General features: G+C 64.3%; 112 protein-coding genes (1 of these 112 only partly in view). 48 read left to right on the plus strand and 64 right to left on the minus strand.

The window, feature by feature from the left end; all coding sequences use genetic code 11:
• Positions 1 to 46 precede the first annotated feature (46 nt).
• Genes PQR08_RS23660 through PQR08_RS23670 form a run of 3 tightly spaced genes read right to left on the minus strand, consistent with a single transcriptional unit; the run spans position 47 to position 1652 of the window.
• A complete protein-coding gene (locus PQR08_RS23660) occupies positions 47 to 763 on the minus strand; it encodes a DUF899 family protein (RefSeq protein WP_250485641.1) in 717 nt (238 codons plus the stop codon).
• A 26-nt stretch (positions 764 to 789) separates the two neighbouring features.
• Positions 790 to 1449 (minus strand): glutathione S-transferase family protein, encoded by a 660-nt coding sequence (locus PQR08_RS23665; protein WP_250485642.1) that lies wholly within the window; start codon positions 1447 to 1449, stop codon positions 790 to 792.
• Positions 1446 to 1652 (minus strand): hypothetical protein, encoded by a 207-nt coding sequence (locus PQR08_RS23670; RefSeq protein ID WP_238210923.1) that lies wholly within the window; start codon positions 1650 to 1652, stop codon positions 1446 to 1448. The genes PQR08_RS23665 and PQR08_RS23670 overlap by 4 nt, the downstream gene beginning before the upstream one ends.
• Before the next feature lie 24 nt (positions 1653 to 1676).
• Between PQR08_RS23670 and PQR08_RS23675 the strand changes: the two genes are divergently transcribed.
• Together PQR08_RS23675 and PQR08_RS23680 are read left to right on the plus strand one after the other, a co-directional pair.
• A complete protein-coding gene (locus tag PQR08_RS23675; RefSeq protein WP_250485643.1) occupies positions 1677 to 2189 on the plus strand; it encodes a response regulator in 513 nt (170 codons plus the stop codon).
• 91 nt (positions 2190 to 2280) lie between these two features.
• Positions 2281 to 2988, plus strand: coding sequence for an MgtC/SapB family protein (locus PQR08_RS23680; protein WP_035504470.1), 708 nt, complete (start codon positions 2281 to 2283; stop codon positions 2986 to 2988).
• 3 nt (positions 2989 to 2991) lie between these two features.
• Here PQR08_RS23680 and PQR08_RS23685 read toward each other — a convergent pair whose 3' ends face one another.
• Positions 2992 to 3696: a glutathione S-transferase family protein gene (locus tag PQR08_RS23685; RefSeq protein ID WP_250485644.1), complete on the minus strand. Its 705-nt coding sequence runs from the start codon at positions 3694 to 3696 to the stop codon at positions 2992 to 2994.
• Between the two features lie 132 nt (positions 3697 to 3828).
• Here PQR08_RS23685 and nudC point away from each other — a divergent pair, with 132 nt between their 5' ends.
• Together nudC and PQR08_RS23695 are read left to right on the plus strand one after the other, a co-directional pair.
• Positions 3829 to 4746, plus strand: coding sequence for an NAD(+) diphosphatase (gene nudC, locus PQR08_RS23690; protein ID WP_238210917.1), 918 nt, complete (start codon positions 3829 to 3831; stop codon positions 4744 to 4746).
• 97 nt (positions 4747 to 4843) lie between these two features.
• Positions 4844 to 5428: a histidine phosphatase family protein gene (locus tag PQR08_RS23695; protein ID WP_250485645.1), complete on the plus strand. Its 585-nt coding sequence runs from the start codon at positions 4844 to 4846 to the stop codon at positions 5426 to 5428.
• Here PQR08_RS23695 and PQR08_RS23700 read toward each other — a convergent pair whose 3' ends face one another.
• From PQR08_RS23700 to PQR08_RS23745, 10 genes are all read right to left on the minus strand, one after another.
• A complete protein-coding gene (locus PQR08_RS23700; protein WP_250485646.1) occupies positions 5429 to 6469 on the minus strand; it encodes a LacI family DNA-binding transcriptional regulator in 1041 nt (346 codons plus the stop codon).
• 4 nt (positions 6470 to 6473) lie between these two features.
• On the minus strand, positions 6474 to 7733 hold the full coding sequence (locus PQR08_RS23705) for an MFS transporter (RefSeq protein WP_284509097.1): 1260 nt from the start codon (positions 7731 to 7733) through the stop codon (positions 6474 to 6476).
• Between the two features lie 85 nt (positions 7734 to 7818).
• Complete coding sequence (locus tag PQR08_RS23710; RefSeq protein ID WP_408162481.1) at positions 7819 to 8550, minus strand: ribonuclease activity regulator RraA; 732 nt, start codon at positions 8548 to 8550, stop codon at positions 7819 to 7821.
• A 13-nt stretch (positions 8551 to 8563) separates the two neighbouring features.
• Positions 8564 to 10297, minus strand: coding sequence for an L-arabinonate dehydratase (gene araD / locus PQR08_RS23715; protein ID WP_250485648.1), 1734 nt, complete (start codon positions 10295 to 10297; stop codon positions 8564 to 8566).
• Between the two features lie 96 nt (positions 10298 to 10393).
• Entirely contained in the window at positions 10394 to 11059 is a 666-nt protein-coding gene (locus PQR08_RS23720) for a MarC family protein (protein ID WP_238210913.1), read from the minus strand.
• Positions 11060 to 11146: 87 nt separating this feature from the next.
• Positions 11147 to 11488, minus strand: a complete 342-nt coding sequence (locus tag PQR08_RS23725; RefSeq protein ID WP_250485649.1) for a hypothetical protein — start codon at positions 11486 to 11488, stop codon at positions 11147 to 11149.
• Positions 11489 to 11553: 65 nt separating this feature from the next.
• Positions 11554 to 12312, minus strand: a complete 759-nt coding sequence (locus PQR08_RS23730; RefSeq protein ID WP_238210911.1) for a flagellar brake protein — start codon at positions 12310 to 12312, stop codon at positions 11554 to 11556.
• Positions 12313 to 12534: 222 nt separating this feature from the next.
• On the minus strand, positions 12535 to 13515 hold the full coding sequence (locus PQR08_RS23735) for a hypothetical protein (RefSeq protein WP_250485650.1): 981 nt from the start codon (positions 13513 to 13515) through the stop codon (positions 12535 to 12537).
• A gap of 221 nt (positions 13516 to 13736) precedes the next feature.
• Entirely contained in the window at positions 13737 to 14819 is a 1083-nt protein-coding gene (locus PQR08_RS23740) for an alpha/beta fold hydrolase (RefSeq protein ID WP_238294540.1), read from the minus strand.
• A 217-nt stretch (positions 14820 to 15036) separates the two neighbouring features.
• Complete coding sequence (locus PQR08_RS23745; protein WP_250485651.1) at positions 15037 to 15669, minus strand: TetR/AcrR family transcriptional regulator; 633 nt, start codon at positions 15667 to 15669, stop codon at positions 15037 to 15039.
• A gap of 156 nt (positions 15670 to 15825) precedes the next feature.
• Between PQR08_RS23745 and PQR08_RS23750 the strand changes: the two genes are divergently transcribed.
• Complete coding sequence (locus PQR08_RS23750) at positions 15826 to 16098, plus strand: hypothetical protein (RefSeq protein ID WP_250485652.1); 273 nt, start codon at positions 15826 to 15828, stop codon at positions 16096 to 16098.
• A gap of 21 nt (positions 16099 to 16119) precedes the next feature.
• Here PQR08_RS23750 and PQR08_RS23755 read toward each other — a convergent pair whose 3' ends face one another.
• From PQR08_RS23755 to PQR08_RS23790, 8 genes are all read right to left on the minus strand, one after another.
• Positions 16120 to 16968, minus strand: a complete 849-nt coding sequence (locus tag PQR08_RS23755) for an alpha-amylase family protein (protein ID WP_408162485.1) — start codon at positions 16966 to 16968, stop codon at positions 16120 to 16122.
• Entirely contained in the window at positions 16968 to 19370 is a 2403-nt protein-coding gene (locus PQR08_RS23760) for an NfrA family protein (protein ID WP_250485653.1), read from the minus strand. The genes PQR08_RS23755 and PQR08_RS23760 overlap by 1 nt, the downstream gene beginning before the upstream one ends.
• Entirely contained in the window at positions 19367 to 21544 is a 2178-nt protein-coding gene (locus PQR08_RS23765; protein ID WP_284509090.1) for a glycosyl transferase family protein, read from the minus strand. Before PQR08_RS23765 ends, PQR08_RS23760 begins: the two co-directional genes overlap by 4 nt.
• On the minus strand, positions 21544 to 23772 hold the full coding sequence (locus PQR08_RS23770; protein WP_408162487.1) for a cellulose biosynthesis cyclic di-GMP-binding regulatory protein BcsB: 2229 nt from the start codon (positions 23770 to 23772) through the stop codon (positions 21544 to 21546). The genes PQR08_RS23765 and PQR08_RS23770 overlap by 1 nt, the downstream gene beginning before the upstream one ends.
• Positions 23773 to 23862: 90 nt before the next feature.
• Positions 23863 to 25065, minus strand: coding sequence for a non-hydrolyzing UDP-N-acetylglucosamine 2-epimerase (gene wecB / locus PQR08_RS23775; RefSeq protein ID WP_250485656.1), 1203 nt, complete (start codon positions 25063 to 25065; stop codon positions 23863 to 23865).
• A gap of 202 nt (positions 25066 to 25267) precedes the next feature.
• On the minus strand, positions 25268 to 25591 hold the full coding sequence (locus PQR08_RS23780) for an AtuA-related protein (RefSeq protein WP_250485657.1): 324 nt from the start codon (positions 25589 to 25591) through the stop codon (positions 25268 to 25270).
• Entirely contained in the window at positions 25578 to 26936 is a 1359-nt protein-coding gene (locus tag PQR08_RS23785) for an acyclic terpene utilization AtuA family protein (protein ID WP_250485658.1), read from the minus strand. The genes PQR08_RS23780 and PQR08_RS23785 overlap by 14 nt, the downstream gene beginning before the upstream one ends.
• Before the next feature lie 18 nt (positions 26937 to 26954).
• The gene (locus PQR08_RS23790; RefSeq protein WP_187603856.1) at positions 26955 to 28259 is read right to left on the minus strand and encodes a CitMHS family transporter; all 1305 of its coding nucleotides are present in this window, start codon (positions 28257 to 28259) and stop codon (positions 26955 to 26957) included.
• A gap of 100 nt (positions 28260 to 28359) precedes the next feature.
• Here PQR08_RS23790 and PQR08_RS23795 point away from each other — a divergent pair, with 100 nt between their 5' ends.
• On the plus strand, positions 28360 to 29256 hold the full coding sequence (locus tag PQR08_RS23795; RefSeq protein WP_250485659.1) for a LysR family transcriptional regulator: 897 nt from the start codon (positions 28360 to 28362) through the stop codon (positions 29254 to 29256).
• A gap of 9 nt (positions 29257 to 29265) precedes the next feature.
• Here the strand turns inward: PQR08_RS23795 and PQR08_RS23800 are convergent, their stop codons facing one another.
• Entirely contained in the window at positions 29266 to 30324 is a 1059-nt protein-coding gene (locus PQR08_RS23800; RefSeq protein ID WP_250485660.1) for an NAD(P)-dependent alcohol dehydrogenase, read from the minus strand.
• Positions 30325 to 30738: 414 nt separating this feature from the next.
• Between PQR08_RS23800 and PQR08_RS23805 the strand changes: the two genes are divergently transcribed.
• Positions 30739 to 31017 (plus strand): hypothetical protein, encoded by a 279-nt coding sequence (locus tag PQR08_RS23805; RefSeq protein ID WP_238210894.1) that lies wholly within the window; start codon positions 30739 to 30741, stop codon positions 31015 to 31017.
• A 9-nt stretch (positions 31018 to 31026) separates the two neighbouring features.
• On the opposite strand, the gene PQR08_RS23810 is transcribed toward PQR08_RS23805, so the two are convergent.
• Positions 31027 to 31344, minus strand: a complete 318-nt coding sequence (locus PQR08_RS23810; protein WP_035504435.1) for an HNH endonuclease — start codon at positions 31342 to 31344, stop codon at positions 31027 to 31029.
• Between the two features lie 149 nt (positions 31345 to 31493).
• On the opposite strand from PQR08_RS23810, the gene PQR08_RS23815 reads away from it, so the two are divergent.
• Genes PQR08_RS23815 through PQR08_RS23825 form a run of 3 tightly spaced genes read left to right on the plus strand, consistent with a single transcriptional unit; the run spans position 31494 to position 35192 of the window.
• A complete protein-coding gene (locus PQR08_RS23815) occupies positions 31494 to 32378 on the plus strand; it encodes an SGNH/GDSL hydrolase family protein (RefSeq protein WP_250485661.1) in 885 nt (294 codons plus the stop codon).
• Positions 32379 to 32415: 37 nt separating this feature from the next.
• Positions 32416 to 33855, plus strand: a complete 1440-nt coding sequence (locus tag PQR08_RS23820) for a TldD/PmbA family protein (protein WP_250485662.1) — start codon at positions 32416 to 32418, stop codon at positions 33853 to 33855.
• Complete coding sequence (locus PQR08_RS23825; protein ID WP_250485663.1) at positions 33852 to 35192, plus strand: TldD/PmbA family protein; 1341 nt, start codon at positions 33852 to 33854, stop codon at positions 35190 to 35192. The genes PQR08_RS23820 and PQR08_RS23825 overlap by 4 nt, the downstream gene beginning before the upstream one ends.
• 39 nt (positions 35193 to 35231) lie before the next feature.
• On the opposite strand, the gene PQR08_RS23830 is transcribed toward PQR08_RS23825, so the two are convergent.
• Together PQR08_RS23830 and PQR08_RS23835 are read right to left on the minus strand one after the other, a co-directional pair.
• Positions 35232 to 36068 carry an alpha/beta fold hydrolase gene (locus PQR08_RS23830; protein WP_187603848.1) on the minus strand — a complete coding sequence of 279 codons (837 nt, stop codon included), beginning with the start codon at positions 36066 to 36068 and terminating at the stop codon, positions 35232 to 35234.
• 265 nt (positions 36069 to 36333) lie between these two features.
• Positions 36334 to 36930 carry a TetR/AcrR family transcriptional regulator gene (locus PQR08_RS23835; RefSeq protein ID WP_250485664.1) on the minus strand — a complete coding sequence of 199 codons (597 nt, stop codon included), beginning with the start codon at positions 36928 to 36930 and terminating at the stop codon, positions 36334 to 36336.
• A gap of 233 nt (positions 36931 to 37163) precedes the next feature.
• Here PQR08_RS23835 and PQR08_RS23840 point away from each other — a divergent pair, with 233 nt between their 5' ends.
• The 5 genes from PQR08_RS23840 to PQR08_RS23860 all read left to right on the plus strand — a co-directional run bounded on the left by PQR08_RS23840 (position 37164) and on the right by PQR08_RS23860 (position 42107).
• Positions 37164 to 38042 (plus strand): NmrA family NAD(P)-binding protein, encoded by an 879-nt coding sequence (locus PQR08_RS23840; protein WP_250485665.1) that lies wholly within the window; start codon positions 37164 to 37166, stop codon positions 38040 to 38042.
• A 73-nt stretch (positions 38043 to 38115) separates the two neighbouring features.
• A complete protein-coding gene (locus PQR08_RS23845; RefSeq protein ID WP_250485666.1) occupies positions 38116 to 38931 on the plus strand; it encodes a cytochrome c in 816 nt (271 codons plus the stop codon).
• Between the two features lie 83 nt (positions 38932 to 39014).
• Entirely contained in the window at positions 39015 to 39719 is a 705-nt protein-coding gene (locus PQR08_RS23850; RefSeq protein WP_250485667.1) for a GntR family transcriptional regulator, read from the plus strand.
• 76 nt (positions 39720 to 39795) lie between these two features.
• Positions 39796 to 41208, plus strand: a complete 1413-nt coding sequence (locus tag PQR08_RS23855) for an MFS transporter (RefSeq protein WP_250485668.1) — start codon at positions 39796 to 39798, stop codon at positions 41206 to 41208.
• A 20-nt stretch (positions 41209 to 41228) separates the two neighbouring features.
• A complete protein-coding gene (locus PQR08_RS23860; RefSeq protein ID WP_250485669.1) occupies positions 41229 to 42107 on the plus strand; it encodes an isocitrate lyase/PEP mutase family protein in 879 nt (292 codons plus the stop codon).
• Between the two features lie 21 nt (positions 42108 to 42128).
• Here PQR08_RS23860 and PQR08_RS23865 read toward each other — a convergent pair whose 3' ends face one another.
• Positions 42129 to 42527, minus strand: a complete 399-nt coding sequence (locus tag PQR08_RS23865; protein ID WP_250485670.1) for a RidA family protein — start codon at positions 42525 to 42527, stop codon at positions 42129 to 42131.
• 26 nt (positions 42528 to 42553) lie between these two features.
• Positions 42554 to 43378, minus strand: coding sequence for an isocitrate lyase/PEP mutase family protein (locus PQR08_RS23870; protein WP_250485671.1), 825 nt, complete (start codon positions 43376 to 43378; stop codon positions 42554 to 42556).
• A gap of 130 nt (positions 43379 to 43508) precedes the next feature.
• On the opposite strand from PQR08_RS23870, the gene PQR08_RS23875 reads away from it, so the two are divergent.
• On the plus strand, positions 43509 to 44264 hold the full coding sequence (locus PQR08_RS23875; RefSeq protein WP_238210877.1) for a COG4705 family protein: 756 nt from the start codon (positions 43509 to 43511) through the stop codon (positions 44262 to 44264).
• 58 nt (positions 44265 to 44322) lie between these two features.
• Here the strand turns inward: PQR08_RS23875 and katG are convergent, their stop codons facing one another.
• Both katG and fae read right to left on the minus strand, forming a co-directional pair.
• A complete protein-coding gene (gene katG, locus PQR08_RS23880; RefSeq protein WP_238210875.1) occupies positions 44323 to 46587 on the minus strand; it encodes a catalase/peroxidase HPI in 2265 nt (754 codons plus the stop codon).
• 422 nt (positions 46588 to 47009) lie between these two features.
• Positions 47010 to 47543: a formaldehyde-activating enzyme gene (gene fae, locus PQR08_RS23885; protein ID WP_187603837.1), complete on the minus strand. Its 534-nt coding sequence runs from the start codon at positions 47541 to 47543 to the stop codon at positions 47010 to 47012.
• Between the two features lie 366 nt (positions 47544 to 47909).
• Here fae and PQR08_RS23890 point away from each other — a divergent pair, with 366 nt between their 5' ends.
• The 3 genes from PQR08_RS23890 to PQR08_RS23900 all read left to right on the plus strand — a co-directional run bounded on the left by PQR08_RS23890 (position 47910) and on the right by PQR08_RS23900 (position 50634).
• Complete coding sequence (locus tag PQR08_RS23890; protein ID WP_187603836.1) at positions 47910 to 48893, plus strand: glycosyltransferase family 2 protein; 984 nt, start codon at positions 47910 to 47912, stop codon at positions 48891 to 48893.
• Between the two features lie 66 nt (positions 48894 to 48959).
• Positions 48960 to 50213: an aconitase X gene (locus PQR08_RS23895; RefSeq protein ID WP_250485672.1), complete on the plus strand. Its 1254-nt coding sequence runs from the start codon at positions 48960 to 48962 to the stop codon at positions 50211 to 50213.
• Positions 50200 to 50634 (plus strand): aconitase X swivel domain-containing protein, encoded by a 435-nt coding sequence (locus PQR08_RS23900; RefSeq protein WP_250485673.1) that lies wholly within the window; start codon positions 50200 to 50202, stop codon positions 50632 to 50634. Before PQR08_RS23895 ends, PQR08_RS23900 begins: the two co-directional genes overlap by 14 nt.
• Here the strand turns inward: PQR08_RS23900 and PQR08_RS23905 are convergent.
• From PQR08_RS23905 to PQR08_RS23960, 12 genes are all read right to left on the minus strand, one after another.
• Positions 50621 to 51310 (minus strand): GntR family transcriptional regulator, encoded by a 690-nt coding sequence (locus PQR08_RS23905; protein ID WP_238211444.1) that lies wholly within the window; start codon positions 51308 to 51310, stop codon positions 50621 to 50623. The two genes, PQR08_RS23900 and PQR08_RS23905, sit on opposite strands and share 14 nt — an antisense overlap.
• Positions 51311 to 51415: 105 nt before the next feature.
• The gene (locus PQR08_RS23910; RefSeq protein WP_250485674.1) at positions 51416 to 52651 is read right to left on the minus strand and encodes a metal-dependent hydrolase family protein; all 1236 of its coding nucleotides are present in this window, start codon (positions 52649 to 52651) and stop codon (positions 51416 to 51418) included.
• 17 nt (positions 52652 to 52668) lie between these two features.
• Positions 52669 to 53667, minus strand: a complete 999-nt coding sequence (locus tag PQR08_RS23915; RefSeq protein ID WP_250485675.1) for a 4-hydroxyproline epimerase — start codon at positions 53665 to 53667, stop codon at positions 52669 to 52671.
• Positions 53664 to 54566: a dihydrodipicolinate synthase family protein gene (locus PQR08_RS23920; protein ID WP_250485676.1), complete on the minus strand. Its 903-nt coding sequence runs from the start codon at positions 54564 to 54566 to the stop codon at positions 53664 to 53666. Before PQR08_RS23920 ends, PQR08_RS23915 begins: the two co-directional genes overlap by 4 nt.
• Before the next feature lie 15 nt (positions 54567 to 54581).
• Positions 54582 to 55829, minus strand: coding sequence for an NAD(P)/FAD-dependent oxidoreductase (locus PQR08_RS23925; protein ID WP_250485677.1), 1248 nt, complete (start codon positions 55827 to 55829; stop codon positions 54582 to 54584).
• Entirely contained in the window at positions 55826 to 56893 is a 1068-nt protein-coding gene (locus PQR08_RS23930) for a proline racemase family protein (RefSeq protein ID WP_187603830.1), read from the minus strand. The genes PQR08_RS23925 and PQR08_RS23930 overlap by 4 nt, the downstream gene beginning before the upstream one ends.
• Positions 56894 to 56895: 2 nt before the next feature.
• Positions 56896 to 58206, minus strand: a complete 1311-nt coding sequence (locus PQR08_RS23935) for an MFS transporter (protein WP_250485678.1) — start codon at positions 58204 to 58206, stop codon at positions 56896 to 56898.
• A 179-nt stretch (positions 58207 to 58385) separates the two neighbouring features.
• Positions 58386 to 60143 carry a carbohydrate-binding protein gene (locus tag PQR08_RS23940; protein ID WP_250485679.1) on the minus strand — a complete coding sequence of 586 codons (1758 nt, stop codon included), beginning with the start codon at positions 60141 to 60143 and terminating at the stop codon, positions 58386 to 58388.
• Positions 60144 to 60376: 233 nt separating this feature from the next.
• On the minus strand, positions 60377 to 61102 hold the full coding sequence (locus PQR08_RS23945; protein WP_408162496.1) for a M12 family metallopeptidase: 726 nt from the start codon (positions 61100 to 61102) through the stop codon (positions 60377 to 60379).
• 167 nt (positions 61103 to 61269) lie between these two features.
• A complete protein-coding gene (gene bamE, locus PQR08_RS23950; RefSeq protein WP_250485680.1) occupies positions 61270 to 61593 on the minus strand; it encodes an outer membrane protein assembly factor BamE domain-containing protein in 324 nt (107 codons plus the stop codon).
• A 60-nt stretch (positions 61594 to 61653) separates the two neighbouring features.
• A complete protein-coding gene (locus tag PQR08_RS23955) occupies positions 61654 to 62415 on the minus strand; it encodes a phosphatase PAP2 family protein (protein ID WP_250485681.1) in 762 nt (253 codons plus the stop codon).
• Between the two features lie 41 nt (positions 62416 to 62456).
• Complete coding sequence (locus PQR08_RS23960) at positions 62457 to 63149, minus strand: 4'-phosphopantetheinyl transferase family protein (RefSeq protein ID WP_250485682.1); 693 nt, start codon at positions 63147 to 63149, stop codon at positions 62457 to 62459.
• Between the two features lie 260 nt (positions 63150 to 63409).
• On the opposite strand from PQR08_RS23960, the gene PQR08_RS23965 reads away from it, so the two are divergent.
• From PQR08_RS23965 to PQR08_RS23980, 4 genes are all read left to right on the plus strand, one after another.
• Positions 63410 to 64072, plus strand: a complete 663-nt coding sequence (locus PQR08_RS23965) for a response regulator (RefSeq protein WP_035504379.1) — start codon at positions 63410 to 63412, stop codon at positions 64070 to 64072.
• A complete protein-coding gene (locus PQR08_RS23970) occupies positions 64069 to 65352 on the plus strand; it encodes an ATP-binding protein (RefSeq protein WP_238210853.1) in 1284 nt (427 codons plus the stop codon). Before PQR08_RS23965 ends, PQR08_RS23970 begins: the two co-directional genes overlap by 4 nt.
• Before the next feature lie 142 nt (positions 65353 to 65494).
• A complete protein-coding gene (locus PQR08_RS23975) occupies positions 65495 to 65863 on the plus strand; it encodes a hypothetical protein (protein ID WP_309243921.1) in 369 nt (122 codons plus the stop codon).
• A 248-nt stretch (positions 65864 to 66111) separates the two neighbouring features.
• Positions 66112 to 68469, plus strand: a complete 2358-nt coding sequence (locus PQR08_RS23980; protein WP_250485683.1) for a beta strand repeat-containing protein — start codon at positions 66112 to 66114, stop codon at positions 68467 to 68469.
• Positions 68470 to 68512: 43 nt separating this feature from the next.
• On the opposite strand, the gene PQR08_RS23985 is transcribed toward PQR08_RS23980, so the two are convergent.
• Positions 68513 to 70270, minus strand: coding sequence for a ShlB/FhaC/HecB family hemolysin secretion/activation protein (locus PQR08_RS23985; protein WP_250485684.1), 1758 nt, complete (start codon positions 70268 to 70270; stop codon positions 68513 to 68515).
• A 266-nt stretch (positions 70271 to 70536) separates the two neighbouring features.
• On the opposite strand from PQR08_RS23985, the gene PQR08_RS23990 reads away from it, so the two are divergent.
• Positions 70537 to 72897: an ATP-binding protein gene (locus PQR08_RS23990; protein ID WP_250485685.1), complete on the plus strand. Its 2361-nt coding sequence runs from the start codon at positions 70537 to 70539 to the stop codon at positions 72895 to 72897.
• 68 nt (positions 72898 to 72965) lie between these two features.
• Here PQR08_RS23990 and PQR08_RS23995 read toward each other — a convergent pair whose 3' ends face one another.
• Positions 72966 to 74123, minus strand: coding sequence for a porin (locus tag PQR08_RS23995; RefSeq protein ID WP_238210843.1), 1158 nt, complete (start codon positions 74121 to 74123; stop codon positions 72966 to 72968).
• An 860-nt stretch (positions 74124 to 74983) separates the two neighbouring features.
• Between PQR08_RS23995 and PQR08_RS24000 the strand changes: the two genes are divergently transcribed.
• Positions 74984 to 75295 (plus strand): hypothetical protein, encoded by a 312-nt coding sequence (locus tag PQR08_RS24000; protein WP_075583895.1) that lies wholly within the window; start codon positions 74984 to 74986, stop codon positions 75293 to 75295.
• 25 nt (positions 75296 to 75320) lie between these two features.
• On the opposite strand, the gene PQR08_RS24005 is transcribed toward PQR08_RS24000, so the two are convergent.
• The 5 genes from PQR08_RS24005 to PQR08_RS24025 all read right to left on the minus strand — a co-directional run bounded on the left by PQR08_RS24005 (position 75321) and on the right by PQR08_RS24025 (position 79937).
• Positions 75321 to 75581, minus strand: coding sequence for a hypothetical protein (locus tag PQR08_RS24005; RefSeq protein ID WP_187603816.1), 261 nt, complete (start codon positions 75579 to 75581; stop codon positions 75321 to 75323).
• Between the two features lie 113 nt (positions 75582 to 75694).
• Positions 75695 to 76039 (minus strand): hypothetical protein, encoded by a 345-nt coding sequence (locus PQR08_RS24010; RefSeq protein WP_250485686.1) that lies wholly within the window; start codon positions 76037 to 76039, stop codon positions 75695 to 75697.
• A gap of 302 nt (positions 76040 to 76341) precedes the next feature.
• Positions 76342 to 77781 (minus strand): MFS transporter, encoded by a 1440-nt coding sequence (locus PQR08_RS24015; protein ID WP_250485687.1) that lies wholly within the window; start codon positions 77779 to 77781, stop codon positions 76342 to 76344.
• Between the two features lie 58 nt (positions 77782 to 77839).
• On the minus strand, positions 77840 to 78988 hold the full coding sequence (locus PQR08_RS24020) for a CaiB/BaiF CoA transferase family protein (protein WP_250485688.1): 1149 nt from the start codon (positions 78986 to 78988) through the stop codon (positions 77840 to 77842).
• A 7-nt stretch (positions 78989 to 78995) separates the two neighbouring features.
• Positions 78996 to 79937: a hydroxymethylglutaryl-CoA lyase gene (locus PQR08_RS24025; RefSeq protein ID WP_250485689.1), complete on the minus strand. Its 942-nt coding sequence runs from the start codon at positions 79935 to 79937 to the stop codon at positions 78996 to 78998.
• 122 nt (positions 79938 to 80059) lie between these two features.
• Here PQR08_RS24025 and PQR08_RS24030 point away from each other — a divergent pair, with 122 nt between their 5' ends.
• The gene (locus tag PQR08_RS24030; protein ID WP_250485690.1) at positions 80060 to 80962 is read left to right on the plus strand and encodes a LysR family transcriptional regulator; all 903 of its coding nucleotides are present in this window, start codon (positions 80060 to 80062) and stop codon (positions 80960 to 80962) included.
• Here the strand turns inward: PQR08_RS24030 and PQR08_RS24035 are convergent.
• Complete coding sequence (locus PQR08_RS24035) at positions 80959 to 81297, minus strand: cupin domain-containing protein (RefSeq protein WP_187603811.1); 339 nt, start codon at positions 81295 to 81297, stop codon at positions 80959 to 80961. The genes PQR08_RS24030 and PQR08_RS24035 overlap by 4 nt on opposite strands.
• A gap of 74 nt (positions 81298 to 81371) precedes the next feature.
• Positions 81372 to 81662, minus strand: coding sequence for a hypothetical protein (locus tag PQR08_RS24040; protein ID WP_250485691.1), 291 nt, complete (start codon positions 81660 to 81662; stop codon positions 81372 to 81374).
• 149 nt (positions 81663 to 81811) lie between these two features.
• Here PQR08_RS24040 and PQR08_RS24045 point away from each other — a divergent pair, with 149 nt between their 5' ends.
• The gene (locus PQR08_RS24045; protein ID WP_250485692.1) at positions 81812 to 82867 is read left to right on the plus strand and encodes a DMT family transporter; all 1056 of its coding nucleotides are present in this window, start codon (positions 81812 to 81814) and stop codon (positions 82865 to 82867) included.
• Here PQR08_RS24045 and PQR08_RS24050 read toward each other — a convergent pair.
• Complete coding sequence (locus tag PQR08_RS24050) at positions 82864 to 84252, minus strand: FAD-binding oxidoreductase (protein ID WP_250485693.1); 1389 nt, start codon at positions 84250 to 84252, stop codon at positions 82864 to 82866. The genes PQR08_RS24045 and PQR08_RS24050 overlap by 4 nt on opposite strands.
• Positions 84253 to 84350: 98 nt before the next feature.
• Here PQR08_RS24050 and PQR08_RS24055 point away from each other — a divergent pair, with 98 nt between their 5' ends.
• Positions 84351 to 84629 (plus strand): hypothetical protein, encoded by a 279-nt coding sequence (locus tag PQR08_RS24055; RefSeq protein WP_187603807.1) that lies wholly within the window; start codon positions 84351 to 84353, stop codon positions 84627 to 84629.
• Positions 84630 to 84642: 13 nt separating this feature from the next.
• Here PQR08_RS24055 and PQR08_RS24060 read toward each other — a convergent pair whose 3' ends face one another.
• Positions 84643 to 84846 carry a hypothetical protein gene (locus tag PQR08_RS24060; RefSeq protein WP_035507028.1) on the minus strand — a complete coding sequence of 68 codons (204 nt, stop codon included), beginning with the start codon at positions 84844 to 84846 and terminating at the stop codon, positions 84643 to 84645.
• Positions 84847 to 84937: 91 nt separating this feature from the next.
• Here PQR08_RS24060 and PQR08_RS24065 point away from each other — a divergent pair, with 91 nt between their 5' ends.
• From PQR08_RS24065 to PQR08_RS24105, 9 genes are all read left to right on the plus strand, one after another.
• Positions 84938 to 85381: an SET domain-containing protein gene (locus PQR08_RS24065; RefSeq protein ID WP_187603806.1), complete on the plus strand. Its 444-nt coding sequence runs from the start codon at positions 84938 to 84940 to the stop codon at positions 85379 to 85381.
• Positions 85382 to 85545: 164 nt separating this feature from the next.
• Positions 85546 to 86151, plus strand: a complete 606-nt coding sequence (locus PQR08_RS24070) for a sigma-70 family RNA polymerase sigma factor (protein ID WP_187603805.1) — start codon at positions 85546 to 85548, stop codon at positions 86149 to 86151.
• The gene (locus tag PQR08_RS24075; RefSeq protein WP_238294490.1) at positions 86148 to 86882 is read left to right on the plus strand and encodes an anti-sigma factor; all 735 of its coding nucleotides are present in this window, start codon (positions 86148 to 86150) and stop codon (positions 86880 to 86882) included. The genes PQR08_RS24070 and PQR08_RS24075 overlap by 4 nt, the downstream gene beginning before the upstream one ends.
• Positions 86883 to 87007: 125 nt before the next feature.
• Positions 87008 to 87787, plus strand: coding sequence for a DUF1295 domain-containing protein (locus PQR08_RS24080; protein WP_187603803.1), 780 nt, complete (start codon positions 87008 to 87010; stop codon positions 87785 to 87787).
• A 61-nt stretch (positions 87788 to 87848) separates the two neighbouring features.
• The gene (locus PQR08_RS24085; RefSeq protein WP_408162513.1) at positions 87849 to 88919 is read left to right on the plus strand and encodes an SAM-dependent methyltransferase; all 1071 of its coding nucleotides are present in this window, start codon (positions 87849 to 87851) and stop codon (positions 88917 to 88919) included.
• Entirely contained in the window at positions 88916 to 89521 is a 606-nt protein-coding gene (locus PQR08_RS24090; RefSeq protein ID WP_250485695.1) for a lipocalin family protein, read from the plus strand. Before PQR08_RS24085 ends, PQR08_RS24090 begins: the two co-directional genes overlap by 4 nt.
• A gap of 121 nt (positions 89522 to 89642) precedes the next feature.
• The gene (locus PQR08_RS24095) at positions 89643 to 90944 is read left to right on the plus strand and encodes an NAD(P)/FAD-dependent oxidoreductase (protein WP_250485696.1); all 1302 of its coding nucleotides are present in this window, start codon (positions 89643 to 89645) and stop codon (positions 90942 to 90944) included.
• A complete protein-coding gene (locus PQR08_RS24100) occupies positions 90941 to 91699 on the plus strand; it encodes a DUF1365 domain-containing protein (RefSeq protein WP_250485697.1) in 759 nt (252 codons plus the stop codon). Before PQR08_RS24095 ends, PQR08_RS24100 begins: the two co-directional genes overlap by 4 nt.
• The gene (locus tag PQR08_RS24105; protein WP_250485698.1) at positions 91696 to 92910 is read left to right on the plus strand and encodes an SAM-dependent methyltransferase; all 1215 of its coding nucleotides are present in this window, start codon (positions 91696 to 91698) and stop codon (positions 92908 to 92910) included. Before PQR08_RS24100 ends, PQR08_RS24105 begins: the two co-directional genes overlap by 4 nt.
• Here PQR08_RS24105 and PQR08_RS24110 read toward each other — a convergent pair.
• Both PQR08_RS24110 and PQR08_RS24115 read right to left on the minus strand, forming a co-directional pair.
• The gene (locus PQR08_RS24110; RefSeq protein WP_250485699.1) at positions 92903 to 94189 is read right to left on the minus strand and encodes a HipA domain-containing protein; all 1287 of its coding nucleotides are present in this window, start codon (positions 94187 to 94189) and stop codon (positions 92903 to 92905) included. The genes PQR08_RS24105 and PQR08_RS24110 overlap by 8 nt on opposite strands.
• 2 nt (positions 94190 to 94191) lie before the next feature.
• The gene (locus PQR08_RS24115) at positions 94192 to 94497 is read right to left on the minus strand and encodes a helix-turn-helix domain-containing protein (protein ID WP_250485700.1); all 306 of its coding nucleotides are present in this window, start codon (positions 94495 to 94497) and stop codon (positions 94192 to 94194) included.
• Between the two features lie 306 nt (positions 94498 to 94803).
• Here PQR08_RS24115 and PQR08_RS24120 point away from each other — a divergent pair, with 306 nt between their 5' ends.
• Positions 94804 to 95847 (plus strand): sensor domain-containing diguanylate cyclase, encoded by a 1044-nt coding sequence (locus tag PQR08_RS24120; RefSeq protein ID WP_250485701.1) that lies wholly within the window; start codon positions 94804 to 94806, stop codon positions 95845 to 95847.
• 3 nt (positions 95848 to 95850) lie between these two features.
• Here the strand turns inward: PQR08_RS24120 and PQR08_RS24125 are convergent, their stop codons facing one another.
• Both PQR08_RS24125 and PQR08_RS24130 read right to left on the minus strand, forming a co-directional pair.
• Complete coding sequence (locus PQR08_RS24125; protein WP_250485702.1) at positions 95851 to 96552, minus strand: SDR family NAD(P)-dependent oxidoreductase; 702 nt, start codon at positions 96550 to 96552, stop codon at positions 95851 to 95853.
• A gap of 77 nt (positions 96553 to 96629) precedes the next feature.
• Positions 96630 to 98174 carry an MFS transporter gene (locus tag PQR08_RS24130; RefSeq protein WP_250485703.1) on the minus strand — a complete coding sequence of 515 codons (1545 nt, stop codon included), beginning with the start codon at positions 98172 to 98174 and terminating at the stop codon, positions 96630 to 96632.
• A gap of 105 nt (positions 98175 to 98279) precedes the next feature.
• Between PQR08_RS24130 and PQR08_RS24135 the strand changes: the two genes are divergently transcribed.
• Positions 98280 to 99149 (plus strand): LysR family transcriptional regulator, encoded by an 870-nt coding sequence (locus PQR08_RS24135; protein WP_250485722.1) that lies wholly within the window; start codon positions 98280 to 98282, stop codon positions 99147 to 99149.
• Here PQR08_RS24135 and PQR08_RS24140 read toward each other — a convergent pair.
• A complete protein-coding gene (locus PQR08_RS24140; RefSeq protein WP_250485723.1) occupies positions 99144 to 100265 on the minus strand; it encodes a polysaccharide pyruvyl transferase family protein in 1122 nt (373 codons plus the stop codon). The genes PQR08_RS24135 and PQR08_RS24140 overlap by 6 nt on opposite strands.
• Positions 100266 to 100447: 182 nt before the next feature.
• Between PQR08_RS24140 and PQR08_RS24145 the strand changes: the two genes are divergently transcribed.
• Both PQR08_RS24145 and PQR08_RS24150 read left to right on the plus strand, forming a co-directional pair.
• Positions 100448 to 100615, plus strand: a complete 168-nt coding sequence (locus PQR08_RS24145; protein WP_187603792.1) for a hypothetical protein — start codon at positions 100448 to 100450, stop codon at positions 100613 to 100615.
• Positions 100616 to 100637: 22 nt separating this feature from the next.
• Complete coding sequence (locus tag PQR08_RS24150) at positions 100638 to 101033, plus strand: hypothetical protein (RefSeq protein ID WP_408162505.1); 396 nt, start codon at positions 100638 to 100640, stop codon at positions 101031 to 101033.
• 124 nt (positions 101034 to 101157) lie between these two features.
• On the opposite strand, the gene PQR08_RS24155 is transcribed toward PQR08_RS24150, so the two are convergent.
• Positions 101158 to 101634, minus strand: a complete 477-nt coding sequence (locus tag PQR08_RS24155; protein WP_238294478.1) for an outer membrane lipoprotein — start codon at positions 101632 to 101634, stop codon at positions 101158 to 101160.
• 181 nt (positions 101635 to 101815) lie between these two features.
• On the opposite strand from PQR08_RS24155, the gene PQR08_RS24160 reads away from it, so the two are divergent.
• The 3 genes from PQR08_RS24160 (at position 101816) to PQR08_RS24170 (ending at position 104406) form a co-directional block, all read left to right on the plus strand.
• Positions 101816 to 102574: a hypothetical protein gene (locus tag PQR08_RS24160; protein WP_250485705.1), complete on the plus strand. Its 759-nt coding sequence runs from the start codon at positions 101816 to 101818 to the stop codon at positions 102572 to 102574.
• A 249-nt stretch (positions 102575 to 102823) separates the two neighbouring features.
• Complete coding sequence (locus PQR08_RS24165) at positions 102824 to 104092, plus strand: PQQ-dependent sugar dehydrogenase (protein WP_187603788.1); 1269 nt, start codon at positions 102824 to 102826, stop codon at positions 104090 to 104092.
• Positions 104089 to 104406 carry a c-type cytochrome gene (locus PQR08_RS24170; protein ID WP_250485706.1) on the plus strand — a complete coding sequence of 106 codons (318 nt, stop codon included), beginning with the start codon at positions 104089 to 104091 and terminating at the stop codon, positions 104404 to 104406. The genes PQR08_RS24165 and PQR08_RS24170 overlap by 4 nt, the downstream gene beginning before the upstream one ends.
• A gap of 187 nt (positions 104407 to 104593) precedes the next feature.
• Here PQR08_RS24170 and PQR08_RS24175 read toward each other — a convergent pair whose 3' ends face one another.
• From PQR08_RS24175 to PQR08_RS24190, 4 genes are all read right to left on the minus strand, one after another.
• Positions 104594 to 105637, minus strand: a complete 1044-nt coding sequence (locus PQR08_RS24175; RefSeq protein ID WP_250485707.1) for a PDDEXK nuclease domain-containing protein — start codon at positions 105635 to 105637, stop codon at positions 104594 to 104596.
• A gap of 333 nt (positions 105638 to 105970) precedes the next feature.
• On the minus strand, positions 105971 to 106153 hold the full coding sequence (locus PQR08_RS24180) for a hypothetical protein (RefSeq protein WP_035507079.1): 183 nt from the start codon (positions 106151 to 106153) through the stop codon (positions 105971 to 105973).
• Positions 106154 to 106277: 124 nt separating this feature from the next.
• Positions 106278 to 106946: a glutathione S-transferase family protein gene (locus tag PQR08_RS24185; RefSeq protein WP_250485708.1), complete on the minus strand. Its 669-nt coding sequence runs from the start codon at positions 106944 to 106946 to the stop codon at positions 106278 to 106280.
• 15 nt (positions 106947 to 106961) lie between these two features.
• Complete coding sequence (locus PQR08_RS24190) at positions 106962 to 107759, minus strand: enoyl-CoA hydratase/isomerase family protein (RefSeq protein WP_250485709.1); 798 nt, start codon at positions 107757 to 107759, stop codon at positions 106962 to 106964.
• A 342-nt stretch (positions 107760 to 108101) separates the two neighbouring features.
• On the opposite strand from PQR08_RS24190, the gene modA reads away from it, so the two are divergent.
• Genes modA through modC form a run of 3 tightly spaced genes read left to right on the plus strand, consistent with a single transcriptional unit; the run spans position 108102 to position 110684 of the window.
• Positions 108102 to 108857 carry a molybdate ABC transporter substrate-binding protein gene (gene modA / locus PQR08_RS24195; protein WP_051627101.1) on the plus strand — a complete coding sequence of 252 codons (756 nt, stop codon included), beginning with the start codon at positions 108102 to 108104 and terminating at the stop codon, positions 108855 to 108857.
• An 8-nt stretch (positions 108858 to 108865) separates the two neighbouring features.
• Positions 108866 to 109546, plus strand: a complete 681-nt coding sequence (gene modB / locus PQR08_RS24200) for a molybdate ABC transporter permease subunit (RefSeq protein WP_250485710.1) — start codon at positions 108866 to 108868, stop codon at positions 109544 to 109546.
• The gene (gene modC / locus PQR08_RS24205; RefSeq protein ID WP_250485711.1) at positions 109539 to 110684 is read left to right on the plus strand and encodes a molybdenum ABC transporter ATP-binding protein; all 1146 of its coding nucleotides are present in this window, start codon (positions 109539 to 109541) and stop codon (positions 110682 to 110684) included. The genes modB and modC overlap by 8 nt, the downstream gene beginning before the upstream one ends.
• Here the strand turns inward: modC and PQR08_RS24210 are convergent.
• Positions 110673 to 111260 carry an NUDIX domain-containing protein gene (locus tag PQR08_RS24210; protein WP_250485712.1) on the minus strand — a complete coding sequence of 196 codons (588 nt, stop codon included), beginning with the start codon at positions 111258 to 111260 and terminating at the stop codon, positions 110673 to 110675. The two genes, modC and PQR08_RS24210, sit on opposite strands and share 12 nt — an antisense overlap.
• Positions 111261 to 111291: 31 nt before the next feature.
• Here PQR08_RS24210 and PQR08_RS24215 point away from each other — a divergent pair, with 31 nt between their 5' ends.
• Positions 111292 to 111498, plus strand: the start of a protein-coding gene (locus PQR08_RS24215) for a DeoR/GlpR family DNA-binding transcription regulator (protein ID WP_187603779.1). The gene runs 597 nt beyond the window's last position; only the first 207 of its 804 coding nucleotides appear in the window; the start codon lies at positions 111292 to 111294; its stop codon lies beyond the right edge, outside the window.

Below are 111498 nucleotides of genomic sequence, written 5' to 3' on the forward strand. Positions count from 1 at the left end.
CTCATCTTTACAGACGACACTTCCGCTTTCGTCGCGCTGACTTCGCCTAACCTCTCGGCCCGTAATCCAGCTTCGGATACCAGTCCGTCCCCCGCCCTTCGGGCGTCATGTCGAGCACGGTCCAGAGCGGCATCAGATCGGGCGCGCCGCGCGGGTCTTCACCGGGATCGGCCGTACCGAAATCCATCTCGCCGCTCCAGAAATGCCGGATCACGCCGTCGCGCCGCGTGAAAACGTTGAGCGCGGGATCGTCGCCGCCTTCCTTCGATATCGCGTGATAGTCGCGGCTGAACTCTCCATTCGTGTCGGAAAAGAGCCTGAGATCGCGCCAGCCGCGCTCCGTCTTGAATGCCAGAAGCTTCGCGAGCGGCGAGCGCGCGATCACCGCGAGCGCCACGCGCTGCTCGATGTCGCGCGCCTCGCCTTCCCACGCCGACAAGAGCGACGTGCACATCGGGCACGGCCGTTCGCGCTGCGGCCCGAACATGTAGCTATAGGTGACGAGGGTGTCCTTGTCGCCGAAAAGACCCGCGAAATCGACCGCGCCGCGCTCGCCTTCGAATCGATAATCGCCCTTCACTTCGCCGCCGGGCGGCAGCGCGCGACGCGTCTGCGCGACGCGCTCGATATGCCGGCGCAATTCGATTTCCTCCGCGAGCAACGCGGTACGCGCCTGCCGATATTCGGCGCTTTCGTTGGGAAACCTCATCGTCGCGCGCTTCGCGAGTTCATCGGCGGGAACGTAGTTCGTGGTCGTGCTCATGTCCGATCTCCTTTGGCTCAGGTAGCTCAATCGCGGTCCGGCGCGCCGAGCGGAAACAGCGCCCGATATGGCCGCGCCTCATCGACCGCGCGTGCGAAAGACGGCCGCGCGAGCAGGCGCTTGCGATACGCGATCACGTTCGGATAAGCGTCACCGATGCGATGACACCAGTCCGCATAAAACAGGAACGGCGCGGCGCCGCAATCGGCGAGGCTGAAGGCGTCGCCCGCGGCCCATTCGCGCGTGGCCATCTTGCGATCGAGAAAGGCGTAGGACGTATCGAGCATCGCGCGGGCATCGGCGACGCCGCGCGCATCGCGTTCGTTCGGATCGCGCATCGCGTCGAACACGATCTTCTGCTGCGGCGTCGACAGATAGTTGTCGAAGAAGCGATCCATCCAGCGCGTTTCGAGCGCGGCGCGCGGATCGTCGGGAATGAGGCGCACCGGGCCAGGATGAAACAGCCCCAAATGTTCGATGATCACCGTCGATTCGATCACCGGCCGGCCGTCATCGACGAGCACGGGAAAGCGCTTCATCGGCCAGATTTCGGCGAGTTCGGCCATCGATTGCGGCGTTTCGGGCGTGAGCGCGCGCCATTCGAAAGGCGTGCCGTTCTCATACAGCGCGACCAAAACCTTCTGGCAATAAGAGGAAAACGGGTGTGCGTAGAGTTGCAAGCTCATCTGACAGCCTCCAGGTCGTCGAGCAGTTCGGAATGCGGCGCGATGCGCAGACGACGATTGCAGCGCCGGATACCTGAACGACGAGCGAGGACGCGGCCAATCGACAACGAATCGATATATTTTGTTGTGCGGCGCAGCGTGACAGTTGACGATTTGCTAACGTGCGCGCCTCCCAGCAACCGAAGCACGGCAAACGGATCCATTGTCCGTCGAGCCGGCCGAAGAGAATGAAGCGCAAAGACAAAATTAGTATCGTCGTTGCAGACGATCGCCCCGTCGTTCTATATGGGCTGCAAAGCTGGTTCGAGGCACACGAGCGGTTTCGGGTGACGGCATGCGTCAGAAACGCCGATCAACTGCTCGCGAGGCTCACGGCCGCCAGCTACGACGTGATCGTTCTGGGCTGCGGTCTGGAAGGTTCCCGTGCGGACGATTTCGCGCTTCTGCGCGAATTGCGCCGATCGTTCCGGGAGACGCCCGTGGTCATCTTCACCGAAGAAACCGACGCGCACACGCTCTTCGCCATGCAGCATGCGGGCGCGTCGGGCCTCGTGAGTCCGCGCGAAGAAGCGCGCGCGTTCGAACGCGTGTGCGAGCGCGTGCTTTCCGGCGCGGAGAAGATCGTCTCGCCGCGTATCGCGAACTGCTGCAATGCCGCCGCTTCCACGATCTCGTTCGATGCATCGCCCGATTATGACCGCGTGCGCGTGAGCGTCCGACAGTTTGTTGCGGTCCCCTGACGCGCGGCATTCGATCCCGCTTTCACACCAGCGACATCCGCCGGTGAGATGCTTTTTGGTTTATGTCCAGAAAAGGCATCGCCTTCAGCCGATGAGCGTCGATTTCGCATTACGTCTCTTCGCCGCGTTCGCGTGCGGCGTCGCCATTGGTCTCGAACGGCAGTTGCGCCAGCGCACGGCGGGATTGCGCACGATCACGCTCGTCGCGAGCGGCGCGTGCCTCTTCGTCACGCTCGGCATGCTGACGGGCAACGGCGTCGCGGGCGTCACGCAGATCGCCGCGTATGTCGTGTCCGGCGTCGGCTTCCTGGGCGGCGGCGTGATCATGCGCGACAAGGGCTCGATTCAGGGCATCAACACGGCGGCGACGCTGTGGTGCTCGGCGGCCGTCGGCGTGCTGTGCGGCACCGGGCATTACGGCCCGGCGATCGCAGGCACGGGCGTCGTGCTCGCGACCAACACGCTCCTGCGCGAAGTGAGCCGCGCGATCAACGCGACGCCCGTATCGAGCGCGGACATCGTGCGTGAATACGTGCTGACCGTGATCGGACGGCAGGAGGACGAGATTCACATCCGCACGCTGCTTTCGAACGCGATGGACGCGCAGCCGCTGTCGTTTCAGAGCCTCACCAGCGAGGACGTCGACAGCGAGCCGCCGCGCATCAAGGTCACGGCGACCGTGCGCATGCATCCGAAAGATCAGGCGAAGCTCGAACGCATGGCGAGCCGCATGAGCATGGAGCGCGGCGTGTCGAGCATCAGCTGGGCGGGCAAGGAGGTGGAGACGGCGCCGGAGTGACACTCAAGGCGCCGCGCTTTGCCCCATGCGCTCGCGCATCGCGCCGCAATGCGCGACCAGATTGCCCTGCGTGGCCACGAACCGCTTGAGCGGCGTATCGATGTCGTAAAACCAGATACTGGCGACGAACCCGTACAACGCGCAATCGATGCTCGCGGGCGCATCGCCGAACATGAACGGCTTGTCGCCCAGCAGATTCGCCAGCGCCTGAAGACTCGCGATGCCGCGCGCATACGCGTCGTCCGGCTCGTATCGCCCGATACCCTGATACCGATAGCGCTCGAAGTTGTATTTGCGCGCGCCCTCCAGCGCTTCCCCGCCGATATCCGGATGCTGCCGCATCAGCGCGTCGCGGAACTGCGGCCAGTAGCGGTCGTCGCGCCAGCGCGAATACGACATCACCCAGTAGAGATCGTCGAGCGTGCGGCGGATCAGCAGATCGAGATCGCGTTGCGCGCCGGTGAGCGCGTCGTCGAGCGTCAGCGCGTATTTGCGCTTCAGATGCGCGATGATCGCGTCGCTGTCGCCAATGGTTTCATCGTCATCGACGAGATACGGAAGCTGGCCGCGCGGCGCGGCGCTCGTGTCGAGCACATGACGATGCTCGAACGGCAGACCCGCGAGCTTCAGAAACGCGAACACTTTCAATCCGAACGGATTGTTGTCTTCGAGGCCGAACAACTGAGGATACGAATAGAGCGTGATCATCGACGTCTCCGGGCGTCGCCCTGCAAGGACGCGCCAACTTCGCTACGATTCCCGATTGGCCTTGCACCTTCCCGTCACGCGACGCGCATTCCGGCATTCGCCCGGCACGCGCCGCCACACACGAAAAATACTATGCCCACGCCGCCTCATGCCATCGGTTTTACGCTCGATCCGCTCGATCGCGTGTCGGAAAAGCGCGACGACGATACGTTCGTCGCCAGCCTGCGCGACGATCCGTCCACGCGCTTTCTGCTGTTCGTGAACAACGTGCCGCTCTTTAAACGCGCCGACGGGCACGATCCGCTGTTCAGCAGGCACGAAGCGGCGGCGCACGGCGCGCCCTTGCAAACGGTGTTTCTCGGCCGCGACGCCGACGAGCGCGCGCTCTTCGCATCCTCTTTCGACGATAACCCGGAAAGCCTGCGCGAAGTCGAAGCGATCGAGCTTCGCCCCATCGCGATGCAAGGACTTGTGCCGCCGCCGCTCGTCAGCGCGCTCGGCGAAGCGCGCTCGATGCTCGACTGGCATCGCCGTCACCGCTTCTGCGCGAACTGCGGCCAGCCGACCGATTCCGCCGGCGCGGGCTGGCGGCGCATCTGCCCGAATTGCAAGGCGCAGCATTTTCCGCGCGTCGATCCGGTCGTGATCATGCTCGTCACCGATGGCGAGCGGTGTCTGCTCGGCCGTCAGCCGCAATTCGTGCCGGGCATGTATTCGGCGCTGGCGGGCTTCATCGAGCCGGGCGAAACCTTCGAGCACGCGGTGTATCGCGAGGTGCTGGAGGAAGCGGGCATCCGCTGCACGGACGTGCGCTATTACGCGTCGCAGCCGTGGCCGTTTCCATCGTCGCTGATGATCGGCTGTTTCGCGCGCGCGGCCACGACCGAACTTACCGTCGACAAGAACGAACTCGAAGACGCGCGCTGGTTCACGCGCCGCGAAGTCGCAGCGATGCTCGACGGCACGCACGAACAGGAACTGTCGGCGCCGAAGCCGTTCGCGATCGCGCATCATCTGCTGAAGGCGTTCGCGACCGGCGAGCTGGACTGAACGGCAGCTTCCTGGCGCGACTTCGGCGATCGGCGCAGAATTCGAGGCTCTGACGCGCGGGCGCGCAACCGCATTCCTCAGACACCGGGTGAACGACATGAACATGAAAGGCGGCGTCCATATCTGGCTGATCCGGCATGGCGAAACCGAATGGAGCAAGTCGGGCCAGCACACCGGCACGACCGACATCCCGCTCACCGGCGAAGGCCGCAAGCAGGCGACCGCGCTCGCGCCGGTGCTCGCGTCGCAATCTTTCGACCTCGTGCTGACGAGCCCGATGAACCGCGCGATCGAAACCTGCCGCCTCGCGGGTCTCTCCGAACATGCGCAGGTCGAGCCGGAACTGCACGAGTGGAATTACGGCATCTACGAAGGCCGTAAAACGCAGGATATTCGCGAGGAAGTGCCGGACTGGTCGGTATGGACGTCGCCGATTCCCGAAGGCGAGAATCTCGCCGATGTCGGCAGGCGCGCGCAGGCGCTCATCGACAAGCTGCTCGCCACGAACGCGACGAGCATCGCGCTCTTTTCGCATGCGCATTTCTCGCGCGTGTTCGGCGCGCAATGGGCGACGGGCTCGCCTGCGCTCGGCGCGCATCTCGCGATGGACACCGCCGCGATGAGCGTGCTCGGCTTCGAGCGCGACGTGCGCGCGATCATCAAGTGGAATCTTCTGCCTTAGTCAAAGCGTCTCGCGCTCGACCAGTTCGAAGCCCACGTCGACGAGGGTTTTTTCCGTCGCGCCGCCGAGCCTGTCGATGAGGCAGCGCGCCGCCGTCGCGCCGATGCGCTTGCCGTCCACGCGCACGGTCGTGAGCGCGGGGATGGCGTCGGCGGTGAATTCGAGATCGCCGAAGCCGCACACGGCGATGCGCCCGGGAATGTCGATCGCGAGCCGGCGCGCCTCGGACACGACGCCGAGTGCGAGCAGATCGGAACTGCAGAAGATCGCATCGACGCCCGCGCGCATGTCGAGCACGCGCCGCAAGCCTTCCTTGCCGAGCGCGATCGAACTGGGCGGCGGCATCAGCATTTCGGTGACATCGTTCACGCCGTGCTTCGCGAGCGTCTCCACGAAGCCGCGCCGCCGCGCGAGCGCACGCTGGTCGTTCGCGGATACGAGCGCGGGGCGGCGCGTGCCGCGCGCGAGAAAGCGCTCGGCCACCATCACGCCGATGCGGTAATGCGAAAAGCCGACGAGCATGTCGATGGGATCGTCGCTCATGTCCCACGTCTCGACGATCGGAATGCCGATCTTGCGCAGGCGCTCTCGCAGCGTCGGCGTGTGCGCGACGCCTGTGAGGAACACGCCTTCGGGGCGGCGGCTCAGCACGGCGTCGAGCAACGGGGCTTCGTCTTCGTCGCTGTAGCCGGACAGGCCGAGCAGCACCTGATAGCCGGCGCGCGACATCGTATCGCTGAAAACCTGCACGGTTTCGGAGAAGAGCGAATGCGCGACGGTCGGCACAATCGCCGCGATCAGCCGCGATTTCGCCGACGACAACCCGCCCGCCAGCCGGTTCGGCACGTAGCCCAGTTCCGCGACGGCGTGGCGCACGCGGGCGAGCGTTTCGGGCGCGACGGTGTCGGGCGCGTTGAACACGCGCGAGACCGTGATGGGCGAAACGCCTGCGATGGCCGCGACGTCGGTGATTCGCACGCCTTTGGCGCCCGAGCGCGCGCGGCGCGTGGGTGCCGGATCGACGGATTTCGACGCCGCCATGATGCTAGGCTCGCGACTCGAGCGCCGCGACATCGGCTCGCGCAGCCGCCTCGCGCCGCATCAGAATCATTGTCACGACGGCAAAGATCAGCAGGCAGGCGGCGGGAATGAGCATCGGCGCCTTGACGGAACCGCTCGTCTGTCGAACCCAGGGCACGAGATTCTGCGCGATGAATCCGCCGACATTGCCGAGCGAATTGATCGCCGCAATGCCCGCCGCCGCGCGCGCGCCGGTGAGAAACCTGGGCGGTATCGTCCAGAAGCACGGCAGCAGCAGATACATGCACGGCGCGCCCAGACACAGCGCAACGAAGCGCAATGTATTGGTCGGCAAAAAGACGCTGCCGAGAAAGAACACGACGCCGATCAGCGCGGCCGCCAGCATCGCGGCTGTCGTGCGATTGCCCTTGCGCAGCTTCGACGGGAGCCAGGCAAGCACGATCGTCGCGGCGAGCCACGGCACGATGTTCAGCAGACCGTTGACCGTGTTCGTCACGCCGAAGCCCTTCACGAGCGTCGGCAGCCAGTAGCTCACGCCGTACACCGACATCGACAGCATCATGTAGTAGAGCGCCATGCCGATCACGCGCGGTTCCGCGAGCACGCGCAGCACATGCGAGCCGCTCTTCTCGACTTTCGCAGCCTGAAGGCGCTCGGTTTCGAGCGTATCGCCGAGCCACTTTTTTTCGTCATCGGAAAGGAACGCGGCCTTCAGCGGCGATGCCGGCAGCCATAAAAGCACGACCACGGTCAGCAGGACCGAAGGCAGGCCCGTCACGATGAACACGAGCTGCCAGCCCTGAAGATCGAACCAGTTCTTGTCGAGCAGATAACCGCAGATCGGCGCGCCGACCATGTTGCCGATGCTGCTGCCGAGCGTGAAGTACCCGAGCATCCGCACGCGATGCCGCTGCGGAAACCACAGCGTCAGGTAATAGATCACGCCGGGATAAAGCCCCGCCTCGGACGCGCCGAGCAGAAAGCGCAGCACGTAGAACATCGTCGCGTTCTTCGTGAATGCGAGAAGAATGGTGACGATGCCCCACGTGAGCATGATGCGCGCGATCCAGCGCGGCGCGCCGTACTTGTGCAGCATCACGTTGCTCGGAATCTCGAAGATCAGATAGCCGATGAAAAACAGCGACGCGCCGAGCCCGTACGCGACTTCCGACATGCCGAGACTGCCGAGCATCTGCAGCTTGGCGAAGCCGATGTTCGAGCGGTCGATATACGCGACGAGATACAGCAGGCCGACGAGCGGCATCAGCCGCCATGCGAGGCGATTGATGAGGCGCTGCTCATCGACACTGGCGTGCGTTGGGGAAAGCGTATTCACGGCGTCTCCTCGCTCAGCGCTGCTTGCGCCATTCCTTGTACGCCGCGAGCGTTTCCTCGTTCGGCGGATACGTGCCGCGCAGCATCGCGCCGCCTTCCACGCGCGACGACAGAAATTCCTCCATGACTTCCTGCTCGGTCGCGTCCTGCGCGACTTCCCCGGCCATGTAGCGCGGCACGATCACGACGCCATCCACATCGCCGACGACGATATCGCCCGGATACACCGCCACGCCGCCGCATGCGATCGGCACGTTCATGTCAACCGCGTGATGCTTCGCGAGATTGAGCGGCGCGCTCGCGCCCGCGCAGAAAATCGGCAGGCCGATATCGCCGATCGTGCCCGAATCGCGCACGCAGCCGTCCGACACCATGCCCGCGACGCCGCGAATCTTGAGACGCGTCGTGAGGATCGAACCCGTCGACGCGACGCTGCGATCGCCCCGGCAATCCTGCACGAGCACGCTGCCCGGCGGCGCGCTCTCGACGGCCTTGCGCTGCGGATGATCCGGATCCTGAAACACGCCGACGTGATCGATATCCTCGCGCGCCGGAATATTGCGCAGCGTGAACGCCGGCCCGACCATGTTCGGCGCGCCTTTCGCGGGCTTCACGAGCGGCGCGACGCCTTGCAGGAACACGTTGCGCAGGCCGCGCTTGAAGAGTTGCGTCGTGAGCGTCGCGGTGCTGACATGGCGCAGCAGCTCGATCGTTTCGTCGGAAATGGCGATGTCTTGTGTCGTCATGATCTTGCGCGTCTCAGTGAATGTCGGGCTCGCCGCCGGTCGCGGTCTTTTCTTCGAGGAAATCGAAATCGCAGCCCTTGTCGGCCTGCGTCACATGCAGTTGATGCATGACGCCGAAGCCACGCTCGAACGGGCGCTTCGGCGCTTTCCATGCGGCCCTGCGCGCGGCGAGTTCGTCATCGGTGATGTCGAGATGCAGGCGGCGCGCGGGCACGTCCAGCTCGACGATATCGCCGTCTTTCACCAACGCGAGCGGCCCGCCGACGAACGATTCCGGCGCCACATGCAACACGCACGCGCCGTAGCTCGTGCCGCTCATGCGCGCATCGGAGATGCGGACCATATCGCGCACGCCCTCTTTCAAAAGCTTCTGCGGAATCGGCAACTGGCCCCACTCCGGCATGCCCGGCGCGCCGACTGGGCCCGCGTGCTGAAGCACGATCACCGAATCGGCGGTGACGTCGAGCGCTTCGTCGTCGATGCGCGCGGCCATGTCGGCGTAATCGCTGAACACGACCGCCGGCCCGCGATGCTTGAGCAGATGCGCTTCCATCGCCGCCGGCTTGATCACGGCGCCGTCCGGCGCGAGGTTGCCCGTGAGCACGGCGAGGCCGTCGTTCGGCACCAGCGGATTGGCGCGGCGGCGAATCACGTCGTCGTTGAAAATTTCCGCGCCCGCGATGTTCTCGCCGAGCGTCGCGCCATTGACGGTCAATTGCGAGTCATCGATCAGATCGCCCAACTCCGCGAGCAGCGCGCGCAAACCGCCCGCGTAGAAAAAGTCTTCCATCAGATACTTGCCCGCCGGACGGATGTTGCCGAGCACGGGCGTCACGCGCGCGAGCGCATCGAAGCGCGCGGTCGTGAGCGGCACGCCCGCGCGCCGCGCGACCGCCACGAGATGCACGATCGCGTTGGTCGAGCCGGACAGCGCGAGCACGGTCGTCACCGCGTTGTCGAAGGATTTCGGCGTGAGAATGTCGGATGGCTTCAGGTCCGTCCACACCATTTCGACGATGCGCTGTCCCGTCAGCGACGCGTGCTGCGCGTGCCGCGAATCCACCGCGGGAATCGACGCGAAGCCCGGCAGCGTCATGCCGAGCGCTTCGGCGGCGCTCGTCATCGTCGATGCGGTGCCCATCGTCATGCAATGGCCCGGCGAGCGCGCGATGCCGCTTTCCACGCCCTTCCACTCGTCCTCGGTGATCTTGCCCGCGCGCAGTTCGGCCCAGTACTTCCACGTATCGGAGCCGCTGCCGAGCGTGCGGCCGTTCCAGTCGCCGCGCAGCATCGGGCCGGCGGGCAGATAGATCGCGGGCAGGTTCATGCTGATCGCGCCCATCAGAAGGCCGGGCGTGGTCTTGTCGCAGCCGCCCATCAGCACGCAGCCATCGAACGGATACGAGCGCAGCACTTCCTCGACTTCCATCGCGAGGAAATTGCGGTAGAGCATGGTCGTCGGCTTCTGAAACGGCTCGGCGAGCGTCATCACCGGCATTTCGACGGGAAAGCCGCCCGCCTGCCAGATGCCGCGCTTCACTTCCTCGACGCGCTGCTTGAAGTGCGTGTGGCACGAATTGATTTCGCTCCACGTGTTGAGCACGGCAATGACCGGCTTGCCCATGTAATCGGACGCGTGATAGCCCATCTGCGCCGTGCGCGAGCGATGGCCGAACGAGCGCAGGTCGTTCACGCCGTACCAGCGGTGACTGCGCAGTTCTTCCGGCTTCTTGCGAATCAGAGTCAAGCGGCGTCTCCTTGATGGTAGCGTTACCATTCGATGCCGACAGATGGTAGCGCTGTCATCCGCGAGCGTCGCTTGGGGTTTGTCCGGGGAATTGCGCTACTTGATGGTGAGATGAATCGACGCGATCAACTCCGACAGTCCGAGCCAGAGTATCTCCACACCGATGCAGAAGATGACGAACGCGAAGAGGCGCATCGCGACCTGCGTGCCGGCGGTGCCGAGCAGGCGTTCGAGATGCCCGGCGAAGCGCACGCACACATAGATGCTCGCGCACAGGATCGCCAGCGCGACGGCCACGCCCGCGAGATGCACCGGCTGCAGGCCATGACGCGGCGAGCCGGTGCCGAGCGCGATGGCGACCGCGATCGCGCCCGGCCCGACGGTGATCGGCAGCGTCAGCGGATAGAAGGCCTTCGCGCGCAGTGATGCGCCGCTTCGCGGTTTGGGCGCGGTTTCGGTGGCGTCGTCGTCATCGGGTGCCTGGAGCAGATTCCAGCCCGCCATCGCGACGACCAGGCCGCCGGCCACGCGCAACACGGGAATCGAAATGCCGAAGAACGTCAGCACGTATGCGCCGATCGAAAGCGACGCCAGCAGGATCGCGAAACTGTTGATGCAGATGCGCCGCGCGAGTTCGGCGCGATCGTCGTCGCCGATATGCGGCAGCATGCTCAGCACGACGAGCGCGGTGGCCGGCGGATTGATGATGGGAAACAACCCGGCGACGATCACGAGAACCGTCTTGGCGAATTCGTTGAGCATGCGCGTCGTTGTCCGTTCGTCTTGGGCGTGCTGCAAGCCCGGACATTGTGCACGCGAAGTCGCAGCGCGTGCGCGGCAATCGACGGTTCAGGCGAATGGCGCGGCGAGAATCAGCGCGCATTCGGTGAGAAACGACCCGAGCCCGACGCCGATCAACACGCGCGCGATGACGGTCCACACGCGGCGATCGACATTGCCCGCGCAGCGCCACGCAAGCGTGCACCACAGCAGGTACAGCACCGAGCAGATGGCGAATACGCCCAGCATGCCGGGCCAAAACCAGACGGTGAGCAGCAGAAATGATTCGGGAGCGACGCCGCTCGTCCAGAGGTCGAGATAGACGAACCACCATGCAAGGTGAATCGGCACGCCCAACAGCCACCAGACTTTCCAGAAGCGTTCTTCTCCGCGCCAGGCCTTGCGAAACATGCGTCGTCGTGCAGTGGAAGGAGGCACGCATTCTACTCCACGCGTGTCCCGCATCGGCGCGCGGCTCACGCCGACAGGCTGCGGCGCTTCGCCTCCATGCGCGTGATGAGCCGCTGCAGCACGTTCTCCGCCGCGCCCGAGAGCTGCACGAAGCGGAACCCGACGACATAGCGCACATCGCCGCGCGGCGTGGTCACGGTGCGCGGCGACACGAGTTCGAGATCGACGGGCAATGCCGCGCCCGGGCCGAGATGCAGCACGACATCGTGAAACACGGTGCCGAGCTCCGTTTCCGCGAGACGCGGCGTGTCCATGCGCAGCGCGATGCCGCCGAGCGACAGGTCATGCACTTCGTAGCGGAACGAATCGCCGTCGGCGAATGCGCCCTTCGCGTAGAACGGATCGAGAATCGGCGTCGGCACGCGGAAATATTCGCGGCGCTGGAATTGATAGAGCTTCTCGGGAAAGGAGACCTCGAATGCCTGGCGTCCCTCGTGGGTCACGGCACGTGCGGCCAGCGTCGTGAATTCGACGCGCACGCCGTCCGGCGCGCCCTTGAAATACAGCTGACGCGCCTCGAGCAGCGCGCGGTTATCCGACTCCACGCCGCCCCAGTCGAACACGATGCGCGCGCCGCGCACGTCGACTTCCAGCAATTGCGTGACGATCTGCCCTTTGCCGCTCGTGACCGTCAGCATGTCGCGGCGCTGCACGAGATTGCGCAGAACGATGGATATTTCGGATGGCGTGTGTCGCGCGAAGCGCTCGTGGTCTTCCGCGAATTTTTCGATGTCGGATGTGTGCGGCAAGGGTTCGGCGAGCATGATGGTCCAATCTAGTTATCAGTTTGGGACAGCGAACGACGACTACCTGATTTCTCATATATTGCCCGAACGGCAAGCACTTCAGTACGTCAGTAACGACTAGGTTTTCACGCCAATTCAGCGTTTTGCAAAGCAGCAAACGCTTTTTGCTTACGAATCGCCTTCAAAAACGACAGAGGCCGGGCGCTGCCGCCCGGCCTCTCGTGCTTCAGACTGAACGCGTCAAGCGAGCGCGTCGAACTCGCTTGTGAGCGCGCGGCGTCGCATCGGCGCGAGCGCGGCTCCGAGGCGCTCGCCCTGCGCCTCGCTGATCAGACTCGTCAGGATCTCGCCGAAGCGCGCTTCATCGACGCCCGAGATGATGTACTGCCAGCGGTACGCATCGATCAGCCCCGCGTGTACGCGCGCCTCTTCCTCTTCTGACAGCGCGCGGTCCAGCAGCGTGACGAAGTAGTGGGCATCGGCGGCGGCTTGGGCCTGCATCATGCCGTCGATCGCAGCGACCAGATCGATCAGATCGATGATCGCGGCATCGCGCGCGTCGTCGTCAATACGCGCGTCCTCGCGCATCCATTCCAGTTCGTCGATGATCGCGTGCTGCGACTCCTCCTTCCAGTGAAACAGGAAGATGTCCTTGAATAGCGGCGAGAGCGTCGCGTCGCTTTCCATGCTCTGCCGGTAATGCACCTGCGTGACGATTTCGACGCAACATGTCAGCGCGAGAATCGACCACGTGGACTTGCCGAGCACGAACGCGGCGACTTCGTCGGCTTGCGGAACGAAGCGGTAGCCGGAAGGAAGCGCTTCGGCCGCCAGCGCCTCGACGCGGCGGAACAGCTCCTGATGCTTCAGCTCTTCATCCGTGAAACGAACGATCGCTTCGAGCGCGGTCTGATCGCCGAGCGCGTGATCGCGGCCGACTTCCAGCATCTTCGCGCCGACGAAACGCTCGATCATGCCGAACATGTTGGCGTACGTGCGGCCCTGAATCTGCGACATGAGCCGGCGTTCGCGTGTGTCCAGAAACGGCAGGCGGTTCACCTGGGTGAGCCCGTCGGGCATGAACTTGTGCGCGGGATCGAAATGACGGCCGCGCAATACGTCGCGGTCGATATCCCAGCGGATGCGGCGGGACACTTCGATGCACTTCGCATAGCGTTGTTGCGTGCTGATCTTGCTGGACTGTTGCTGAACGGCTCTCATGTAGAAACTCCGGGATGACTCTGCGTCGGTGACTGCGATGAAATGTGCGCCGCACGGGCGGCGCTGCGTCGAACAGGTCGGCGTAGATTCATTCGTCGCGTCACCGTTCTGCGAGCCATTCTCGGGAGAGCCGCGCTTTCGCACATGAGGCGCATGTCCCGGTCGCGAACCGGGACATCGTGTTTTGGCGGCAAAGAAGGGGGACGTGTGTCCCGAAGGGATCAGGCGGGCGCGTCGAAGCCCGCGCGACGCGCAAGCACGATCGCCTGCGCGCGATTTTCGACTTCGAGCTTCGCGAAAATGCTGGTGATGTGATTGCGCACGGTCTTCTCGCTCAGCGCGAGGCGCGCGGCGATCTGCGCGTTGTCGCGCCCGCCCGCGATCAGTTCGACGATATCGCGCTCGCGCGGCGTCAGCGCGGAGAACGCGGGATCGGCCACGTGCGCCGATGGCAGGAACGCCCGCACTTCCTCGCGCCAGCGTTGCCAGGCGGCGTCGAATTCGAGCGTGAGATGGTTCTCGCTTTCGAGCGGCACGAAGCGCGCGCCGGGAATCTGCCCGGCGAGCAGGCGGCTTTCGTCGAAGGGCACGCGCGCGTCGCCGCTCGCGTGCAGCACGAGCGTCGGGCATTGCACGCGCGGCAGCAGATCGACCACGTCGATCTCGTTGAAAACGCGCATGATGCGCGCGGCATTGCCCGGCGTGGTCGTGAGGCGCTCGAGCTCGTTGAACCAGTGATGCTGCTCGGGCGTGCCGCCGGGGATGAATTGCGTGGTGAAGAACTGCCGGAACGCCGGATTCTGCTTGCCCCAGCCCAATTCGGCGAGCTTCACGAGCATTTCGGCTTCCTCGCGCATCGCCGGATCGCAGGTGCGCTTGAGCCGGCCGCGCGCGTAGCCGCCGTGCAGCACGAGATGCGTGACGCGCTCCGGATGCGCGACCGCATACGCAATGGCGATCGACGCGCCCTGCGATATCCCGAGCAGCGGAAAGCGTTCGAGGCCGCTCGCGTCGACGACGGTTTCGAGATCGCGCAGCCAGGCGTCGAAGGAGATGTCGGCGACATCGTGGTCGGAGAGGCCGCAGCCGCGCTGATCGTAGCGAATCAGCGTGTGGCGGCCGCACAACTCGAGCATCAGATGGCTCCAGACCGGGCTCGTGAAGTCCAGTTCCAGATGACTGAGCCAGTTCGCCGCCTTGATGAGCGGCGGGCCGGAGCCGCAAGTCGCGTACGCGATGCGCACGCCGTCGCTCGCCGGACAAAGGCGGATCTGTTGCCGTGGCATGGACGGGCGCGGCATCATCGGCGTGAGATGTAAGTATGGACTACGTACAAAGGCGATGCCCGCGCGGCAGCCCCGCGCGATTGCTCATGCTCGCGCGTAATGGATTAGAAAGTCAAGGACGGCGCGCGCCGCGCATCTGGCTCGTCAGGTCGCCGTGACGCATCGCGAGCGCGCGCAACGACGCGCCAAATATGCGGGCCGAGACCGTTTCACGTAGCGCGCCTCGATCGCGCGTTCAGCGTTTCGCGCGCAGCGGCAGCGTGGCGATGAACTGATCGATCGCTGCGAAGAGCGCCGCACGGCGCACGCCGTCCTGCGCCTGAATCGACAAACCCGCGAACAGCGTCATGCACAACGCGGCGAGCGCCTGAACATCGGTGCGCGCGTCAAGTTCGCCATTTTCGACGCCTTGCGCGAGTCGTTGCGCGACGATCGACGCCACCTTGCGCCTGCGCTTCTGCATCTCGCTGCGCAACTGCGCATGCTCCGCGCCGACGGACATCGCGCCCAGAAAGATCATGCAGCCGCGTGGATTCTGCGTGCCGGTAAAAAGTTCGATGCTCGCACGGAACATCGCGCGCAGGCCGTCGCGCACGGATTCGTGCGCCTGCAACTGCCTGAGCGCCGCGCCGCCTTCCGCATCCGTGTAAAGCCCGACCGCCTCGCGGTACAAGTCTTCCTTGCTGCCGAACGCGGCGTAGAGGCTCGGCGAATTGATGCCCATTGCCTCGACGAGATCGGCCATGGAACAGTTGTCGAAGCCCTTGGCCCAGAACACTTCCATCGCGCATCGCAAGGCCGCCTCGCGATCGAATGCGCGCGGCCGCCCGCGCGTCTTGTGCTGCGTCTCCCGCACTTCCGGCGCCATGTCTCGCTCCTTGCGCATGCCAGCGATTGTCATGCGCATTGAAATTCTGAATTATGTGTCGATCGTAACAAAATAACTGGACGCCGTCATCCGGCGATGTTTAAATATCTGTATCGATCGTTACATAAATATCGGAACCTTCTTGGGAGTGTCGTCATGAAATCGACTTTGTCCGCGCTTGCCGCTGCTTTGCTGTTGATGAGCCCGCTGGTGTCGTTCGCGCAAACCACGGCGACGGCCGCATCGCCCGCGCCGTATTCGGTGTTCGTCGATCAGCCTACCGGCTTCACGTTCGTGAAGATGCCGTCGGGATGGAAGTTCGTCGGCGCGGTGTCGAAGGAAGAGGCGCAGCATGTGCCGGCCAGCGTGCTGACGTCGGTGTTGCCTGGTGACTCGGCGCGTGCAATCGATACCGCATCGGTCAAGTAAGCGTCACGCTTCGATGGGCCGCTAATGCCGTCGATAGGCATCGAGCAGCCCTTGCACGATGTCCGCCGAAACGTAATGCGGCCCATCGAAGAGATAGGTTTTGTAACCCCGGTATGCATCGATCTGCGGCTTTAGTTCGTCCACGGTCGCCGATCGAAATCCGCCGCCCAGTTGCGGCCGGAACGCTTCCGCAATGATCCGCACGCGACGCCGCCCAAGCTTCGCCGCAATCTGGTCCGCGTACTCCCGCGCGACGCGTGGCTCGCGCGCATACACGCCGCAGCCGTCCTGCAGCAACACGCCCACATCGCGCGGCAGCCACTGATCGAGCCATTCCGCGAGCGCCGCGCCACCCACGTTCGCGCGATCATAAACGCTGATCCACAACGGTCGCGGCAACGCATCGAGCATCGTGCGCAGCGCGCCCGCGTTCTGCCAGGTCGGATCGATCTCGACGGGAAAGTAGTAGCCCGTCACATGCACGGGCGGATGCGCCTCCGCGAGCCGCATCGATTCGACGACCAGTTGCGCCACGTTCGCGCGCGCCGCCGCTTCGTCGAAACGGCCCGCGAGTCCGACGATCACGTTGCGCGCCCACGGCTCCTGCCCGATGCGATCCCAGTCCGGCATCTTCGGCGCCGCGCTCAACCCGGCGCCGGGCACGAACGCAATGCCGTCCACCGCCGTCCATTGCACGATGAGTTCATGCGCGCCGAGCCGGTCCCAGTCGCCGCGCGGATCGGCATGCGCGTTGTCGGGCTGCCAGACGATGCCGTCGACGAGACGCATGCGCGCGGCATCGGCATGAGCGGAAGCCGGACCGAGCGCGAGGCAGCACGCAATGACGAGGACGGAGAATAGGGAGGGCATCAGTACGAGAATACCGCGCCGAAAAACACGCCTTTCGCGCGATCGTCGCCCGCGACGCGGAAGCGATACTGCACCGCCACATCCACGAACGAGCGCGGCGCGTCATACGGACCGCCGCGGAACCAGTAGCGCGCCGCCACGCCCGCGCCGATGCCCACCGGCACGCTGTGATCGATCGCCGAATCGTAGTCCATGCCGACGACCGCATGCGGAAACACCGTCAGGCGCGGGCTCACCGAATCGACGCGATACGTGCGGCCCAGACGCGCGTTCGCGGTCGCGTAGGTCGAATCGTTCTGGATGTAATGGCCCGCCTCGCCGTAGACCGTGCCCGTCCACCAGCTCGGCACGTCGAGCCTGCGCGTGTCGCCGAAACCGTTCGAATACGCGGCGCGCGCGAGCCAGTCGGAGCGCACGTCCGAGCCGATCGGCAGAATCTTCTCGATCGCGAAAATCGCATTCGCCGATGCGAACGGTTTCACGCGCGCGCCGATCGCCGCCTGCAACGTCGATGCCCCCGACGGACCGCCGCCCTTCACGCCGAAGTTCTCGTAGCCGCGCGCGTACACCTCGAACATGCGGTCGCCGAGACTGCCGAACGGACGCCAGTAGGCCTCCGCGCCCGCCTGCCAGTTGTTCGACACGCCCGGCGTCGGTGCGAACGCGAAACCTTGCTGCGCGCCGCTGCCGCGATAGTTCACCGACGCGCTGAAGCCCCAGTTGCGCGTCGCTTCGGCGTGCGCCGCGCGCGCGTCGTTCAGTGCTTGCGGCGTCAGCGTCGTGTCGTTGTGATCGATCGCGCGTTCGAGGTACTTCGCGCCTTCCTCGTTGCGACGCAGGTTGAGCGCCGCGTAGCCGGCGTCCGCTTCCGCCGATGCGGGCAGCTTGCCCGCGCGATCGGCACGCGCGAAGTAATCCAGCGCGAGCGCGCTGTCGCCCGCGCGCTGCGCGATGAACGCGGCCTGCGTGTCGGTCATGGAATCGAGCAGGTTCGCATCGATGAGGGCCCGCGCTTCGTTCGAAGCCTCGCGCGTGCGGCCCGCCGCCGCGAGCGCATCGATCAGCGCGATGCGCGGCCGCGGATCGTCGGGCACTTCGGCAATCGCCGTGCGCCAGAAACCGATGGCCGCGCCGCGATCGCCGCGACGTTCGGCAAGACGCGCTTCGCGTGTCGCGGCGAGCGCGGGATCGTGCGCGTAGACATCGCACGATGCGCCGAACTGGTCTTCGCGGCACTCGAATGTCGGACGCGCGCGCGGATCGATTTGCGCTGTCTGCGTCGCGGCCAGCCGCAACATCGTTTGCGCGCGATGGCGGCGTAACGTGATCGCGGCGTCGGCGTCGTCGGGCGTTTGGGTCGCGACCGGCGGCAGCGCATCGAGCGCCGCCTGCGCGTTGCCTTGCGCGAGCCGCACGTCCGCGACGATCGTGCGCGCGACGCGGACATCGCGGTTCTTTCGCCCGTCGTTCGCCTCGATCGAAAGCGCGTGCGCGAAGTCGGCGTCTGCATCGCCGACACTCGCCGCGCGGGCATAACCGCGCAGCGCCCAGGCAAGCGCATCGTCACGATCGATTGCGATTGCATCGCTCGTCGCAGCTTCCACGCCCGCGAGATCGCCGCGCGCGAACAATATCTCGATGAGCTGCATGCGGAAATCCATCCGCGCGGGCGCATACATGACCGCCTTGCGCGCGAAGTCTTGCGCCGCGTCGAGATCGCCGCGCCCGCGCGCCGCATACGCGGACCTCGACGCATCCGGCGCGAGCCGGTCGCCGATGAAGCGTCGCCGTTCACGCAAGGCGTCGTTGTCGCCGAAGCGCGTCGATGCATCGACGGCGGCGTCGTAGGCGGCAGCATCGTCGCCGGATGCGGCGAGCGAGTCGATCAGCAGATAGCGCAGACGCTCGGCCTGCGGCGCGAGGCGCACGGCTTCGCGGCTTTCGGCCGCCGCCGACGCGTAATCCTTCTTCGCGTAATCGCGATACGCCGCGCGCGCCGCCTTCAGCGCCGGCTCCGGCAAATCGCTAGGCACGCCGCCCGCACCGCCCGACGCAATCAGAATATCGATCTGTCTGCGCCGCGCGCTCAGCGAAGGCGACGGACCGAGCTGCGCGATGGCTTCGCCGAGCACACGGCTCGCCTCTTTCAGACGCCCGCGCGCCGCGAGCGAATTCGCGAGCAGCAGACGCAGTTCCGCGACATCGGGCCGCTGGCGAATCGCCTCGCGCGCCCCGGCGATGGCATCGGCGTAACGATGCTCGCCGTACGCCGCGAACGCCTCGCGCGCCACGCGATACGCCGCGCCGCTCAAAGGCAGCGGCAAGGTCTCGTCCGCGCGCGACGCAGCCGTGGCGCACAACGCGAGCGCGGCGCACACCGCAACGCGAACGCGCGAGCTCATCGAATGCCGGCCCGCGCGAGATAGCGGCGGCGCTGCTCCGCGACCGCGGCGGTGAGCGCATCGGAGGTGATGATCCGCTCCGCCACCATGTAATCTCCGATGCGTCCGTGCCGCTCCGGCCGATAGTCCCGCAACGCGGCCTCGAACGCGCTGCGCGTGACGAGCCCCATCTCGATCATGATGTCGCCGAGCAAAGGCACGCCGCTCGCAGCCGTGGCATCAGAAAGCGCCGGCGACGCATCGTCTTCGGCATCGCCCGTATGGACCGGCATGCCAACCGCGCGCAGCATCCGCAGGCCCGCCGCGATCTCGCTTTCGCGCACGATATGCAGCGCGACCGGGCCGCCCGCCGTCGCGCGCAATTCGGCGAGCGACTCATCGTCGAGCAGGCTCGCGCAGACGAACACGGCGTGCCCGTTCGCATCGATGCCCTGCGGCAGCGCGCGCAGCCGCACGAGCGTCTCGGGCGTCGCGATGCGCGTCAGGTCCATGCGCGCCGCATCGAACCGGCCGCGCGGCAAGTCCGCCTGGAACGCGATCGCTTCGGCAAGCGTTTCCTCGTCGAGCCAGCCGCGCGTGATGAGCACACGGCCGATCGGCGCTTCGCGCGCGTGATCGGTCTGCCGCGCTTCTTCCAGCCGTTCGGGCGCGATCGCCTGCCACGAAACGAGCAGTTCGCCCAGATCCTGACGCGTGTCGCGCAGGCCTTCGTTGCTGGGAAAATCGTGCATCGTCTTGTCCCACGCGAGCCGCCGCCCCGTCACCATATGCACGATGAAAAGCCGCCACGCGCGCGCCACCGCCATGAAATTGATGATGTTGCTGATGACCATGCGCGGCACCGACAGCACGCCGTGCTCCCAGCCGTAGAGCCGCGTCGTGAAGATGATGCGCTGCGTGACGCGCAACACGAGCGCGACGGAGTTCGCGGCGAGCAGCGCCTGCAGCCAGACCGAATCGATGAACGGCGACGGGAAAAAATCGCGCGCGAGACCGAAATACGAAGCCGTGGCGAACAGCATGAACTGCACGGCGAGCAGATACGCGAACATGCCGACGAACGCCGTCACCACGCCCTTGCGGTCGCGCATCAGCAGATAGCGGTTCGCGAGCGATCCGCTCCAGCCCGTCAGCGCCCAGCCCTGCAAGCCGATGCCGAGCGTCCAGCGCGCGCGCTGCCGGTAGGCGGTGCGAAACGTGTCGGGGAAGAATTCGCGCACGCACAGCGGCATCGTCAGTCTGATTTCGCGCTCGGGGCCGAGGCCGAACCAGCCCTTGCGCCGCGTCGTGAATTCAACGGGAAAGAGCGGAAAGATCGACTGCATGCCGAGCCGCGTGATGCGCGTGCCGATGTCGTAATCCTCGGTGAGGCTTTCGGTGTTGAACGGCTGCTGCTCCGTCTCTTCGACGAGCGTAAGAATCGCACGGCGCGAGAAACACGTGCCCACGCCCGCCGAAGGCACCGCGCCCGCAAGGCTCTCGCGCACGACGAGATCCTTCGCGTGCCATTCGGCGAACTCGTCCATGTACGTGCCCGCGACCAGTTCGAACCAATGGCGTTCGAGCGACGCCACCGGCAACTGGATCATGTCCTTGCGCGGCAGGAGATAGTTGAAGAACTTCAGTTCGACGGGATGCAGCACGTCTTCGCTGTCGTGCATCACGATGCCCGCGAACTCCATCCCCGCTTCGAACTCGTGATGCAGGATCGCCTGCACGAGCCAGTTGAGGCAGTCGGCCTTGCACGTCGGGCCGTCGTGCGGCACTTCCACGCGATGCAGATGTTTATAGCGATGCCGCATGCGCTCCACTTCGGCGATCGTCGCGGCATCGTTCTGATACGTGCCGACGAACACCGTGTACGCGCGATAGTCGAGCACGCGCACGAGATCCTCGATCATCGCGGCAATCACGTCGTCCTCTTGCCACGCCGGCACCATGATCGCGATGGGCTGCTCCTCGCGCGCATAGAGCTGCTCGACGGTGAGCGGCGCATAGCGGCGCTCGACCGTCACGCGCCGCCAGAGCTTGCGCGTCCAGTACCAGATGTCGATGAAGAGATCGTCCAGGCTCGAAAGCAGGATGATCGCCGCGACCGTCGCGGCCACGTATTCGAGTCCCTGGTAGTACTCGGCGAGCAGGAGCTCGCCGTACCACCTGAGCGCCTCCAGCATCACGCGCGATCCTCGTCGTCGCCGGCGCGCGCGTTGCGATGTCTGCGGCGCGCGTGGCCCGCGAGCGCGATCAGCGCGAGCAGCAGCACCACGAGCACGGCCGGAATGCCCCAGCGCGCCCAATGCCGCGTGACCCAGTCGGCGCTCGACGCGGGCTCGTCGGTCATCTCTTCCGGATTGACCGTGTCGAACTGTTTGAGCACGCCGCTGCCGTCGACCACGGCGATATTGCCGCGCGAAAGCTGCAGCTTGTCGGTCAGCACCGGCGCCGCGCCCGCTGATCGATACACGAGGCCGCTCTCGCCGCCCGCGCTCGCGACGCTCACCACCGCGACGCGCGCGAGCCCGGACATGTCGAGCAGCGTGTCGCCCGCGGGCGATGTCAGCGAAAGACGCTCGGCCGAATAGACGGCGGGATTCTTCTCGTCGGCGAGTTTGACGTCGGCGGCGAGGAACGGGCCGTCGGGCTGCGCCGCCGCGTCTGCCGCGCTCACCGCGAATTTCGCCGAGACCGGCGCGATGCCCGCCGCACCGGTCAGCACGGCGAGACGCGGCACGCTGTTCAGGGCATCGTCGAGATAGGCGCGCGGCACGTACACCGTCGCCGACGACGCATAGCGCGCCGCCATGCCCGCGAAGGTGTTGTCGGGCGTCCCTTTCGCGAGACGCAGATGACTCGACGGCAGCACGGCGACGGGATACGTCTGGCGCGCCTGGCAGCCGCCGTCGGGCTGGCGGCGGAAGGTCACGCGCAGATCGTTGGTGCGCGCGAGCGCGTAACGCGGAATCGGCGCGACGAGACGCTGACGCGCGCCATCGACGTTGATGAGTTTCGCGCCGATCATCACGTCGTTGAAGTACACGGTCGCGGTCGCGCCGCCGTTCGAAAGCGTCGGTGACGCGGCGAGATCGAGCACCACCTGCTCCGGGAAGCGGCCGTTGCCGGAAGCCGCGGCGAGGTCGAAGCGCGCATCCCACGACGCGGCCGTCTGCACGTCGACGCTGCGCGGATCGCCGCCGAGATCGGACAGCGCGATGGTGTCGCCGCGCGTTTGCTGCGCCACGTCGATGCGGTGCACGACCACGCGGTTCGATACGTCAATCGGACGCCAGCCGTGCGCGAGCGCGCCGATGCCGCGCGTGTCGCCGACGACGATCATCGCGCGGCCGCCCACATGCGCGACGCGCACTTCGCCCGGCGCGAGCGGCGACGTCAATTGCGACGCGGTCTGCCTGCGCCATGCGTCGAAGGCGGCGAGCGCATCGCCCGATGGGTTCGCGACCTGCGCGCGCAATGCGTCGAGCGCGCGGTCGATGGCTTTGCGCATCGTTTCGTCGGCGACGACCACGTCCGGGCCGAACGCCGCGCGTGCACCAAGCGCGACGAGCGCGCCGAGTTCCGCGTCGTCGGCGATCGTGTGCTTGCCGCCCGCCGTCAGCGCGGCGAACGCGGGAACACTACGCAGCGGCGCGGGCACGTCGATGCCCGTGAGATCGACCGTATCGCCCACGGAGGGAAGCGCCTGCATCACGGGGCGTTTTCCATCGCGTTGCAGCAGCGCATCGGTGCGCCAGGCGGTGTCGAATGCGTTCGTCGACAGCTTGCGGCCCGACACCGCGAGCACCGGCGCATAAGGCAGCGCGCTCCATGCGGTGCGCAGGTCCTGCACGTCGGCGGGATTGAAGCGGAACGTGAGACGCGTCGTAGGATCGACACGCAGCACGTTGCCGATAGCCGTCTGATCCGCGCACTCGCCCTGGCTGACCACCGACGCGAAGCCGAGGCCCATGCGCACGAAACCGGTGGAACGCGCCGCGCCATCGACGCCGAGATTGACCGACACGCCGCCCGCATCCTGCGTGAACGCGCGCGCGAGCACCGGCGAGCCATCGAGCGAAACGAGCATCGTCACGCGGCCGCCGTCGCCGCGCACATAGCCGCCGTCGAATTGCAGTGCGGCGTCGGTGATCGGCACGCCGGCGGGCACCGGCAGGAAAAACTCGCGGCGCGTGTCGGGCGCGTTGAGCGTCACGCTTTCGATGAGGCCGAGCTGTCGCAAGGTCACGGTGCGCGTTTCCGGCACGTCGGCGCCGAGCCGTCCGAGCGCGCCGGCGATGCCGGTGTCCGTCGTGGCCGCGCCGAAGGCTGCATGCTGCAGACCAGCGAACAGCGCGATTGAAGCCAGAACGGCACGCAGGCCGCGCCGCTTGAAGATGTCGTTGACCAAGTTGATGACTCGAAGTTGACGCAACGTGCCGGGATGGCCGCGAAGGCACATGCACGTCGCGCGACAGGCTATGCGTGTGCAGCCGAAGGACTACGCGAACGCCTCGCGCGTGACACGCGTCGCGTCTTTCGTTGCGCGCGGCGTGACGGGTCGGAATTCCTCGAAGGGGCGGCCCGCGAGCGCCGCGACGATGCGCGCCGAGGCTCGTCCATCGCCGTACGGATTGACGTTGCGGGAGAACGCCGCGCGGGCGTCCGTGTCGTCGAGAAGCAGATGCACCGTCGCGGCGATGGCGTCGCTGTCCGTGCCGACGAGCACGGCGGTGCCCGCGTCGATGGCCTCGGGACGCTCGGTGACCTCGCGCATCACGAGCACGGGCTTGCCGAGCGCAGGCGCTTCTTCCTGCACGCCGCCGGAATCGGTCAGCACGAGCGTCGCGCGCTGCAGGAGCCGCACGAAGCCGAGATAGTCCTGAGGCTCGATGAGATGCACATTGGGCGCGCCGCCGAGCGCGCTGATCACCGTTGCACGTACGTTCGGATTCAGATGGACCGGATAGACGATCTGCACGTCGCGACGCTTCGCGAGGCGCACCAGCGCCGCGCAGATATCGCGCAGGCCGCGGCCGAAACTCTCGCGCCGATGGCCGGTGACGAGAATCAGATGCTTCGATGGATCGAGAAACGGAAAGCGCGCATCGAGCGAGCGGCGCAATGCGTCCTGCGAATCGATGCGCTTCGTGACGGAGTGCAGCGCATCGATCACCGTGTTGCCGGTGACGAACGCGCGTCCGTGCAGCGTTTCCTTCACGAGATTCGCATGCGAACGCGAGGTCGGGACGAACATCATGTCGCTCACGACATCGACGAAGCGCCGGTTCATTTCTTCCGGCCACGGGCTGCTCATGTCGCCGGTGCGCAAGCCCGCTTCGACGTGCGCGACAGGCACCTGCCGGTGAAACGCGGCGAGCGCGCCCGCCGTCGCGGTGGTCGTGTCGCCATGCACGAGCACGCGATCCGGCCGCTCCTTCGTGATGACGTCATCGATCGACGCGATGAGGCGCGAAGCCAGCCCGTTCAGGGTCTGGTTCTCCGACATGACCGCGAGATCGTGATGCGGCGTGATGTCGAACAGATCCAGCACTTGCTTCAGCATCGAGCGATGCTGGCCGGTCACACACACGACGGAACGAATACCGGGTTCCGCTTCCAGCGCCTTTACGAGGGGCGCCATCTTGATGGCTTCGGGCCGCGTTCCAAAAATGGAAAGTATCGTTTTTCGCTTCGTGTTCATTAGGTCCCGGCGATTGCACAATCTTTAACAATTTCGATTGTATTCAGGCGCTTAGAACCTAAAGACAACTAAAATGTAAAAAAGTCTAACGAGAACGTCATGCTAGCAGTTGGCGAGCTTTTGTCCATAGTTGAGCGGCGTTTTTTACCTAAACAGTTAGCTTTCCCAACATCTGAAGTAGCGGCAGGTGGTGTATTTCTTCCTACGAAATATCGTCTGCTTTCGTATCGATTTCGATATCGAGCAGCGCCGAACTCATCGACTTGCCGTGCGCGTCGAGCGCGAGCGATCGCGTGACGCCGCCGCCGAGCGCATGACCGAGCACGAAGTTGAACGCGCCGAGATGCGGCAGTTCGTGGCGCACGACATCGCCTTTCACGACATCGGCGAGATGGGCTTTCACGCGCTCGGGCGTCAGTGCTGCGCGCAGATGCGCGTAGTGCTTCGCGTCGAAGCAGATCACCGACACGTTCAGCGTGTTGCCTTTATCGCCGGTGCGGCCGTGCGCCAGTTCACGCAGTTTCATCGCTTGCCTCCACGAATTCGAAAACGGGTTTTACATGTTCGCGCGCGAGCAGCACGGACTGAACGGCGACGACTTCGCGCGTCGCCTTCGTCACGCCGCCGCCGCCCGCCGGGCCGTTGGTGTACAGCGTTTCGACCTCGTTGCCGATGCGCGCCGCGTCCTTCGCGTTCGATGCGCGGCCCGCGACGCGCACACGCACTTCGTACGGTTCGTCGTGCTGAGAAGCGAGCGTGTCGCCATATAGAGCGTTCACGCCGATCAGGTCGAAGCGAAGCTCGCTCGTATCGACGCCCGTGATCGCGAGTCGCTCGCGCACGATATCGAGCGCGAGCCGCGCGCGTGTCACCGCGCCCGGACCGCCGTACGAAATCTGGCCTTCGCCGATGTAGCCGTCGGCATAGGCGACGGAAACCTTGAGCGTACCGGTGCGCGGTTTGCCGCATCCGCCCGTCACGCGCACACGGTCGTGCGATTCCTGCATCACGCGCACCTGCGTGAAATCCGCGACCACGTCCGGCTGAAAGTAACGGCCCGGATCGTGAATCTCATAGAGCAGTTGCTCCTTGCAGGTTGCTTCGGTCACACAGCCGCCCGCATGCGGCACCTTCGTCACGACGACCGCGCCGTCCGCGCTCACTTCGCCGATCGGAAAGCCGAGACGCGCCAAATTGCCGACGTCCTTGTAGCCGGGATCGGCAAAGTAGCCGCCTGTCACCTGCCCCGCGCATTCGAGCAAATGACCGACGACGGTCGCCTGCCCGAGCGTGTTCCAGTCGTCCATCGACCAGCCGAACGCGTGGATGAGCGGCGCCGTGAACAGCGATGGATCGGCGACACGTCCCGTCAGCACGATATCCGCGCCCGCCGCGAGCGCATCGACGATCGGCGCCGCGCCGAGGTACGCGTTCGCCGAGACGATGCGGTCCGCATACGCGCTCACATCGTCGCCGGATTCCTCGAAACGAAGCGGCGATTGAAGGACGGCGTCGAGTACGTCGTCGCCGGTGACCGCGGCGATCTTCAATCCGTGCAAGCCGAGCTCGCGCGCGATCTGCGCGGTCTTTCTCGCCGCCGCGTGCGGATTGGCCGCGCCCATGTTCGAGACGATGCGCACGCCGTTCTTCACCGCGACCGGCAGCACCGCGCGCATGCGCGCTTCGAGCAGCGGGTCGTAGCCGAGTTCGGGATCGTTGCGGCGCGACTGCTGCGCGATTGCGATCGTGCGTTCGGCGAGGCACTCGAACACGAGATAGTCGAGCGCGCCGTGCTCCGCGAGCTCGACGGCGGGCTCGATGCGGTCGCCCGAATAGCCCGCGCCCGCGCCTATTCTGATGGTGTCTTTCATGACGTCGTCCGGTATGGATTAAAGCGGAAACACGCCCAGCACGACGCACGCGATCGTCATGACGATCGACGCGCCGAACAGCAGCGGGAACGTGAACTTCTGATGATCCGCGAGATCGATGCCGCACAAGCCGACGACCAGAAACGTCGCGGGCGTGAGCGGACTCACGGGGAAGCCGGTCGTCATCTGGCCGAGCAGCGCGGCCTGGCCGACATGCACGGCGGGCACGCCGAGTTGCGACGCCACTTCGGCGATCACCGGCAGCACACCGAAATAGAACGAATCGGGATCGAAGAGCATCGAGAGCGGCATCGACAAGAGGCCGAGCACGACCGGAATGTGTCCGGCCATCGCGGGCGGCACGAAGCCGACAGCCGCCTGCGCCATCGCCTTCAGCATGCCGCTGCCCTGCATGATGCCGGTGAACACGCCCGCCGCGAGCAGAATGCCCGCCATCATCAGCGCGGCGCGCGCGTGGGCATCGACGCGCTTTCTTTGCATGTCGACGTTCGGGTAATTCACCATCAGCGCGATGCACAGCCCGACCATGAACATGATCGCGGGCGGAATCTTCTCGCCCATCACGACCATCGTGCCGAGCACGACGATCGTCAGCACGATGTTGAACCAGAAATTCTTCGGGCGACGCAGCGCCTGTTCCTCGGGCGTGAGTTCGCGCTTGGGCAGCGGGATCGAACCGCTGGCGCTCGAATAGCCGAGGCGCTTTTCCTCGCGGCGGCCGAGCCACCACGCCATGCCGAACACGAACACGAGGCCGATGATCTGCACCGGAATCAGCGGATTGAACAGCGCGGAAATCGGCAGATGCAGCGAGGCGGACGCGCGGATCATCGGCCCGGTCCACGGCAGGAAGTTGATGCCCGCCGCCATCGACACGGCCGCCGCCAGCACGCGCTTGTCCATGTTCAGGCGCTCGTAGAGCGGCAGCATCGCCGGAATGGTGACGAGAAAGCACACGGCGCCGGAGCCGTCGAGATGGATCAGGAGCGCGAGCAGCGTCGTGCCCATCACGATGCGCGTCGGTTTGGTGCCGACCGCGCGCAGGATGCGGTCGATGATCGGATCGAGCGTGCCCGCATCCGTGATCGTGCCGAAGTAGAGAATCGCGAACACGAACATGCCGACGACCGGCGCGAGACTCTTCAGTCCGTCGATGACGAACTTGCTCGTAGAGAGGCCGAAGCCGCCGATCAGCGAAGCCGCGATCGGCACGATGATGAGCGCGACGAGCGGTGACATGCGCTTCGAGAGAATCGCCCCGAGCAGGACGACGATGGTGGCGAGGCCGAGCAACGGCAGCATGAACTTGTCTCCGAATATTGTCTTTTGATGGAGTCGAGAGTAAGTTCGAAGCGGCGATAACACAATTGAAATGATTTGATCGCAGCTATCACAAACCATAATGGATCTGAATCTTCGCGATATCCGCGCGCTCGTCGCGGTGGCCGAGGCGGGCAGCTTCACGCGGGCGGCGGAACGGCTGCATCTGTCGCAGCCCGCGCTCACCGTGCAGATACGCCGGCTGGAAGACGCGGTCGGCGCGCGGCTCTTCGATCGCAATAGCCGCAATGTCGCGCTGACGCCGACCGGGCGCGAGTTGCTGCCGCTCCTGCGCAAGTCGTTGCGCGACATGGAGAACGTGCTGCGCGATGCGCGCGCGATGGGCGAGGGGGAAAGCGGCACGATCCGCATCGCGTGCCTGCCTACCTTTGCCGCGAGCGTGTTGCCCGAACTGATCATCGGCATGAAGCGCGAAGTGCCGCGCGTCGTGTTTCAGATTCGCGATGTGGTGGCGAGCACCGTGAATGCGCTCGTGCGCAACGAGGAGGCGGATATCGGACTGACCGGCGGCGATGTGCTCGACCCGATGCTCGAAGTGCTGCACGCGGGCGTGGACCGGCTCGTCGTGGTGTGCCCGAAGAAACATGCGCTGGCGAGGAAGCGCCGGGTGAGCCTCGCCGATCTCGCGCGCTCGCCGCTCGTGCTCACCGCACCGGGCACGAGCGTGCGCGCGGTCGTCGATGCGGCGCTCAGCGAAACGCGCGAAGCGCTCGATATCGCGTGCGAACCGACCTACATGATGACCGCCGTCGCGATGGTGCGCGGCGGTCTGGGTGTGACGATTCTTCCGGAAACCGCGCGCGAGGTGCGCGCCGAGCCGGGGCTCGTGGTGAAGGCGATCGACCATCCTGCGTTCGTGCGGCCGATCGCCATCGTGAAGAAGCGCGGCAGGACCTTGCCCGCCGTGACGGAGCGCTTCGTCGAACGCATGCGCGCGACGATGAACGCGCCCCGTTGAACCGCGCGCTTACTTTTCCATTGTCGCCATATCGATCACGAAGCGGTACTTCACATCGCTCTTCAACATGCGCTCGTAGGCCGTGTTGATCTCGTCCATGCGAATCATCTCGATGTCCGACGTGATGCCGTGCTTGCCGCAGAAATCGAGCATCTCCTGCGTCTCCGCGATGCCGCCGATGAGCGAGCCCGCGAGCGAGCGGCGCTTGAAAATCATGTTCATCACCGAAGGCGACGGATGCGGATGCTCCGGCGCGCCGACGAGCGTCATCGTGCCGTCGCGCTTGAGCAGCGCCATGAACTGATCGAGATCGTGCGACGCGGCCACCGTGTTCAAAATGAAGTCGAAGCTGTTCGCGTGCGCCGCCATCTGATCCGGGTCCTTCGAGATCACGACTTCATGCGCGCCCAGACGCTTCGCGTCCTCGATCTTGCCCGGCGATGTCGTGAAGAGCACGACATGCGCGCCCATCGCGGCGGCGATCTTCACGCCCATGTGACCGAGGCCGCCGAGACCGACGATACCGACTTTCTGCCCCTTCTGAACGTTCCAGTGGCGCAGCGGCGAATAGGTCGTGATGCCCGCGCACAGCAACGGTGCGACCGCCGCGAGTTCGAGGTTTTCGGGGATGCTCAGCGTGAACGCCTCATCGACCACGATGCTCGTCGAATAGCCGCCCGCCGTGAAGCCGCCCGACTTCTTGTCCGGCGAGTTATAGGTTTGCGTGAAGCTATCGGGGCCGTCGCAGAACTGCTCGAGTCCTTCCTGGCAGGACGCGCACACGCGACATGAATCCACCATGCAGCCGACGCCCGCGAGATCGCCGACCTTGAACTTCGATACGTCAGAACCGACTTCCGCGACGCGTCCGACGATTTCATGTCCGGGCACGACCGGATAGTTCGAGCCGCCCCATTCGTTCCTCGCCATGTGCAGATCGGAGTGACACACGCCGCAGAACAGAATGTCGATTCGCACGTCGTTCGGACCGACATCGCGACGTTGAATTTCGAGCGGGCCGAGTGGCTTGTCGGCTGCGGCGGCTGCATAGGAATACGCTTTCAGCATGATTGTGCTTCCCTCTTTGGTTTGAATCTTTCGTGAACGAGCCGGCCCCGGCGCGATGCAAAAAGGCCGGCTGATGAGACGTGTCAGGAGATCGTTTTTGTGCGGCAGCGAACAGTCGCCGTCATGCACCGCACGCGTTGCGGGCGACTTGCCGATTGCGCCGATATTTCGGCGGCGAAACGCAACGCCGATACTGTATGCCTATAAGAAGATCTCTGCCGAAATGGCCGCGCGATTATGCCTTTCGAAAGGACTGCGCAATTGCGTTGCTGGAGAATTTGACAATCGTGCGCCCTTCTTTCGACTCCCTGCTTAATGGGGCTAGCCGATCGGAGATGAGCGTCATAAGGTTATCCCGCGCTTGAAGACGATAAAACCTTGCGCGCGGCGCCGGAACTTTGAGAGAGCGAGACCATGAAGGTGAAGGCAATTACGGCAAGCATCGGCATGCCGGGCGGCGCGGTCAGCGCCGAGTTTCATATCGATACGGGGCGTCTCAGGATCTTCGAACGCGGCATGTTGCGCGTCGAATTGTTTCCGCCGCAGTCATGGTTCACGGTCGCTTCGGTGGCGGGAAACAGCCGCTGGGGTACGCGGCCGCGCGAAGCCGATATCCGTCTGGTCGTCGAGAGTTTCATCCTTCAGCGCTTCGGCATGACGGCGTACCGGAGCGAGCTTTCCTGCGCGCACTGATGTGCGCTGTCAGCGCGCACGCGCGCGCCGCGTGCGCTGATAGAAACTGTCCGGCTTGGTCTTCACCCATTCGACGAAGCTATGCACCGCTTCGTGCGCGAGCAGTGCATCGACGGTCGAATAGCGCTGCGCCAGTTCCTTTTCGGTGAAGAGCGCATGCAATTGCCGATGACAGATGCGATGCAGCACCGCCGTCTGCTTTCCCCCTTGCGACTTCGGCACGAGATGATGCAGATCGCGTTCCGATGGCGGCACCGCGCGCCCGCACAGCGCGCAGATTTCCTCCTGCGGCGGGTGATACCACGGCTCCGGTGTGCGCTTCGCCATCGCGGTCCTCGTTCGTTCTTTTCGAGTGTACAACTCGTCTTTCGACGGCGCATCGGACCGCTTGTCTGCTCAACAATCCTCAACGTCTTCATCGAAAGCACGCCGCGACGATAGAATGTCTGCGTGAACGCGCGCATCGGAGACACGCCATGACAGGTCCGGCGAGCAACCTCTACGAGAACTGGCAGGAGCAGATCCAGCAGGATCTGAACGCGCGCGTCAGGGCACATCAGCACGAAGTGCGGCAGGCGAAAGCGCTGCAAGCGCGTCAGGCCGGCGCGCCCGCGCCGCTCAATCTCATCGGCGACGGCGATTCCTGGTTCGACTATCCGCTGCCGGACCCGCTTCACGCCACGGATGTGTTGCAAGCGCTCAAGGACACCGGCAATCCCACGCCAATGATCCTCAAGCTCGCGCACTACAGCGACGCGACCACCACACTTCTCGGCGTGAACAAGCGCAACCGCCTCATCGCCCAGTTGCAGGACAAGGCCAACGGACATATCGATGCGCTGCTTTTCTCCGGCGGCGGCAACGATGTCGTCGGGGACCAGTTCCGCTTCTGGCTCCACGATGCGAGCGCGGTCGGCAACGATCCCGCGCGAGGCGTCGATAACCGGCGGCTCGCGCATATCTTCGGCGTGGTCGAGAGCGCCTATCTCGATCTGATTCGCACCCGCGACCGGTTCGCGCCGCACGCGCCCATCTTCGTGCACGCCTACGACTTCGCGATTCCCAACGGCATCTCGGCCTGCCATCTCGCCGGACCGTGGCTTCGTCCATCGCTTGTGGATCGCGGCTGGCCGGACCTCGCGCCCGGCACGCTGATCGTGAGGACGATCCTCATCCAGTTCCGCGCGATGCTGCAGCGGCTCGCCAGCGATCCCGCCAACGACATGGTGCTGGTCGAGACGCAAGGCACGCTCGCGTCCGATGACTGGGCCAACGAACTGCATCCCACCGGCGCGGGTTTCGGCAAGATCGCCGCCCGTTTCAGAGCCGCGCTCGCCGCGCGCTTTGCGAATCGCATATGAGAGCCGCGCTCGACTGCGGCCACACACGGAAACCGACATGACCGATGAACGGCTCGACGAGCGCGTCCGCGCGCTCGCAAGCGAAGCGGACTTCTACGCCGTGCGCTTCGTCGATGAACGCACGGACGATCATCAGGTGCGCAACGACGTGGCCCAGCCTTTGCGCCGCGTGCGCGACCGAGGTGCGATGCTCACCGCATGGCGCGGCGCCGGCGCGGGATATGCCGCGACGCCGGACTTGTCCGCGACGGGCTTGCAGGCGGCCCTCGACATCGCGACACGCCGCGCCGAGGCGAGCGCGCGGCTTTCGCTCGTCGATCATCGGTGCGTCGCGCGTCCGTCGCGAAGCGGCGCGTATGAATCGCCGCATATGGCGACTGCGCTTCCGACGCCGCGCGAATGGCTCGCAAGGCTCGCGCACGAGTGCAGCGCGGCGCGCATCGACGCACGCATCGTCGAGCGCATCGCGTCGGTGCAGGTCGTCGAGAGCGAGCAGATTTTCATCACGAGCGACGGCGTGCGCATCGAGCAGCGCTTCAGATTCGTGATGCCACAGTTCTCGGTCGCCGCGCATGCCGACGGCGATACGCAGGTCCGCACGCTCGGCGGCGATTACGGAACCATCGCGCAAGGCGGCGTCGAGATACTGGATCACTTCGGGTTCGATGGCGCGGGCGAGCGGCTCGCGCGCGAGGCGCTTGCGCTGCTCGCCGCGCCGAACTGCCCGAGCGGCGTGCGCGATCTGCTTCTGATGCCCGACCAGATGGCGCTGCAGATTCACGAGTCGATCGGACATCCGCTCGAACTCGACCGCATTCTCGGCGACGAGCGCAACTTCGCCGGATCGAGCTTCGTGAAACCGGCGTTCTTCGGCAATTATCGATACGGCTCGCCGCTGCTGAATGTCACGTTCGATCCCGCGTTGCCCGGCGAGGCCGCGGCCTACGCGTTCGACGACGACGGCGCCGCCGCCGACAAACACTATCTGATCCGCAACGGCGTGCTCGAACGCGCGCTCGGCGGCGCGCTCTCGCAACAGCGCGCGGGCATCGCGGGCGTCGCCAATTCGCGGGCATCGAGCTGGAACCGTCCGCCTATCGACCGCATGGCGAATCTCAACATCGAGCCGGGAACGAGTTCGCTCGACGAGATGATCGCCGGCATCGGGCGCGGCATTCTCATGCGCACCAATACGTCGTGGTCCATCGACGATCATCGCAACAAGTTCCAGTTCGGCTGCGAGTTCGGGCAACTGATCGAGCACGGCGAGCTCACGCAAGTCGTGCGGCAGCCGGGGTATCGGGGTATATCGGCGAGTTTCTGGCGGAGTCTCGCCGCCGTCGGCAACGAGGCGACGCGCGGCGTCTACGGCACGGCGCTGTGCGGCAAGGGCGAGCCGATGCAGATCGCGCGCGTGGGCCACGCGTCGCCCGCGTGCGTGTTCCGCGATGTCGATGTGTTCGGAGGCACGCGATGAACGCCGCGACGATCGACTGGAAACGCCATTTCCTGATGCTCGCCGACGTCATCGAAGAGCGGCTCGCGCCGGGCGAAATGTCATTGACGACGCTTGCCGCCGAGGAATCGGACTTCGTGCGCTTCAATGCGGGCAAGGTGCGCCAGATCGGTCACGTGTCGCAGGGCACGCTGACTGTGAGGCTCATCGAGGACGAGCGTCAGGCCTATTCGACGCTCACGATATCCGGCGATTCGAACGTGGATCGCGACGCGGTCGCTGGCGCGCTCGACGGATTGCGCGAGGCGCTTCGGGATGCGAGCCCCGATCCTCATCTGCTCGTCGATACTTCGACGTGGACGCAGACCACGCATCGGCGCGGCACGTTGCCGGAGATCGGGTCGCTGCTGAGCGTGGTCGAACGATGCGCAGCCGGGCTCGATTTCGTCGGCTTCTATGCGGGCGGCGCGTTGGTGCGCGGCTTCGCGTCGTCGGGCGGAAGTCGCGGCTGGCACGAAGTCGAGAACTTCAATTTCAGTTGGTCTCTCTACGATGCGAGCGGGCGCGCGATCAAGACGACGTACGCGAGCGAGCAATGGAGCGACGAGACGTTCGCGAGAAAGATCGAGGAGCCCGCGGCACGCATGCCGGTGCTCGCCCGCGCGCCGCGCACGCTGAAGCCAGGCTCGTATCGCGCGTGGCTGGCGCCGAGTGCGCTCGCCGAACTGATCGGCACAGCGTCTTTCACGGCGTTCTCGGCCCGGCAGCAGGCGACCGCGCGCAGCGAACTCTATCGGCTCAATCGCGGCGACGTCTCGCTGGACGAGCGCGTCACGCTGATCGAAGATCTCGATCTCGGCATCGCGCCGCGCTTCAACGAGGACGGCTATCGGCGCGAGACGGTGCCGCTCATCGAGGCGGGACGCGGCGCGCAGCAACTCACGAGCGCGCGGACGGCCCGCGAATATGGCCTGCGTCCCAACGGAGCGCTCGCGAACGAGATGCCGGTTTCGCTCTCGATGCAGGCAGGCGATCTCGCCGACGCCGACGTGCTCGCCGCGATCGGCACGGGCCTGTATATCGGCAACCTGTGGTACGTGAATTTTTCCGACCGGATGGATTGCCGGCTGACCGGCATGACGCGCTTCGCCACGTTCTGGGTGGAAGACGGCGAGATCGTCGCGCCCATCGACGCGATGCGGTTCGACGACAGTCTTTATCGGTTGCTCGGCAGCGAGCTGGAGCGGCTCGGCGCGACGCCGGAACTGCTTCTGAACGACTCGACATGGAGCGAACGCTCGACCGGCGGCTTGCGGCTGCCGGGACTGCTCGCGCGCAGCTTCAGACTGACGCTTTGAGGTGCGAGCCGGCGTCGCTACCGGCTCGCTATCTCCCGATCAGCCCTGCACGAATGCGAGCAGGTCGGCGTTGAGAACGTCCGCGTTGACCGTGAGCATGCCGTGCGGGTAGCCCGGATACGTCTTCAGGGTACCGTTCTTCAGCAGCTTGATGGACTTCAGCGCAGCGTCGCCGATGGGCACGATCTGGTCGTCGTCACCGTGCAGGACGAGCGTCGGCACGGAAATCGACTTCAGGTCTTCTGTCTGGTCCGTCTCCGAGAACGCCTTGATGCCCTCGTAATGTGCCTTCGCGCTGCCCATCATGCCCTGACGCCACCAGTTCTGGATGACGCCCTGATGAACCGTCGCGCCCGGTCGATTGAATCCGTAGAAAGGACCGGCGGGAACATCGACGAAGAACTGCGCGCGGTTGTCGGCGAGCGCCTTGCGAAAGCCATCGAATACTTCGACGGGCAGGCCTTCCGGATTGGCTTCGGTCTTCAGCATCAGCGGCGGCACCGCGCTGACGAGCACGGCCTTCGCGACACGTCCCGCCGGTTCGCCGTGCTTCGCGACATATCGGGCGACTTCGCCGCCGCCCGTCGAGTGTCCGATGTGCACGGCATTCTTCAGGTCCAGCGCTTCGACGACCGCGAAGGCGTCGGCGGCGTAGTGGTCCATGTCGTGACCCTCGGAGACCTGCGACGAGCGGCCGTGCCCGCGCCGGTCGTGCGCGACCACGCGATACCCTTTCTGTACGAAGAACAGCAACTGCGCGTCCCAGTCGTCGGAGGAAAGCGGCCAGCCATGATGAAAGACGATGGGTTGCGCGTCTTTCGGCCCCCAGTCTTTATAGAAAATTTCGACGTTATCTTTAGTCGTGACGAACGGCATGATTAATCCTCACTCGTGAGAAGGTGTGGAGCAGGATGCCGGGCCGGGTTGGTAACCCGGCGCCGGCTTCGACGTTCTTGCAGGCGAGACAACGGTGACGGACAGTCTATCGATGCGACGGCTCGAACTTTCGAGTTCGCATCATCGTCCGAGTAGAACAGTACACGCTTACCGGCATCATTGGACGATTGCCCGCAAGTAAGTGGGGTTGCAAGTGTTTGAACCTGGGTGCGCGGCACCAAATCGGTGAACGCGGGTCACGCGGTCACGCACGCTCTTGCGCCGCGCTGGCGTCGCGCCCGGAGGACAGCATCGCGAGCACGCCGCTCAGCGCGCCATCGAGAATCTGATTGGACAGCTCCGGGTCCGATACGGCCCGCGACAGCGTCACCGCACCCACGCACGCACTCAGTATGTGGAACGCCTCCGCGCGCTTCGTTGCGTCGAGCAGCGCGGGCGATGCCTGAGCGATCAACCCCACGATCTTCTCGACGCGAAGCGAGTACGCCTCGCGCGTCGCGCCCGCGCAGCGGCTCATGTCATTGACCAGCGCCGAAACCGGACAGGCGCGTTCGATGTTGTCCCTGTGCGACCCGGACAGATACGCGCGCATTGCCCGTTGCGGATCGGTCGGGATGGATGCCTGCCACGACTCGATATCTCGCAGCGCGTACTCGAACGCTTCTCGCACGAGTTCATCGCGGGAAGCGAAGTGCTTGTAGAAACCGCCTACGGTGAGTCCGGCCTCCTTCATGAGGTCGGCGATGCTCGCGCCATCGACGCCGCGCTCACGCAATCGCCTTGCCGCCACTTCAACGATGCGCTGACGTGTCTCGACCTTCTGTGCCTGCGAATGACCCATTTGCATCTCCACACTGCATTGGCGGGCAAGTGTAATCCCGCCACCTGTTTTCCATTGGTGCGCGTCTGGCAATTCTGAGTTGAGTCACGAAAAGTTGCTTCGTTTCTGGATTATGACTAACATCCAGATCAGTGCAGTATCGATCGAAAGCGTGGTGGCAGCAAATCGCTGCGCTCAAAATAGTGCATATGCACTTTTAGCGAATTCGTCGAACATCCAAACGGAGATTCATCATGGAACAACACAAGATTCTGGTCACGGCCGCTGCCGGCAAGACAGGCGTTCACACGGTGCGGAACCTTCTCGACAGCGGTCACGCGGTGCGCGCGCTGGTTCGCAAGGAGGACGATCGCAGCGAGGCGCTTAGGCAAGCCGGCGCTGAAATCATGACCGGCGACCTTCTCTCGCACGATGACGCAATCCGCGCGACCGACGGAATGGACGCGGCGTATCTCTGTTATCCCGTTCGTCCCGGTTTCATCCAGGCGACCGCCTATTTCGCCGATGCGGCGCGTCGCGCGGGACTGAAAGCGGTGGTGAACATGTCGCAGATTTCGGCGCGCGAAAACGCGAAAAGCCACGCGGCGCGGGACCACTGGATTGCCGAGCGCGTGCTCGACTGGGCGGGCGTGCCGACCGTGCACATCAGGCCGACGTTCTTCTCCGAGTGGCTGGTCTTTCCGTGGGTTCGGGACACGATCGTTCGCGACGGCGAGATCGCGTTGCCGTTCGGCGATGGCCGGCATGCGCCTATCGCGGCGGAAGATCAGGCGCGCTTTATCGCTGCCGTGCTTGCCAATCCCGATGACCACGTCGGCAAGACCTACGAGCTGTGCGGCCCGGTCCAAATGAATCAGGCGGAGATCGCCGCCGTGATGAGCGACGTGCTGGGCAGGAAAATCGTCTACCGTCCGGCGACGCTCGATGGCTATCGCGAGCATCTGAGCCACTACGACCTGCCGGATTTCACCATCCAGCATTTCGTCGAGGTGGCTGTCGACTATCAGAACGGCGTCTTCGAGGGCACTGACGGCATCATCGAGCGCGTGACGGGAAGCGCGCCGCAGACCGTCGAGGCATTCGTGACGGCGAATCGCGCGGTCTTCGGCTGAAGCAGTCCGGGTTCGTCGCGGGTAGTATGAGGGCGAGTTGCTCGATCAACGCGAGCACTCGAAGAGAGATCGAATGAGCTTCAGACATGCATTCGCGCTCGTGACTCTGCTACTCGCCTGCATTTCGTCGATGGCCGCGACGCTCGCGATCAACGTCGGCGGCGAGCGCTCGCTCACGACCGAGCAGTTGCTCGCACGTCCCGATGTCGCGACCATCCGCGTGCCGAACGATGTCACGTTTCACCGCACGATGACGTATCGCGCGGTCCCGTTGCGCGCGCTGCTCGGCATCACGGAATTGCCCGCCGGCAAGGAGCTTCAGGTCACCGCGAGCGACGGCTTCGTCACGCACTTTTCCGCGAAGCTGCTCTTCGGCGATGCGAAGAAACGCGCCGAGCCGTGGCTCGCGATCGAGTCGCCGGACGAACCCTGGCCGCGATTGCCGGACGGCGGCGATATCGGTCCTTTCTATGTCGTGTGGATCGATCCGGCCGCGTCGGGCGTGTCGAGCGAGCAATGGCCCTTCAAGGTCGACGCGATCCGCATCGCGCCGACGCTCGCCGCGCGCTTCCCGCAAATCGCCGTTGAGAAGAGCGTGCCGCCCAATTCACCGATTCGCCGCGGTCAGACCGTCTTCGCGACGCAATGCATGGTCTGCCACAAGCTGAACGGCGCGGGCGACGCATCGATGGGCCCTGACCTGAATCTCCCGCGCAATCCGACCGAATACTTCCAGCCGTGGGCGCTCAAATCGTTCATCCGCGACCCGAAGTCGATCCGCGCCTGGTCCGACATGAAAATGCCCGCCTTCGACAAGAACGCGATCAGCGACAGCGATCTCGATGCGGTCATCGCCTACCTCGGCTACATGGCGAAGCGCAGGAAGTAAGCGGACACTGCGGGAAATCCCCACGTTTCAACACGCCAACATTGCATACAATAGCCTCGTCGATTGCTGGAAACGAGGCCGAAGTGGCGCAGACTCAACCCGCTTTGCATACAATCCCGCCCGAACCGTCGCGTTCGGCCGATGACGTGTACGTCGCCATCAAAGAGGCGCTCGCGGACGGCCAGTACGGCGCGGGTCAGTATCTGCGCGAGGAACAGCTCGCCAAAAGCCTCGGCGTGAGCCGCACGCCGGTGCGCGAAGCATTGCGCCGGCTCGATGCCGAAGGCTGGGTCGAAACGCGCGCGAACTTCGGCGTGCGCGTGAAAGCGTGGACGGTGCAGGACGCGCGCGAGATTTTCGAGGCGCGTCTTCTGATCGAGCCGTATCTTGCCGGGCGCGCGGCGCTTGCGATCGGCGCATCGGACATCGCGCGCCTGAAAGCGCTCGCCGAAGCGATGCTCGACATCACGCGACGTCCATCGACATCCGAATCCTGCGAAGCGTGGTTCACCGCGAACGGCGAATTTCACGCGATCATCACGGCCGCCGCGAACAACGCGCGCCTCGATCGCTCGCTCAAGTCGATGAAGGAAACGCCGCTCATCAAGTGGACCTTCGACACCTATAGCGACGAAGACCGCGAGCGCAGCGCGCGCCAGCATGTCGAAATCGTTCTCGCGCTGGAACAGCGCAACGCCGCGTGGGCGGAAGCCATCACGCGCTGCCATATTCTCGCCGCCGAAAAGGCGGTGCTCGACCGTCACGACCGGGAACATTCCGCGTCCTGAGCCCAAAGCGCTCCGGGTCGAAACAGCATTACGAACCGTCGTTGAATAGTCGCGCGAGCGACATGGGAGACACGACATGCTGAGCACCGATGGCACGACCATAAGCACCGTGAGCGCCGGTCCGCGTCTGGACCGATTACCGATCTCCGGCTTTCACAAACGCGTGCTGTGGCTGATCGGCGCGGGCATGTTCCTCGATTCGTTCGACATCTATCTCGCGGGCGGCGTGCTCGGCGCATTGGCCAAGACCGGCTGGTCGACGATGCAGCTCAACGCCGCGTTCCTCTCGTCGACATTCGTCGGCATGTTGATCGGCGCGTTCACGGCGGGCGTGCTCGGCGACGCGAAAGGCCGCAAGTTCACGTATCAGTTCAATCTCGCGGTGTTCGGCCTCGCGTCGATCGCCGGCGCATTCGCGCCGAACATGACGTGGCTCATCGTGTGCCGCTTCTTCATGGGGCTCGGATTGGGCGCGGAGATCGTCGTCGGTTACGGCTCGGTCGGCGAGTTCATGCCGCCCGCGGTGCGCGGAAAGTGGTCGGCGTATCTGTCGCTCATCACGAATTCGGCGCTCTTTTTCTCGACGTTTCTCGGCTATCTGATCATTCCGACGATCGGCTGGCGCGCGATGTTCGCCATCGTCGGCATCGGCGCGATGATCGTGTGGGTCATCCGCAAGAAGATGCCCGAATCGCCGCGCTGGCTCGAATCGAAAGGCCGCTACGACGAAGCCGAAGCGATCCTGCGCGCCGCCGAAGAAGAATCGTCGCGCCGCGCGCCGCTGCCGCCCATCGACGACGCGCCGCGCACCGTGACGAAGAAGACCACGCTGCTCGAGCTGTTCTCGCCGTCGCAGATTCGCCGCACGTTCGTGTCGATCGTCGTGCAGATCGCGGTCAACATGGTGATCTACGGCTTCATCGTGTGGGTGCCGACGTTCCTGATGAAGCAGGGCATCGGCATGGCGTCGTCGCTCGGCTATACCACGTTGATGTCGCTGGGCGGCCCCGCGGGCGCGCTCGTCGGCGTGCTGATCGCCGACCGCGTCGGGCGCAAGAACGGCCTGATCGCGGTATCGGTGCTTGCGGCGGTCATCGGCTGGCTTTACGGACACTCCACCGGCGTCGCGATGGCCACGCTGCTCGGCTTCCTGCTTTTCACGCTGACCTATCTGATGGTCGCGCTCGGCATCGCGACGTACATTCCCGAACTCTTCGCGACCGAAAACCGCATGCGCGCGAACGGCGTCGCGGGTTGCGCGGGACGCGTCACGGGCATCCTCGCGCCGCAACTCGTCGTCGTGATGTACACGGCGGGCGGCGTGAAGGACGTGCTGTCGATGATCATCGGCGCGCTCGTCGTGATGGCCGTCGTGCTGGCGGTGTTCGGCATCGAGACGAATCGCCGCTCGCTGGAAGAAATCGCGCCTTCGCCCGACACCGACGGCACGCTCGCGGCGTCGGCGCTTTCGCGCGAATCGCATCGTTGAAACTTTCTGAGGAAACCGTCATGAGCGTCACGCATGAAAGCAAGCGTCAGGCATTGAAAGCGCGTTTTGCGCGCAAGGAAATCGTCACCGCGCCCGGCATCTTCGACATGATCTCCGCGAAAATGGCCGATTCGATGGGCTTCGAATGTCTCTACATGACGGGCTTCGGCACGGTCGCGTCCTACCTCGGCCTGCCCGACGCGGGGCTCGCGACTTACACCGACATGGTGAATCGCGTCGCGGCGTTTTGCGGCGGCACGAATACGCCGATGATCTGCGACGGCGACACGGGTTATGGCGGCCTGCTCAATGTCGCGCACACGGTGCGGGGCTACGAGCAGGCGGGCGCTGCGGGCATCCAGCTCGAAGATCAGGAATTCCCGAAGAAGTGCGGGCATACGCCAGGACGGCGTGTCATCGCGATGGAAGACATGGTCCGCAAGATCAGGGTCGCGGCGGAAAGCCGTAGCGATGGCAACTTTCAGATCGTCGCACGAACCGATGCGCGCACGTCGCTCGGGCTCGATGAAGCGCTGCGTCGCGGCGACGCATACGCGAAGGCGGGCGCGGACGTGTTGTTCATCGAATCGCCGGAGACGGTGGAAGAGCTGGAGAAGATCGGACGCACGTTCGATATGCCGTTGCTCGTGAATGTCGTCGAAGGCGGACGCACGCCGCAACTCGCGCCCGAGGAGTTGCAGAAGCTCGGATTCTCGCTCGCGATTTATCCGGCGTCCGGGTTTCTGTCCGTCGCGAAGGCGCTCAAGGATGTCTACGGCGAAATCCTCGCGCGCAAAGGCACGCAAGGCGCTGTCGGCGCGATGTATCCGTTCTCCGAGATGTGCGAGCTGATGGGCTTTCCGGAAGTCTGGGCGTTCGATCGGGCGCACGCGGACTGACGATATCGACGATACCGCCGCTCAGGCCACCGCCGCCACGCAGTCGATCTCGATGTCGAATCCGTCCGGCCACGCCGGCACGTTCACGAAGATGCGTGCCGGCGGGTTCGGTCCGAAGAAACGCGCATAGACCGCGTTGACGACGGGAAACGCATCGACGGATGTGCAGTAGACATTGCACTTCAGCACCTGATCGAGCGACGAACCCGCTGCTTCGACACACAGCTTCAACTGCTGCAACACGAGTTCGGTCTGACGTTCGATGGTTGCATTCGCCACGACCTCGCCGGTCTGCGGATCGAACGGCGGAAAGCCCGACACGTAGACCGTGTCGCCGTGGCGCGTGACGGCCGACGTCGGCGCCTTGAATCGTTCGAGCCAAGTCGAAAGCGGTTCGACACGGATGATTTCGCGAGCCATTTCATCGTCTCCTTTACGGTGAAGAACTACGCGCGACCCTCGAAAATTCCATTCAGATCGTTGCCCGCCGCCGCATCCTTGAAGCCATCGAAACGGCCATCGGCGAGCCCTTGCGCGGCGCGCATGAATCCGCCCCACGCGGCGCGCGCAAGCCCTCCGCCGACGCTCACGCGCCGCACGCCGAGCGCCGCGACATCGTTCAACGTGAATTCCGACACACCGCCGATCAGCAGATTCACAGGCTTCGATCCGACCGCCTTCACGACCGCCTCGATCTGCTCGCGCGTCTTGATGCCGGGCGCATAGAGGCAATCCGCGCCGGCATCGGAATACGCTTTGAGACGCGCGATGGCATCGTCGATATCTGGCTTGCCCGCGAAGAAATTCTCCGCGCGGCCGACGAGCAAGGTGTCGCCGCCGGTTTCGTCGATCGCGCGCCGCGCTGCTTTCATGCGCGCCACGGCCACATCGACCGGAAACAGGGGCGACGATGCATCGCCCGTCGAATCTTCGATGGACAAGCCCGCGACGCCCGTTTCCACCGCGAGCTTCACGCTCTGCGCGACATCGTCCGGCGTCGCGCCGAAGCCGCTTTCGAAGTCCGCGTTCACGGGCAGATCGGTCGCTTCGACGATCTCGCGCAAATGAGCGAGCACCGCGTCGCGCGTCACGTGATTGTCCGCGCGGCCCTTCGACCATGCGAAGCCCGAACTCGTCGTTGCGAGCGCCTTGAAGCCGAGCGTCTCCAGATAGCGCGCGGAACCGATGTCCCAGGGATTCGGCAACATGAAGCATCCGGATTCGTGCAGTGCGCGAAAGGCTGCGCGTTTCTCGGCGACGGTGCGGGGCATGGCGTGTCTCCTGTGGAAAATCGCGTCGGAACGTAGACGATACGCGATCGACCGAAAGCGTGCTCGTCACTAAGTCTCTCTTAAGCAAGCACCCACTACGCTTGAGCCTTTCCAAACCATGAGAGACGACATGGACCACGCAAAACATGCGCTCGCCAAGGTTCCGGAACTGACCCTGGCGTTCTGGATCATCAAGATCGCGGCGACGACGCTCGGCGAAACCGGCGGTGACGCCCTTTCGATGTCGATGAATCTCGGCTATCTGATGAGCACGTTCATCTTCGCGGCCGTGTTCGCCGTCGCGGTGATTGCTCAGATCAAAGCGGACCGGTTCCAGCCCGCGCTCTACTGGATCACGATCATCGCGACGACGACGGTCGGCACCACGCTCGCCGACTTCGCCGACCGCTCGCTCGGCATCGGCTACGCGGGCGGAAGCGCGATCCTGCTCGCGCTGCTGCTGACATCGCTCGCGGTGTGGTATCGCGCGATGGGCTCGGTCTCGGTATCGACGATCGCATCGCCGAAAGCCGAGGCCTTCTACTGGCTGACGATCATGTTCTCGCAGACGCTCGGCACCGCGCTCGGCGACTGGACCGCCGACAGCGCGGGCTTCGGCTATACGGGCGCGGCGATGATCTTCGGCGGCTTGCTGCTGGTGATCGTGCTTTTGTATTACTTCACGGCGGTGTCGCGCACGGTGCTGTTCTGGGGCGCGTTCATTCTGACGCGGCCGCTCGGCGCGGTGGTTGGCGATTTTCTCGACAAGCCGGTCGCGCATGGCGGACTCGCGATGAGCCGCTACGGGGCGTCGATCGCGCTCGTGATGTTTATCGTCGTGTGCGGTTTTCTGTTCAAGCAGCGGCCCGCGCGCGTGGCGCATTGAAATCGCCGGCAAAAAAACGGCGGTCCCGAAGGACCGCCGCTTGCGCTGATGCTGCTGCTTACTTCTTCAGATCGAAGCGATCGAGATTCATCACCTTCGTCCAGGCCGCGACGAAGTCATCGACGAACTTCTCCTGCCCGTCGCTGCTCGCATAGACCTCGGCGAGCGCGCGCAACACCGAATGCGAACCGAAGATCAGATCGACGCGGCTGCCGGTCCACTTGCGCTGGCCCGTCTTGCGATCGCGACCTTCGAACACATCGCGCGCCGACGACATCGGTTGCCACTCCGTGTCCATGTCGAGCAGGTTGACGAAGAAGTCGTTGGTGAGCGTTTCGGGCTTGTCGGTGAAGACGCCGTGCGCGCTCTTTCCGCTCGACACATTCAGCGCACGCAAACCGCCGATGAGCGCCGTCATTTCCGGCGCGGTCAGCGTCAGCAATTGCGCCTTGTCGATCAGCAGCGACTCGACGGGCACGCGCACGTTGGACTTGACGTAGTTGCGGAAGCCATCGGCGACCGGTTCGAGCGCCGAGACCGACTGCACGTCCGTCTTGTCCTGCGTGGCGTCCATGCGGCCCGGCGTGAACGGCACCGTGACCTTCTTGCCGGCCTTCTCCGCTGCCTTTTCGATCGCCGCGCCGCCCGCCAGCACGATCAGATCAGCGAGCGAAATCTTCTTGCCGCCGGATTGCGCGCCGTTGAACTCCTTCTGGATGCCTTCGAGCGCCGTCAGCACCTTGCCGAGTTGCTCGGGATCGTTCGCCGCCCAGTCCTTCTGCGGTGCAAGGCGAACGCGCGCGCCATTCGCGCCGCCGCGCTTGTCGGAGCCGCGGAACGTCGATGCCGACGCCCACGCCGCCGATGCCAGCTCTGAAATCGACAACCCCGACGCCAGCACTTTCTGCTTGAGCGCCGCGACGTCGTCATCCCCGACGAGCGGATGATCGACTGCGGGAATCGGGTCCTGCCACAGCAGTTCTTCCTGCGGCACTTCCGGTCCGAGATAGCGCGCCTTCGGCCCCATGTCGCGGTGCGTCAGCTTGAACCACGCGCGGGCGAAGGCATCGGCGAACTGGTCGGGGTTCTCCCAGAAACGCTTCGAAATCTTCGCGTATTCCGGATCGAACCGTAGCGACAGGTCCGTCGTCAGCATGGTCGGCTTGATCTTCTTCGACGGATCGTACGCGTGCGGAACGGTTTCGGTCGAATCCTTCGCGACCCACTGATTCGCGCCCGCCGGGCTCTTGGTCAGTTCCCATTCGTAGCCGAACAGGTTCTCCCAGAACCCCTGGCCCCACTTCGTCGGGGTCGTGGTCCAGGTGACTTCGAGGCCGCTCGTGATCGTGTCCGCGCCCTTGCCGGAGCCGAAGCTGTTCTTCCAGCCGAGGCCCATATTTTCCACATCCGCCGATTCCGGTTCGGGACCGACGTTATCCGCCGGACCCGCGCCGTGCGTCTTGCCGAAGGTGTGGCCGCCCGCGATCAGCGCGACGGTTTCCTCGTCGTTCATCGCCATGCGCGCGAACGTCTCGCGGATGTCGTGCGCCGCCGCGAGCGGATCGGGGTTGCCGTCCGGACCTTCCGGATTGACATAGATCAGACCCATCTGCACCGCGCCGAGCGGATTCTCCAGATTGCGGCCGCCGTCGGTGCGGCTGACTTCCTCGCCGTGCTTCTCCACGTCGGCGGTAATCACGCCCTGATCCTGGTCGTTGCCGGCCGCGCCTTTGCCGTAGCGGACATCGCCGCCGAGCCAGGTCTTCTCATTGCCCCAGTAGACGTCCTGATCCGGCTCCCATGTGTCCTCGCGTCCGCCCGCGAAGCCGAATGTCTTGAAGCCCATCGTCTCCAGCGCGACATTGCCGGACAGAATGATGAGATCGGCCCAGGAGAGCTTCTGGCCGTACTTCTGCTTCACCGGCCAAAGCAGCCGGCGCGCCTTGTCGAGGCTGACGTTGTCCGGCCAGCTGTTGAGCGGCGCAAAACGTTGCTGGCCGCGGCCACCGCCTCCCCTGCCATCGCCGATGCGGTAGGTGCCCGCGCTGTGCCACGCCATGCGGATGAATAGCGGACCGTAATGGCCGAAGTCGGCGGGCCACCAGTCCTTCGAATCGGTCATGACTTCCGCGAGGTCCTTCTTGACCGCGGCGAGATCGAGGCTTTTGAAAGCTTCGGCGTAGTCGAAGCCCGATTCGAGCGGATTCGACTTGCCGGAATGCTGATTCAACAGATCCACCCGTAGTTGCCGCGGCCACCAGTCACGGTTCGTCGTTCCGGTGCCGGCAGCATGCGTAAACGGGCACTTCGATTCGTTCGACATGCGTTATCTCCTTGCGAGGACGTACCCACTAGTTCTTTTACTACTCACCACCAAGGCTTCAGGTTCATGTTTTGCCGTGCTGCACAAACCTGATCCGATAAGGGATTTCGTGGCCTGCATCGAGCGTGCGCGACGCGTCCGGCCGCCCTCCTCAACTTAGAAAATACGTGAGAGCGACGCTCAATAGAATGCGATTTTTGCAATGCCGCCGATAGGGGACGGCTATAGAGAGACGGTGCTTCTGCGATGCGCCAGCGCATGTTGCAGTGCATGATCGTAGGATGCGCGCAGTTCGCGCTATTCGGCACGGATGTTCAGTCTAGCAGCGTCTCGCGCGCTCGGCAGGCGACGAGCGCGCGAGGTCGTCGATCTGACGCGCCGATTCTCGCGTACACCTTAGCATCTCGATCGGGAAGCCGGCCTCAGCTCCAGTCGTCCATGTCGTGCTTGATGCTATGACGATTCGCGATGAGTTCCTCCACGCTCGGCTCGTTGCTCATCGCGCGTTGAATGGCGAGTTTCGTCGCCTCGTAGTTCGTTCGATACATGTCCTTCTTGTCGAGGTTGGCATCGGTTGCGCAACGCGGATCGATCCACACGAGGCTGATGATGCACAACTCATTGGCCTGATCTTTCGGCAGGATGCCTTCGATCAAACAATCGACCACGGCGTCCGCGGTCGCGGACTGCACCACGCCGCCGAAGAGGTCGATGTTCGCCATGTCCTTCAGCGTGACCTTCGGGACGATCATCGTCGCAGGGCGGACCATCTGGTTGCACGCGCGAATCGCGAACATCGCCGTATGTCCTTTCGACTGCGCCATCATGTTGGCGAACGCGTGGCCAACAGGTCCATCGACACGGCCGATCAGTATCTCCGGCATCGCATCGGTCGCCTGTCCCGCTGCGGCCAGCACGGTTGCTTCGCCTGCACGAAACGTCAGATCGAGACTCATGAGCACTCTCCTTTGAAAGCTGAACGATGGTTCGCAAGACCGAGGGGACACGCACATGCAAGGACGATGCCACCACCGTGGACACAACCGCGACGGCACGCGCGGCGACAGCCTGCTCACCTCGGCTGACACACTGTGTTCAATTGACCGCCTCGTGCGGGAAGCCGGTCAATATCGGCGAAAAAAAGGATGCCTTAAGTATTATGTACAGGGCGAAGACCATTTCGATCAGAAAATACTCCTGAATAACTCCAATATCGCACTGGCAATAGTCAATGACCCTAATACCGACGTGAGATTTAGGACGTAGTATCCTTGTGCCACTTATCGTTCTCCTCAAAAATCCCGGAGAGGGGATACCTATACATGCACGCATCGCCCAAAATCAGTGTTCTGCTTCCTGTGTACAAAGTTGAGCCGTACATAGAAGAATGCCTCGACTCGCTCTTGTCACAAACATCCACCGACTTCGAGATAATCGCCGTTGACGACAGCAGTCCTGATCGATCTGGTGAAATGACTTCCCGCATCCTGGAGAAGCAAAGCAGAATTCAGTGGAAGTTTATTAAGAATCTCGAGAACAAAGGTCTCGCCGAAACCCGCAAGATCGCCGCACTGGCGGCCCGCGGAGAATACGTCCTGTGCGTGGACAGCGATGATCACGTTCATCACGATCTCATCCGCAGGGTGATCGACGAAGTCGAAACGAGCAAAGCGGACGCCGTGGTGTTCGCCGCCGAAAACATCGCGCCCGACGGCAAGATCAATTACCGCGTGGAAGCGGGAGACGCCACTATCACCGGCGTGCAGGCCGTCGAGAGAATCCTCGATCTTTCCCTGCAGGCCTATTGCTTCAACAAGCTCGTGCGCCGCTCGATCTTCCTCGCGGTCGAACATCCGACCGGACTGATTTACGAAGATATCTGCGTGTCGGTCCAGACACTCGGTAAATCGAACACGGTGCGCCTCATTCCTGACACCTTGTATGCGTACATGTATCGGGAATCGGGAATTTCGACACGCTTCAATCCAAAGATCGTGGATCTTTTTGCCATTATCGATCGGGTGGAGAAAAGCACGGCGTCGATGCCGATACCCAATTACCGGCGCCTGCTCTTTAGGTTGAAGTATATCTACGCCTATCGAACGATCGCGTTTCAGGCGGCCATCAAGGCGCCGACATATCGGCTGGCGAAGCCGATCCTGCTCAGCGTTTCGGAGCGGCTTCGTTTCGCGCATCTGCTCGGCATGTGCTCGGATCACCGGCCGAAGCTGTCGATCGTGATGGCGATGCTGAAAATCCATCCGTGGATTTTCTATTGCTTCGTGCGCCGGTTCGGAGGAAGGTAGTCCGCACAGCATCGAGCCGATCCGTTATCCTGCGCTGTCATTTCTCAGCGCTGCATGATCGGTCCGATGCTCACTCTTTCCCCACGCGACACCGCAATGCTCGAAGGCGATCTCGGCGATGGCCTCGCGCTCGCGATGCGCATCGTCGCGGCGACGGCGCGCGCCATGGACGCCGATACGCTCATCGACATCTCGTCCGCCCATATCGACGGCTGCCTCTATCACGGCGCGGCGAGCCTCGACTTCGTCGAGCGCTTCGTCGCGAGCGGCGCGAAGGTCGCCGTGCCGACCACGCTCAACGTCGGCTCGCTCGATCTCATCCATCCCGAGCTGTTTCATGGCGATGCGCATATCGCGAGCGCGGGCAAGCGGCTCATGGAGGCGCACATCGAACTCGGCTGCGAAGCGAGCTTCACGTGCGCGCCTTATCAGTTGAAGCATCGTCCGAAGCTGGGCGATCAGATCGCGTGGGCCGAATCGAACGCGATCGTCTTCGCCAACTCCGTGCTCGGCGCGCGCACGAGCCGCTACGGCGATTTCCTCGATCTCGCCGCCGCGATCACCGGCCGGGTGCCGAACGCGGGCCTGCATGTCACGGCGAATCGCGCGGCGCGCATCGTGATCGCGGCGCCCGAATTGCGCACGTCGCCGCATCGCGATGCCGATTTCGCCGCGCTCGGCTTCCTGCTCGGCAGCGAGGTCGGCGCGACGGTCGCCGCCATCACCGGCCTGCCCGGCGACACCACCAAAGACGAGTTGAAAGCGCTCGGCGCGGCGGCGGCATCGAGCGGATCGGTGGCGCTCTTTCATGCGGTCGGCATCACGCCGGAAGCCGCGACGCTCGATGCCGCGCTTCAAGGGCAAGCGCCCGCGCGCACGATCGCGGTCAGCGCATCGGACCTGCATGCCGTGCGCAAGCGCTGGAGCCATGCGAAGCCCGGCGATGCGCTCGCCGCCGTCGCGCTCGGCACGCCGCACTTTTCCGTCGATGAATTCCGCACGCTCGCGTCGCTCTTCGATCGTCACGAAGGCGCGCCGCGTTGCGATGTCTATGTGAACACGAGCCGCTTCGTGCTCTGGCAACTCGAAGAGGAAGGCATCGCGAAGACGCTGGCCGAGCGCGGCGTGCAGATCGTCGTGGATACCTGCACGTACATCACGCCGGTGATGAAGCAGGTCAGCGGCCTCGTGATGACCAACTCGGGCAAATGGGCGCATTACGCGCCGGCGAACATCGGCGTGACGGTCGCGTTCGGCAGCATGAGCGAATGCGTGCGATCGGCGTTCGAAGGAAAGGTGTGCATCGATGAAAACGTTTGAAGCCGTCACACTCGTTCCAGGCTGCGCGCGCGCCGCAGTCATCGCGTTGCCGCCGCTCAGCTTCTGGGGCGGTTACGATGCGGAACGCGGCGTGATCGTCGATGCCACGCACGCCGGTCATGGCCAGAGCCTCGCGTCGCGTATTCTCGTGATGCCGCGTGCGCGCGGATCGAGTTCGAGCAGCAGCGTGCTCGCCGAGGCGTTACGCAACAGCACGGGCCCGGCGGGCATCGTGCTCACGGAACGCGATCTGATCTTGTCGATAGGCGCGATCGTCGCGAACGAACTGTATGCGTCCGACGTGCCGGTCGTGATGGTCGATGAAGCCGCGTTCGCGCAAATCGCAACCGCAGATGCTCACATCGAGATCGATGCCCGCGATACCGCGCGTCCCGCGAAGGTCCGCCTCACCGCGCCATGATCGTGCCGACTACCGAGATGATTTGCTGCCCCGCCGTCTTCACGTGCTGTTCGAGCAGCTTCGCGCCGAGCTTCGCGTCGCGCTTTCTGCATGCGTCGATCAGGCTCATGTGCTCTTCGTGCGACTGCTCGCGGATCGGCACCTGCACGACCTGAAAGCGGAAATAGCGGTCGCTGCGATCGTGCAGTCCGCGCAGCATCTGCAACGTGATGTCGCGCCGCGCGGGCAGATAAAGGGTTTCGTGAAGACGCCAGTTCAGTTGTCCCCACACGCCCGAATCCGCGTGATCCATTTCACCGACGAGCTTCTCGGCTTTCGCGATTTCGGCATCGGTGATATGCGGAATCGCCTCTGAAAAGAGCCAGGGCTCCAGCCGCAAGCGAATCTCGAATGTCTCCTGCACTTCTTCTATCGACAGCTCCGCGACATACGCGCCCTTGTGCGGCACCTTCGTCAGCAAGCCTTCGCCGGTGAGCCGCGTGATCGCCTCGCGGATCGGCACGCGGCTCACGCCGAGTTCGTCGGCGAGCGCTTCCTGACGCAGCACTTCGCCCGGCGCGAGATCGCCCGAGAGAATGCGTTGCCGGATCGCCGTGGTGACGAGTTCGACCGTCGTCGTGCGCACGATCCTGTGCGTCGAATCGGTTGTGCCTTGTTTTATGGCGACCGGAGGCATGTGCTTCATTTGATGCTTATGTGTATTGTTGCGGCATCGTAGCATGCCCCGAAGGGAGCCCCTGCAAGGGGCGAACCGTAGGAAATCCCCTTGGGGGATGCAGGTTCAGCGCAACGTCTCCCGCACCCACGCGCCATTCTTCATCACCCCAGCGATGCGTTCACCCTGCCCCGTGAGCACGCGAATATCCTTCAGCGGATCGCCATCGACGACGAGCAAATCCGCGTACGCACCCGCCGCGACGACGCCGAGTTTGCCCTTCATGTTCACGATCTCCGCGCCGAGCGCCGTCGCCTGACGAATCGCCTCGAATGCGCCGACGATATTCGCGCGTATAGCAAGCTCATCGCTTTGATATTGATGCATGTCGCCGAGCAGATCCGTGCCGAGACCGATCTTCACGCCGCGCGCGTGCAGCATCGCGAGCGCTTCGAGTCCGCGCTTGCGCACCGACTCGTTCTTGTCGAGCGTGTCTTTCGCGAGGCCCATCTGCGCGCCGACTTTCGACATCGCGTCATACGTGACGAGCGTCGGCACCGCGTATGCGCCGTGTTCGGCCATCACGCGCGCGGTGTCGTCGTCGATCAGGTTGCCGTGCTCGATCGTGCGCACGCCGAGCTTCACGACGCGGGCAATCGCCTTCGCCGTGTAGGCGTGCGCCATCACGTAAGTCTGATGCGATTCCGCTTCCTCGACGGCGGCCTTCACTTCATCGACGGAGAATTGCAGGTTGCCGATCGGATCGGTCGGCGAAGCCACGCCGCCCGACGCCATGATCTTGATGTGATTCGCGCCCGCGCGCATCTCCTCGCGCACGGCTTTGCGCATTTCATCGACGCCATCGACCACGCGCCCGATCGCGCCCATGTTGCGATTGCAGCCGCACGGGTCCGGGTCCGAATTGTCGAAGCGCTCGCGAAAATCGCCGTGTCCGCCGGTCTGCGAAAGCGCCTTGCCCGCGACGAACAAACGCGGCCCCGCGATCACGCCGTCTTCGATTGCCCGCGAGAGCGCGTAATCCGCGCCGCCCGCATCGCGCACGGTCGTGAAGCCGCGATCGAGCATGCCCGCGAGAATCGGCACGGCGCGCAGCACGGCGAACGTATTGGGCAATCGGCTGTTGTTGCCGAGATGCGCGACCGACGCGATCACATGCACGTGGCAATCGATCATGCCGGGCATCACCGTCTTGCCGCCGACATCGATCACCTGCGCGCCGCTCGCCTCCACCGGCTCGCGCGTGACTTCGCGAATCGTGTCGCCGTCGATGACGATGGAATAGCGGCCGTCGTCGCGCTCGTGATCGGTGTCGAGCACGCGGGCGTTTTTCAGAATCAGCATGGCTTGATCTCTCCCGGTTATTTCAGCAGGAATCCGTGCGCGAGCGGATCGCGGTCGTCGACGAAAATCGTGTTGTGGCCGGTCACGCGCGCCCAGCCTTCTATGCCCGGCACGATCGCATCGAAATCGCCGACGCGCGCCGCTTCCATCGGCACGCCCTCGAACAAGGTGCCGATGATGCTCTCATGCACGAAGCGCTCGCCGATCTTCAACTGGCTCTTCGCGACGCGCTGCGCCATGCGCGCCGACGTGCCCGTGCCGCACGGCGAACGATCGATGGCCTTGTCGCCGTAAAACACGGCGTTGCGCGCGCTCGCGCCTTCGACCGTCGGCTCGCCCGTCCACATGACGTGACTGAGGCCGCGTATCGCGTCGCTTTCCGGATGCACGAACGTGTACTTCTCGTTCGCCTTCTGGCGCAGCGCGGGACTCAGGCGCTGAATATCGGAAGGCTTCAGCGCGTGCAGTCCTTCATAGTTGCGCTGCCGCTCGACGATCGCATAGAAGTTGCCGCCGTACGCGACATCGAAATGAATCTCGCCGAGCCCTTCGACTTCGACGGACAAGTCCCGCGAATGCAGAAACGACGGCACGTTGACGAGCTGCACGGAATCCACATGCTCGCCGTTCATCCGATAACGCGCGACGACAACACCCGCGGGCGTATCGAGCCGCAACACGCCCGGCTCGCGCGGCCGCACGAGTCCGTGTTCGATGGCGGTCGTCACCGTGCCGATGGTGCCGTGCCCGCACATCGGCAGGCAGCCGCTCACTTCGATGAAGAGAATCGCGAGATCGCAATCGGGGCGCGTCGGCGGATAGAGGATGCTGCCGGACATCACTTCGTGACCGCGCGGCTCGAACATGAGCGCGGTGCGAATCCAGTCGAACTCGCGCAGGAAGTGCGCGCGGCGCTCGATCATGTTCGCGCCTTCGAGCACCGGCGCGCCGCCCGCCACGACGCGCACCGGATTGCCGCACGTGTGGCCGTCGATGCAGAAGAACGTGGATTTCATCGCGCGAGCGCCTGCACGTTCGCGATCGCCTTCTCGACGATCTCGATTGTTCGCCGCCGCTCATCGCCTTCGAGCATCAGGCGCGGCGCCTTCACGTACTCCGGATAACCCGCCGTGATGTTTTCCGCGAGCTTGATGTATTGCACGAGCTTCACATGCGTGTCGAGATGGAACAGGTCGATCAGCGCGCGATACAGCGCGCGCGCCTTGTCGTATTCGCCATTGACCGCGTAGTCAAGCAGGTCGACGGATTCCTTCGGCATCGCGTTCGCCATGCCCGAGACCCAGCCCTTCACGCCGAGCGCGACGGATTCGACGATCAGATCGTCGACGCCGCAGAACACGACGAAGCGCTCGCCGAAGCGCGCGTAAAGATCGGTGACGCGCGTCGTGTCGTAAGTCTCTTCCTTGATCGCGACGACGTTCGGTTCATCGGCGAGTTGCGCGAGCAGGTCGGGACGCATGTCGACACCATAGCCGCGCGGGTTGTTGTAGATCATCAGGCCAAGCTTCGTCGAGCGCGCGATCGACCGATAGTATTCGACGGTCTCGCGATCATCCGAGCGATACGTGAGACCCGGAAACACCATCAGGCCCTGCACGCCGATCGCTTCCGCATCCTTCGCGAATTGTGTCGCGTTGGCCGTGTTCAGCTCCGCGAGACCGGAGATGACAGGCACGCGCCCGTTCACGGTTTCGACCGCGATCTTCAGCACGGTGCGCTTTTCCTCGGGCGTGAGCTGCGCGTTCTCGCCGACCATGCCCATCATCACGACACCGCCGACGCCGTTATCGATCAGACGGTTCAGGCCGCTCACGATGGCATCGCGGTCGAGCGAGCCGTCTTGCTTGAGCTTCGTCGTGACAGCGGGGAATACGCCCTTCCAGTTCACTTGCATGGTTGCTCCTCCAATTTAGAAACGCGCGATCGAATACGGACCGAGCGGCATTCGTGGCGTGCGGCCCGCCAGCACATCGGCGACGAGCGCGGCGGTCGTCGCCGATTGCGTGAGGCCGAGATGCCCGTGACCGAATGCATAGACAACCGACGGCATGCGCGGCGATGCGCCGATCACCGGCAGCGAATCGGGCGTCGCGGGACGATGGCCCATCCATTTCGCGGCGCCCGTATCGTCGATGCCGGGAATGAAGCGCTTGCCGAGCGTGAGCAACGCATCGCTGCGGCGATAGTTCGGCGGCGCATCGAGTCCCGCGAACTCCGCCGCGCCGCCGATGCGCAAGCCCACATCGAGCGGCGTCGCGACGAACTTGCGCTCCGCGAAGATCACTTCGCGCGTCAGCGCGACGCCGTGCTTCGGCAGCGTCGCGTTATAGCCGCGCTCGCTTTCGAGCAATACGCTATCGCCGATGGATTTCGCCAGCGCCGCCGACCACGCGCCCGCCGCGATCACGATGCGTCGTCCTTTCACGCGTTTGCCGTCCGCCAGCAAGACCGCATCCGATGACTCGATCGCACGCGCGCTGCCCGTCACGAAGCGCGCGCCGAGCGTACGCACGCGCTCGCGCAAAAGCATGACGATGCGGCGCGGATCGCCGATATGCGACCAGTCGTCGAGAAACACGCCATGTCTGAACACCGGCGCGAGCGACGGCTCGCATTCGCGCACCTGCTGCGCATTCAGCGCATGCCAGCGCGCGCCGAGCTCGCGCTTGAACGCCCATTCGGGCTGATCGGCGGCGAAGGCTTCGTCGGTTTCATAGACCGTCAGCGCGCCACGCCGATAATGCATCGCGCTTGCGCCGATATCGTCGAACATCGGCAGGAGGTCGTCATAGACACGGTTGTTCAGCAACGCGAGCGCATGCGATATCGCCTGATAGCGGTCCGGCTCGCTCGCGCGGCGAAACGCCATCAGCCACGGCAGCGCCTTCGGCAGATGCTTCCAGTCGAGCGCGAGCGGCCCGAGCGGGTCCATCAGCCATTTGGCGACCTTCGTGAACATGCCGTGTACGGCGATCGGCGTGCTCTCCGTCACCGCGATGCCGCCCGCGTTGCCATGCGATGCGCGATCGCCTTCGAAATCGCGATCGATCACGATCACGCGCGCGCCGTCGCGCAGCGCGGCCCATGCAACAGCCAGTCCCACGATGCCCGCTCCGATCACGACGACGTCCGCCATTTCTTCATCCGCCACGCTCATGAGCCGGCACGCGACTTGATGAGCTTGTCGTCGACGGCTTCGCACCACGTATCCGCGAGCGTGAAGCCGGTCTGAAAGCGATCGGTCGGATCGACGCCGACCTGCGAAATCGCGGTGATCCATGCCTGACCCGCAACGACCGGCACGACCGCCGGAACGTCGCCGAGACGCGTGACCGAATCGATACGGCTTTCGAACACCGAACCGATGATCGACTCGTGCAGGAAGGTCTCGCCCACGTCGATCAGCCCTTTCGCGTGCATCACCGCGAGCCGCGCGGAAGTGCCCGTGCCGCACGGCGAACGATCGCAGCGTCCCGGCGACACGATCACCGTGTTGCGCGACTTGAGCACGCCGTTTTCGCGCGACAGCGGCCCGACGAACTCGGTCATCGTGATGCCCTTGATGAGCGGATTCAACGGATGCGGCGAAGGCAACTGCGCCGCCGCCGCGGCCTTGATGACCTGCCCGAGTTCGCACAGCTCGCGCGCTTCGTCGGGCGTGATGCGAAAGCCGAGCTTTTCGGCATCGACGATCACATACGTCATGCCGCCATAGCCGACATCGACGCTCAGGCTGCCGACGCCTTCGACCTCGATCGTCCTGTCGAGATGATTGGCGAACGCGGGCTGATTCGTGAACTCGACCTTCGTGACCTTGCCGTTCGCGCACGCGCAGCGCAGATGGATCAGCCCCGCCGGCGCTTCGAGCACGAGTTCGGTGACGGGCTCGACCATCGGCAGGATGCCGGTTTCGAGCAGCACGGTGGCGACGCACATCGTGTTCGAGCCGGACATCGCCGGATATTCGGTCGATTCCGCGATCACGTAACCCATTTGCGCGCGCGGATCGGTTGCGGGCAGCAGGAAGTTCACGGTCTGATTCGCCGAGCCGCGCGGCTCGAAAATGCAGATGCGGCGCAGGTCGTCGCGCACTTCCTCCAGATGCATCATCTTGTCGAACATGGTCGCACCGGGCACGTCGAAGACGCCGCCCGTCACCACGTTGCCGACTTCGCCTTCGGCGTGGCAGTTCACTACTGTGAGCGTTCGATTCCAGCGCATGTCTATTGCAGCGGCGCGTGCGCCGTCTCCTTGATGGTGAAGACCGTGATCGTGGAAAGCAGCGCGGCGAGCATCACGAAGTACGCGGGCGAGAGCGGCGAGCCCGTCGCCTTGATGAGCGCGATGGAGATCATCGGCGCGAAACCGCCGAACACCGCGTTGGCGATGCCGTAGCCGATCGACATCCACGTCGTGCGGATTTTCGTCGGAAAGAGTTCGGACAGCACGGCCGGTCCGACGCCCGAGAAGATGCCGATGATCACGCCGCCCAGCACCTGCACCGCGCCGACGATCGCCGCCGATTTGTATTCGAGCATCAGATGGAAGATCGGGTACGGCAGCACGAGAAACGCGATGCAACCGATCGTATAGATGGGCTTGCGGCCGAAGCGGTCCGAAGCCGCGCCCCAGAACGGAATCGATGCCGTCATCACGATGAGGCCCGCCGTGTTGAGCCACAGCGCCGTCGACGAATGAATGCCGACATATTTCGTCGTGAACGACGGCAGGTAGTTGAGCAGCACGTAGAGCGAGACCGTCCATACGATCACGAGTCCGCACGCCTGCAGGCCGAGCAGCGCGGGCGCGCGGCCCTTCGCCTTGGGCGCTTCGTCGCTTGCGCTCTGATAGACCGGCGTTTCTTCGCTGCGCTTGCGGATGATCCAGCCGATCGGCCCGATCACGATCGCACCGACGATGAACGGTACGCGCCAGCCCCAGTCGAGCAGCGCTTCCGGGCTGAGCAGCGTCGTCATGAGCGCGGCCGCGCCCGAGCCGAGCAGCATGCCGCCGAGCGTGCTGCATTGCTGGAAGCTGCCGTAGAAACCGCGCTTGTTGGGCGGCGCCCATTCGACGAGAAACGCGACCGCGTTGCCCAGTTCGCCGCCGACGGAAATGCCCTGCAACATGCGCGCCGCGACGAGCAGAATCGGCGCCATGATGCCGATGGACGCATACGTCGGCAGCAGCGCCATGAAGAGCGTGGCGGCGGCCATCAGCGGCATGACGAAGGTGAGCGTCCACTTGCGGCCTTTCTTGTCGCCGAGCCAGCCGAAGATGATCGCGCCGAGCGGACGCGCGGCGAAGCCGAGGCCGAACGCGCCGAAGGTGCCGAGCATCGCGGCGAAGTCGTCGCCTGTCGGGAACATCACTTTGGCGATGACGGTGGCGAGGAACGCGTAGGTGCCGAAATCGAACCATTCGAGAATGTTGCCGACGACGGCGGCGGTCACGGCGCGGCTGGAGCTGGATGACGCTTTCGGTGCATCGCTTGCGGCGTATGGACTGGCAACGGCGTTGGCGCGGTCGGACATGGTGGCTCCCTCGGTCGCGTGGGGTGCGGGTCCGGGAGATTGTGCGCCTATCTCAAAATTGAATCAAGGATTTTGGATCCAAAATTGAAACCGATGGTTTCCCCTGTAAAGCGGCGCGAGGCGGCAGTCAATCTCCCGATCGCCTGCCGCCTCGCTTATCCGTCTAGTTCAAACGCCGATCAACGCCTCACGAACACAAATGGTGCTGCCAAGGGTTGCCACTTTGTTCCTTCGGTGAAAGCCCTGAACCCGTAGTCGATATTCTTGTAGGTGCCATCGCCCTTTGGTACCAACTGCTCGACAGAGTCTTTCAAATCTCTCATCAGGAAGAAGGATAGCGTCTTCGCGTCGTATTGAATCTCCGGAATGTACTTATAGTCCCATTCTGGAGTTGTCTTCTGGTCGGTATCGATGTCGTAAATGACGATCGGAGCGACGTTGTTTTCGTTATTGTCCACAAAGATGATCTGACGATTGTTGATCGCCTGCAGATTCTTTGGGGACTTGTACCCTCTGGCGCCTGACAGTTGCCTGATCTTGCCGGTGGACAAGTCGATTTCCGACATGTACGATCCGCTGAGATTCGCGACAGGCTTCATGTAAATGGCGCGCTTTCCGTCGGGCGTCACGGCAAGTTGATGGTATGTCACAGACGGTAGTGCTCCAGTCGGGAACGAGGTCATCACACTCTTCGTCTTCATGTTCACGCGGAGGATGGTCTGCTGCGTGCCAGACGTATCCGCCAGAACGTATAGTGTGTCGTTGTCATCGGGCGTAGTGTCGAGTGCCTTGACAGAGTAATAGTCAGGGAAAGTCATGACATTACCAACGTTCCCATTTTCTGCATCGATCACACGTATCGTGTTGTCCGCCGCGTAATAGATCTGCGAACTGTCCGGGGAAACTCGCAGTTCACTGTCTGCCGTGCGACTCACGCGAACATTCCAGACAATCGCGCGAGACGCAATGTCGTATGCGATCAACACGCTCGATTGCGCGCCTTTTACGTGCAAACCGGGTTGCGATGCGATCTCCAGTTCGAAATAGAGTCGATTTCGGTTCGGACTGGCGACCATCTTGCTAATCCGGTCGTCCCCGGTCCCGAAATCGAGAGTGAACGTGGACAGCTCGGCGCGCGTGTTCAGGTCGTACTCTGTGATCTTTGCAGGGCTCACGACGCGCTTCAGGACGTAGACGGTTTCCTTGTCCTTATGCGGCCCATAAAATTTCTGCGCCATCTCGATATCGGTGGCGCTCAGTTTGCCGTCGCCATTCCATTTCGGATTGCAGTAATTCATGACCGACGCGAGATCCCACTCACCGATCATTGTGTCGCCGCTGGTGCCTTGCGCGGGCTCGATGCACGACGACGGCGTATCCGGCCGATTCTGCTCATGCGCAAAACCCAGCGCGTGACCGAATTCATGCGCGGCGACCCGGCGAATGCAATATTCCTCGCGCCCCTGACAACTCGGGCTCCAGTTATTGAACGTGAAATTGAGCGCCATCCCGCCCTGAGCATTGTTCAGCATCGCGCCCAAACCCCACGTGTGCGGGGCGCTCCCGGCAATGTCCTCAACTGAAATCCGTATGCCGTAGAAAGTCGGATCGTTCGTGCATTGCTGCCAACCGGAGAATTCGACTCCGGAATGCTGCTCCCAGGTCTCCTCGACCGCGCCGCGAGTCCAACTGCGCTCTGACGAATACCGCGCGAAATCAGCGTTGTTCAAATCCCAACACACGCCGATAGGCACGCGATCCCAAATAACAGTCGACAATGCATATCCCTTCGCCGCGGCCTTGTCCTGCGCCGCCGATTGTTCAGCCGAAGTCTTGCTCGCAGAGCTCAGAGCGTCGGTGCCCGAATCGGTTCCGCCGCAACCACTGATCAGTATTCCTGATAGTAACGCAAGGGCCAGGCCCCTCAACCTTTTCATCTTATTCTCCGTTATGACCCATGCGTCATCACGCATGGCCGGAGAAGTATATTTTCAATACGCAATCAGATTCGAATGTTCATTACAGAATTTTTCCACATTGTTCGTATTCTTTCGTCAATGCGCGTATGACTGCATTTCGGCAATCATTTGATTGGCACGCGTCATTGCGATTATCAGCCGGTTAGAGATATCGCCCGACCACGGTCCGCGGATGAGATCGCTTCACCGACTCACCGTGGCCCGTAAAACATCTGCGCCATCACGATATCCGTCGTGCTCAACTGGCCATTGCCGTTCCAGTCGGGATTGCAGTAGTTCATGATCGATGCCAGATCCCACGCGCCGATCAGCGTGTCGCCATAAGTACCCTGCGCGGGCTCATTGCAGCTCGACGGCGTGTCCGGCCGATTCTGCTCGTGCGCGAAACCCATCGCGTGGCCGAACTCGTGCGCGGCGATATTGCGGATGCAATACTCTTCACGACCGACGCAACTCGGACTCCAGTTCCTGAAAGTGAAGTTGAGCACCATTCCGCCGACGACGTTGTTCAGCATCGTTCCGAGGCCTTGAGTATGCGGCCCGGTCGCGGCGCTGTCTTCGACCGAAATCCGTATGCCGTAGTAGTTCGGGGCGTTCGTGCATTGCTGCCAGCCCGTGAACGTGATGCCGGAATGCGCCTCCCAGCTCGCCTCGACCGCGAGCCGGCTCCAGTCGCGCTGCGTGGCGTAAAGAGCGAAGTCGGCGTTGCTCAGATCCCAGCACACGCCGATCGGAAGCTGCTTCCAGATGACGGTGGACAACGCGAATCCCTTGGCCGTGGCTTTGTCCTGCGCGTTCGATTGCTCGGTCGAGCTTCTGGCTGCGGAAGTCGCGGCATCGGAACTATCGCCTGCGCCGCATCCACTCAAAAGCATTCCTAACAATAATGCAAATAGCCACGCGCTGAATCGTCTCATCTTCTTCTCCGTGATCGCAGGAGAAGTATATTTTCTAATACGCGGTCAAATTCGAATGCTCATTTCATAGTATTCGCGAAAATCGTCGATTTTCCGCGCGATAGCATTCGAGCGCTGCTGAAACAAAAAACCCCACGTTCTCGCGTGGGGTTTTTAGTTTCTGGCTTTCAGCGAAGCCCGACTTCCTTAGCCCGGTTCACATTGCATGCCGCGTGTTCCGTATAAACGACGCGGTGCTGATTGTTGTAATAGACCGACCATCGATCGGCGCCATGATCCCTGAAGGCATATTCGGTGCACTGCGAATGCCACGGCCCCCAGTTGCCATCGGGCGGCCCGAGACTGTCTTCGACGTCCTCCCGCGTCATGCCGACTTTCACGCGGCTCATATACTCCCGCGGATCAGGGTCCTTGCTGAAAACCGAACATCCGCTCAGGCCGGTCAGGATCAGAACCAGTCCCACTACACCACACGCTTTCGATTCGAGCATCGCTTCAGTCCTCGCAAAAAGGTCTGAAGCTATCGGCATCGCGGGGACGCGACAATCGAACTAATCCGAAAGTGCACGCGATCGCCGCCGCGCCAGTTCCGCCACGCCGATGCACGCCGCGAGCCACGCGCTGCCCGACGCGAAACCGCCGATCACATCGCCGGGAAAATGCACGCCGATCACGACGCGGCTCGTTCCGATCGCCAGCACGATGAAACACGCCAGCGCGACGATGAGCGGATCGCGGCGCGTCGGCGCAAGGCGCAGCAGCACGTACGCGCACATGCCGTAGCAGACGATCGATCCGAACGTGTGCCCGCTCGGAAACGCGAAGCTTTCGGGCAAGGGCATCGTCGAGCCTGTGGGACGGTCGCGGCGCATCATCGCCTTGAGCGCCTGATTGAGCAGGCCGCCCGCGCTTGTGACCGCGGCGAAATACACGGCGAGGCCGAAGCGGCGCATGAGGATCAGCGCCGCGCACATGAGCGCGCACACGAGCGTGAGAAACCAGGGATCGCCCAGATGCGTGAGATTCGCGAACCATCGCGCGGCGAGTGCGGGCGTGCCGTCGCGCACGGCGTCGAGCAAACGCTGATCCGCCGATGAAAACGCCGTGCCGTGTGCAATTCGAGTCGCAATGGCGATGAACACCGCCGCGCCGAGCGCGACCGTCACCAGCGCCCACATTGCGACGGCCCGCCCCGACGCCCGAGTTTCGCGCGCGGCCCACGCCCACCCGCAAGCCGCAACGGCAGGAACGACGAAGAGCACAATCGCGATGATCTCGACCGCATGCCTTTGCGCGAGCGCCGTGTATTCCATGATGTCCTGTTTCTCCCGAATTGCCCGCCGCTCGCGCGGGCTCAGGACGCTGCCGCGCCGGCCTCCGCTTCGAACGGTCTGTCCCACCCGAACGCCTGCACGCGCGCGACGGACTTCTCCACGACGAGCACGCCGCAGATTTCGCCCGGCATCGGCAGCGTAAGGGCGTGCCAGCCGGCCGGCGCGGCGTCGTCGCCTGCTTCGCCGTGTGCCGCGCGCGCTCTGCCGATCCGCGCTGCTTCGTGCCACATGAGCTTTCTGGCGTCCGCATCGTGGGCGCCGGCCGTCTCGACGGTCAGGCCAAGCCCTATTCTCGTCGATGCCACCGCGATCACGATCCAGATGCCCGAGTACGCGACATCGACATATATCGCGCCACCGGCGGACGGATGCGTGACGACGACGCGTTCACCGGGCCCGTCGTCCACGCCCACTTCGTGCGGCTCGCAATCGAGCATGTGCGAAAGCACAAGGCGCAGCGTCGCGCGCGCAACGCCAAAGCGCCGCCCGAGCGCCGAATTCGGATGCAGCCGCGTGCGCTTGCGCTCGGCCAGGCTGAGCCAGCTCCCGATATTCGATGCCGACGCAAAGCGAAATTCACTCGGCACGAGCCAAAGACAGACCTCGCCGGGCGCGGGTGGTTCGTGGATCTGCACGCGCGACTTGGCGAGATCGTAGTAGCGCCACGGAACCTCCGCGGCATGAGGCTCGGGGATGCGAACAGTGGAAGGCATGGGCGCCGGCGGAAACGGGCGGCACGAGCGACGCGCCGGAACGATCCGCATTCAGGGAGAAACCAATATTTTCGGCGCTCGTACCTTATGGGATGCTTAACCGGCGACACCGAGCACCGTATCGAAACTCCCTAAGCATTTCCTAAGCTTCCCTCCACTACGCTTGCGGCTTCCCTGAACGCGAAGACCCGCCAGATGAAGCCAGCGCCATCCGTCACCGTCACGCGTCGTCGAAAGCCATGACCGCCCGGAGGCACGCCATGAGGGTATTGCTCGTCGAAGACGACCGCATGATCGGTGAATCCGTGCGGGACGAACTGCGCGAAAGCAGCTACGCCGTCGACTGGGTGCGCGACGGCAAGCTCGCGCTGACGAGCCTCACCACGCACGTCTACGATGCGATCCTGCTCGACCTCGGCCTGCCCGGCGCCGACGGCATCGACGTGCTGCGCGCCGTGCGCCGCGGGGCACATCACGTGCCGCTCATCATCATCACTGCGCGGGATTCCGTCGAAGAGCGCATTCGCGGTCTCGACGAAGGCGCCGACGACTACCTCATCAAGCCCTTCGACATCTCCGAGCTGAAAGCGCGCATGCGCGCGGTGATCCGCCGCCGTGGCGGACAGGCCGCGCCGCTCATGACGAACGGCGTGCTCACGCTCGATCCGGCGACGCGCGAAGCCACGTCCGGCGAGATCGCGACGCGCCTGTCCAGCCGCGAATTCGCGCTGCTGCAATCGCTGATGATCCGCCCCGGCGCGATCCTCTCGCGCGCGGAGCTCGAAGACCGCATCTACGGCTGGAACGAGGAAGTGGAAAGCAACGCGGTCGAGTTTCTGATCCATTCGCTGCGCAAGAAGCTCGGCGCCGCCGCGATCAAGAACGTGCGCGGCGTGGGCTGGATGGTTTCGAAGCAGCCATGACGCGTTCGCTTCAGTTCAGGCTGTCGGCCTGGCTGTCGGCGCTGATCGTCGTGATCGCGGCGGCGGGCGGCGTCATCGCCTTCAAGACGGCGTTTCACGAGGCCAACGAGTTGCAGGACGGCCAGTTGAAGCAGATCGCCGCGCTCGTGACGCCGCGCACGCTCGCCGTGATGGAACGCGAGGCGCTCGCCGACGTCGGCGGCGCGGACCCGGAATCGAAGCTCATCATTCAGACGATCGCCGAGCGTACGCCGCTTTCGCTCGCGCCCGGCTTGCCCGACGGTCTGCAAAACACGATCGTCGATGGCACGCCGTGGCGTCTCGCCATCAACACGCTCGATGACGGCACCCGCGTCGTGATCGGCCAGAAGACGGCGGGCCGGGATGAAATCGCCCGCAACGGCGCGCTCGCCACCGTGATGCCCTTCGCCGCGCTCGCGCTCGTGCTGCTCGCGGCGCTGCACCTGATCGTGCGACGCATGTTCCGGCCGCTCGCGGCGCTGTCCGCCGGTCTCGACACGCGCCCCGAGCACGATCTCTCCGCGCTCTCCGGCGATGCGCTGCCGAGCGAAATCGCGCCCTTCGTCGTCGCGATCAACCGGCTGCTCGCGCGCGTGGAGGCGTCGGTGGCGCTGCAACGCCGCTTCGTCGCCGATGCCGCGCACGAACTGCGCTCGCCGCTGACCGCGCTGTCGTTGCAGGCCGAGCGGCTGAGCGCATCCGACTTGCCGGACTCCGCGCGCGCGAAGCTCGATGCGCTCAGGCGCGGGCTCGCGCGCACGCGTTCGCTGCTGCATCAACTGCTGACGCTCGCGCGCCTGCAGCAACGCACCGACGCCGACACGGCGCAACTGCGCGTGCAGGAAGTCTTCCGCAACGTGCTGGAGGATCTGATGCCGCTCGCGGAGGCAAAGGACATCGATATCGGCGTGTCGAGCGACGACGATGTATTCATCCACGCGCCGCAAGCCGATCTCACGATCCTGGTGAAGAATCTCGTCGATAACGCGATTCGCTACACGCCGCCGGGCGGCCGCGTGGATCTCGCGACGGGCGTCGCGAACAAGCGTCCGTGGATTCGCATCGAGGATAGCGGCCCCGGCATCGCGCCCGAGGAACGCGCGCGCGTCTTCGATCCGTTCTATCGCGTGCTCGGCAGCGACGTGGACGGCTCGGGCCTCGGGCTTTCGATCGTCGGCACGATCGCGGCGCGCATGGGCGCGAAGGTCGAGCTCGCCGATGCCGCGCCGCGCGGGCTCGTCGTGACCGTCACGGTCTGAACGCTTGCGTTCGGCGGTTCGGCCGTTCGATCGCAAGCCGCATGCAGGCCGCGTAAGGACATACGCGAGCCGCATGCCGGGCGCGCGTGGGGCATGCTATCGTCGATGCGTGATTCCGATGGGTCATTTCGATGCCGCCATCATGAGCCAAGTGCGCTTTCCCCTCGGACCCGATGACCGGGTGCATCTGATGTGCTGGCTCACGTGCGGACTGCTCGGCGCGTATTACATCGAAGGCGACTGGCCCGATACGTCGTTTCAGGTGCGCACCGCGCACCGCTGGCTCGACCGGCATCATCGCGCGGCGGAATGGATCGAGACCGCGCGGCTCTCGGCGGCGGCGCAGGCGCTCGCCGCACGCTTCTCGACGACGCTCGACGCCGACGCCTCGCGCGGCGACATCGAGCGCATTCTCGAAGGCGAGGATCTCGACTACGAAAGCGCGCTCGTGCAGCGCATCTATCACGAGTGCTGGATCGAGTTGACGAGCCGGCGCAGACCTTCGCACTAGCAATCAATTTTCATGCCGCATCAGGCATGTGCCCCGAAGCTTCTCGCATTCGGGCACGCACATTTTTTCGACCGGCACGAATGTGCGGAACCCCACATTGACGCTCATGGCGCGGCGCTAACATCGGCGCGCCTGCTCGCACGTCGATGTTCGCGCCCCCGGCCGTGACTGAATCGCCGGGCTGAAAAGCGGCTACACCGTCAGCGGCCAAGAACGATGTGAACAATCGACACTGACCGGAGGTCGCCATGCAGCGCAGCATTCGTCCGCTCCTTCCTCAATTCCCGATTCGTCGCGTGCGGTTGCGGCCGCTCGCGATGCTCGTGCCGCTCGTCGCGGGCCTGACGTGCGCAATTCCCGCCGATGCCGCGCCGCCCTTGCCGGCGGGCGGCCAGTTCGTCGCGGGCAGCGGCGCGATCGGCGGCACCGACCAGTCGCTCACGATCAACCAGACATCGACGCGCGGCGTCATCACCTGGAACAGCTTCTCGATTGGCGGCGGACGGCAGGTCACGTTCAACAACGGCACCGGCGCGACGCTCAATCGCGTGACGGGCGGCGATGCATCGGTGATTCTCGGGCAGCTCAACGCGACGGGCAGCGTCTATCTCGTCAATCCGCAGGGCGTGCTCGTCGGGCCGGGCGGGGTCGTCGCGACGGGCGGGCGCTTCGTCGCGTCCGCACTGGATATCGGCAACGACGCGTTCATGCAGGGCGGCCCGCTCACGCTCTCGGGCGGCGGCGACGGCATGGTCATCAATCTCGGCAAGATCGGATCGAGCGGCGGCGACGTGTTCCTCGTGTCGCGCACGGCGGCGGTGAACGGCGGCAGCATCAGCGCGCCGCAGGGCACCGCCGAAATCGCGGCCGGCAATCAGGTGCTGTTGCAGGACGCGTCGGGCGGACAGCAGGTCTTCGTGCAGGCGGGCAGCGGCGGCACGGCGATGAACGGCGGCATGATCCAGGCGGCGCAGGCCAGCCTTCAGGCCGCCGACGGCAACGTGTACGCGCTCGCGGGCAACAACACCGCGATCCGCGCGACCGGCACCGCGACGCGCGACGGCCATGTCTGGCTGGTCGCGGACCAGGGCGCCGTGCACGCGAACGGCGCGATCGCCGCGACGAACGCCGACGGCGGCGGCGGCACGGTCGAGACGCGCGCGAACACGCTCGACGTCGCGGGCGCGAACGTGCAGGCGCGCACATGGAAGCTCGGCGCGCCGACATTCACGGTCGATCAGGCGAACGCGGACTCGCTCGCGCGCAGCTTGAGCAACGGCACATCGGTCGATGTCGAAGCCAGCGGCGGCGATCTGACCGTGGGCGGCAACGTCCAGTGGAACGGCAATGCGTCGCTCACGCTCGGCGCGGCGCACGGCGTGTCGGTCGGTCCGGGCGCGGCCATCGGCAACACGGGCAACGGCAATCTCACGCTGCGCGCGGATGCGGGCGGCATCGACAACGGCGGCAGCGTGACGAACCGCGGCACGATCGACTGGTCGAAGAGCGGCGGGATCGTCAGTGCGCTCTACGACATGAACGGCAGCTACGCACCGGGCACGCTGCTGACCAACAGCGGATGGACGGCCGCGCCGTATAGCGGCGTCGTCACGCAAATCACGGCGTACAAGCTCGTGAACACGCTCGCCGATCTGTCCGGCGTGTCGAAAGACCTCGCGGGCATCTATGCGCTCGGCAAGGACATCGATGCGAGCGCGACCGCCTATCCGAACTTCTTCACGGCGATCGGCGCAACGCAGACGCCGTTCACCGGCCAGTTCGACGGCTTCGGCCACACGATCGACAAGCTCGCGACGGTGGCGAACGTCAACGACGACCGCTACGGCATGTTCGGCGTGATCGGCGCGAGCGGCGTCGTGCGCAATCTGAATCTCACCAACGCCAGCACGGGCGACTATTCATCCGGCGCGTTCGGCTTGCTCGCGGGCCAGAACAACGGCCTCGTCACCTATGTCAACACGACGGGCGGCGTCGGGCAGAACGGCTTCGGCGGCGCCGGCGCGGGCGGGCTCGTCGGCATGAACAACGGGACCATCGAACGATCGTCGAGCACGGCGGATGTCGGTTATCAGATTCCCGCGGGCGGGCTCGTGGGCGTGAACAACGGGACCATCGCGCAATCGTTCGCGACCGGCGCGACTCAGGCCGGGACGCACGGCGAAACGGGCGGGCTCGTCGCCTTCAACAACGGACTGATCACCCAGTCGTACGCGACGGGCAGCGTGGGCGGCTTCGGCGGCGGCGGACTCGTGTTCGTGAACGGCACCAACGGCGTGATCAACGAATCGTTCGCGGTGGGGCAAGTCGGCGGCGGCGGGCCTCCGGGCGATCCGGAAGGCGGCATCGCGGCGTACAACCAGGGCGCGATTCACAACAACGTCTACTGGAACAAGGACACGACGATTCGCACCAGCGCGGCCGGATCGAACTCGGGAACCGTTCCGCCCGATTCGAACGGTCTCAGCACCGCGCAGATGAGCAACGCGTCGAATTATCTCGACTGGAACATTCCGTCGGGCGGCGTCTGGGCGATGCCCGCGGGGGCGACGCATCCCGTCTTGCAGTGGCAGCAGGCGCAGCCCTGAAGCGCGCGCAACTGGACGGCGCGGCGCCGCGCCGTCCAGCGCGCTAACTCCCAATCACCAGAAAGATTTCCCCGACCGGCGCCTTCGATCCATTCGGCACCACGGCCTTCAGCGGAAATCCATACGTGCCGCGAAAGCTCACGAAGCGCCCGACCTGCACGCGAATTCCCGCTCCGACGCTCGCCAGCGACGCATCGTTGACTTCGCCGAATTCGGCGATGCGATTCCACACGTGGCCCGCATCGAAGAACACGAACGGCTGCATCGCCGCGATGCCCGCCGATATCGCCGGCGCGCGCAGTTCCGTCTGCAGGTTCCATCCGCGATCGCCCTGCGCAGCATACGGCTCATAGCCGCGCACGGTGGCATCGCCGCCCAGACCGAGCTCCTCGCTCGGCAACAGCGTGCTGCCCGTCCACTGGAAAAGCCCGCGCGCCGACACCGAAAAGCCCGACGTGCCGAGCGGCATGTCGCGCTGCGCCGACAACTGCATGTACTGATAGCGCGGCTTCGCGCCGAGGCGCGCGGCATCGTAGGCTTCGTCGTTGCTGTTGCTGTCGAAATAACCCGGACTCACGAAGAGCGATGCATTCAGATGCGTATCGCCGGAAGCGTCGCTCTTCGAAAGATCGTAGGCGACGACGAACTGATGTATATGCGTGTTCGCATTGAACACCTGAAAGCCGCCGAATTCGAGGTCGTTGTTCGAGCGCTTGAAGTCATAGCCGAGCTGCACTTGCTGCTGCCACGCGCCCGCGTGATCGAGCGGCGGCAAGCGCCAGTCGTATCGAAAGCTGATTTGGGAGCTGAGACCGGTTTGCCCGTAACTGTCCGGCAAACGCGGCGTACTTTCCGCGAACACGCCGAACAACTCGACGCGATCGAGCCACGGCAAGGGCGCCACCACATTGAACGCGTGCGCGATGTAGCGCGGACGATCGGGCCGCCCTTCGATATCCGGATTGCCGCTCAGAAGATCGTTACTCGCGGTCATCTGATAGCCGATGCGCGCATCGATGCCGAACAGATTGCCGTAATCGAATCCCGCGAGAATGCGATCGCGGCCGAGATCGCGCACGCCGTCGTTGTTATAGCCGCCGTAGATGCGAAACGGAAAGCGATCCTCGGTTTGCAGCACGACATCGGTCGTATCGTGCGCGGCGCCCGGCGCATAGATCACGTCCACGCGTCGATACGGATTCGCGTTGAGCAGCGCGAGGCCCGAAGCGATATCGCTTTCGCGGATCGGCTCGCCGCTCGCGAGCGGCATCTCGCGCGTGAGGAGCGCATCGGAGAAATAGCGATTGCCTTGGGGTATCACGCGCCCCGCGCGAAACTCGGCGATGACGATCTTCACGACGCCATCGCTCACGTCCTGCTCGGGCACGTACACATCGACGAGCGGCTGGCCCGCGGCGCGATATCGCTGCACGACCGCGCGCCGTATCCCGGCGAGACGCGCAAAAGTCAGAGGCTTGTGGAGATCGGCCGAGAAGCCGTCGAGAAATTCGCGCGTGAGCAATGGCGCGCCAGTCGCGGTGATCGCGTTGTTGGCGGCCGATTGCGTCGTCGGCTCCGCGGCGTCCGCACGCACGAACGCAATGCCGCGCAGATCGCCGATAGCGACGTCCTGCGAGTCATCGCGAGGTTCGGGCCGCGAGGGCGACGCGCGCGGCCGTTCCTCGGCGGGCGGCGCGATCGGCGCGACATCGCGATACGACTGCGCGGCGGCATTGCGTGCAGGAACGATGCAGACGATCGCTGCCGACACGACCGTCGCGGCGACGCGTGCGCGTGTCAATCGATTAGTCGCGCGCGGCGATCATGAAGCATGTATCCTCCGGCGTTCGTCGCGTGGGTCGGCTTCGCATGGTATCAGCGATGTCGCGGAACGTTTCGTGCAGTAAGCGTATCCATCGCGGTTCGCGTAGAAATGACGCCGGGCGAATCATTCGACATGTAGAAATCACCGCGTCACGCGCGGCGCATGTGTCGAACGCTCAACCCCTCTATGATTCGAAAACGATCGGCCTGACAGACAGCCGAAGCCGCATGACCAGGACAGGGATGGACAAAACCTCCACCGCAGATATCGACGCGCAATGCGCGCGCGAGCCGATCCACATTCCCGGCGGCATCCAGCCTCACGGCGTGCTCTTCAGCGTCGATGCGCACTGCCACATCCTTCAGGTGAGCGCCAACGTCGCGCAGTTCGCGCACATCGCGCCCGACGCGTGCCTCGGGCTCGCGCTGTCGGCTGTGCTGGGCGAGCCCGCAGCCGAACGCGCGAGCGCGGGCCTCAGGCAACTCACGCGCGATGGCGCGACGATCCACGCCGGCAACGTGGTGCTCGACGGCTGGACGCTGCGCGGGCCGGTCGCGATCGTCGTGCATCGGCATGACGGGCTGCTGTTCGTCGAAGTCGAGCCGGCGCAGGACACCGCCGATGTGTTCTCGACCATCTACCCGCTCGTGCGCTCCTTCGTCACCGAAGTGCAATCGATGCGCACCATCGAGCAGCTCTGCCAGTTCGCCGCTGATGAAATCGCGCGCATCACCGGATTCGGGCGCACGCTCGTCTATCGGTTCGATGAAGAAGGCAACGGCAACGTGCTCGCCGAAGCCGTCGAGCCGGGCTATCCGTCGTATCTGAACCAGCACTTTCCGGCGTCGGACATTCCGGCGCAGGCGCGCGAGCTGTATCGCAGGAATCGCATTCGCCTCATCTCGAACGCCGACTACGAAGCCGCGCCGCTCGTGCCCGCGCTGCATCCGGCGACGGGCCGCCCGACCGATCTCACCTACGCGTCCTTGCGCAGCGTGTCGCCCGTGCATCTGCAATACATGCGCAACATGGGCACGCTCGCCTCCATGTCGATGTCGATTCTCGTCGACGACAAGCTATGGGGCCTGATTTCCTGCCATCACGCGACGCCGCGCCTGCCGCCGTTCGAAGTGCGCACCGCCTGCGAGCATGTCGCGCAGATCGTCTCGTTGCAGATCGAGGCGCGCGAGTCGCAGGGCGAGGCGCATTACCGGCTCGAACTGCGCCGCATGCTGTCGAAGCTGCTTTCGTCGATGGCCAATACCGACAGCTTCGTCGACGCGCTCGTCAACGACGCCTCCGATCTGCTCGGCTTCACGCGCTCGTCGGGCGCGGCGGTGATCTTCGAAGGACGCACGTCGCTCATCGGCGTGACGCCGGGCGAGCACGGCGTGACGGCGCTCGTCGACTGGCTCGACGATCAGAGCGAGGATGTCGTGATGTCGGATCGCGCCTCGCAGGAATGCCCCGCGCTCGCGGATTCGTCCGACGTGGCCGGCTTTCTCGCGGTATCGATCTCGAAGATTTACCGCAACTACGTGATCTGGTTCCGCCGCGAAGTCGTGCAGACAATCGAATGGGCCGGCGACCCGCGCGCGAAGCTCACGGGCCTCGCCGACTCGCTGTCGCCGCGCGTGAGCTTCGATACGTGGACCGATGTTGTGCGTCATCGCTCCTTGCCGTGGCGTCCGGCCGAGCGCGAGATCGCGCTGGAATTCCGCGCGGCGGTGCTCGGCATCGTACTGCGGCGCGCGGAGGAAATCGCGCAACTCGCGACCGAACTGGGTCGCGCGAATCACGAGCTCGAAGGATTTTCGTACACGGTGTCGCACGATCTGCGCGCGCCGCTCAGGCATATCGTGAGCTTCGCGGACCTGCTCGGGCAGATCGACGGCGAGAAGCTGTCGGAGCGCGGGCGCGGCTACCTGGAGCGCATCGTGACGTCGGCGCGTTTCGGCGGCCGTCTCGTCGACGATCTGCTTTCGTTCGCGCAACTCGGCCGCGCGGCGCTGCGTCCGCACAAGGTCGATGTCCACGCGCTCGTCCATACGGTGATCCAGAACGATATCGAAGAACACGCGTCGGCGCGCGTGCACTGGAAGGTGGATGCGCTGCCGTCCATCGAAGCGGATCTCGTGTTTCTGCACGTAGCGTTCGCGAACATCATGTCCAACGCGGTGAAGTTCAGCGCGCAGCGCGACCAGCCGACGATCGAGATAGGCGCACACGATGGCGCGGGCGAACTGGCCGGCCACGTCGTCTATTTCGTGCGCGACAACGGCGTGGGCTTCGACATGCGCTACGTCGACAAGCTCTTCGGCGTGTTCCAGCGCCTGCACGTGAACGAAAAGTTCGACGGCACCGGCATCGGCCTGGCGAACGTGCGGCGCATCATCGAGCGGCATGGCGGCAAGGCGTGGGCCGAAGGCACGCCCGGTCAGGGCGCAACTTTCCATCTGGCGCTGCCGAAGCAGTTTCGCCCCGAGAGCGGCGTGCGGCGCGACACGGCCGCGTCCGCGCTGGCGCGGCTCGCGGCGGGCACGGGCGGCGCGGGGCATGACATCGGCCAGCTCGTCAGGCGTTCGGAGCAGGAGAAGAAGTAACGCGCAAAGTAAAACGGCCGCGATCTCGTCGATCGCGGCCGTTGCGCTTTGATGCTGCTCTATCGCGCTTAGAAGCGGTGACGCAGACCCACGGTCGCCGCGACCTGATTCTGCGTCGACGACGGCGACAGCGTGTTGATCATCGCGACGTTCGCGCCTGCATTGCCCAGATCGCCCGACGCGTGCTGATACACACCTTCGACGTACACATCGGTGCGCTTCGAGAGCGCGTAATCGGCTTGCAGCGATGCGGTATGCCACTTCGGATCGCCCGAACCGTTCGCGCCCGTTACCTTGCCGTCCGTGAACGTGTACGAGGCGTTCAGGCTCAGCGCCGGCGTCAGCGCGTAGCGGCCGTTCAGCTCGAAGTTGTTCAGATGCAGATTCGTGTTGCCCGGCAGCGCGACCGTCGTGCCGCCTTGCGACGCGGCGAGCAGGTTGTCGTAGTGGGTGTTGGTCCACACGAAGGCGACCGTCGCCGGGCCGTACGTGTAGTTCACGCCCGCGCCGAACGTGCGCTGCAATTCGGCCGTCAGATTGGCGTTATTGCCCTGACCTGCCGAAACCGCGCCGCCCGCATTCGCGTTGCCGCGCGAGTTGTTCGTCTGCAAATAGGCGGCCGCGAAGTTCAGCGGGCCGTTGCCATACGAAGCGCCCGCGCTCCACGCACGGTTGTTCGCGAACTGGCCGGCGTCGTTCGAGAAGCCGTACAGACCGCCGAACTTGAAGCCCGCGTAGCTCGCGCTCTGATACTTGACCGAGTTCTTGATCGAGAACGAGTGATCGAGGTTGTCGTTATCGAACGGGTGCGCGGCCAGGTTGTTGCCGTAGCCCGCGCCGGATTCCGCGAACGGCGACAGATAATCGACCATCGAATCATATTGACGGCCGAGCGTGACCGTGCCGAATTGATCGTGTTGCAGGCCGACGTATGCCTGGCGATTGAACATCGTGTTGCTTTCGTTGAAGCGGCCGTTATTGAGGTTGAAGCCGCTCTCCAACTTGAAGAGCGCGTGCAACCCGCCGCCCAGATCTTCGCTGCCTTTCAGGCCGAAGTAAGTATCGGAAACTGCGCCGCTGCCTTGTTGCCAGTTGCTATGGCCGCCGGAGTTGTTCGTATAGACGAGGCCTGCGTCAAGCGTGCCGTACAAAGTAACGCTACTCTGCGCGTGGGCTGCTACTGCGAACGTGCCGAGAATGCCCGCGATGAGAAGGGTTTTTTTCATGGTTCTCTAGTGTCCTGTTTAAAGCGAAAGCTTCCGGGGTTGACGAACCATATCGATGGCCGTTTGCCCTCGTGAAACTGGGACACACTGTATTCGACTGACAACTGAAGTGGCCGCGTATCGTGCGCAATAATCATTTGCCGATTCTGCAACCGGGGGCGCAAAATCCTTCATATTCGTTTAAGGTCAAGCGCTTAGCCCCGCCAGCCGGCCTCCCACGACGATTCTTCTGTTGCACATCGACGACGTTATTGGTGCGGATTCTGGATAACTCCATTTCGCCGAATGTCGTTTATAACGAGCAGCGATATTTGCTAGACTCGTTCGTGTCTACAGGTCTCCGAAGCAGATATTCTGAGGACACGGGGCGGTTTCGCGAGAGGAAATCGCTCCGTTTTAATTCGCCTTTTTCGGATTCGACTTCCGTTACTCAAGCGCGCGTATATCACACTTCAATGCGAGCGTTTTAGCCTCGCTCATAATCCCGTTTCGTCGCAAATAATCAGGTACCCGAACCATTCGGTGGATTGCGCGGATTTTCTTTCATTTGTCTGTCGAAACGACTTTCATTCGCATCGATATCGTCGATATGTTTTTGAGAATATCTCGATGTCTTGAAAATTTTGCGCGGCTTTCCGCCGATTCGAGGCGACGAAATTACAGGCGTCGCCTCCCCGTTCGGCAATTAGAGGGAAACTTCTTAAGAAATGTAACTGGTCGCCAAACGTTTGCCGTGGCATGCGGCGGTCATCGGACATCCGGAGTTTCATTTCGAAACAAATTGAATTGCCTTGAATCGCCTCTCCGGAACATTGATTGCTTAAATAGAGGTCTCTGCAAATCCAGCCGGAATCAGCAACATGAAAAGAAACGCCGATGCAACCACCGTCCCAGCCTTTCGACAGCGACGCCCAGCGCAACTCGCGGAGGGCGAACTAAAACACCTGGAAAGGATCCTGGCGAGTTTCGTCGAAGGCAGCACGTCCTCGGACCGTCTGCCCGCCAGATACTGGAACATGCGCATTTCGCAACTGGATGAGGATTACGATCTCGTCCCGTCGCAGAGTCATCGTGTGGCTTCGCTTCAACGCAAGCTCGCGTTGCTCGATCAAGCACTCGACACGGCCGCCGACGCTCAGGACGGTCAGCAGAGCCGGCGCGTCGCCGCCTGACTTCGCTCCTCATCGCACGACGGCATCACGAGGCCGCTCGCACCCATTCATCGACGAATGTGCGTGCCGCCGTATGCGCGCTCATCAGCGCATCTTCAGCCGACGTGAAACTCGAATAACGCGTGCTCTCGATGCACAGCGGCGAAAACGCGGTGACCGGTCTTCCGGAACGACTGATGGTTACGATCGCCAGATAGTGCGCCGCGCCGGGAGAAGGCACGAGCCTGTGGCTGGTTTCGATCGCGACTTCTAGCACGAAGCCTTTGTGGTTGTACGACCGGATCATCGGAGCACCCCGTCACGCTGAGACGACGCAAAGCCGCGCACCGCAACGATGCACGGCGTCTGATCGTGCACTCAGCACGAGACGTTCCTGTGCACGGACCTGACGTGTGGCGTTTATCTGGCGCGGCGCATCGCCGTGCGGGCGACGTCGGCGGCGAGATCGGCGCGCAGTTCGGCCCATTTGCCGAGCAGCGTGGCGTCGTCGGTAAGGAAGTACGGCGTGTGCGCCCACTGCTCGACCTTGCCGCCTGCAACGACGAGCTCGAAGATGCGCATGTCCTCGTCGTCGCTCACGCCCATGCGCACGAGTTCGCGGAGCGAGAGGATATCGTGCAGCGCGACCGTCTGAATGCCGACGCCGTGCAGCACCGCCATCACCGTTTTGCCGATACGCCATGCCGCCTCGCGGCTGTCCGCCAGAACGAACGCGACGCTCTCAAGCGGCGCCTCGAATTTCAAGCGGTACAGGCGAGACTTACATTGTTCACTCAGTTGCGTGTCCATATTGCTCAAGCCTGCGCTCATCGCCGGAGGTGAAAATACGGCGTCTCATGCGATTAAGAGCGGTGTCGTCGAAGTGGATGTGAAGATTGATCGCGGCCTGGTTCGCCTGCGTCGCTCGCTTGGAGCGATGCATTGCAGGAGTTGTTCCCGCACAAGCATAGGATGCCGCACGCGCAAGCGTATGTCCGATTGCACTGCCCTTCGACATACGCTCGCGCATGGGTTCGTGAAGGCCCGATGGCCGAGGCGCTACCCGCTCAGTGATTCAGTTCCTCCAGACGCAATCCGTTGGTTTTCGGTCCGAACAGCCCGATCGCCAGCGCGACCAGCAACATGCACACCGTGATGCCGACGAACACGCCCGGCACGCCAAAGTCCTTCAGCAGTGACGCGATGATGAAGCCCGACATCATCGCGCCCGCGCGGCTCGCCGAGTACACGATGCCGCTCGCTCGGCAGCGCACGGCCGTCGGAAAGAGTTCCGTCTGATACGCGTGATAGCAGACCGAGATGGTTTGCCCCGCGAGCGAAATCAGCACACCGAGCGCGATGAGCGCGGCGGGCGATTTCATCTGCCCGAACGCGAGACCGCTCGCGATCACGACGAGCGCGCCGCCGACGATCAGATACTTCCGCTGAATGCGGTCGGCGTAAAGCATCGCGAGTAGCGGTCCGACAGGCAGCGCGAACGCGATGACGAACGAATACAGCAGACTCTTCGTCACGGTGACGCCCTGGCCGATGAGCAGCGTCGGCACCCAGTTCGCGAAGCCGTAATACCCGATCGCCTGACAGAAATTGAAGACGACGAGCATGATGAGACGCGAGCGATACGGCGCATCGAACAACTCGCGAAGCGACGCGCGCCGATGCGCCGGCTGCTCGACGACCGGCGCGGGCGGCGGCAACGCGGCGCCCGATTCGCGCTCGACCACGCGCTCGATCTCGCTCACGACGCGTTCGCCTTCCTCGTCGCGGCCATTCATCGCGAGCCAGCGCGGACTTTCCGGCACTGCGCGCCGGATGAACCACACGACCACCGCGCCGACCGATCCCGCGAGCACGACGATGCGCCATCCATCGAGGCCGAACACGGTTTCCGGCACGAGCCAGTAGGACAGCAGCGCGGCGACGGGCGCGGCGGCGAACATCACCATCTGATTGAAGGCCATCGCGCGGCCGCGCATGTGCTGCGGCACGAGTTCGGTCACGTAACTGTCGATGGTGATGATCTCGATGCCCACACCGATGCCCGTCACGAAGCGCCAGAAGATCACGCCTTCGGGCGTGATCTGGAACGCCATGATCGCGGAGCCGACCGAATACCACAGCAGCGAGAACGTGAACACGCTGCGTCGCCCGTAGCGGTCCGGCAGCCAGCCGAAGAAGAACGTGCCGATGAAAAGCCCCGCGAACGTCGCCGCGATGAAACCCGCGATGCCCGTGAAGCCGAAGAACGCGTGCGTGGTGGTTTGCAAGAGGCCGCTCTTCGCCATGCCCGGCGCGATATAGCCTGTAAAGATCAGATCGTAGATTTCGAAGAAGCCGCCGAGCGAGATGAGTAACACGAGCATCCACAGATGCCGCGTGATCGGCAGCCGATCCATGCGCGCGGAGATCTGCGCACCGGGCGTCGAGGCGACGCGAACATCGGGCGATGCGAGCGGCTCGGCGATCGCGCTGAAAGTTGGTTGCATTGCTTTGTCTCCTGAGTGGGCGACGGCGCCGGTTTTTATGTGCGCTCGTCGCGATGCTTCACGCCGTGACGTTCTTCCTGAGCTGCCCCAGCACTTCGTCCGTATGCTCGCCGACCCGCGCGAGCGGTTGACGCACGCCGGGGCGGCGTCCGCCCATCGTGAGCGGCAGCAATACGACGTCGGTGGTGCCGCCGTCGTCGGTCTGCATCGGCACGAGTCCGCCGCTCGCTTTCAGATGCGGATCGTCGAGCAACTGTTCGGGGCGCATGATCGGCGCGTACGGAATGCCTGCCGCTTCGAGCTTCGGCGCGAGTTCGTCCGCGCGATGATTCGCGAGAATCTCGCCGAGCCGCGCGAGCAGATGCGGCCGCACCGCGACGCGCATCGCATTGGTCGCGAATCCCGGTTCCTGCGCGAGATCGGGACGTTCGAGCACGTCGCAGAGCGTCACGAACTGCTTGTCGCTCACCGCGCCGATGAAAAGCTGCTCACCCTCGGCCAGCGTGAACACGTCGTACACGCTCCACGCGGATACGCGCGATGGCATCGGCGGCGGCGCTTCGTGGGTCATCGCGTATTGCTGCATGTGTTGCGCGGAAAGAAACACGCAGTTCTCGAAGAGCGCGCTCTGCACTTCCTGGCCGCGTCCCGTGAGATCGCGTTCGCGCAGCGCGGCGAGCACGCCGATCGCGCCGAACATGCCGCCCATGATGTCGTTCACCGACGTCCCCGCGCGCAGCGGACGGCCCGCCGGACCGGTCATGTATGCGAGGCCGCCCATCATCTGCACGACTTCATCGAGCGCGAGACGCTTTTCATACGGACCCGGCAGAAAGCCCTTGTGCGACACGTAGATGAGCTTCGGATGCGCCTTCGAGAGCGTGTCGTAGTCGAGCCCGAACTTCGCCATCATTCCGGGGCGGAAGTTTTCGAGCAGCACGTCGCATTGGCCGATCAGCTCGATTGCGGCTTCGCGCCCCTCTTCCGTGTTGATGTCGATGACGACGCTTTTCTTGTTGCGATTGAACGAGCGAAAGAAGCCGATGCCCAAGCCCGGCAGATTGCGCGTCTTGTCGCCGCCGGGCGGTTCGATCTTGATGACTTCCGCGCCGAGATCCGCGAGGATCATGCCGCAGGTCGGGCCCATCACCATATGCGTGAATTCGATCACGCGCACGCCTTCGAGCGGCAGGGTTGAATGACTCATATCGTCCTCAGGCTTCGATTGCAGCGGTTGATTCGTACGTGACCGGCAAGCCCGCGAGCGCGAGCGCGCCGTGCAAGGTTTCGCCGTCGAGCCAGCGCGCGAGCTTCGCGCGCAGATTCAGCAACGCGGGAATGTCGATGCCGGTATCGATGCCCATATCGGCGAGCATGAACGCGAGGTCTTCGCTCGATGCATTGCCGCTCGCGCCCGGCGCATGTGGACAGCCGCCGATGCCCGCGAGCGTCGCATCGAAGCGCGCGACGCCGGTTTCGAGCGCAGCGTAGACGTTGGCGAGCGCGAGGCCGCGCGTGTCGTGGAAATGGCCGCACCAGAAGCGCTCGCCCGCGATGACACGCGCCTTCTCGAAGAGATCGCGCACCGCCGACGGCCCGGCATAACCGACCGTATCGGCGATGGAGACGCGGTCCGCGCCCGCATCGAGCAGCGCCTGCATGCAGCGCAGCACATCGGCGGGATCGACGCGGCCCTGAATCGTGCAGCCGAACGCCGTGCCGATGCCGCCTTCGATCATCGTCCTCGAACCCGACGCATCGCGCGCCGCCCGCATGCGCGCCACTTCCGCGACGACTTCCTCCGGCGTCTTGCGCAGGTTCGCGAGGCTGTGCGCGCGGCTCGCGGAGAGCGGCACGAGCATCAGATCGGCTTGCGTTTCGATGGCGCGCTCGGCGCCCTTGAGATTCGGCACGAGCACGGAGACGAAAAGCCCCGGCAACGTTCTGGCGTACGCGACGAGTTCGGCGGTATCGGCGAGTTGCGGCAGGAGGCGCGCGGGCACGAACGAACCGACTTCGATTTCGCGCTGACCGGCGGCATAGGCATCGCGGATCCATTCGAACTTGCGTTCGGTCGGCACGATCGTTCGAATGCTTTGCAGGCCGTCGCGCAGGCCGACCTCACGGATCACGGCGCGCTGTGGGAACGCGGGCATGGCTTTGTCTCCGAGTCTTTTGTGTGTATGGTCTCGACTTTAGAGATTCCGCAAACGCCATTAAAGCGTTAATTTGGAAGGCTCATGCTTCCCGTTCGGAACGTCAGAGGAGTGGCCCGCCCATGCGCGACATCGACCTGAAAACGCTGCGCCTGTTCGTGACGGTCTGCGAGCACCAGAACATCGCGCGCGCGGCGCAGGAATCGCATATCGAGCCTTCGGCGATCAGCAAGCGCATCGCGCAACTGGAAACGTCGCTCGGCGTGCCGCTGCTATCGCGCTCGCGGCGCGGCGTCGAGCCGACGCCCGCGGGCATCGCGCTGCTGGAGCATGCGCGCAGCGTGCTCTTCACGATGGAGCGCATCGCGAACGATGTCGCCGCGTTCGGCGGTGGTCTGATGGGGCGCGTGAGCATTTGCGCGTCGGCATCGGCGATTGCGGAAGCGTTGCTCGACGATATCGCGTCGTTCATGCGCGAGCCCGCGAATCAGAACATCAAGGTCGATGTGGAAGAGCGCCTGTCGCACGATCTCGTGCGGCAACTGCGAGAAGGCGTCGCGTCGGTCGGCGTGTGCTGGGACAGCGTCGATCTGCGCGGCTTGCAGCATCGGGCGTATCGGCATGACCGGCTTGCGCTCGCGGTGCCCGCCGATCATCCGTTCGCGGGGCGACCTTCGGTGAGCTTCGAGGAATCGCTGGACTTCGAGCATGTCGGTCTGCCGCCCGCGACGGCCGTTCATGCGATGCTGCAACGCGCGGCCGCGCAGGCGGGCAAGACGATGTCGTATCGCGTGATCGTGTCGAGCTTCGACGCGGCGTTTCGCGTCGTCGCGGCGGGACTGGGCATCAGCGTCGTGCCGATGGAAGTCGCGGGAACGTATCGGCGGGCGCTCGGCGTCGAGGCCGTTCCGCTTTCCGATGCGTTCGCGAAGCGGCGCTTCGTCGTGTGCTTCAGGGATTTCGAAGCGTTGCAGCCGGCGGCGCGACGCCTCGTCGAACATCTGGAAACGCGTGCGGCGCGCTAACGCGGGGCGTCGCAGAACACGGTTTGCGCGTCCTTCTTTTCGAATGTCAGATTGACGGATCGCGCGCCGCCCGGCCGCGTGCAATGCGGCTTGCCCGCGGGCACGGTGAGCAATTGCCCGGCGCGCAGTTCGACGGCGCCCTCCTCGAATTCGATGACGAGCGTCCCTTCGACAGCGACGAAAGTCTCGTCCGAATTCGGATGAAAGTGCCATCGATAAGGCGCGTCCATCACGCTGATGTGGACATCGTGATCGTTGACGCTCGAGATGACGCGGTTCATGTAGCCGTCGCGGGCGGCATCGGCGATGGCTGCGTAGTCGATGGTTTCAGTCATTCGTTCAGGCTAACGCGGCGGGTCCGGCGTTACAAACGAATCTTTTTAGCGTGGATGTGAGCGGGATTGCCCATTCAAGCACCGCCCTGAAGCCCCGCACCATCTCCCCGCCCCATGATCGCCGCAATATTGCCGATGGCCGGCTCCGCGTAACGCACCGGCCGCGCGTCGAGCGGCAGCGGCGCGGGGCCCGAATCCGTCGCGCGCTGATAGACCGGCAGCGGCGGCGCGCTCTGCGCGCTCGATGCGACCGGGAACACCGGCCCGCCCACGATCCCCACGCCGAAGAACGGATGCGCCTGCGCCACCGTCACAAGGCCGAAAGTCAGTTGGGCGGCCACCATCGCGTATTTGATCGCTCTCATTTCCCGTCTCCTGGACTGCAGTTGTTTGTCGATGGAGGCATTCTGCGCGACGAAAATGAGCGAAAAATGAGCGCGCGAAAAGGCACAAATCATCCGAGGGTTCGGTGTCGTCTACACTGAAAAATCGGCGCTCACAGACAATCCTCTCCATGCACAGCCGATTCCCCGCGATCCTCACCGCCCTATCAGCCGCCGCGCTCTTCGGCGCGACCACGCCGATCGCCAAGGCGCTGCTCGGCCCGATGCCGCCATTCATGGTCGCCGGCCTGTTCTATCTCGGCAGCGGAGTCGGCCTCGGCGCGATCCTGCTCGGCCGCGCGTTCATGCGCGCGACAAACGAAGGCCTGCGCGCGCGGGAAATCGCGTGGCTCTTCGGCGCGATCGCGTTCGGCGGCGTCGCCGGGCCGGCGCTATTGATGCTCGGGCTCACGAGTACGCCGGCCGCAACGAGTTCGCTTCTGCTCAATCTGGAAGGCGTGCTGACGGCGGCGATCGCGTGGATCGTGTTTCGGGAGAACGTGGATTTTTCCGTGTTTCTCGGCATGGCCGCGATCGTCGCGGGCGGCGTCGTGCTCGCGTGGCAGCCGGGCGCGGCGCACGCTACGACAGGCGCGCTGCTGATCGCGCTGGCGTGCCTGTGCTGGGCCATCGACAACAACCTGACGCGCAGAATCTCGACCGCCGACGCGATGCTGATCGCCTGCGCGAAGGGCCTCGTCGCGGGCGCGGTGAATCTCGGCATCGCGCTCGCGATGGGCGCGCATCTGCCCGCGCTGCACATCGTCGCCGGCGCGATGACGACCGGCTTCGGCGGCTACGGCGTAAGTCTCGTGTTGTTCGTGATCGCGCTGCGCGGTCTCGGAACGGCGCGCACGGGCGCGTACTTTTCGGTCGCGCCGGTCTTCGGCGTCGCGCTCTCGCTCGCGATGTGGCCGCAGACGCCGGGCGCGTCCTTCTGGATCGCCGCCGCGCTGATGACGCTCGGCGTATGGCTGCACGTGCGCGAGCGCCACGAACACGTGCACACGCACGAACCGCTCGAACATACGCATCGGCATGTGCATGACGAGCATCATCGGCATGTGCACGACTTTCCGTATTCCGGCGACGAGCCGCACACGCATCCGCACGTGCATCTGCCGATCACGCATTCACACGCGCATTTCCCCGACATTCATCACCGGCACGCGCACAAGCACGGCTAGAACACCTTGCCCGGATTGAGCAGCCCGTGCGGATCGAGCGATGCCTTGATCGCGCGCATCGACGCGATATCGGTTGCGCGGCGCGCGAGGTGAAGATAATCGCGCTTCTTTATGCCGATGCCGTGCTCCGCCGATATCGAGCCTTCGAACTCGCGCGTGACGTCGTAGATGACGGCATCGATGTCGTCGTGGTCCTGCTTTCCCCTGCCGGGGAGGTCGACGACGATATGGATATTGCCGTCGCCCAGGTGGCCGTATGTCATCACGATCGCATCGGGCCAGCGCGCGCGCAGACGCGCTTCGCATTGCGCGGCCGCGTCGCCGACCTGCGCGATCGAGAAACTCACGTCGTACGCCGCGTAGTTCGGGATGAAGCGATCGTATTCGCCGGGCGCGTCGCGGATCGCCCAGAAATCGCGCGCGTGCGCTTCGTTCGACGCGATCGCCGCATCGGTGACGGTGCCCGCTTCGAGCATGGCGCCGAGAAATTCCTCGAAGGCTTCGCCGTGCCGGACGGGATCGGTGCCGACGCTTTCCAGCAGCACGTAGAACGGATGCGCATCGGCGAGCGGCGCGCGCAGATTCCTGAGATTGGCGATAACCGTATCGTGATAGCCGGCCCACATCACCTCGAACGCGGACACGCCCGGCGCGAGACTCGCCTGCGCGCGCGTGAGCAGCGTGGTGACGGCGGCGAAATCCGGCAGCCCGCACCATGCGGTGGCGGTCGCCGTGGGCTTCGGGCGCAGACGCAATACGACGCGCGTGATCACCGCGAGCGTGCCTTCGCTGCCGATCAACAGGTGCCGCAAGTCGTAGCCGCTGTTGTTCTTGATCATCTTGTTCAAGCCGCCGACGATCTCGCCGCTCGCCAGCACGGCTTCGACGCCGAGCACCTGATCGCGCATCATGCCGTACTTGATGACGCGGTTGCCGCCCGCGTTCGTCGCGAGATTGCCGCCGATGGAGCAACTGCCGCGCGCGCCGAGATCGAGCGGAAAGTAGAAGCCCGCCGCGCTCGCCGCTTCCTGAACCACTTGCAGCGGCGTGCCGGCCTCGACGGTCATCGTCGCGGAGATGTCGTCGATCTCGATGATGCGGTTCATGCGATCGAGACTCAGCGCCACTTCGCCGCCGAGCAGATTCGCGCCGCCGACGAGCCCCGTGAGACCACCTTGCGTAACGACCGGCTGCTTGTACTTCGCGCAGATTGCGAGCGCCTGCGCGACTTCATCGGTGGAGCGCGGCCGGATGATCGCGAGCGGCGTCGCGCCGGGCAAGCCGCTCCAGTCCGCGACGCGCCTGTCTCCGAATTCGTCGGGCAACGCCACGACCTGCGCGCCGAGCGCTTCACGCAATGCCATTACTGCTTCGCTTGCCACCATGCGTCGTCTCCGTTCGTTGTTTCGCGTCGATGTCAGATGCGACAGTTTGAACCAAAACGCGCGAGAATTACCGGCAATCATCCGGGAGAAACGCGACGATGGAACGTGCAGACTACGAAAGCGCGCTGGCTCAACTGACGGGCGCGGCAGAACTGGTCGCGGCGGGCGTGAGCGGAGATCAACGCGCTCAGGCGTTCGAGATGCTGGCGTTTTTCCGGTTGCGTCAGGCACGCGCCGGCGAATCGCGTGCGCCGCTCACATCCGACGACGAACTCTTCAGGGACACCGCGATCGCCGCGCTCACGATGGCCGGCCGGAAGGAATTTCTCGCCGCGGCCGCGTTGCTCGAACAGGCGCGCGGACTGGCTCGGAGTTAGGTGTCGGCTGGAACTAGAACAACTCGGTGTCCAGCGGCAGCAGGTTGATCCACTTGACTGCCGTGCGCCGCTCGACGCCATCGTCATGGATGGACCGTATCATCACGCGCTGGCCGCGCGCCTCCCCGAGCACTTCAACGATCCTGTTGTGATATCGCGCAAGCGAGCCGCGTAACGGCTTGCGCTTCCTGCTGTTGCGGGGAGAAACTGCGGGCATTGGACGTGACAGCGATTTATGACGGCCACATCATAACGATGCTCACGCCCGCACTCAAATATTCAACCTCATTATTGTGAACCGCCACACCATGCGTCGAATCACTGTCCGGACTTCGCCCGTTCATGGCCGGGGCGTTTTCGCTCTCGCCGATCTGCCCATCGGCGCGCTGCTGCTCGAATACAAAGGCCAGCGTCTGTCGTGGAAGGAAGCGCAGCGCATGCACGCGAAATCGACTGCGGAAGACGGCCACACCTTCCTCTTCGGCCTCGACGACGGCAGCGTCATCGACGGCGCGCGCGGCGGCAATTCCGCGCGCTGGCTGAATCACAGTTGCGCGCCGAACTGCGAAGCGGAGCAGGACGGCGAGCGCGTGTTCATCCGCGCGATCCGGCCGATCGTGAAGGGGCAGGAGTTGTTCATCGACTATTGCCTGACCGTCGATGGCCGCCGCACGGCCGCGTTGAAGCGGCTCTATGCCTGCCGATGTCTCGCGTCGAGCTGCCGCGGAACGATGCTGTCGTCGCGCAAGTAGCGCTCGCGCTGCATCTCCGCGGGCTCGCGGTCCGTATCGTCGAACGAGGCGACATGGATCGCGAGACCATCGGCATAGTCATGAATACGGGAAGTGAATCGCGAGGCGCAATGCTATATTGCGCGACATACCCAGCCCGAAGCGCAGCCCGGCTCATTCTGCCCATGACGGACAACACCTCAGGCGGCACCGAGAACTTCGCCCCGGATTCCTCCGACGACGCCGGCCGGCTGCGTCGCGAGCGCGCCAACGAGATGCTCGCGAACGTGGCGAAGGGCGACGAGCGCGCGTTCGCCGAGTTGTATCGCGCGACATCGCCGCGCGTGTTCGGCGTGATCGTGCGCATGATCCACGACCGCGGCGAAGCGGAAGACATTCTCCAGGAAGTTTTCGCCACCGCATGGCGCCGCGCGGATACCTTCGATCCGGCGCGCGGCAGCGCCGTCACATGGCTCGTCACGCTCGGGCGCAATCGTACGATCGACCGCATGCGGCAGCATCGCGAGGAACTGCTCGGCGAGAACGACACGGCCGAGATCGCCGACGAATCTCCGACGCCCGCCGTCGCCGCCGAATCCAGCCAGGAGCGGCTGCGGCTCGAACATTGTCTCGACAGGCTCGAACCGCAGCAGAAGAGCGCGATCCGCGAGGCCTTCTTCACCGGCGCGACGTATAGCGAACTGGCGCAACGGCTCGCCGTGCCGCTCGGCACGATGAAAAGCTGGATTCGCCGCAGCCTGATGCAACTCAAGACCTGCCTCGAACAATGAACACGCCCGCCCGCGACGACGACGATGAGCGCTGCGCCGAATACGCGCTCGGCGTGCTCGATGCGCAGGAACGCGCCGCGCTCGAAGCGGATGTGTCCCGCGATCCGGCATTGCAGCGCGCGCTCGACGACTGGCACCAACGGTTCGCGCCGCTCGCGGAAGACATCCGCGCGATCACGCCGCCGGAGCGCGTATGGACGCGCATCCGTCGCGATCTGGGGTTCATGGCGCCGCAAAGCGCGCCGGAGCATAAGCGCTGGTGGGACAGCCTGAACGTCTGGCGCTGGCTCACGATCGGCGCGAGCGTCGCCGCGCTGGTGCTGCTCGGCGTGACCTTCAACTTGCTGCGCCAGCCGCCGCAAGCGCCGCCGACGACCGCGGCCGTGCCGAACGAATATCTCGTCGCGACGATCGCGCGCAAGGACGGCCTCGTGCACTGGACCGCGACCGTCGACTTGCGGCGCGCGCGCATGGTCCTCGTGCCCGCGTCGCGTGCGGCGGTGCCCGCGAATCGCACGACGGAACTCTGGCTCATCCCGCCGAACGCGAAGCCGATCGCGCTCGGCGTCTTCCCTGCCGATCAGCCCGCGACGATGACACTGCCGCCGGAGATCGTCGCGCAGATGAACGCGCAGGCCGTGCTCGCGGTATCGGACGAGCCGCCGGGCGGATCGCCGACCGGCGCGCCGACCGGCACGGTCCTCGCGACCGGCCAGATGCATTCGACCTGACGCTTGCTTTCTTCGTGCGCCGACGGCTGTCGGCGCATGTCCACTTTTCGTTCGTCCCCATCACGCTGCATCCGCTCGCGTGCGGCATCCGTATTGCTCTGTGAACGCGTGTTTGCGGAGCCGTCATGCCCGTCATCGTCACCATTCTTGTCGTCGTCATCGGTTTCGTGCTGGTGTTTTCCGTCGTGTGGCTCTGGCAGTTGCGCACGGAAAACGCCGGCATGGTCGATCCGGTCTGGGCCGCATCGCTCGGCGCGGCCGCGCTATTCATCGCCGCTTGCGGAACCGGCGCGATGGTCAATCGCGTGTGCGTCGCGGCAGGCGGCGCGGTCTGGGGCGCAAGACTCGCGCAGCATCTGTGGCGGCGCAATCACGGCAAGCCTGAAGACCCGCGCTATCGCGCGTTTCGCGAGCGCTGGGGCGCGCAGGCCGCGCTCAACATGTTCGGCTTCTTCCAGTTGCAGGCATTCATTTCGATGCTGCTCGCCATCGCGTTCTTCGTGCCCGCCTATGCGGACGATGCGGCGAGTCCGCTGGGCGTCGCGGGTTTCGTCGCGGTGTGGATCATCGCCGTCGCGGGCGAAGCCGCCGCCGACCGTCAACTGAAGCGCTTCGTCGCCGATCCCGCGCATCGCGGGAAAGTGTGCCGCGAAGGTTGGTGGCGCTATTCGCGTCATCCGAACTACTTCTTCGAGTGCGTGCACTGGCTCGCCTACGCCGTGCTGTCGATCGAACTGCCGTGGGGCTGGGCCACGCTCGCGCCGCCCGTGCTGATGGCCTGGCTGCTGCTGAAGGTATCGGGCATTCCGATTCTGGAAGCGCGCCTGGCCGAAACGCGCGACGGCTATCGCGACTACATGCGCACGACGAGCGCGCTGATTCCGTGGCCACGCAAACGCGTGTGAACAGAGGAACGATATGCCGATAAACATCACCGCCCACGAGACGCCCGCAACGCCGGCAGACATGCCCGCGCACGACGAAAGCCGGATCATTCGCGCGTGCGAGCGCGGCTTCGTGCCCGATGCGCTCGTGCGCGCCGGCATGCGCATGCTGATCCGCCAGCGTCTCACCGACGAACACGCGAACGACAACGCACTGCGCATGAAGGCATTTGAACGCCTGCTCGCCGAACTGCGCGCGAGCCCGATCGCGATCGACACGCAAGCCGCCAACGCGCAGCACTATGAATTGCCGGACGCATTCTTCGAGGCGCATCTCGGACCGCGTCTCAAGTATTCGTGCGGCTTTTATCCGCTCGGCGACGAGTCATTGGCGCAGGCCGAACTCGCGATGCTCGAACGCTATGCGGAGCGCGCGCAACTCGCCGATGGCCAGCGCATTCTGGATCTCGGCTGCGGCTGGGGTTCGTTTGCGCTGTGGGCGGCGCAGCGTTATCCGCGCGCGCAGATCGTCGCGCTGTCGAATTCGCACGGGCAGCGCGCGTTCATCGAAGCGCGGGCGCGACAGCGCGGGCTCGGCAATGTGCGCGTCGTGACGGGCGATATCGTCGATTTCGAGTTCGCGCGTGCGGAAGCGCCGTTCGATCGCATCGTCTCGATCGAGATGTTCGAGCACATGAAGCACTACGGCCTGCTGCTCGCGAAGATCGCGCGCTGGCTCGCCGATGACGGACGACTTTTTGTCCACCACTTCGCGCACAAGAAGCTTGCGTATCACTTCACGTCGCGCGATGGCGGCGACTGGATGTCGCGCTATTTCTTCACCGGCGGCACGATGCCTTCGGCCTCCTTGCTGCTGCATTTCCAGGACGATCTGCGTGCGACGCGTCAGTGGTGGATGAACGGCACGCACTATGCGCGTACCGCGAATCAATGGCTCGCAGCACTTGATGCCGCACGCGATACCGTCATGCCGATGCTCCGCGACGTCTACGGCGATGCGGCCGCGATCTGGTTCCAGCGCTGGCGCATGTTCTACATGGCGGTCGCCGAACTCTTCGGCTACGCGCGCGGCGGCGAATGGGGCGTCGCGCATTTTCTGTTCGAGAAGCGTCCGATGAAGGTGACGACATGAAAAATGTACATCGCGTGCTGGTCGTTGCGCTCGTGGCGGCGGGCGTCGTCGCGGCGCTGGCGAGTTGTTCGAGCCCGCCGAATCCGAATCCGCGCGCGGGCGAGCCGCTTCAGACCGTGGCCGTCGATGTGCCGCGTTACATGGGGCGCTGGTATGTCATCGCGAACATTCCGTACTTCGCAGAACGCGACTTCGTCGGCACGCACGTCGAATGGTCGCTGCGCCCCGACGGCAAAATCGACGACGTCTTTCACGGCCGCAAGAACGGTTTCGAACAAGCGGAGACGACACATCATTTCGTCGACACCGTGAAGCCCGGCAGCGATGGCGGCGAATGGAGCGTGCAACCGTTCTGGCCGGTCCACGTGACGCAACTCACGCTCTACGTCGATCCGGATTATCGCTACACGATCCTCGGCTATCCGAACAAGAAACTCGGCTGGATCTTCTCGCGCGAGCCATCGATGAGCGACGACGTTTATCGCTCGCTGCTCGCGCGCCTCGACGCGATGGGCTACGACATCGCACGTTTCCGTCGCGTGCCGCAATCGCCCGAACAAATCGGACAGCCCGGATTTCAGAGCCCCGGTCAGCGCGAGTGACGCGACGTCACGATGTCACGACACGCGCATGCATCCGCGCGCGCGTCCTTCTCGTATCTCTTGAAAACAGCCATGTCCATGTGGCGCGAGGAGACCTTTTGGCGCGAGGAGACCGCCCGGCATGAATGCATCGACAGAAGGAAGACAGCAGCGTATCGCGGTGATCGGCGCGGGGATCGCCGGTCTCGCGAGCGCGTATCTGCTCTCGCGCGCGCATCGCGTGACGCTCTTCGAAGCAGCCGATTATCTCGGCGGACACACGCATACCGTCGATGTCGCGCTCGATGGCATGCAGCATCCCGTCGATACGGGCTTTCTCGTGTTCAATGACCGCACGTACCCGAATCTCATCGCGCTCTTCGACGAACTCGGCGTGCTCGCGCATCAGAGCGAGATGACGTTCTCCGTTTCGCTCGACGGCGGACGTTTCGAATGGGCGGGCACGAATCTCAACACGGTGTTCGCGCAGCGGCGCAATCTGTTTTCGCCGTCGTTTCTCGGCATGCTGCGCGATATCCTGCGCTTCAATGCATCGGCGCACGCGCATCTGGAGCGCGTAAGCGTGAATCGCTGCTCGGTCGGCGAACTGCTCGTCGAAGGCGGTTACGGCGCGCCGTTTCAACGTCACTATCTTTTGCCGATGGCCGCGGCGATCTGGTCGAGCGCGGCGCACGATATCCTGCGCTTTCCCGCGGCGACGTTTCTGCGCTTCTGCCTGAATCACGCGCTCTTGCAGGTGAACCATCGGCCGCCGTGGAAGACGGTCGCGGGCGGGGCGCGCGAGTATGTGCGGCGCATCGCGGCGACGCTCGACGACGTGCGCACGCATACGCCCGTGCGAGGCGTTCGCCGCGACGACGACGGCGTCACCGTGATGACCGACGATGCCGGTCCTGAGCGCTTCGATGCCGTCGTCTTCGCCACGCATGCACCGACGAGCCTTCGCCTGCTCGACGACGCATCCGCCGAAGAACGCGCCTTGCTCGGCGCCGTGCGCTATCAGGGCAATCGCGCGGTGCTGCATACGGATCGCGCGTTGCTGCCGCGCAGTCGCCGGGTGTGGTCGGCGTGGAACTATATCGGCGCGCGCGCAGGGCTTGTGCGGGAAGCGGTCGAGCCGGTCTGCGTGAGCTATCTGCTCAACCAGCTCCAGCCCTTGCCATTCAGGACGCCCGTGGTTCTGACGCTCAATCCCGTCGATGAACCCGCGCCCGGCACGGAGATCGGCCGTTACGAATACGAACATCCGCTCTTCGATCTTGCCGCCATCGACGCTCAGACGCGTCTGCCGCGCGTTCAGGGCGCGCGCCGCACGTGGTACGCGGGCGCATGGACCGGCTACGGCTTTCACGAGGACGGACTGAAGTCGGCATTGCGCGTCGCGCGCGATTTCGGCGTGCAGCCGGCATGGGCGAAACCATGAAAACGGCGCAATGGCTGACGGGCCGCGTGATGCACGAACGGCTGCGCCCGACGCGGCATCGCTTCGAATATCCGATGAGCTACGTCTATTGCGACGTCGCGCAACTCGATGCGCTTCGACGCGCGTGGTTCGGCATCGACCGCATTCGGCCGCTTGCTCTTTTCAGGCGCGATTACGGTCCGCGCGACGATTGCGATCTCGATCTCTGGATGCGCTCGTGCCTGGCGCAAGCACGCATTCCAGCCGATGGCGAAATCCATTTGCTGACGATTCCGCGCGTGTTCGGCTACGCGTTCAATCCGGTGAGCTTCTGGTTCTGTCACGACCGCGCGGGCGCATTGCGCGCGCTTTATGCCGACGTGCGCAACACGTTCGGCGAGCATCGCGGCTACCTGCTGAGCGCGAAGGATCACGCACCGATCGCCGATGACACCGTGCTCGTCTGCCGCAAGACGCTGCACGTTTCGCCCTTTTGCGAGGTCGCGGGCGATTACGCGTTTCGCGTGCGCCGTCGTGGCGATCGTCTTTCCGTCTCGATCGATTATCGCGATGGTGACGGCCTACTGATTCGCACCGCGATCGGTCTCGCCGCGCGGCCGCTCACCGGCGCGCTCGTGTGGCGCGCGATGCTGCGCGCGCCGCTTTTCGCCGCGAGCGTCATCGTTCGCATTCACTGGCAGGCGCTGCGGCTATGGATGAAGCGCGTGCCCTTTCACGGCAAGCATCCACCGAATCCCGCCAAATCCCGACCATGAACCTGTTGCGGTCCTTCTACGCATCATCGTCCATGCCGCTGTCGGCACGGATCTTTCTCGGCCTTCTGCGTCGCATCCGCATCGGACATCTGGTGCTCGTGACGCCGGACGGCGGCCGCGGCGTGTTCGGCGATCCGCTCATGCAGCCCGCCGCGCACCTTTCCATACACGACTGGCGCGCCTGCCGCGCGATCCTGCGCGCGGGAGACATCGGTTTTGCGGAGGCGTATCGCGATGGATGGATCGATACGCCCGATCCTTGCGCCCTGCTGCGGCTCGCGATCCGCAACGAGCCGGCGATCGGGCGCACCGTCGCGGGCGGTTTTTTCGCGCAGTGCTGGCACAACGTGCGGCATCGGTTGCGGATGAACACGCGCGCGGGCAGCCGACGCAACATTCACGCGCACTACGACATCGGCAATGCGTTCTATGCACTGTGGCTCGATCCGACGTGGACGTATTCGAGCGCCTGGTTCGACGGCGACGCCGATCTTTCGCTCGAAGCCGCGCAGCATCGGAAGTATCAGCGCATCGTCGATACGCTCGGGCTGACGGCGGGCATGCGCGTGCTGGAGATCGGCTGCGGCTGGGGCGGTTTTGCGCGGCATGCGGCGCGTCTCGGGATTCGCGTTCACGGGGTCACGATCTCGTCGGAACAGCATGCGTTCGCTGTCGAGCGTATCGCGCGTGAAGGACTGGACGGGCTCGTCGATATCGAGTTGCGCGACTATCGCGATCTTCGCGGTCAGTACGATGCGGTGGTGTCGATCGAAATGTTCGAGGCGGTTGGAGAGCGGTTCTGGCCGACGTATTTCCGCACGCTGCGCCGATGTCTGGCGCCGGGAGCGAAGGCGCTCGTGCAATCGATCACGATCGACGATGCGCGATTTTCGGCGTATCGCGCGTCGAGTGATTTCATTCGGGAGACGATCTTTCCTGGGGGAATGCTGCCGAGTCCGGAGCGGTTCGTGCGTGCGGCGCGGCGGGCGGGGATGGGGGCTTGTGTGGCGCTGTCGTTTGGGGCGGATTATGCGCGGACGTTGCGATGTTGGCGTGGTGCTTTTGAAGCGCGTGTCGATGCGGTTCGTGCACTGGGGCTCGATGAGAGGTTTTTGCGGACCTGGGGGCTGTATCTGGCTTATTGTGAAGCGGCGTTTGAGGAAGGGCGGACGGGGGTTGTGCACTTCGTGGTGGGGCGGGAGATCAACTGAGGGCTCGACTCATTTCGTTCAGCGGCATATGTGTGATGCCATCTAGGAGCCGAATCTCGCCAGCACTGGGTTCAGCAATAATGTTGACCTCTTCACGCGCTCTCTCAATGGCGCCGGGCAGTTCGGCCAGCGTCTTCTCGAGGTCCTTTTTTGCGCCCGACGCACGGATTCCGAGTTCTTCAGCGAACGCAAGCACGTTCGCGCGCGACACTTCATCGAACCGCCTCGCGTTGCCAATGGGCATGGAAAGCTCCACGTGGGGCCAAGGCTCGCTGTGTTCATTGTAAGAAGGCGTGTTGTAGACCACCGTGCTCACAAGGTCATAGAAAGGCGCAAGAGCGAAGCCGCTCGCACGGGAGAAGAAAGAAACGTTCTTCAGATGGGCATCCGCATTACCGATGAGGATGTTGAACACAGTCCACCGGAAAAGTGCGAGTCGGGCAAGCGCCTTCGTGCTGAGCAGGGCCACGCACTCGGCAAGGGCCTTGGCGTTGGCGTTGTTGTACTTGAATGCCTTGTCCTTGTTGAGCAGCTGCGTCGCATCTAGCATGTGAACTCGTGACGCTGGCGTGCTCGCGGTGTCACGGTCAAATCGGTCGATGACGTAACAGGCCGAAGGCGCGCGCAGGAAATGCGTATGGGGCACGTTCAAGCCCAACTGGCGCGCCAGCCGCGCGCAGAAGAACTCGTTGATTGCCGAATGAGGATAGCCGGTCGTACGCATATCCGGCTTGAGCAAATGCATGGACGGCTCGGCGCCCACGGGCTCGAACAACTCGTGTTTGGGGTGCTTCCCCGTCAGGATGACGAGCAGCTTCTGTTGAGCGCCCGCGGCCGACATGCGCTTCGGCGAAGTCGCACTCAGCGCCAGTGTCGGCATTGCCTGAATGCGCTTTTCGAGCTCGTTCAGCGGCAGCGGAACCCGGTCACCTTTGGGCTCGATTTCGCCCTCAGCCATCAGCGAAAGCGCGCCCGCGGTTTCACGTCCGTAATAGGCGAGCAATCCCCATGCGTCGCTGGCGTCCATGGACGCTTCCTTCGCAAGCGCGTCACGCATGGCTTCTTCTGGAAGCAGGTTGTCGAAGAACCACTGCACGGGACGCTCTGACGAGCCATCGACGACGCGGACGCTGTTTAGCGGAAAAGCCGGCGACAAGGGAAAGGCATCCTTTGCTGCGACCCAGTCGGGATCGTAGCCGAAGCTCCAAATACCGTTCTCATCAATCAGCGTACCGACGCGTCGCCCGTTGGCGTATGCAATCAAAGTTCGGGACGCCATGACTAAGCCGCCTCAGGTGGAGTGGTTCGGCGCGACCGGCGCCGCTTCATTGCGGCGTTGAGGCTTTCCTTCGTAAAAGTCGTGCCCGGCGTCTCCACATAGAAACGCATGCCGAGTTCGTTGAGCAACTGCAACACCTTCCCGACCTGAGCCGTTGATTTTCCTGACTCCACGTGAGTGATGAATTTGGGCGACAGGCCAGTTGCTGTTGCCAGCTCATCCCGCTTGAAGCCTTGCGCGATGCGCACGGCGCGCACGAGCGCACCCAATGCAACAACGTCGGTTATCTGGTCTCGATGGTCGGTCATCTCATTCTCCGTTCCCGCTCGGGAATATTATGCCACGACGTAAGTCATGCAAGCCCATTTGGTATCCGCTCGGGAACGAGGATATGATTCCACGCACAAAAATCGAATTTCGTATCCGTTCGGAAACGTGGCAACTCGCGAGGCGCGTGCTACGAATCCATCGTTCCCGCTCGGTAACCATGCCGCATCCTCCTCCTCTCGACATTCGAAAAGTCCAAAACCCCGCGCCCGCATCGTCACCCTTCAGAATCCCCCGCCCCTGCCGATAACACACCCAACCGCCACCCCAGCCTCCCGCCCCCCACAATGACTCGCGCCCCCTCCGCCCCCCCGCTCAAGGCCGCATTCCTGCGCCACGAAGACACCCTCGCGCCACCCGACCGCGCACTCGGCGAGGACGATCACGCCGTCTATCGCACGCTGCTGGAATCGACCAAAGCGATTCCCTGGAAGATCGACTGGGCGACGATGGAATTCGCTTACATCGGGCCGCAGATCGAGTCGCTGCTCGGCTGGGCCCCGTCATCGTGGAAAACGGTCCACGACTGGGCCGAGCGCATGCATCCGGACGATCGCGAAGCCGTCGTCACCTTCTGCGTCTCGCAATCCAAAGCCGGCACGGATCACGAGGCCGATTACCGCGCGCTCACCCGCGACGGCGGCTACGTGTGGCTGCGCGACGTCGTGCACGTCGAGCGCAACGAGAAAGGCGAGGTCGAAGCGCTGATCGGCTTCATGTTCGACATCAGCGAACGCAAGCGCACCGAGGAAAAGCTCGCGCAATTGCAGCAGGAACTGGAGCGCCTGTCGTTCAGCGACAGCCTGACGGGCGTCGGCAACCGCCGCCGTTTCGACGACGTGATGGCGCGCGAATGGGATGCCGCGAAGGAATCGGGCACGCCGCTGTCGCTCGTCATGATCGATATCGACTTCTTCAAGTCGTACAACGACTATTACGGCCACGTTCAGGGCGACGAATGCCTTAAGCGCATCGCCGGCGTGCTCGGCGAAGCGGCCGGTCCGCAACACTTCCTCGGTCGTTTCGGCGGCGAGGAATTCGCGTTGATCCTCGCCGATACCGACGCCGAAGCCGCGATGCGCATCGCGGAGCGTTGCCGCGCGTTGATCGCCGAAAAAGCGATCCCGCACGTGCGCTCGCCGCACGATCAGCAAGTGACGGCGAGCTTTGGCGTGGGCACCGTCGTGCCCGGTGAACGCATGGACGTCACGGCATTCATCAATCTCACCGACGCGCAGTTGTATCAGGCGAAGGACAACGGCCGCAATCGCATCGCGGCCGTGGATCGCGCGGGCATGCGGGGTGAAACGTTCAAGGCGCAGACCCGCTGAGCGTCAGACGCGTCCCGTCACCGGAATCGCCGCGCCCGTTATGCATTGCGCATCGGGCGAAAGCAGGAACGCGATCACCGCGCCGAGTTCCTCCGGCTTCACCCAGCGGGAGAAATCGGCGTCGGGCATGTCGCGGCGATTCGGCGCGGTATCGATGATCGACGGCAACACCGCGTTCACCGTGACGCCCTTGTCCTTAAGCTCCTCCGCGAGCGCTTCGGTCAGGCGCAGCAGCGCCGCCTTCGATGCCGCATACGCGCCCATGCCCATGCCCGCTTTCATCGCCGCGAGCGCGCCGATATTGACGATGCGCCCGCCCTCTTTCGCGCTCAATTGCGCGAGCGCCGCCTTCGATGCGTTGAGCGCGGTCTTCACGTTGACGTCGAACATGGATTGCCAGGTGTCGGCGCTGCCGTCCGCGATCGTTTCCCAGCTGAACGCGCCCGCCACGTTCACGAGCGCGTGCAGGCCGCCCGTCTGCTGAACGATGGCGTCGATGGCCTTCGGCGCCGACTTCGCATCCGTCAGATCGATGCCGGTGACGACGCACGCATCGGCGAGCGGCGCGGGCAATGCATCCGATGGTCCTCCGTGGCCGATCAACGCTACGCGCGCACCGCGTTCGGCGAGTACACGCGCCGTCGCGAGCCCCAGGCTGCCAAAGCCGCCCGTGATGGCGACGATTTTTCCTTCCAGGCTGTTCATTGCGTGATCACTCCGTTCAATGGCGCCAGAAGAAGGATAGGACGGAACGTGGCGTGCGGCGAGCCGTTCAGCTCGCGTCATTCGGCCAGCGCCGATCCCGTCGCGCCGCCTTCGACAGTCGCGCGGCCCGCGAGCAGCCAGACCGCCGCCGCGATCGTCAGCGCGCATACGCCCGCCACGCCGAGCGATGCCGCGAAGCCGCTCGCGAAACTCTCCCGCGCGATCCGCATGATCGCCACGCCCTGCGGCCCGGCGAGGCTTCCGCCCGCATGCGCGAGATCGCCGGCGAGCAGGCGCGAGAGGAACGTGGCATCGAGGACGCGTTGCGGATCGGCGAGGCTCGACGCGTGGATATCGAGCGCGGCGTGCGTGCGCGTCGCGAGCACGGCGCCCAGCACGCCCACTGAAGTTACGATCGCGGTGAAGCGCGTCGTCGTGCTGATGCCTGAAGCCATGCCGGTGCGGTTCGGCGGCACGCAGGCCATGATCGCCTTCTGCGTATCGCCGTTGAGCACGCCCGCGCCGAGTCCCGTGACGATCATGCCGACCGCGATCATCCCGTAGCTCGACATGCCCGCGAAGAGCGCCGTCAGCAGATTGCCCGCGCCGATGGTCGCGAGGCCGAGCGTCAGAAGCATCATCGGCGGGACACGCCTGCTCAGCGACGCGCCGATATGCGGACCGACGACCATCGCGATCGCGAAGGGCAGCATGCCGAGACCCGCGCGCACCGCCGGCAGGCCGAACGCGTTCTGCAAGTAGAGCGGCAGGAAGGTCATCATCACTTGCGCGCACGCCGCGTAGCCGAACATCGCGAGCACGGCGGCGACGAAGCGCGGCTGCCGGAACAGCGCGAGGTCGATCATCGCGTGTGCGCGCGAACGCTGCACCCGCACGAAAAAGATGAAGAGCACCACGCACGCGGCGAGGCGCGCCACAGTGCGCCAGTCCGTCCAGCCGTCGGCCTGCGCGTCGATCAGCGCCCAGATGCCGAGCGCGAGCGCGGCGGCAAAGAGCGCGCTGCCGGCGAGATCGAGCGATCCCGCATGTGGATTGCGCGATTCGCGCATGCCGCGCCAGGCGCATGTCGCGAGCACCGCGCAGATCGGCAGATTCATCAGGAAGATCCAGCGCCAGCCCGCCCATTGCGTGATGACGCCGCCGACGAGCGGCGCGATGGTCGTCGATACGCCCATGCACGTGCCCCACACCGCCCACGCGCGGGCGCGCGCCGCGCCTTCGTGAAACGTGTTCGCGATGATCGCGAGCGCGGACGTCAGCAGCATCGCTGCGCCGAGGCCCTTCGCCGCGCGCGCGAGGTTCAGCGCCAGCGCGGATGGCGCGAGGCCGCAACCGAGCGACGCCAGAGAGAACACGGCGAGGCCCGCGATCAGCATTTTCTTGCGGCCGATGCGGTCAGCGAGCGCGCCCGCGGGCAGCAGGCACGCGGCGAACGCGACCATGTACGCGCTGACGACCCATTCGACATCGGCGAAACCGGCGTGAAAATCGCGTGCGATGGACGGCAGCGCCACCGCGACGACGTTCGTGTCGAGCGTGATCAGCGCACACGTCGCGGACGCGGTGAGCAGGACGAAGCGGTTCCCGGATGTGTTCGACATGGCATGCGCGATGAAAGCGAAAGAGTCTTCCGATGCTAGTGGCGTCCGTCTTTCCTGTCATTGGCATAGAATCGTCGAATAATTATCGAATTCGTGAATACGGACATGCCTGTCGAGTTGCGTCATGTGCGCTGTTTTCTCAGCGTCGCCCGGCATCTGCATTTCGCGCGCGCGGCGGAGGAGCTCGGCATCGCGCCGCCCGCGCTCACCAAGCAGATTCAGGAAGCCGAACGGCTGCTCGGCGTGCGGCTTTTTCATCGGACGAAGCGATCGGTCGCGCTGACGGCGGCAGGCGAGGCTTATCTCGGGGAGGCCGTCAGCGCGCTCGATCATCTCGCGCGCGGCGCCGAACGCGCGGCGCTGGCGGAGCGCGGCGAGCTGGGGAAGATCGTCATCGGCTATGTCGGGTCGGCGGTCTATTCGGGCGTGCTGCAGGCTACCGTGCGCGGTTTTCGGGCGCGTTATCCGCTCGTCGAGATCGGCATCGAGGAAATCGTGATGCGCGAGGCCGGCGCGCTGTTGATGGAAGGGCGCATCGATATCGCCTATGTGCGGCCGCCGGTGCCGTACCCGGAAGGCGTCGAGGCGCGCACCGTGCATCGCGATGCGTTCATCGTCGCGTTGCCGGCCGATTCGCCGCTGGCGGCGTCGCGCGTCATCACGCCGGCGCAACTGTGCGATCAGTCGTTCGTCGTGCCCGAGCAGGAATCCGGCACGCTCGAAGTGGCGCGGCGCGGGCGCTTTACGGCGCGGGTCGTCGCGCAGCCGGGCACGCTCGCGGACGTGCTCGCGCATGTGTCGCTGGGCGGTGATGTCGCCGTCGTGCCGCGCTCGCTCGCGCAGTGCGTGACGGTGCCGGGCGTGGAGTATCGGGAGATCGCGGGGAAAGCGGTGCCGTCGGAAGTGGCGATGGTGTACCGGCGCTTCGAGCGCGCGGCGGCCGTCAGGGCGTATCTGGATTTCGCGGCTTCATGACCGAAGCGCACGCTGCGCGATCGGTTCGAATCCCGCGCGATACGCGTTCGCCAGCGACGATGCCTTGTCACGAAGCGTTGCGCGATCCATCGACAGTGCCTCGCGCATCGCCGCATGCAGGTCCGTCACCGGCACGACGCCCGGCGCATCCGCGATCTCCCACGTCGACACATACGCGCGCTGCTTCGCGGCATCCGCGTGCTGGAAATTCACGCGCGGCAAGCCGTACGTCGTCGCGACGATCCGGCCGTGCAGGCTGCTGCCCGCGAAACCATCGCTGTTCGCGATCAGCGCGCAGATGTCCCAGACGTTCAGCGACTCGAAGATCGTCACGTCCGCGTGGCGCATGCCTGCGGCCAGGCGTGCGTAGACCGCGATGTCGTCGTGCCACGGCGCCGCGCCCGCACGAAACAGCACGATGCCGAGCCCCGTCGTTTTGCCGAGCACATCCAGTTGATGCGCGATCTGCGCGAGCGTCGCGTCATCGCCGAAATCCGCGCTGAACTGAACCGCCAGATAGCCGCGGCGTGCGTCCGAATGTGTCCGGATGCGCGCATCGAAAAGCTCGGCGACCATTGATGCCGGGTCCGGGACGAGTTGCGCATCGATGCCCGCGCGCTTCAACGCGGCTTGCGTTTGCGCGTCCCTCACGCTGATCTGGTCGGACGATCGAAGTTTGGTCAGCACTTCCTCGCGCAACGCGGCTTCGCGGGCGTCGAGCGTCGCGCCGCCGATCGCGTTGAAGCAGATCGACGCGGCCTGCCCGAACGTCTCCCGGCCGATGACATAGGGCGCGCGCGCATCCGTTCCGAGTTCGGCGCGCGCCCACGCGTCGCGATCTGCCGCGCGCGAGCCGTATCGGGCGATGCAGGTTTGCGCTGCTTCGCGCGTCTGTAGCATCACGGCCGCTTCCCATGCGTCGCACGTCAGCAGTTCGCCGCCCGCGTGAATCAGCGCGAAGGGTTCGTCGCGGCAGCGCTTTGCCAGTTGCGAAAGCGCGGTGACGTCGTGCCCGCCGTGCGCGCGCAAGTCGCGCCGCCCGCACCCGGCGAATATCGGTTCGACATCCGGACGACGCTCCGCAAGCAGATGCGCGACGACGTGCGCGAACAGCATGTCGCCGAAGTTGTGGCGATCGAATGCGCCGAAGATGACGATGCGCGGCTTCGACACGGGGCAAGCGTTTGCCAGATGGCCTCCTTTCGGGCAGCGGGAAAGACGCCGAAAACGCGCCCTCACGATCGTCTAATTCTCCCCGATCAAACTTCCTCTCACACGCTGCATGACAGGAGGGAGAGATGAAGATCGAACCGACGCCCATCGTGGCCGCATCGCTGATCGCGGGGGACGGCGAGCGCGATGCATCGTCCGAAGCAACGCGCGACGACGCAATCGCCGCTTCCGAGCCGATGCGCTACGAAGATCTCCTGCCCTATCTGCTTTTGCCGATGGCCGGCGCGTATTGAATCCGAACCGCTGGAGCACCCGATGTTCATCCGAAACGGCGTCACGTATGAGTTCCATCACATGGGCATCCCGACGCGCGAGCCGCGCGAAGGCGAGCGCTACAGCGCGCAGTTCCGCATGCATACGAGCGACGCCGATTGCGAACTCATGCGCGTGCAATATCACCGTTTCGAAGAAGGCAGCACGCTGCCCGAGTTGATGCGCACCGTGCCGCATGCCGCGTTCAAGGTCAGCGATCTGACGAAAGCGATCGAAGGCAAGCTCGTGCTGCTCGGCCCGTACGAACCGATCGACGGCTTTCGCGTCGCGGTGATTCGAGACGGCGAAGCGCCCGTCGAACTGATCGAAACGACTCTCGCCGACGAGCAGATCTGGGGTCGCGCGAAGAGCGGCACGCGGGCATCGATTTATCGTTGAAGCCACGCGGCAGACACACGCACGAAAATTCAAGAGGCCGCTTCGATGAGCGGCCTCTTCTCGCGTTTCTGGGAGCCTTCGTGGGACGCAACCGGCCGGAGCCGGTTCGTCGTGGCGTACAGCGTCAGGCCGTCACGCGCGTGATGCCGCCGCTCGACAGGAGCCGCACGCGCTGGCCGGCATAGAACATCTGGCCATCGGCGGCCTGGGTGATCGCGCGCAGATCGCCGTTGTCGAGCCGCACCGTGATCTCGAGTCCCTTCTGCCGTTCGAGATGGTCCTGCACCTGATCGCCCGCCACCGCGCCGGCCAGTCCGCCGATCACGCCCGCGAGCAACGAGCCGTGTCCGCCCCCGACCGCGCTGCCCGCGACCGCACCGAGCAGGCCGCCGCCGAGCGCGCCGAGCGGGCTCGACTGGCCGTCGTTGTTTTCGATCGTCACGCCGCGCACGCTTTCGACGGTCGCCATGCGCACGGTTTCCTCGTGCTGCGTCTGCATGCTGTTGTACACGTCGGCGGAACTGCCCATTGACGCACAACCGCTCATCCCCACCGTGCAGGCGACGGCGAGCGCGCATACCGCGATAGTCGATTTGTTCATTTTTTGCTCCTCAGATCGGACGATGTCTTTGTTGGGTTCGGCTCGCGCTGCGTGTGTCGCGTTGCCATGGAATGCATCGTAAAGAGGCTGAATGAGCGCTGAATGATGACGCGCGGCGTGCTTGACCTTCATGATTGAAGCGCTTATACAGAACTCTCACCGCTCGCGACCGGAGTCCTGAATGACAAGAAACGCGATTCCCCTGGTGGTTTGCGCCGTCGCTCTCGCTGCGTGTTCCACCGACGGCTCCAACACGCCACCACCGCCCGGCACCACGACGACCACGCTGCCCTCCGGCGGCATCTACAAAGGCACGCTCAAAGGCAGCACCGCCGAAGCCACCCTGCTCATGCTCTTCGATGGCACCGCGTATCTCTTCTACGGAGGCGCGGGCGGCACGGGACTCGCGGGCGTCGCGGTCGCGAAGAACGGCGCGCAATCGGGCAACGGGCGCTTCACCAGCGACTCCGCATTCGACTACCGCATCGGCCGGGGGAGCGCATCGCCGGCCGTGTTCAACGCGGACTTCGCGCACGCGCCGGCCGTCGATGGAACCGTCGCGAACAAGGACGGCAGCGCGGGGCTCGCGTTCTCCGCCAGCGCCGCGACGATACTCGATATCGCGCCGACCCGCGCCAACCTCGGCGGACTGTATAGCGGGCGCGGCATGGCGCTCGGCGGCACGACGCAGACACGCATCACGATCGCGGGCGACGGCTATCTGGCCGGCACGACGACATCCGGCTGCATCTTCAAGGGCACGGCCGCGCCGCACGAAGGCGCGAACGCATACGACGTCTCGGTGACATTCGGCCCCGCGCCCTGCCCGCTTCCCGATGCGACCGTGACCGGTAACGCGGTGCTCGACAGCGCACGCCTCATCGTGGCGCTGCCGAGCCCGAATCGGTCCGACGTGTTTCTTTTCGACGGCCGGAAATAGATGCCGCATGGATCGCTGCGCGGCCTCGAAAATTAGTCATCCAATGCTTACATAAGCGTTTTCTATCCTAAGATTGTTTCACTGCAGGCAGCGTCGCAGCGTTCGCGTCCGGTCGTTTCCGGCCGCGCGCTTCGGCGATCGTAGTCGTGTGTCGTTCAGTGCAATTTCCCAAGGAGTCTTGCTTTGCATGGAACCGGTCCACGGCGCCGAGCCGCCCGAACCGGTCGACAACAACAGGAGACAAACCAGATGAATGCAACGCTGAAGCTTTTGCCGCTGGCCGTCGGTGCAATGTTCGCCTGCCTGCCGTATGCGAACGCCGCGCAGGACAACGTCAACACGCTTTCGAACTTCCGTCAGACCGGCAACGCCACGCCGGCGGAAACCGTCCCGCAAGCCGGCCAGACCGCCGACGCGCTGCGCAAGAATCTCGAACAGATCAAGCTGCCGCCGGGCTTCAAGATCGAGCTGTACGCGGTGGTGCCGGAAGCCCGCGCGATGGCGATCGAGCCTTCGACGGGCGTGGTGTTCGTCGGCACGCGCAAGAATCGCGTGTGGCAGGTCACCGATCGGACCAAACAGCGCGTCGCGAGCGATGTGGTGCAGTTCGCGTCGTCGGTGACGTTCAAGGTGCCCAACGGCGTGTGCTTCTCGCCGGACGGCGTGCTCTACGTGGTCGAGCAGAATCGCGTGCTGGGTTTTCCGGCCGCGCAGTTCTTCGGCGAAGGCGGGCCGGATGTCGCGGCGGCGGTCGTCGTCCCGCAGGGCAAGCTGATTCCGACTCAGTTCGAAAGCTTCAATCACGGCGCGCGCTACTGTCGTATCGGGCCGGACAAGAAGCTGTACGTCGCGCTCGGCCAGCCGTGGAACGTGCCGCCGAAGGACAAGCTCGCGGAACTCGATCGCAACGGGCTCGCCGGCATTATTCGTCTGGATCAGGACGGCAAGAACCGCGAAGTGTATGCGCATGGCGTGCGCAATTCGGTCGGCCTCGATTTCAATCCGAAGGACAAGACGCTCTGGTTCACCGATAACCAGGTCGACGGCATGGGCGACGACATCCCGCCCGGCGAGCTGAACCACGCGACCAAGGGCGGCGAGAATTTCGGCTTCCCGTGGTACGGCGGCGGCAAGGTGCGCACGGTGGAATACAAGGACCAGAACCCGCCGGCGGGCGTCGTGTTTCCGCAGGTCGAGTTCGCCGCGCACGCCGCCGATCTTGGCATGTCGTTCTATAACGGCAAGATGTTCCCGCAGAAGTATCAGGGCGGCGTTTTCGATGCGGAGCACGGCTCCTGGAACCGCACCAAGCCGATCGGCGCGCGCCTCATGTTCATCCCGATCAAGGACGACGGCACCGCCGGCGAAGCGGAAGTCTTCGCGGAAGGCTGGCTCACGTCGACGGGCGAATACATGGGCCGCCCCGTCGATGTGCAGATGTTGCAGGACGGTTCGCTCCTCGTCTCCGACGACTACGCAGGCGCGATCTACCGCATCTCGTACACGGGGGCCAAATGAGGATCGCGTTGACGGCGGCAATGCTGGCGGGCGTGCTCGCGGCGATGTCGCACGCCGCGTTCGCCGCCGGCGATGTCAAAGCCGGGCGCGCGAAGGCGACGGCATGCGCGGCGTGTCACGGCATCGACGGCATGTCGAAACTGCCGGAAGCGCCCAATCTCGCCGGGCAGACGGAGGAGTATCTCGTGAAGGCGCTCAACGATTTCCGCTCGGGCGAGCGCAAGAACGAGATGATGTCGATGATGGCGAAAACCTTGTCGGATGCAGATGTCGCCAACCTGGCGGCGTACTACCACAGCCTCGGCAAGCAGTGAACGGCGACAAAGTGTTGCAAATTTGCTGCGGTACAAACCCGATTGCGATTTTTTTTGTTTTAGGTGTTGACTCGGAGGCTTAAGGGTTTATACTTACACCTGTCTCCTCCATGTCTCAACCGATGTGGATTCAAGCCCGCTCAACTGAAGCGGGCTTTTTTTTGGCCTTTTTTTCCCGCTCTCTACGCTAGCGCTCGTCCGGCATTTCGCCGCGCAACTCGGCCTCGATCCGGTCTATCGACGGCAGAGTGGTCTCCAGCGACGCCGGAACTTCCCGAAGCAGTTGATATTCGGCCACGCCTATCGGATTGGCGACCCCTCGCAGCGCATATTCGGCGACGAGCCGGTTCTTCTCCTTGCACAGCAAAAGCCCGATCGTCGGCTGATCTTCGGGCGCTTTTAGTTGCGCATCGACGGCGGACAGGTAGAAATTGAGCTGGCCCGCGTATTCCGGTTTGAACGGCGTCGTTTTCAGTTCGACCACCACGTAGCAGCGCAGCTTCAGGTGGTAGAACAGCAAATCGATGAAGAACTCGTCGCCGCCCACGTCGAGCCGGTATTGCCGGCCGACAAAAGCAAAACCCGCCCCTAGTTCCAGCAGAAACCGCGTGATGTGACGCGTGAGCGCCTGTTCGATATCGCGTTCCTGCGCGTTCTCGGCCAATCCGAGGAAATCGAATATATAGGGATCTTTCAGCGCGTCGCGCGCCAGATCGGATTGCGGCGGCGGCAGCCGCTCGCCAAAATTCGTGACGGCGCTGCCGTTGCGCGCGTGCGCGAGGGTTTCGATCTGCATCACGAGAACCTGACGCGACCAGCCGTGCTCGAGCGCCTTTGCCGCGTACCAGCTCCGGTCGTCAGGGTTCTTCAGCTTGTCCAGCAGTGTGCAGAGATGGAACCACGGCAATTGTGCAGCAGGCTGCTGCACGAATCCCTCGTCCGGCCACGCCTGCGCCAGTGCGCGCATGTACTTGAGATTACGCACCGAGAAGCCGCGCATGTCGGGAAACGCGGATTTCAGGTCACGCGCGAGCTGGTCGATGACGCCGGCGCCCCAGCCTTGTCGTCGCTGGCGATCGAGGATGTCCCGACCGATCTGCCAATACAACGTGACGAGTTCGCGGTTCGCGCTGGCCGCGGCACGCTGGCGCGCCCGCTCGACGCGCAGTTTCAGATCGGCGAGCCAGCGCCGGTAATCGTCGCCCCAGACGGTGGAAAGATTGGCGGTCATGCAGTTCTAGGTCGACGCCGGTTGTTCTGGAGCGGTCATTATCGACGGATTCGACCTGTCGGAACATGTCGCCCACGCAACCGCGCCTCTCCCCGGCGAGGCGCGGTTGCGATTCTGGCGATCGCGTACTTCTGCGTCTGTGTTGGTCTCCCGACGCGCCCCTCGCGCAAGGCTTGGGGTTACCTTCCCAGGCTCTTAGGCCTCGATGCTTTATGTTGTCCACAGTTTTCGTGCACAAGCCTGTGGATATCGTTTTGGGTTTTGCTGCAACGCATTGATTCGACAACGCTTACACCCACCGCCCAGCGACGCGCCCCGTTCGCGCCCGCCGGCTTAGTCGGCGTTCGGCATGCAGGACGCGAGGATCGCGTCGATGCGATTCATCTCGATGCTGAAAATCGACTGCGGCGCGGTGGCGTTCAGTTCGTCCGCGGCGGAGCGCGGCAGCGCCATCGCAATAGTGGCCGTCGCGAGCAGCGCAACAACCACCGACAGGAACCAGGAAATAAAGGCCATCGCCAACCTCGTCAAGAAAAGTCTCTCTGAATCGGCGCGCGTGAACGTCAGCGCGTGATGTGAAGAGTACGGCCGCGCGATGCTTCGCACAGCCCTCCGGACGGGGGGACTTGAAGGAGGGTAACTACGGACGCAAGCGCGGCGAGGGCGTGGTCGAAACGTCTTGCGCGAGCGCCGCGGCTTCCTGCGCGCGTATCGCGCGGAGAAAGCCTTCGCGTTCGCGCAGGCGGCGCCAGTACGCGGCAATCGATGGCGCGAAGCCTTCGCTCAGATCCAGAAACTCCGCGAGCATCAGCGCATAGCCGACGGAAATGTCCGCCGCCGTGAAGCGCCCCGCGCACAGATAATCTTGCGCGTCGAGAAGCGGCGCGAGCGTGCGCAGGCGTGCGTGGAACCAGCGCGCGTAGTCATCGACGATCTGCGGCTGCAAGCGCTCCGGCGGCTCCAGATGCGCATAGCGCAGAACGAGCGTCTGCGGAAAGGTGAGCGTCGCTTCGCCGAAATGCAGGAAGTTGAGATAGCGGCCGAAATCCGCCTCGTGCGGCGCGACATCGAGCGCGCCCGACGAATAGCGCGCCGCCAGATACTGGCAGATCGCCGACGATTCCGTCATGAAGAGCGCGCCGTCCTCGAACGCGGGAATCGTGCCGAGCGGGTTCACGTCCTTGAAACCGCGAGCGAACACACGCGGCGGAAACGGCAACATCTTCAGTTCATAAGGCACGCCGATCTCTTCCAGCGCCCACAGCGGCCGGAACGAGCGCGCGCTCACGCAGTGATGCAGCGTAATCACGTCGATATGCTCCGTTCAGCCGAGCCAGGAAGGCTTGCGCTTTTCGAGGAAACTGCGCACGCCTTCGCGACCTTCGTCCGATGCGCGAATCCGCGCGATGCGTTCGGCGGTCTCCCCGATCAATGCTTCGTCGATATTCTTGCCCGCGAAATCCGCGACGAGCCGCTTGCATTCGCGCACGCCGTTCGGGCTGTTCGCGGCGATGCTCGCGGCGATCGCATCGACGCAGGCATCGAGTTGATCGGCGGCGACGGCTTCATGAACGAAGCCCAGCCGCAGCGCTTCGGCGGCATCGAAGCGTTCCGCCGTCACGAAGTACCGATGCGCCGCGCGCGCGCCCATGGCGCGGATCACGTAGGGCGCGATCGTCGCGGGCATCAGGCCGAGCTTCGCTTCGGAGAGACAGAAGTGCGCCGTATCCGCCGCAACCGCGATGTCGCACACCGCGACGAGGCCCATGCCGCCCGCATAGGCGTCGCCCTGCACGCGCGCGATCACCGGCTTGCTGCACGCGTAGATTGTGTTGAGCATGGTCGCGAGGCCGAGCGCATCGGCGCGGTTCTCCGCTTCCGAATAGCCCGCCATGCGCTTCATCCAGTTGAGATCGGCGCCCGCGCAGAACGCCGGGCCGCTCGCGGCGAGCACGATGACGCGCACGTTGGCGTCGTCGTCGAGCGCGCGGAAGGCAGCGGTCAGTTCGACGATGGTCGCGTCGTCGAACGCGTTGCGCACGTCGGGGCGATCGAGCGTCACGCGTGCGACGTGTCCTTCGATGCCGAGCTTCAGGCGTTGCAGATTCGATGCGTCGGTCACGGTGTCGTCTCCCTGATGTACTCGACTTGAGCGTTACTCAATTTATATAGGCAGCCTGTCGGCGTTGATCGTTTAGTGTCTTCGAAAAACGCGCAAAACGTCAACTCAATTCTTTGAGCTTCACTCACAATTCGGTGATGCGACAATCATCCGACGAGACTCATACCCAACATGTCATAAAGCCAGCATGCGCCGACGTAATATAGTCGTATATATTACGGTGCTCGCCGAACCGCACGGCCACACGCTCGCGGCCTGCAACGTGCCGTCCAAGGTCGATCCATAAACAGAATTTCAACTCGATTCAAGGAGCTTTACGTGAAGACTCGTATTTTGCGCGCTTTGCTTTCCGCCTTCGTTCCGTTAGCTGTCGGTGTCACCGCGGGCATCGCTGCCACGCCGGCGCTTGCGGGCGAAGTGCAGGTCGCGGTCGCCGCCAACTTCACGGCGCCCGTGCAGGCAATCGCCGCGGACTTCGAGAAGGATACGGGCAACAAGGTCGTCGCATCCTTCGGCGCGACGGGTCAGTTCTACGCGCAAATCAAGAACGGCGCACCGTTCGAAGTGTTCCTCGCCGCCGACGATTCCACGCCCGCCAAGCTCGACAGCGAAGGCGCGACGGTACCCGGCAGCCGCTTCACCTATGCGACGGGCGCGCTCGCGCTGTGGTCCGCGAAGGACGGTTACGTCGACGACAAGGGCGAAGTGCTGAAGAAGAACGACTTCAGGCATATCGCGATCGCCAATCCGAAGGCCGCGCCTTACGGTCTCGCCGGCTATCAGACGCTCGACAAGCTCGGACTGACCGCCGAGATCAAGCCGAAGGTCGTCGAAGGTCAGAACATCTCGCAGACGCAGCAGTTCGTCGCGACGGGCAATGCGGAACTCGGCTTCGTCGCGCTGTCGCAGATCTACAAGGACGGCAAGATCACGAGCGGCTCGGCGTGGATCGTCCCGTCCGATCTGCACGAGCCGATCAAGCAGGACGCCGTGATCCTGAACAAGGGCAAGGACAATCCGGTCGCGAAGCAGTTCATCGATTATCTGAAGGGGCCGAAAGCCGCCGCGGTGATCAAGTCCTACGGCTATCAACTGTAATTCCGCCGATGCCGCTCGATAGCGCCGATCTCCAGGCCATCACGCTGACGCTCGAACTGGCGTCGCTGACGACGGTGCTTCTGCTCCTCGTCGGCACGCCGATCGCGTGGTGGCTCACGCATACGCACTCGAAGGTGAAAGGCATCGTCGGCGCGGTGGTGGCGTTGCCGCTCGTGCTGCCGCCGACCGTCATCGGCTTCTATCTGCTCGTGCTGATGGGACCGAACGGCTATGTCGGCAAGCTGACGCAGGCGCTCGGCATCGGCCTGTTGCCGTTCACGTTCACCGGGCTCGTGGTCGGCTCGGTGATCTATTCGTTGCCCTTCGTCGTGCAGCCGTTGCAGAACGCGTTCGAAGCAATCGGCCGCCGTCCGCTCGAAGCCGCCGCGACGCTGCGCGCCGGTCCGTGGGACACGTTCTTCGCGGTGGCGCTGCCGCTCGCGCGGCCGGGCATCGTCACGGCGACGATTCTCGGCTTCGCGCATACCGTCGGCGAATTCGGCGTCGTACTGATGATCGGTGGCAATATTCCGGGGCGCACGCGCGTCGTGTCCGTGCAGATCTTCGATCACGTCGAGGCGCTCGAATACGCCCAGGCGCACTGGCTCGCCGGCGGCATGGTGGTATTCTCGTTCGTCGTTCTTCTCATGCTCTATTCCAGCCGACGTTCCGTTGCGGCTCATGTCTGAACTCACTTCCTCCCGTCTGACGCTCGGCCGCGCGCACACCCGTTCCGACGAAGCCATCGCGGCGCGCTTTCTCGTCGAGCACAAGGGCTTCACCTTCGATCTCGATCTTACGCTGCCCGGGCGCGGCGTCACCGCGATCTTCGGCCACTCCGGTTCCGGCAAGACCACGCTCCTGCGATGCCTCGCGGGGCTCGCGCGGCCGCGCGTCGGGCGGCTCGTCGTCAATGGCGAAGTGTGGCTCGATACCGATCGCAACATCTTTCTGCCGACGCACAAGCGGCCGCTCGGCTATGTGTTTCAGGAAGCAAGCCTCTTTCCGCATCTGAGCGTGAAGAAGAACCTGCGCTTCGGGCTCGATCGCGTTCAGGCGGCGGAGCGGCGCGTGGATCTGTCGCAGGCGGCGGAACTGCTCGGCATCGGGCATTTGCTGGAGCGCATGCCCGCCGGTTTGTCGGGCGGCGAGCGGCAGCGCGTGGGCATCGCGCGGGCGCTCCTGACGAGCCCGCGGCTGCTCTTGCTCGACGAACCGCTCGCGTCGCTCGATCAGAAGCGCAAGCTCGAAATCCTTCCGTATCTGGAACGCCTGCACGATGAGCTGGATATCCCCGTGCTCTACGTGAGCCACGCGCCGGAAGAAGTCGCGCGCCTCGCGGATCATCTCGTGCTGCTCGAAGGCGGCCGCGCGCTCGCGAGCGGCCCGATCGCCGATACGCTCGCACGCCTCGACCTGCCGCTCGCCGTCGCCGACGATGCATCGGTCGTGTTCGAAGGCATCGTCGATGGATACGACAGCGCGTACGGCCTGCTCACGCTCGCTTTGCCGGGTTCGCGCGCGAAGCTCGCCGTCGTGCATGCGCCCGTCGCAGAAGGCAAGACGATGCGCGTGGCCGTGAAGGCGCGCGACGTCAGTCTCATCACGGGCACGCACGAACATGAACGCAGCAGCGTGCTCAACATGCTGCCCGCGACAGTCGTCGGCATTGCGAACGACGCCAATCCGTCGCAAGCCGTGGTGCGTCTCGATGTCGACGGCTCGCCGCTGCTCGCGCGCGTCACGCGCTATTCGATGGACCGGCTCGCGATCGTCGAAGGCATGCGCTTGTGGGCGCAGGTCAAGGCGGTGTCGCTACTCGCCTGAGCGCGCCTTCAGCGCGGCGTACTGCAGGAGCATGATCGTCTTGCCGTCCATGATTTCGCCGCGCTCGATCATCTGCATGGCCGTCTGCAGCGGCACCTCGATCGTCTCGATCTCCTCGCCCTCTTCCTCGACGCCGCCGCCCGCCGATACGCGCATCGAGCCGTCGTAGTCGCCGATATAGAAGTAGAGCTTCTCCGTCACCGATCCGGGACTCATGAACGCCTCGAAGATCTTTTCGACGTGATGCACCCGGTAGCCCGTTTCCTCTTCCACTTCGACGCGGATGCGCTCTTCCGGCGTTGCGTCGTCGAGCAGGCCGCCGGGCGCTTCGATCAGCATGCCGTCGTGTCCGTTGACGAACGCGGGCATGCGGAACTGACGCGTCAGCAGCACGTTGCCGGTCTTGCGGTCGCGCAGCAGGATGGTCGCGCCGTTGCCGCGATCATAGGTTTCGCGGCTTTGGCGCTGCCATGCGCCGTCGCGACGCTGAAAATCGAAGGTCACTTTCCTGAGGACGTACCAGTCGTCAGACAGCACTTCGGTTTTGAGGATGCGCACGCGCTCTTTCGTTTCCATCGGATCACCTGTTCGACAACTCGTTGGACTCATGGTAACGTGCAATTTCGTGCAACATCAAGATAATTCGTGCAATCTCATGTTGACCAGCCAACGCAAGAAAGCGATCCTCGACGCCCTGAAGCGCGACGGCCAAGTGCTCGCCACGGAATTGAGCGCGCGTTTCGGCGTTTCCGAGGACACCGTGCGGCGCGACCTGCGCGAACTCGCCGCCGAAGGACTGCTGCAGCGCGTGCAT

This window comes from Caballeronia jiangsuensis, assembly GCF_046030135.1.
Taxonomy (GTDB): Bacteria; Pseudomonadota; Gammaproteobacteria; order Burkholderiales; family Burkholderiaceae; genus Caballeronia; species Caballeronia jiangsuensis.

What these genes read in the sequence shown, in the direction of transcription:
- PQR08_RS23660 (WP_250485641.1), bottom strand. Translation starts at nt 763, where the DNA reads ATGAGCACGACCACGAACTACGTTCCCGCCGATGAACTCGCGAAGCGC.
- PQR08_RS23665 (WP_250485642.1), bottom strand. Translation starts at nt 1,449, where the DNA reads ATGAGCTTGCAACTCTACGCACACCCGTTTTCCTCTTATTGCCAGAAG.
- PQR08_RS23670 (WP_238210923.1), bottom strand. Translation starts at nt 1,652, where the DNA reads ATGGATCCGTTTGCCGTGCTTCGGTTGCTGGGAGGCGCGCACGTTAGC.
- PQR08_RS23675 (WP_250485643.1), top strand. Translation starts at nt 1,677, where the DNA reads ATGAAGCGCAAAGACAAAATTAGTATCGTCGTTGCAGACGATCGCCCC.
- PQR08_RS23680 (WP_035504470.1), top strand. Translation starts at nt 2,281, where the DNA reads ATGAGCGTCGATTTCGCATTACGTCTCTTCGCCGCGTTCGCGTGCGGC.
- PQR08_RS23685 (WP_250485644.1), bottom strand. Translation starts at nt 3,696, where the DNA reads ATGATCACGCTCTATTCGTATCCTCAGTTGTTCGGCCTCGAAGACAAC.
- nudC (WP_238210917.1), top strand. Translation starts at nt 3,829, where the DNA reads ATGCCCACGCCGCCTCATGCCATCGGTTTTACGCTCGATCCGCTCGAT.
- PQR08_RS23695 (WP_250485645.1), top strand. Translation starts at nt 4,844, where the DNA reads ATGAACATGAAAGGCGGCGTCCATATCTGGCTGATCCGGCATGGCGAA.
- PQR08_RS23700 (WP_250485646.1), bottom strand. Translation starts at nt 6,469, where the DNA reads ATGGCGGCGTCGAAATCCGTCGATCCGGCACCCACGCGCCGCGCGCGC.
- PQR08_RS23705 (WP_284509097.1), bottom strand. Translation starts at nt 7,733, where the DNA reads ATGCCGCTCGTCGGCCTGCTGTATCTCGTCGCGTATATCGACCGCTCG.
- PQR08_RS23710 (WP_408162481.1), bottom strand. Translation starts at nt 8,550, where the DNA reads ATGACGACACAAGACATCGCCATTTCCGACGAAACGATCGAGCTGCTG.
- PQR08_RS23720 (WP_238210913.1), bottom strand. Translation starts at nt 11,059, where the DNA reads ATGCTCAACGAATTCGCCAAGACGGTTCTCGTGATCGTCGCCGGGTTG.
- PQR08_RS23725 (WP_250485649.1), bottom strand. Translation starts at nt 11,488, where the DNA reads ATGTTTCGCAAGGCCTGGCGCGGAGAAGAACGCTTCTGGAAAGTCTGG.
- PQR08_RS23730 (WP_238210911.1), bottom strand. Translation starts at nt 12,312, where the DNA reads ATGCTCGCCGAACCCTTGCCGCACACATCCGACATCGAAAAATTCGCG.
- PQR08_RS23735 (WP_250485650.1), bottom strand. Translation starts at nt 13,515, where the DNA reads ATGAGAGCCGTTCAGCAACAGTCCAGCAAGATCAGCACGCAACAACGC.
- PQR08_RS23740 (WP_238294540.1), bottom strand. Translation starts at nt 14,819, where the DNA reads ATGATGCCGCGCCCGTCCATGCCACGGCAACAGATCCGCCTTTGTCCG.
- PQR08_RS23745 (WP_250485651.1), bottom strand. Translation starts at nt 15,669, where the DNA reads ATGGCGCCGGAAGTGCGGGAGACGCAGCACAAGACGCGCGGGCGGCCG.
- PQR08_RS23750 (WP_250485652.1), top strand. Translation starts at nt 15,826, where the DNA reads ATGAAATCGACTTTGTCCGCGCTTGCCGCTGCTTTGCTGTTGATGAGC.
- PQR08_RS23755 (WP_408162485.1), bottom strand. Translation starts at nt 16,968, where the DNA reads ATGCCCTCCCTATTCTCCGTCCTCGTCATTGCGTGCTGCCTCGCGCTC.
- PQR08_RS23760 (WP_250485653.1), bottom strand. Translation starts at nt 19,370, where the DNA reads ATGAGCTCGCGCGTTCGCGTTGCGGTGTGCGCCGCGCTCGCGTTGTGC.
- PQR08_RS23765 (WP_284509090.1), bottom strand. Translation starts at nt 21,544, where the DNA reads ATGCTGGAGGCGCTCAGGTGGTACGGCGAGCTCCTGCTCGCCGAGTAC.
- wecB (WP_250485656.1), bottom strand. Translation starts at nt 25,065, where the DNA reads ATGAACACGAAGCGAAAAACGATACTTTCCATTTTTGGAACGCGGCCC.
- PQR08_RS23780 (WP_250485657.1), bottom strand. Translation starts at nt 25,591, where the DNA reads ATGAAACTGCGTGAACTGGCGCACGGCCGCACCGGCGATAAAGGCAAC.
- PQR08_RS23785 (WP_250485658.1), bottom strand. Translation starts at nt 26,936, where the DNA reads ATGAAAGACACCATCAGAATAGGCGCGGGCGCGGGCTATTCGGGCGAC.
- PQR08_RS23790 (WP_187603856.1), bottom strand. Translation starts at nt 28,259, where the DNA reads ATGCTGCCGTTGCTCGGCCTCGCCACCATCGTCGTCCTGCTCGGGGCG.
- PQR08_RS23795 (WP_250485659.1), top strand. Translation starts at nt 28,360, where the DNA reads ATGGATCTGAATCTTCGCGATATCCGCGCGCTCGTCGCGGTGGCCGAG.
- PQR08_RS23800 (WP_250485660.1), bottom strand. Translation starts at nt 30,324, where the DNA reads ATGCTGAAAGCGTATTCCTATGCAGCCGCCGCAGCCGACAAGCCACTC.
- PQR08_RS23805 (WP_238210894.1), top strand. Translation starts at nt 30,739, where the DNA reads ATGAAGGTGAAGGCAATTACGGCAAGCATCGGCATGCCGGGCGGCGCG.
- PQR08_RS23810 (WP_035504435.1), bottom strand. Translation starts at nt 31,344, where the DNA reads ATGGCGAAGCGCACACCGGAGCCGTGGTATCACCCGCCGCAGGAGGAA.
- PQR08_RS23815 (WP_250485661.1), top strand. Translation starts at nt 31,494, where the DNA reads ATGACAGGTCCGGCGAGCAACCTCTACGAGAACTGGCAGGAGCAGATC.
- PQR08_RS23820 (WP_250485662.1), top strand. Translation starts at nt 32,416, where the DNA reads ATGACCGATGAACGGCTCGACGAGCGCGTCCGCGCGCTCGCAAGCGAA.
- PQR08_RS23825 (WP_250485663.1), top strand. Translation starts at nt 33,852, where the DNA reads ATGAACGCCGCGACGATCGACTGGAAACGCCATTTCCTGATGCTCGCC.
- PQR08_RS23830 (WP_187603848.1), bottom strand. Translation starts at nt 36,068, where the DNA reads ATGCCGTTCGTCACGACTAAAGATAACGTCGAAATTTTCTATAAAGAC.
- PQR08_RS23835 (WP_250485664.1), bottom strand. Translation starts at nt 36,930, where the DNA reads ATGGGTCATTCGCAGGCACAGAAGGTCGAGACACGTCAGCGCATCGTT.
- PQR08_RS23840 (WP_250485665.1), top strand. Translation starts at nt 37,164, where the DNA reads ATGGAACAACACAAGATTCTGGTCACGGCCGCTGCCGGCAAGACAGGC.
- PQR08_RS23845 (WP_250485666.1), top strand. Translation starts at nt 38,116, where the DNA reads ATGAGCTTCAGACATGCATTCGCGCTCGTGACTCTGCTACTCGCCTGC.
- PQR08_RS23855 (WP_250485668.1), top strand. Translation starts at nt 39,796, where the DNA reads ATGCTGAGCACCGATGGCACGACCATAAGCACCGTGAGCGCCGGTCCG.
- PQR08_RS23860 (WP_250485669.1), top strand. Translation starts at nt 41,229, where the DNA reads ATGAGCGTCACGCATGAAAGCAAGCGTCAGGCATTGAAAGCGCGTTTT.
- PQR08_RS23865 (WP_250485670.1), bottom strand. Translation starts at nt 42,527, where the DNA reads ATGGCTCGCGAAATCATCCGTGTCGAACCGCTTTCGACTTGGCTCGAA.
- PQR08_RS23870 (WP_250485671.1), bottom strand. Translation starts at nt 43,378, where the DNA reads ATGCCCCGCACCGTCGCCGAGAAACGCGCAGCCTTTCGCGCACTGCAC.
- PQR08_RS23875 (WP_238210877.1), top strand. Translation starts at nt 43,509, where the DNA reads ATGGACCACGCAAAACATGCGCTCGCCAAGGTTCCGGAACTGACCCTG.
- katG (WP_238210875.1), bottom strand. Translation starts at nt 46,587, where the DNA reads ATGTCGAACGAATCGAAGTGCCCGTTTACGCATGCTGCCGGCACCGGA.
- fae (WP_187603837.1), bottom strand. Translation starts at nt 47,543, where the DNA reads ATGAGTCTCGATCTGACGTTTCGTGCAGGCGAAGCAACCGTGCTGGCC.
- PQR08_RS23890 (WP_187603836.1), top strand. Translation starts at nt 47,910, where the DNA reads ATGCACGCATCGCCCAAAATCAGTGTTCTGCTTCCTGTGTACAAAGTT.
- PQR08_RS23895 (WP_250485672.1), top strand. Translation starts at nt 48,960, where the DNA reads ATGCTCACTCTTTCCCCACGCGACACCGCAATGCTCGAAGGCGATCTC.
- PQR08_RS23900 (WP_250485673.1), top strand. Translation starts at nt 50,200, where the DNA reads ATGAAAACGTTTGAAGCCGTCACACTCGTTCCAGGCTGCGCGCGCGCC.
- PQR08_RS23905 (WP_238211444.1), bottom strand. Translation starts at nt 51,310, where the DNA reads ATGCCTCCGGTCGCCATAAAACAAGGCACAACCGATTCGACGCACAGG.
- PQR08_RS23910 (WP_250485674.1), bottom strand. Translation starts at nt 52,651, where the DNA reads ATGCTGATTCTGAAAAACGCCCGCGTGCTCGACACCGATCACGAGCGC.
- PQR08_RS23915 (WP_250485675.1), bottom strand. Translation starts at nt 53,667, where the DNA reads ATGAAATCCACGTTCTTCTGCATCGACGGCCACACGTGCGGCAATCCG.
- PQR08_RS23920 (WP_250485676.1), bottom strand. Translation starts at nt 54,566, where the DNA reads ATGCAAGTGAACTGGAAGGGCGTATTCCCCGCTGTCACGACGAAGCTC.
- PQR08_RS23925 (WP_250485677.1), bottom strand. Translation starts at nt 55,829, where the DNA reads ATGAGCGTGGCGGATGAAGAAATGGCGGACGTCGTCGTGATCGGAGCG.
- PQR08_RS23930 (WP_187603830.1), bottom strand. Translation starts at nt 56,893, where the DNA reads ATGCGCTGGAATCGAACGCTCACAGTAGTGAACTGCCACGCCGAAGGC.
- PQR08_RS23935 (WP_250485678.1), bottom strand. Translation starts at nt 58,206, where the DNA reads ATGTCCGACCGCGCCAACGCCGTTGCCAGTCCATACGCCGCAAGCGAT.
- PQR08_RS23940 (WP_250485679.1), bottom strand. Translation starts at nt 60,143, where the DNA reads ATGAAAAGGTTGAGGGGCCTGGCCCTTGCGTTACTATCAGGAATACTG.
- PQR08_RS23945 (WP_408162496.1), bottom strand. Translation starts at nt 61,102, where the DNA reads ATGAGACGATTCAGCGCGTGGCTATTTGCATTATTGTTAGGAATGCTT.
- bamE (WP_250485680.1), bottom strand. Translation starts at nt 61,593, where the DNA reads ATGCTCGAATCGAAAGCGTGTGGTGTAGTGGGACTGGTTCTGATCCTG.
- PQR08_RS23955 (WP_250485681.1), bottom strand. Translation starts at nt 62,415, where the DNA reads ATGGAATACACGGCGCTCGCGCAAAGGCATGCGGTCGAGATCATCGCG.
- PQR08_RS23960 (WP_250485682.1), bottom strand. Translation starts at nt 63,149, where the DNA reads ATGCCTTCCACTGTTCGCATCCCCGAGCCTCATGCCGCGGAGGTTCCG.
- PQR08_RS23965 (WP_035504379.1), top strand. Translation starts at nt 63,410, where the DNA reads ATGAGGGTATTGCTCGTCGAAGACGACCGCATGATCGGTGAATCCGTG.
- PQR08_RS23970 (WP_238210853.1), top strand. Translation starts at nt 64,069, where the DNA reads ATGACGCGTTCGCTTCAGTTCAGGCTGTCGGCCTGGCTGTCGGCGCTG.
- PQR08_RS23975 (WP_309243921.1), top strand. Translation starts at nt 65,495, where the DNA reads ATGAGCCAAGTGCGCTTTCCCCTCGGACCCGATGACCGGGTGCATCTG.
- PQR08_RS23980 (WP_250485683.1), top strand. Translation starts at nt 66,112, where the DNA reads ATGCAGCGCAGCATTCGTCCGCTCCTTCCTCAATTCCCGATTCGTCGC.
- PQR08_RS23990 (WP_250485685.1), top strand. Translation starts at nt 70,537, where the DNA reads ATGGACAAAACCTCCACCGCAGATATCGACGCGCAATGCGCGCGCGAG.
- PQR08_RS23995 (WP_238210843.1), bottom strand. Translation starts at nt 74,123, where the DNA reads ATGAAAAAAACCCTTCTCATCGCGGGCATTCTCGGCACGTTCGCAGTA.
- PQR08_RS24000 (WP_075583895.1), top strand. Translation starts at nt 74,984, where the DNA reads ATGAAAAGAAACGCCGATGCAACCACCGTCCCAGCCTTTCGACAGCGA.
- PQR08_RS24005 (WP_187603816.1), bottom strand. Translation starts at nt 75,581, where the DNA reads ATGATCCGGTCGTACAACCACAAAGGCTTCGTGCTAGAAGTCGCGATC.
- PQR08_RS24015 (WP_250485687.1), bottom strand. Translation starts at nt 77,781, where the DNA reads ATGCAACCAACTTTCAGCGCGATCGCCGAGCCGCTCGCATCGCCCGAT.
- PQR08_RS24020 (WP_250485688.1), bottom strand. Translation starts at nt 78,988, where the DNA reads ATGAGTCATTCAACCCTGCCGCTCGAAGGCGTGCGCGTGATCGAATTC.
- PQR08_RS24025 (WP_250485689.1), bottom strand. Translation starts at nt 79,937, where the DNA reads ATGCCCGCGTTCCCACAGCGCGCCGTGATCCGTGAGGTCGGCCTGCGC.
- PQR08_RS24030 (WP_250485690.1), top strand. Translation starts at nt 80,060, where the DNA reads ATGCGCGACATCGACCTGAAAACGCTGCGCCTGTTCGTGACGGTCTGC.
- PQR08_RS24035 (WP_187603811.1), bottom strand. Translation starts at nt 81,297, where the DNA reads ATGACTGAAACCATCGACTACGCAGCCATCGCCGATGCCGCCCGCGAC.
- PQR08_RS24040 (WP_250485691.1), bottom strand. Translation starts at nt 81,662, where the DNA reads ATGAGAGCGATCAAATACGCGATGGTGGCCGCCCAACTGACTTTCGGC.
- PQR08_RS24045 (WP_250485692.1), top strand. Translation starts at nt 81,812, where the DNA reads ATGCACAGCCGATTCCCCGCGATCCTCACCGCCCTATCAGCCGCCGCG.
- PQR08_RS24050 (WP_250485693.1), bottom strand. Translation starts at nt 84,252, where the DNA reads ATGGTGGCAAGCGAAGCAGTAATGGCATTGCGTGAAGCGCTCGGCGCG.
- PQR08_RS24055 (WP_187603807.1), top strand. Translation starts at nt 84,351, where the DNA reads ATGGAACGTGCAGACTACGAAAGCGCGCTGGCTCAACTGACGGGCGCG.
- PQR08_RS24060 (WP_035507028.1), bottom strand. Translation starts at nt 84,846, where the DNA reads ATGCCCGCAGTTTCTCCCCGCAACAGCAGGAAGCGCAAGCCGTTACGC.
- PQR08_RS24065 (WP_187603806.1), top strand. Translation starts at nt 84,938, where the DNA reads ATGCGTCGAATCACTGTCCGGACTTCGCCCGTTCATGGCCGGGGCGTT.
- PQR08_RS24070 (WP_187603805.1), top strand. Translation starts at nt 85,546, where the DNA reads ATGACGGACAACACCTCAGGCGGCACCGAGAACTTCGCCCCGGATTCC.
- PQR08_RS24075 (WP_238294490.1), top strand. Translation starts at nt 86,148, where the DNA reads ATGAACACGCCCGCCCGCGACGACGACGATGAGCGCTGCGCCGAATAC.
- PQR08_RS24080 (WP_187603803.1), top strand. Translation starts at nt 87,008, where the DNA reads ATGCCCGTCATCGTCACCATTCTTGTCGTCGTCATCGGTTTCGTGCTG.
- PQR08_RS24085 (WP_408162513.1), top strand. Translation starts at nt 87,849, where the DNA reads ATGCCCGCGCACGACGAAAGCCGGATCATTCGCGCGTGCGAGCGCGGC.
- PQR08_RS24090 (WP_250485695.1), top strand. Translation starts at nt 88,916, where the DNA reads ATGAAAAATGTACATCGCGTGCTGGTCGTTGCGCTCGTGGCGGCGGGC.
- PQR08_RS24095 (WP_250485696.1), top strand. Translation starts at nt 89,643, where the DNA reads ATGAATGCATCGACAGAAGGAAGACAGCAGCGTATCGCGGTGATCGGC.
- PQR08_RS24100 (WP_250485697.1), top strand. Translation starts at nt 90,941, where the DNA reads ATGAAAACGGCGCAATGGCTGACGGGCCGCGTGATGCACGAACGGCTG.
- PQR08_RS24105 (WP_250485698.1), top strand. Translation starts at nt 91,696, where the DNA reads ATGAACCTGTTGCGGTCCTTCTACGCATCATCGTCCATGCCGCTGTCG.
- PQR08_RS24110 (WP_250485699.1), bottom strand. Translation starts at nt 94,189, where the DNA reads ATGGCGTCCCGAACTTTGATTGCATACGCCAACGGGCGACGCGTCGGT.
- PQR08_RS24115 (WP_250485700.1), bottom strand. Translation starts at nt 94,497, where the DNA reads ATGACCGACCATCGAGACCAGATAACCGACGTTGTTGCATTGGGTGCG.
- PQR08_RS24120 (WP_250485701.1), top strand. Translation starts at nt 94,804, where the DNA reads ATGACTCGCGCCCCCTCCGCCCCCCCGCTCAAGGCCGCATTCCTGCGC.
- PQR08_RS24125 (WP_250485702.1), bottom strand. Translation starts at nt 96,552, where the DNA reads ATGAACAGCCTGGAAGGAAAAATCGTCGCCATCACGGGCGGCTTTGGC.
- PQR08_RS24130 (WP_250485703.1), bottom strand. Translation starts at nt 98,174, where the DNA reads ATGTCGAACACATCCGGGAACCGCTTCGTCCTGCTCACCGCGTCCGCG.
- PQR08_RS24135 (WP_250485722.1), top strand. Translation starts at nt 98,280, where the DNA reads ATGCCTGTCGAGTTGCGTCATGTGCGCTGTTTTCTCAGCGTCGCCCGG.
- PQR08_RS24140 (WP_250485723.1), bottom strand. Translation starts at nt 100,265, where the DNA reads ATGCTGTTCGCGCACGTCGTCGCGCATCTGCTTGCGGAGCGTCGTCCG.
- PQR08_RS24145 (WP_187603792.1), top strand. Translation starts at nt 100,448, where the DNA reads ATGAAGATCGAACCGACGCCCATCGTGGCCGCATCGCTGATCGCGGGG.
- PQR08_RS24150 (WP_408162505.1), top strand. Translation starts at nt 100,638, where the DNA reads ATGTTCATCCGAAACGGCGTCACGTATGAGTTCCATCACATGGGCATC.
- PQR08_RS24155 (WP_238294478.1), bottom strand. Translation starts at nt 101,634, where the DNA reads ATGAACAAATCGACTATCGCGGTATGCGCGCTCGCCGTCGCCTGCACG.
- PQR08_RS24160 (WP_250485705.1), top strand. Translation starts at nt 101,816, where the DNA reads ATGACAAGAAACGCGATTCCCCTGGTGGTTTGCGCCGTCGCTCTCGCT.
- PQR08_RS24165 (WP_187603788.1), top strand. Translation starts at nt 102,824, where the DNA reads ATGAATGCAACGCTGAAGCTTTTGCCGCTGGCCGTCGGTGCAATGTTC.
- PQR08_RS24170 (WP_250485706.1), top strand. Translation starts at nt 104,089, where the DNA reads ATGAGGATCGCGTTGACGGCGGCAATGCTGGCGGGCGTGCTCGCGGCG.
- PQR08_RS24175 (WP_250485707.1), bottom strand. Translation starts at nt 105,637, where the DNA reads ATGACCGCCAATCTTTCCACCGTCTGGGGCGACGATTACCGGCGCTGG.
- PQR08_RS24180 (WP_035507079.1), bottom strand. Translation starts at nt 106,153, where the DNA reads ATGGCCTTTATTTCCTGGTTCCTGTCGGTGGTTGTTGCGCTGCTCGCG.
- modB (WP_250485710.1), top strand. Translation starts at nt 108,866, where the DNA reads ATGCCGCTCGATAGCGCCGATCTCCAGGCCATCACGCTGACGCTCGAA.
- modC (WP_250485711.1), top strand. Translation starts at nt 109,539, where the DNA reads ATGTCTGAACTCACTTCCTCCCGTCTGACGCTCGGCCGCGCGCACACC.
- PQR08_RS24210 (WP_250485712.1), bottom strand. Translation starts at nt 111,260, where the DNA reads ATGGAAACGAAAGAGCGCGTGCGCATCCTCAAAACCGAAGTGCTGTCT.